This window comes from Shinella sp. GW835-FHT14H05, assembly GCF_058793575.1.
The window spans coordinates 112,020-222,878 of the sequence record NZ_JBXAFY010000001.1 but is presented as its reverse complement, the minus strand read 5'-3'; the positions used below and the strand labels follow the sequence as shown (position 1 = coordinate 222,878).

The window sequence follows — 110,859 nt, the reverse complement described above, 5'->3', positions numbered from 1 at the left end:
ATCGTGCAGGCCGGCGGCACGAGAGGATTATTCGACGATCTTCCAGCCGCCCTTTTCGATCTGCAGCATGCGGAAGGCCGAGAGATCGAGGCCGAGGTGATCTTCGGCCTTCATGGTCACCGTGCCCGTTGTGCCAACGAGGCCGGACGTGCCCTCGATCGCATCGCGGATCGCCGAGGGCTCGGCGCTGCCTGCCCGCTTGATCGCATCGACGAGGATGCGCAGCGCATCATGGGCATAACCGCCGAAGGTCGAGACCGGCTTGCCGGTCGCCTTCTCATAGGCTTCCTTGTAGGCGACGACCACGGCGCGCTGCGGGTCGCTTTCCGGCAGCAGGCCGGCGACGAGCAGCGCCGTGCCCGGCAGGCGCACGCCTTCCGCGGCCTCGGCACCGGCAAGCTCGATGAAGCCATCCGAAGCGACGCCATGCGACTGGTAGAGCGGCAGGCCGACGGCGAGCTGCGCATAGTTGCGGGTGACGATGGCCGGACCCTGGCCGAAGCCCGGGTTCAGCACGGCCTGGATGCCGTCCTTGCCCTTGATGTTGGTGAGCTGCGGCGTCATGTCGGCGTCGGTCGGGCCGTAGGTCTCGTCGGCCAGCACCTCGATGCCGTAGTCGCCGATGATTGCGAGGCACTGCTTGTGCATCGAGGCGCCAAAACCGTCGGAGCCGGAGATCATGCCGATCTTGCTGATGCCGGCCTTCTTCATGTCTTCGAAGATTTTCGCGCAGGCCATGCGGTCCGTGTGCGGCGTCTTGAACGTATAGGGTTTGACCGGATCGATGATCTCGATGGCGCCGGCAAGCGAGATGAAGGGCACTTCGGCATCCTCGAAGACCGGGATGATGGCCATGGAGGTGCCGGTCGTCGTGCCGCCGATCACGGCCACCACTTCGTCGTCCTCGACGAGACGGGTGGCGAAGGTGCGCGCCTTGTTCGGGTCGCCGCCGTCGTCATAGATGACGAGTTCCAGCTTCTCGCCGTTGACGCCACCGGCCGCATTGATCTCCTCGACCAGCATTTTCAGCGTTTTCGCTTCCGGATCGCCGAGGAAGGAGGCGGGACCGGTTTCGGAAATGGTGGCACCGATCTTGATATCGGCAAGCGCAGGCGCGGCGAGGCCGAGCACGAGGGCCAAGGTGCCGGCAAGCGCAGTTGTGGTGAGCGAAAGTTTCATGTCGGTTTCTCCTCCCAACAAAGACAAAGGTTTACGCCGCCGCGGGGCGACGCCACATCACCACGCGGAACCGGTTGGCTACGAAAGCCGCATCCGTCAGGCTGGCATTGCCCGCGGGGTTCGCACCGGTGACGTGGAAATCGCTGAAGGCGGCGCTCTGGTTCACGTAGATGCCGCCGGTCAGGTTGACCGAAAGATTGACGCCCGCCGTCGCGAAACGATCGGCAGCAGCGAGGATATGCGCCTCGTTCGTCTCGTAGAGGGCAGCGGTGATGGCGCCCTTGCGCTCGGCGAGGTCAGCGGCGCGGTTCACACCGTCGGTCACGTCATCGACCGCGACGACGAAGGCGATCGGTCCGAAACGCTCCTCCCCATAGGCCTCCGCATCCGCCGCATCGACGGCGAGGATCAGCGGGGTCGCGGTGCGCGCATCGTCGAGGCCGTCTACGGGCGCGGAGTCACGCACGACACGGCCGAGCGGCCGGCTCGTGGCGATGCGGGCGAGCGTCGCCGGGTTGGCGATGGCGCCGCAGACGCCGGCCGCACGCGCCGGATCGGCGAGCAGGCCATCGACGGCAGCGGCGATTCCGGCTGCGACCTGATCAAAACTCTTGTGGCCCTCATCCGTCTCAATGCCGCCGCGGGGCACGAAAATATCCTGCGGCGCGGTGCACATCTGGCCGCTGTAAAGCGACAGCGAGAAGGCTATGTTGCCGCACATGCCGGCGAAATTGTCGGTAGCGCCGATCACGATGGAATTGACGCCCGCCTCTTCCGTATAGACATCGGCCTTGCCGGCATTTTCGCGCACCCAGCTTCCAAAGCTGTTGGAGCCAGTGTAGTCGACGATGGCGACCGCCGGATGCTGCACGAGGTCCTTGGTGATTTCGGCACCGGGCGCGTCGGCAGCGAGCAGCACGATATCGGCCGCAAAACCCTCCTCCACCAGCACCTGCCGGGCAATCTCGACGGTGATGGCGAGCGGCAGGATCGCCGCGGGATGCGGCTTGACGATGACAGTGTTGCCGGTGGCGAGGCTGGCGAAAAGGCCGGGATAGCTGTTCCAGGTCGGGAAGGTGTTGCAGCCGATGACAAGCGAAACGCCGCGCGGCAGGATGCGCCAGTGCTTTTCCATGACGATCGGCGCGCCCTTGCCCTGCGGCTTGGTCCAGGTCGCCTGCGCCGGTATGCGGCTCATCTCGGCATAGGCATAGGCCACGGCTTCAAGGCCGCGGTCCTGCGCGTGCGGGCCGCCGGCCTGGAAGGCCATGGCGAAGGCCTGGCCGGTCGTGTGCATGACGGCATTCGCCATCTCGAAACTGCGGGCATTCAGGCGGGCAAGGATTTCGAGACAGATGCCGGTGCGCACCTCCGGCGCGGCGGCGGCCCATTGCGGCGCGGCGGCGCGCGAGGCCATGATCAGCATGTCGGCGGAAGCGGCGGGATAGGTGATGCCGAGGGACGATCCGTAAGGCGAGACTTCCGCACCAACCATGCCTTCCGACGGATGGTCGGGCAGGTCGAAGGCCTTGCCGAGCCGCGCCTCATAGGCAGCGAGGCCGTCATCCTTGGCGGTCTCGCCATAGATCTTGCCGCTCGGCACTTCGGGATAGGCGGACCAGAAGTCACGCTTGGCGGCGGCAGCAAGGGCCGCTTGCAGCGTCGGGCGATGGCGCTCGAAAAGTCCGGTCATCTCTGGCTCCTCCCAGTCAGTGCTTTTATAATTGACTGACCGGTCGGTTTATGCAAGAGTTTTTTTACGGTCGCCGCTGGGAAGGGCGACAGGGAGGAAAAATGTCTCAATCCGACACCATTCTGTCGGCGCTCGCCGATGGCGTCCTCAGCCTCACGCTGAACCGCCCGGACAAGCTCAACGCCTTCAACGAAGAGATGCACCTTGCGCTGCGCGCCGGCTTCGAGCGCGCCCATGCCGACGAAACCGTGCGCGCCGTCCTGCTGACCGGCGCCGGCCGCGGTTTTTGCGCAGGGCAAGATCTCGGCGACCGCGATCCCAAGAAGGGCGTGCCGGATCTCGGCCACACGATCGAGACCTATTACAACCCGCTGCTGCGCCTCATCCGCAGCCTCGAAAAGCCGGTGATCTGCGCCGTCAACGGCGTCGCCGCGGGCGCCGGCGCCAACATCGCCTTTGCCTGCGATATCACACTCGCCGCCCGCTCCGCCCGCTTCATCCAGGCCTTCGCCAAGATCGGCCTCGTGCCCGATTCCGGCGGCACCTGGAGCCTGCCGCGCCTCATCGGCGAGGCGCGTGCCAAGGCGATGACGCTGACCGCCGAACCGCTCGGCGCGGAAACCGCCGCCGACTGGGGCCTCATCTGGCGCGCCGTCGACGACGACACGCTGATGGAAGAGGCAACGGCGCTCGCGACCCGCCTCGCCGCCGGCCCGACCAAGGGTCTCGGCATGACGAAGCGCGCCATCCAGGCCGCCGCCACCAATTCGCTGGACGAACAGCTCGACCTCGAACGCGATCTGCAACGCGAGGCCGGCCGCAGCGCCGACTATGCGGAAGGCGTCTCCGCCTTCCTCGAAAAGCGCAAGCCGGAGTTCAAGGGCAAATGAGCGCCGCCAGCCTTTCCCCGCAAGCGCTGGCGGAAGCCTGCGCCAAAGCCATGTGGGACGACGACAACGCCACCCGCCATCTCGGCATGGAACTCGTCTCCGTCGCCCCCGGCGAGGCGACGATCACCATGACGATTGCGGAAACCATGACAAACGGCCACGGCACCTGCCATGGCGGCTACATGTTCACGCTGGCGGATTCCGCCTTCGCCTTTGCCTGCAACACCTATAACCAGCGCACCGTCGCCCAGCACTGTTCGGTGACGTTCCTCGCACCGGCTTTCCGGGGCGACCGGCTGACGGCGACGGCGCGGGAAGTGTCGCGCCGCGGGCGGGGCGGCATCTACGATATCCGCATCACCAATCAGGAGGGCGAGCACGTCGCGGAATTCCGCGGCCACTCGCGAACAGTCAAGGGCACCCATCTGCCGGAGTGAGGCAGACCATCCCGCATTCTCGGAGGAGATTTCCATGGAAGACCTGTCCCCTCGCCCCGGCGAGCTCGAAGCGATCGAGACGGCGTCGCGCGACGAGATTTCCGCGCTGCAGCTTGAGCGCATGAAATGGTCGCTGAGCCACGCCTACGAGAATTCCCCCTTCTATCGCCAGCGTTTCGACGAGGCGGGCGTGCATCCCTCGGACCTGAAAACGCTGTCGGATCTCGCCAAATTCCCCTTCACCACCAAGAAGGACCTGCGCGACACCTATCCCTTCGGCATGTTCGCCGTACCCCGTGAAAAGCTCGCCCGTATCCACGCGTCCTCCGGCACGACAGGCAAGCCGACCGTCGTCGGCTACACGGCCAAGGACATCGACACATGGGCGACCGTCGTCGCCCGTTCGATCCGAGCTTCCGGCGGCCGGGCCGGCGATATCGTGCATGTCGCCTATGGCTACGGCCTCTTCACCGGCGGCCTCGGCGCGCACTATGGCGCGGAAAAGCTCGGCTGCACCGTGGTGCCGATCTCCGGCGGCATGACGGAGCGCCAGGTCACGCTGATGCAGGATTTCAAGCCGCGCATCATCATGGTGACGCCCTCCTACATGCTCTCCATCCTCGACGAATTCCGCAAGCACGGCATCGACCCGCGCGAAAGCTCGCTCGCCGTCGGCATTTTCGGCGCCGAGCCCTGGACGAACGCCATGCGCGAAGAGATCGAGCAGGCTTTCGACATGCATGCCGTCGACATCTACGGCCTTTCGGAAGTCATGGGTCCGGGCGTCGCCAACGAATGCGTCGAGACGAAGGACGGGCTGCATATCTGGGAAGACCATTTCTATCCCGAGATCATCGACCCGGTGACGGGTGACGTGCTGCCGGATGGCGAGATGGGCGAACTGGTCTTCACCACGCTCACCAAGGAAGGCCTGCCGATCATCCGCTATCGCACGCGCGACCTGACGCGGCTCCTGCCCGGCACCGCGCGCGCCATGCGCCGCATGGAAAAGATCACCGGCCGCTCCGACGACATGATGATCCTGCGCGGCGTCAACGTCTTCCCGACGCAGATCGAGGAGCAGATCCTGAAATGTCGCGGGCTGGCGCCGCATTTCCAGATCGAGCTGACGCGCGCCGGCCGTATGGACAGTATGACGGTCCATGTCGAATGTACGCTGGACGCGACCGACGAAGGCGCGCGCGCGGGATCGGCCAAGGAACTCGCCCACCACATCAAGAGCGTGGTCGGCGTTTCCACCAAGATCCTCGTGCACGGGCCGGGCGGCGTGGCGCGCTCCGAGGGCAAGGCAAAGCGGGTGGTCGACAACCGCCCGAAAGAATGAACGAACGCAGCGCCGGTATAGCCCGGCACCGGTTTGACTGTGTATAGGGAGGGCATCCGCCCTTCCTAGGCGACCGTCAGCCGAAATGAGCAGAGCAGGACGACATGGCACGCACGCGCGCAGTGGATTTCGAGGAAAAACAGCGAGGCATTCTGTCGAGTGCCGCGGCGGTGTTCGCCGAGATGGGCATGGAGAAGGCCTCCATGTCGCTGATCGCCTCGCACAGCAACGTCTCCAAGGCCCTGCTCTACCACTATTACCCGAGCAAGGACGCGCTGATCTTCGACATCGTGCGCACGCACCTTTCGGAACTGGAAAGCGCAATCGAAGCCGCCGATCGCCCCGATGTCGCGCCGCAGGAACGGCTGCGCCTGCTGGTGAAGGCCGTGCTGGCGAACTACGAAGGCCGTGACAACGAGCACAAGGTTCAGCTCAACGGCACCAGCGCGCTGTCGGAGACACAGCTCGCCGAATTGCAGGCGATCGAGCGGCAGATCGTCAAGCGCTTTTCCGGCGTCATCCGCGACATCAACCCGGACCTCAACAAGGATCGCCCACTGCTGATGCCCGTCACGATGTCGCTCTTCGGCATGATGAACTGGGTCTATATGTGGTTCCGCCCGAATGGGCCGATCACGCGGGACGAATATGCCGACATCGCGACGACGCTGATCCTTGAAGGCGTCAAGGCCGTTACGTAAGCCTTACCTAACCGTCCTCCGACCGCTCGACATCCTTGCCCGTCGCCGCGACCGATTCCAGCCGCTCCGCGAACTCCCGCCGCAGCGTGCGACGCAACTCCGCCGCCTTGTAACGCCGGATATCGACCGTGCTCTTCGGTTCCAGTTCCGGCACGCGCACCGGCCTTCCGGCCTCATCGACCGCGACCATCGTGAAATAACAGGAATTGGTATGCCGGCGATGGCCGGTGCGGATGTTTTCCGCCTCGACGCGGATGCCCACCTCCATGGAGGTGCGCCCCGTATGGTTGATTGAAGCGCGGAAGGTGACGAGCTCGCCGACGTTGATCGGCTCCTTGAACATCACCTGGTCGACCGAAAGCGTCACTGCATATTGCTGCGAATAGCGCGAGGCGCAGGAGAAGGCGACGCGATCGAGCAGGTTGAGCAGCGCGCCGCCGTGAACCTTTCCGGAAAAATTCGCCATGTCGGGCGTCATCAAAACGGTCATTTCCAGGCGGCGCGGGTCCTGCTCGATCGGCGTCATGCGGTCACTCTCTCGTTTTGGCCACCATCGTCAGAACGTCATATTGTGCGACGGTGGCGCCCGTCTGGTTCGTCACGTTGCAATCCCAGCGCACTTCGCCGTGTTCGGCATTGGCGCGCGGATTGATCTCCTTGCAGGTGAGCTGCACCTTCAGCGTATCACCCGGATTGACCGGTGTCAGGAAGCGCAGGTTGTCGACGCCGTAATTGGCGAGAACCGGACCCGGCGCCGGATCGACGAACAGGCCGGCCGCAAACGACACGATGAGATAGCCATGCGCCACGCGCCCGTCGAAGAACGGGTTCGCCTTGGCGGCTTCCTCGTCCATGTGGGCGTAGAAGGTGTCGCCGGTGAAGTTCGCAAAGTGCTCGATGTCGTCGAGCGTCACCGTGCGCGTCGCGGTGATCAGCTGGTCGCCGATCCTGAGCTCTGCCAGAGACTTGCGGAACGGATGCTCGCCAGCGGCCCGCGCCTCGGCGCCCGGCAGCCAACGGCCGGTGACGGCGGAAAGCAGGGTCGGCGCGCCCTGGATGGCGGTGCGCTGCATGTAGTGCTTGACGCCGCGCATGCCGCCCAGTTCCTCGCCGCCGCCGGCGCGGCCGGGGCCGCCGTGCACGAGGCCCGGCAGTGGCGAACCGTGGCCGGTGGAGGACTTGGCGCTGACGCGGTTGCCGATCATCACGCGGCCGTGGAACGGCGCAAGACCCAGCACGACTTCTTGGGCAAAGGCCGGATCGTTGGTGAAGACCGAGGCGACGAGGCTGCCCTTGCCGCGCCGGGCGAGATCGACCGCTTCTTCCGCGGTGTCATAGGGCATCACGGTGCTGACGGGGCCGAAGGCCTCGACATCGTGGATAGCGCGGGCAGAACCCGGCTTGTCGCAATAGAGCAGCACCGGATTGAGGAAGGCGCCGGCCGTCGCATCGCCGGAGGTGATGCTCGGATTGTCCGGATCGCCGGCGACGATTTCCGCGTCGGCGGAGAGATCGCGAATGCGGGCGCGAACCTCCTCGCGCTGGTCGAGGCTGGCGAGCGGCCCCATGCGGACGGCCTCGTCCGCCGGATTGCCGAGCGCCGTCTTGCCGAGACGGGCGCGCAGGCTCTCGATCAGCGCCTCGCTAAAGGCGCGCGGTGCAATGACGCGGCGGATTGCCGTGCATTTCTGGCCGGCCTTCACCGTCATCTCGCGCGCGACTTCCTTGACGAAGAGGTCGAATTCCTCCGTGCCGGGCGCAGCATCGAGGCCGAGCACGGCGGCATTGAGGCTGTCGGCCTCCATGGTGAAGCGCACGGAGTTTTCGACGATCGCCCTGTGCGTCTTGAGGCGCTGGCCGGTCGAGGCCGAGCCGGTGAAGGTCACCGCATCCTGGCCTTCGACATGGTCGAGCAGATCACCGACCGAACCGCAGACGAGCTGCAATGCGCCCTCCGGCAGGATGCCGGCCTCGATGATGCGGCGGACCATCAGTTCGGTGAGATAAGCTGTCTGGCTCGCCGGCTTGACGATGGCCGGCACACCGGCGAGCAGCGTCGGCGCCAGCTTTTCCAGCATGCCCCAGCAGGGAAAGTTGAAGGCGTTGATATGGACCGCGACGCCCTGCAACGGGCTCAGGATATGCTGCGCGGAAAAGGTGCCATCCTTGGAGAGCAGTTCCACGTCGCCATCCAGCAGCACGCGGGGGTTCGGCAATTCGCGCCGGCCCTTTGAAGCATAGGACAGCAGCGTGCCGATGCCGCCCTCGATATCGACCCAGCTGTCGGCGCGGGTCGCACCCGTGGCGGTCGAGAGCGCGTAAAACTCTTCCTTGCGCTCCATCAGGGCCTGGCCGAGTGCCTTCAGCATGGCGGCGCGTTCGTGGAACGACAGGCGCCGCAGCGCCGGGCCACCCTTTTCGCGACCGTAGGCGAGCGCCGCCTTGAAATCCACGCCGGTGGAATCGATGAAGGCGACCGGGGCACCCGTCGAGGCGTCGAGCAGCGGCACGCCTTCCCGGGCGCCGGCGACCCACTGGCCGCCGACATAGCTTTCGAGCCGGCGCGGCCGGTTTGCCATGACGTTCATCTCATTATCCTCTCACTTCAGTCCGAGCGCAGAAAGCTGCGCATCGACCTCCGCCCGCCATTCGGCAAGCAGGGTCTCGTTGGGTGTGTGCCGCAGGCCGAAGCGCGACTGCGTCTCGAAGCGGGCCGAGCCGGAATGGCCAAAACTCGCGGCGACACGCGGATACCAGTAGGCAACGGAGTCCTTGGCCTTGGCGCGGCCCTCCGCATTATCGACAATACGGACGAGGCCGGCGAGGCCGAGTTCGGCATGGCGCGTCTCGCGCGGCAGGATGGCGCGGAAAACCTCGGCGAGCGGCTGGTAGGAGACGCGCGACAGCTCTTTCAACTGCACGACGCTCGCCCGGCCCATCAGCACGTTCATGACCACGGCATCGACCCAGCCTTCCAGCGGATAGTGGAAGACGGAGAGACGCATGTCGCCGCCCTGACGCGCCGCGCCGATATCCGCCTCGCGGGAAAGCCGCACGGCCCAGGGATGGTGAACGGCGTAGCGCCCGCCGTCCGCGCCAAACGTTTCCATGATCGCCAGCACCTTGCCGGCGTGATCGGCCTTTTCCAGCACGATGCGGGCGGCGGAGATGCGCTCCTGGATGCCCGGCGCATCGTTGATCGTGTCGGCAAAACCGGCGGAACCGGCCAGCTCGCTATCGACGAAACTCGCCATCAGGCGCAGCAACTCGCCACGGTAGCGCGGCGGCACATTGGCCGGCGACGACAGCACGCCGCCTTGCGCCAGATAATCCTCGATCGGCATCGTATCGGACATGCGCGTTCCCCCTACTGGTCGTAGCTGACGACGATGCGGTCGGTGAGCGGGTAGCACTGGCAGGTCAGCACATAGCCCTGCCGCACCTCGTAATCTTCCAGCGCGTGGTTGGTCTCCATCTCGACCTCACCTTCCAGAACCTTGGCGCGGCAGGTGGAACAGACACCGGCCTTGCAGGCGTAAGGTGCGTCCATGGCGTTTTCGAGCGCTGCGTCGAGCAGGCTCTGGCCGTGCTTGGGAAATTTGAAGATGCGGGTCGCGCCATCGAGCGTGACGGTCGCCTCGCAGGCCGCAGCGTGATCGGCACCGTTGACCTGCTCCACCTTGCGCCGCGCACGGCCGGGCTGCGAAGAGGCGAAGAGTTCGAACTTGATCTGGTCGGCGCGAAGCCCATGTTCGCGAAGGGCGGCGGCGATCGCCAGCATCATCGGCTCCGGGCCGCAGATGAAGGCCGTCGTCACCGACTTAGGGTCGATCCAGTTTTTGAACAGCGCCGCGCATTTCGCGCCATCGATGCGACCGGTGAAGAGGTCGATATCCTGCGCCTCGCTCTCCAGCACATGCAGCACCGAGAGGCGACCGAGATAGACGTTCTTCAGGTCCTCCAGCTCCTCGCGGAACATGATCGAGCTGATCTGCCGGTTGGCATAGACCAGCGTGAAGCGGGCGCGCGGCTCGCGCGACAGTACCGTCTTGATGATCGAGAGCACGGGCGTGATGCCGCTGCCGCCGGCAAAGCCGAGATAATGTTTGGCCGTTTCAGGCTCCAGCGCCGTGAAGAAGGCACCCATCGGCGGCATGGCTTCCAGCGTATCGCCGGCCTTCAGGTTCTCGTTGACCCAGGTGGAGAAGCAGCCCCCGTCGACGCGCTTGATGCCGACCTTCAAGACACCCTCGTCCTTGCCGGCGCAGATCGAGTAGGAGCGGCGCAGCTCCTCGTCCTCGAACTTGCGGCGGAAGGTCAGGTACTGGCCCTGCGTGAAATCGAAGACGGCGCGGTCCTCGTCAGACGGCCGAAGCGTGACCACGACCGCATCGCGCGTCTCGCGGCGAACGTCGGTGACGGTCAGGGGATGAAAACGTGCCATGCGCGGGCCCTTTCCATAGAGCAATTCCAGCAAAAGTGCGTAGCGGTTTTGCGTCCGGAATTGCGTAAAAACAAAAAGCTCTGGTGGTCAGATGCACTTGAAATAGTCGAACGGTTCCAGGCAGTCGGTGCAGCGATAGCTCGCCTTGCAGGGCGTCGAGCCGAACTGGCTGATTTTTTCCGTGTTCGCCGATCCGCAGCGCGGACAGGCGATGGTCAGGTTCGAGCGGCCCGAAAGCCGGTCGATGCGTTTCATCAGCACGCCATCGGCCGCCGTGCCGTCGATTGGCGGGGCGATGCCGTAGTCGCGCAGCTTTTCGCGGCCCTCGGCGCTGATCCAGTCCGTCGTCCAGGCGGGCGAGAGCTGGCGTTCCAGCTTCACCTTGGAAAGACCCTTTTCCGCGAGCGCCGTCTCGATATCGAGATTGATGATCGTGGTGGCGGGACAGCCGGAATAGGTCGGCGTCACCGTCACCACCAGCGTATCGTCGCGCCAGGCGACATTGCGGATGATGCCAAGGTCGGTGAGCGAGATCACCGGGATTTCCGGATCCGGCACTTCAGCCAGCCAGTGCCAGACCTCATCGATCGAGGGACGAAGCGCCGGGTCCATGACCGCCCCCTACCAGATGGCGCCCGGATAGGCGCGCTGGAGGAACTGCATTTCGGACAGGATGAAGCCGAGATGCTCCGTATGTACGCCGCGCCGCCCGCCCTTGTGCATGTAGCCATCGGCGGGCTTCTTCAGCGTGCCTTCGGTGAGCGCTTCGGCCACGATCTCGTCCCAGCCGGCCTTCAGGCTCTGCGGTTCGGAGATCACGCCGGCCTCCACGAGGGCCGCATCCACCGCATCGGCAGCGAACATCTCGCCCGTATAGGGCCAGAGATCGTCCAGCGCCTCCTGCATGCGGCGGTGGCTTTCCGCCGTGCCGTCGCCGAGGCGGATGACGAGGTCGCGGCTGCGGTCGAGATGGTAGGAGACCTCCTTGAAGGCCTTTTCCGCGATCTCGGCGATGCGCTTTTCCGCTGAGCCCTTCAGCGCCTTCAAGAGCAGATAGTGCCAAGCATCGAACAGGAACTGCCGCATCAGCGTCTTGCCGAAATCGCCGTTCGGGCGCTCGACCAGCAGGATGTTGCGGAAGTCATAGCCGTCGCGCAGATAGGCGAGGTCGTCCGCCGAGCGGCCCTTGCCCTCCACCTCGCCGGCAAGGCCAAGCCAGAGCTGTGTCTGGCCGATCAGGTCGAGCGCGGTGTTGGCGAGCGCGATATCCTCCTCCAGCGCCGGCGCGTGGCCGCACCATTCGGAAACGCGATGGCCGAGGATCAACGCATTGTCGCCGATGCGCAGCAGGAATTCGAGAAGCGCGGCCTGATCGACCGCCGGTTCAAGCGTTGCGGTCGCCATCACATGTGCCCCACTTCATCCGGAATGTCGAAGAAGGTCGGGTGACGGTAGACTTTGGAGTTCGACGGATCGAACAGCGGCCCTTTTTCCGACGGCGCGCTGGCGGTGATCTCGGACGACCGCACCACCCAGATGCTGACACCCTCGTTTCGGCGCGTATAGACGTCGCGCGCATTGTTGATCGCCATCTCGGCGTCGGGCGCGTGCAGGCTGCCGACATGGCGATGGTTGAGGCCGTGCTGGCCCCGGATGAAGACTTCCCAAAGCGGCCATTCGCTGGACATCGTGCTCTCTCCCTTACTCGGCGGCGATCTTGGCGGCGGCGCGGCGGTCGGCGGCCTTTTCGGCATGCGCCGTCAGGCCGTCGCGGAACCAGGCGCCGTCATTCCAGGCCTTCTTGCGGGCGTCGAGGCGTTCCGCATTGCAGGGGCCGTTGCCGGCGATCACGTTGAAGAACTCTTCCCAGTCCGGCTCGCCGAAATCGTGACCGCCCTTTTCCTCGTTCCACTTGAGGTCCGGGTCCGGCACGGTGAGGCCGAGATATTTGGCCTGCGGCACGGTCTGGTCGACGAATTTCTGGCGCAGCTCGTCGTTGGAATTCTGCTTGATCTTCCAAGCCATCGACTGGGCCGAATGCACGGAGGCATCGTCCGAGGGGCCGAACATCATCAAGGACGGCCACCACCAGCGGTTCAGCGCATCCTGCACCATCGCTTTTTGCGCCGGCGTGCCCTTCACCATGCGCATCAGGGCGTCGTAGCCCTGGCGTTGGTGGAAGCTCTCTTCCTTGCAGATGCGCACCATGGCCCGCGCATAGGGGCCGTAGGAACAGCGCTGCAACGGCACCTGGTTCATGATCGCCGCGCCATCGACGAGCCAGCCGATGGCGCCGATATCGGCCCAGGTCAACGTCGGATAGTTGAAGATCGAGGAATATTTGGCCTTGCCGGAATGCAGCTGCTCATACATCTGGTCGCGGCTGATGCCGAGCGTTTCGGCGGCACAGTAGAGGTAGAGGCCGTGGCCCGCCTCGTCCTGCACCTTGGCGAGCAGGATCGCTTTGCGCTCCAGCGTCGGAGCGCGGGAAATCCAGTTGCCTTCCGGCAGCTGGCCAACGATTTCGGAATGGGCGTGCTGGCTGATCTGGCGCACCAGCGTCTTGCGATAGCCTTCCGGCATCCATTCCTTCGGCTCGATCTTCTGGCCGGCGTCGACGCGCTCCTGGAAGTCGCGCTCCACGGGATCCATCTCGTCGAGGGACCGGACGCGCGCTGCGTCAGTCTTTACCATCTGTGCATACATGGTCGTCTCCTCAGGCTGTGCGCGTCAGACGCGTTCGAGAATGATGGCGATGCCCTGGCCGACGCCGATGCACATGGTACAGAGTGCATAACGCCCGCCCTGGCGGTGGAGCTGATAGGTCGCGGTGGTGACGAGCCGCGCGCCGCTCATGCCGAGCGGATGGCCGATGGCGATGGCGCCGCCGTTCGGGTTCACATGGGCCGCGTCGTCCGGCAGGCCGAGATCGCGCAGCACGGCAAGCGCCTGCGAGGCAAAGGCCTCGTTGAGTTCGATGACGTCCATCTGGCCGAGCGACAGGCCGGCACGCTCCAGCACCCGGCGCACCGCCGGCGCGGGACCGAAGCCCATGATGCGCGGCTCAAGACCAGCCGCCGCCATGGCGACGACACGCGCCTTCGGCGTCAGGCCCTGCGCCCGTGCAGTTGCTTCGCTGGCGATGAGCAATGCGGCTGCGCCGTCATTGACGCCCGAGGCATTGCCGGCGGTGACGGACAGGTCGGGGCCGTTGACGCCCTTGAGCCTGCCGAGCTGTTCGGCCGTCGTGCCGGGACGGGGATGTTCGTCGCGGTCGACGACGAGCGCATCGCCCTTCTTCTGCGGCACATGGACGGGCACGATCTCATCGGCAAAAATACCGGCCTCGTGCGCGGCGGCCCAGCGGGCCTGGCTGCGCGCGGCAAAGGCGTCCTGATCCTCGCGGCTGACGGCAAAATCGGTGGCGACGTTGTCGGCGGTTTCCGGCATGGAATCGACGCCGAACGCCTTCTTCATCTTGGGATTAACGAAGCGCCAGCCGATCGTCGTGTCATAGACGGCATTGGCACGCGAGAACGCGCTGTCGGCCTTCGGCATGACGAAGGGCGCCCGGCTCATGCTCTCGACGCCACCGGCAATGACGAAGTCGCAGTCGCCGGCGCGGATGGCGCGCGCGGCCATGCCGACGGCGTCCATGCCGGAGCCGCAGAGGCGGTTGACGGTGGTGGCGGGAATGGAAACGGGAAGGCCGGAGAGCAGCACGGCCATGCGGCCGACATTGCGGTTGTCCTCGCCGGCCTGATTGGCGCAGCCATAGATAAGGTCATCGACCTTCGACCAATCGACGCCGGGATTGCGTGCCATCAGGCCCGAAAGCGGCAGGGCCGCCAGATCGTCGGCACGGACCGACGACAACAGGCCGCCATAGCGGCCGATGGGCGTACGGACAGCATCGCAGATAAAGGCTTCGGACACGCGGTTTCCTCCCTGTACCGAAGGCCGGCCTGCCTCTCCCGAAACATTCGCCGACCGATCGGTTGGTTATTTACCACCCAATGCGTCACAAATCAATGGCAATTTCTCCAGATTCTGTGATGTTTCATTCCAGCAGCCGACATCATAGCACAAACTGCGTTTTTCCGTGTGAAAACTGCCTCAGATGGCGTCGCGCAACAGCGAAAGACGGCGCAGCGTCGCCTCGCTCGCCTCCGGCAGCGCACCGTCCGCCGTCACGAAATGGCGTGCCACATGCTGGTCCGCCTCGGGCGAGAGGCGAAGATAGAGATCGTTGAACAACCGCCGCGCCTCTTCACCTGGCCAATCAGCCGGCAACGCCGCCTGCGGCAGGCGCGGATCGCGCAGCACGACGAGGCGGAACTGATGCACCAGCACCAGCCGGGCAGCAAGGCTTTCGGCCGCCCCCAGCCGCGCGCCGCCGCCGAGCAGGTCGGCAAGCCGCCTGAACCTTCCGATGAAGCCGCGATAGGCATCGGCGTGCTGCGCAAGGTTCCAGTGGTCCGCCGCAAAGGCGCCGAGGTCGCCTTCACCGCTTACGACTTCCGCCCGGAAGAGCACGGCCGGCTGTTTCAAGGACGGCATGGGTCGTGCGCCCACAGCGAGCCTCGGCCCCAGCCGCGCATGGCCGGCGCGCTCCAGCACCTGCATCGCCTCGTCCGGCGCCGGGCCGGTCAATTGCACGAAATGCCAGTCCGCCACCTCCGGCGGGCCGAAAAGCATGCGGGCGGCGGCGGCAAATTCGGTGCGCGCCGGCGCTGCCAGCCGATAGAAGCTGCGGCGCCCCTCCCGCTCGCCGGACAATTGCCCGGCGGCGACGAGCCGCGAGACGGCGGTGCGCACCAGCGTCTCGCTGATGCCGACATCGGCGCAGGTCTCGATCAGGTTGCCGGTCCACACGACGCCGCCGCGCGGTTCCACCACGTCGCCATAGATGGTGACGATGAAGCCGGCGGCCTTCAGCGGGCTTTCCTCGATGATCGCCCGGATGAGCGCGCCGAATGCGCTCTCCGTCCTGTCGTTCTCCGGCAAACTTGCCCCCTGTGATTTCGATTGCGCCGAGGACTACCCCAGAATGGCCCCGCCGGCAAAGCCCGTTGGACAAGATAGGGCCATCCCGCAACCTGGCCGGAGAGGCCTGCCTCTCGTCAGTAAATATTAAGCTGCATCTGCAATGGTCTCCCGATAGCCAAAAATCCCGCCCGAAAACCCCGAATGGAGACGAACGGACCGCGATGAACGACCGGAATGCGCAACTATCCTTCCGGGGGTTGGGATACTACGTCCCCGCCATCGTCGTTGCGTTCGCCGTGTTGATCGCCGTTCTGCTGGCCGATGCGCAGAAGCGCCGGCTGGAGGAGGAATATCTGCGCTCCTTCACAACGGAACAGCTCGGCCTGCTCCGCTCCCGCCTGCAGGGCAATATCCTCGGCGACGTCAAGCTGGTTCAGGGCCTGGTTGCCACGGTATCGACCGAGCCCGACATGTCGCCGGAACGTTATGCGGACCTCGCGGGACGCCTTTTCCGAGAAGAGACGCAGCTGCGCAGCGTGGCCATCGCTCCGGATTTCGTGGTCTCCCTCGTCTACCCCGTCAAGGGCAACGAGCGCAGCATTGGCCTCGACTATCGCAAGAACGAGCGTCAGCGCGCCGCGGCGTTGCAGGTGCAGGAACTCGACCGCATGATCGTCACCGGCCCCGTCGATCTCGTTCAGGGCGGCCGCGGCGTGATTGCGCGCTATCCGATCCATGCCGGCAAGGACAATGGCTTCATCGGCATCGCGTCAGCCGTCATCGACCTCGACAAGCTGCTTGAGAAAAGCGGTTTCAAGAGCGCGCTCAAGATCGCCGTATCGCTTTCCAGCGGGGCGCATGACGGCAGCGAGAACAAGGTCTTCTTCAATTCCGCGGCCGCCGTCGATGCAGACCCGGTCGTGATGACCATCGACATCGGCCACGAGGCCTGGACCCTGTCGGCCGCACCGCTCAAGGGCTGGCAGCAGCCCTCCGCCGATCTCGGCCTCTTCCGCGGCGGGCTTCTGGCGATCGCCCTCATCATCGTCGTGCCGATCTTCTGGGCCGGCTATCTCATGAAGGACCGCCACCGGCATATCCTGGCGCTCCAGGATCGGGAAGACCGGCTCGAAATCGTCTCGCAGCGGCTGCAACTGGCGCTCGACGCCTCGCGGGTCGGCGTGTGGGAATACGACACGCAGCATGACACGCTCACCTGGGATGCCCGGATGCGCGAGATCTACAATGTGCCGCCGAAGCAGCTGATCTGCGGCTATGCGGATTGGCGCAAGGCCCTGCATCCCGACGATGTCGAAGAAGCCGAACGGGTCTTCGCAAGCGCCATCGAAACCGAAGAGCCTTACATCACCGAGTTTCGCGTCCTGACGCCCAGCGGAGCGGCACGCCACATTCGTGCGCACGGCATGACCTACCACGCCTCCTCCGGCGCAAAACGCATCGTCGGCGCCAACTGGGACGTGACCGAAGACATCCGGTTGCAAGCCGAGCTGCTGCAGGCCAAGCTCAACGCCGAGGCGCAGAACCGCGCGCTCGAAGACGCCCGCCTGGTGCTGGAGCACAATTCGCTGCACGACGCGCTGACGCGGCTTCCCAACCGGCGCTTCCTCGACCAGCAGCTCGCCCTGGCCGGTGCCGTCGGCGATGGGCGCCCGCTGACCCTGCTCCACATCGACCTCGACCGCTTCAAGGACATCAACGACACGCTCGGCCACGCCGCCGGCGACGAGGTGCTGAAACAGGCGGCCGGCGTGCTGCGCGCCCACGTTCCGGCCGCGGATTTCATCGCCCGCATCGGCGGCGACGAGTTCGTTCTGCTGTCACGCCGGGACCCGGCGGAGGCCGATTTCAGCGCGCTTTCCGCCCGCCTCATCGAGGCGATCAGCGAGCCGATGACGATCGAGGGCCATGATTGTCGCATCGGCGCGAGCATCGGCATCGCCACGCGCAACGAGGCGGAAGAATCCGCCGAACAGCTGCTCGTCAATGCCGATATCGCGCTCTACGAGGCCAAGCGCCGCGGCCGCAACCGCGTCGAGGCCTTCAACGACGAGCTGCGCCTGCGCACCGTGGAGGTGAAGCGGCTCAGCGACGATATCCTGCGCGGCCTGGAACGGGGCGAATTCCATCCGTTCTTCCAGCCGCAGTTCGATGCGGAAACGCTGGATATCGTAGGCGTCGAGGCGCTGGCGCGCTGGAACCACCCGACGCGCGGCTTCATCGCGCCGGATACCTTCCTGCCGGTCGCCGAAAACCTCAATGTCGTCGCCCGAATCGATGAGGCAATCCTCGGCCAGGCGCTGTTCCAGGCGATGCGCTGGGAGGGCCAGGGGCTCGGCATTCCGCGCGTCTCGGTCAACGTCTCCTGCCAGCGCCTGCGCGACGAAAACCTCATCGCCAAGCTCAAGGCGATGAACATCAGGCCCGGCACGCTGACCTTCGAACTCCTGGAATCGATCTCCTTCGATACGGCGGATGACGGGCTGAAACAGGCGATCGAAGAGATCAAGGCGCTCGGCATCGACATCGAGATCGACGATTTCGGCACCGGTCATGCCTCCATCATCAGCCTGCTCGAACTGTCGCCGAAGCGGCTGAAGATCGATCGCCGGCTGGTGCAGCCGCTCCTGGAATCGACCGCGCAGCAGAGCCTGGTGCGCTCGATCATCGAGATCGGCAAAGTGCGCGATATCGAGACGGTGGCCGAAGGGGTCGAGACGCTCGCCCATGCCGAATTGCTGCGCCGCCTCGGCTGCCATACACTCCAGGGTTACGCCTTCGCGCGGCCAATGGGGGCGGAGGATTTCCTCGCCTTCGCCAAGGCGCGCGCATGGATGCCGAAAACTAAGCCGACGGCGGTAAAAGCGAGCTGAGCACGTCCGCAACCGTGCGGCCATCGTGCTGGCCGCGTTGCCAGGGATCCTCGAATTCCCCGATCAGCACCTCCGCGCCAAGCCGCGCGCCCACATCCTCCAGCGCACCGTTGCCGAGATAGGCGAAGGGACCGACGGTCTTTTCGAAGGGCAGCAGCTGGCGGTTCGCCAGCACATGGGTGAACGGCCGCACATCCGTCCCGCCCCGCGCGCGCCAAACCTCGGCCGCCGCCTCCAGCATGCGGGCAACGTCCATCCCGCGCGTTTCACGGCATTGCAGGATGTTGCCGATGAAGATCCGGCGGGCATGAACGTTGCGCGCCATGGCGGGAACGATGTCCTCGACGAAGAAATGCGGCAGCACGCTGGTGAAGAAACTGCCCGGGCCGAAGACGATGGCATCGGCACTTTCGAGGCTCTCGATCACCGCCTCGTTGGCCGGCACGCCCGCGCCGTCCTTGCCGGACAGCACGATCTCGCGAATGCCGATGTCGCTTTCCGCATCGTCGAGCGCCGTCACGCGATGCTGACCATCGACGCGGGTGCCGTCGTTCAGCACGGCGGAGAGATCGACGCCATCGGCCGCCGTCGACGGCCAGACATGGCCCTCTATGTCGCAGAGCTTGCGGAAGACGAAGATCGCGGTGTTGATGTCGCTGTTATGGGCGAGATGCGCGCCGGTGAGGATGAAATTGCCGATGCTGCCGTTGCGGAAATCGAAATCCGACCCGATCGCCGCACGGAACGTGCGCAGATAGTTGAGGATCGCCCCGCGCAGGCCCGGCTCCATGCGTTCCAGAAGCGGATGCACGCCCTCGGCGTAGAGCGCGAATTCCGTGCGGGCATCCTCCTCCGCGCCGCTGGTCATGCGGGCATTGCAGACCTTCACCACATCGCCCGCCCGGCCTTCGCCGTGGGCCATGGTCATCAGCGCCTGGCGGATATCGCCGACGGCGAGCACGCCGAGGCTTTCGCGGATGACCTTGGAGCTGCCGCCGCTGTCCCAGGCCGGCACGATGCGCGTCAGCCGCACCGGCTTGGACAGCAGCGCCAGGTTTGTCGAACGGCACGCGGTGCCGCCCGAAAAGAGCACGATATGCGGCAAGCGGCTCTCGGCCATCGATCCCCCTGGACTACGGCCCAATGTTGTAAGCGGCGCCGATCAGGGTCTTTGTATAGTCCGCCTGCGGCGCGCTGAAAATGGCGTCCGTCAGTCCCTCCTCGACGATCTTGCCATCCTTCATCACCACGACATAGTCGGACATGGCGCGCACCACCGACAGGTCATGGCTGATGAAGACGTAGGACAGCCCGTGCTTGGCCTGGAGATCGCGCAGAAGCTCGATCACCTGGCCCTGTACCGAACGGTCGAGCGCGGAGGTCGGCTCGTCGAGGATGACGGCCTGCGGTTTCAGGATCATCGCGCGTGCAATGGCGATACGCTGGCGCTGGCCGCCGGAAAACTCGTGCGGATAGCGGTTGCGCGCTGCCGGATCGAGCCCGACTTCCCTCAGCGCCTCGATTGCCCGCTTGTCGCGGTCGGCCCGCGAAAGCTGCGGTTCGTGCACGTAAAGCCCCTCGGTGATGATCTCGCCCACCGTCTGGCGCGGCGAGAGCGAACCGTAGGGGTCCTGGAAGACGAGTTGCATGCTGTGGCGCAGCGGCCGCATGCCGTTGCGGTCGAGGTTGGAAATATCCGTCCGGCCGAAACGATAGGCGCCCTTGCTGGAAATGAGCCGCAGCAACGCCCGGCCCAGCGTCGACTTGCCGGAACCGGATTCGCCCACAACGCCGATCGTCTGGCCTTCGTGCAGGCTGATGCTGACATTGTCGACAGCGCGGAAGGTCGTCGCCCGCTTCTTGAGCAGGCCGCCGTCGATCTTGTAGTCGACGACGACATTGCGGCCTTCGAGGATGATCGGCGCATTGTCCGCCGGCGCAAGCTTGCGACCGTGCGGCTCCGCCTCGATCAGCATGCGCGTATAATCGGCCTGCGGATTCTCGAAGATATCGGCCGTGGCGCCCTGCTCGACGATCTCGCCGCGCCGCATGACCGCGACGCGCTCGGCGAAATGTCGGACGATGCCGAGATCGTGCGTGATGAGCACGATCGCCATGTCGAAGCGCGTCTGGAGATCGCGCAGCAGCTTCAGGATCTGCGCCTGGATCGTCACGTCGAGCGCCGTCGTCGGCTCGTCGGCGATCAGGATATCCGGCTCGTTGGCAAGCGCCATGGCAATCATCACGCGCTGGCGCTGGCCACCGGACAGCTCATGCGGATAGCTGTCGATGCGGCGTTCCGGCTCCGGAATGCCGACGAGCTTCAGCAGTTCCAAGACGCGCGGGCGGGCCGCCCGGCGCGAGCCGCCGCGGTGATGCACGATCACCTCGGCGATCTGCTTGCCGACCGGATAAAGCGGGTCGAGCGAGGTCATCGGCTCCTGGAAGATCATGGTGATCTTGGCGCCGCGGATCTCGTTCAACCCCTTGGGCGGCAGGCCGACCATCTCGCGGCCGCGATATTTCGCCGAACCCGTGACCCGGCCGTTCGAGGCGAGCAGGCCCATGATGCCCATCATGGTCTGGCTCTTGCCGGAACCGGATTCGCCGACGACCGCGAGCGTCTCGCCGGGGCGCACGTCGAGGTCGATGCCCTTGACCGCATTCACGTCGCCATCGGGCGTCGTGAAGGAGACTTTCAGGCCGCGCACGGCGAGGATCGGTTCCATGGTGTTTTTGGTGTCTGCCATGTCAGCGATCCTTCGGGTCGAATGCATCACGCAGGCCATCACCGACAAAGTTCAGCGAGAAGAGCGTGAGGACGAAGAAAATGGCGGGGAAGATGAGCAGCCACGGCGCCGACTGGATGTTGTTGGCGCCTTCCGCGATCAGCGAGCCCCAGCTCGTGAGCGGCGCCTGAACGCCGAGGCCGAGGAAGGAGAGGAAGCTTTCGAGCAGGATGACCTTCGGCACGATGACGGTGACGAAGATGACGACGGGACCGATCGTGTTGGGGATGACGTGCCGGCGGATGATCTGCCAGTCGGTCATGCCCAGGGCTTCCGCTGCGCCGATGAATTCGCGGCGTTTGAGCGATAGCGTCTGGCCGCGCACGATGCGGGCCATGTCCAGCCATTCCACCGCACCGATGACGATGAAGATCAGCACGAAGCTTCGCCCGAAGAATACGACGAGCACCACGACGAGGAAGACGAAGGGCAGTGAATAGAGGATCTCGACGAAGCGCATCATGACGTTGTCGACGCGCCCGCCCATGTAGCCCGAGATCGCACCGTAGACGACGCCGATGCCGAGCGAGACGAGGCTGGCGAGAAGACCCACGGCAATCGAGATCTGCCCGCCGAGCATGACGCGCGCCATCAGGTCGCGGCCATTAGTGTCCGTGCCGAACAGGAAATATTCCCGGTCGACGACGCCGGTCAGCGTCAGCTTGCGGCCATCGTCCTCGGTCGAGGTGACCGCGGTCTTGTCGAATTCGTTGGCGCGGTCGAAGTAGCGCGTGGTGCGCGGATCGATCGGTTCGGCCGCCGTGATGACGGCCGTGAAGGTCTCGCCCTCGACGGAGAAGGACTGGAGCTCGACGCGGGCGCGCGTCGCGACACCGTTCATCGCCTCCTCCAGCGAATCCTCGCCCGGCCGCGGCTCGAGGCTCGGCGGGATGGTCACGTAGGAAGAGAAGACCTGGTCATAGCTGTGGCTGATGAAAAACGGCCCGAAATAAGAGAAGCAGGCGATCAGCACCAGCATGACGCAGCCGGCCATGGCGGGGCGGTTGCGGCGGAAGCGCATAACGGCGAGCTGGAAGAGGCTGCGCCCCTTCACCTCGCTGTCGGGAACGGGGGAAATGACGGCATCAGTCATGGCGAACCCTCGGATCGAGCAGGCCATAGAGGATGTCGACAGCCAGGTTGAAGACGATGACGAAGATCGCGATCAGCACTACGGTGCCCATGACGAGCGTATAGTCGCGGTTGATCGCGCCGAGGACGAAATAGCGCCCGACGCCGGGAATGGTGAAGATCGTCTCGACGACCGCCGAGCCGGTGAGAAGTGCGGCCGCGCAGGGTGCCAGATAGGACACGACCGGCAGCATGGCGCCGCGCATGGCATGCGTGATCACCACCGATTTCGCCGGCAGGCCATAGGCCCGTGCGGTGCGGATATGGTCGGTGCGCAAGGCCTCGATCATCGAGCCGCGCGTAAGCCGTGCGAAGACGGCGAGCTGCGGCAGCGCCAGCGCGATCATCGGCAGGATGAGGAAGCGCAGCGACCCGTCGCCCCAGCCGCCGGCCGGCAGCCAGGCGAGCACGATGGCAAAGATCAGCGTCAGCACGGGGCCGACGACGAAATTCGGCACCGTGACGCCGACGGTGGCGACCGACATGACCGCGAAATCCAGCACGCTGTTCTGGCGCAGAGCCGCGATCGTGCCGACGGTGACGCCGCCGACGAGCGCCAACAGGAGCGCATAGAAACCGAGTTCGATCGAGTAGGGCAGGCCCTTGCCAATCAGCTCGGCGACGGAGTTGTCCTTGTAGATGTAGCTCGGTCCGAAATCGCCAGTTACGGCATTGCCGATATAGGTGAGATATTGTCGCCAGAGCGGCTGATCGAGCTGGTAGGCCCGCATCAGGTTTTCCATCGTAGCGGGCGGAAGGGGTCGTTCGAGGTTGAACGGTCCGCCGGGCGCAAAGCGCATCAGGAAGAACGAAATTGTGACGACGATGAATAGCGTCGGCACGGCGCTAGCGAGGCGCCGTAGAACGAAAGCAAGCATGGCCAAGACTCCCGAGCAAACGGTGCGCGGCTCGGTGGAACCGCGCACCCGTCAGCGGATCATTCCGAAACGCTGAGGAAGCGGCTCAGGTGCTGGTTGGCGGCATTGTCCTGCCAGCCCTGGACCTTGCTCGAAACGAGCCAGAGGTCGGCCTGCGTGAGGAACGGCGCGATCGGCTGCTCCTTCATGAGGAGGGCTTCGGCCTCATGCAGGACCTTGGCGCGGGCCGCCGGATCACGCTCTTCGTAAGACTTCTTCATGAGCGCGTCGTAGTCGGCATTGGTGAACTTGCCGTAGTTGAAGGTCTTGTTGGTGCTGACGCTCAGCGCCAGGAAGTTTTCCGCATCCGCATAGTCGGCGACCCAGCCGGCACGCGCCACGTTGAACGCGCCGCCTTCCTGCAGGTAGGCGTAGTGCGAGGACACGTCGAGATTGACGAGCGAAACTTCCGCGCCAAAGGTGTTCTTCCACATGTCGGCCACCGCCGTCGCCACGCGCTCGTGGTTCGGGTTGGTGTTGTAGCGAATCTCGATCTTCAGCGGCTTGCCGCCCTCGCCATAGCCCGCGGCCTTCATCAGTTCGAGCGCCTTGTCTTCGCGGTCGAGCTGCGAGAGCGCGCCGAAATCGGCCATTGCCGGCTCGTAGCCTTCCATGCCCGGGGGCACCATGGAATAGGCCGGGAGCTGCGAGCCCGAATAGATTTCCTTGGCCAGGAAGTCGCGGTCGACGGCCATGGAGAGCGCGCGGCGCACGTTGACGTCGCTATAGGGCTCCGTGCGGGTGTCGAAGGCATAATAGTAGGTCGCAAGCGTCGGCGAGACGTGGACCTGTTCGCCATAGCTCGTCTTCAGGCGGTCGATCTGGTCGGCCGAGAAGTTGTAGACGAGGTCCATTTCCTTTGCTTCGAAGCGGCGCACGGAGGCAGCCTGGTCGTCGATCGGGTAGAAGATCACCTTGTCGAGCTTGACGTTGGCGGCGTCCCAATGGTTCGGGTTCTTTTCCATCACCAGATTGTCGTTCGGCACATGGCTGACGAGCTTGAACGCGCCGTTGGACACCATCACGCCGGGCTTGACGAAGTCTGCGCCGTTCTTCTCGACGCTGGCCTTGGAGACCGGCAGCGCCGTCTGGTGCGCGAGCAATTCGAGGAAGAAGGGCGTCGGGCGCTCCAGCGTCACTTCCAGCGTCTTGGCGTCGACGGCCTTGAGGCCGAGCTGGTCGAGGCCGACCTCGCCCTTGTTGGCCTTTTCGGCATTCTTGATCGGGTAAAGGATGTTGGCGTAGCCTGCCGCCGTCTTCGGGTCCTCGACACGGGCGAAGGAGAAGACAAAGTCTTCCGCCGTAACAGGCGAGCCGTCCGACCACTTCGCGTTTTCGCGCAGCTTGAACGTGTAGACCGTGCCGTCGTCGGAAACGGTCCAGCTTTCGGCCGCGCCGGGAACGATCTTGCCGGCAGCGTCATAAATCGTCAGCCCCTCGTAGAGGTCCTTGAGGATGAATTCCTCGATATTGATGGAGGTGTGCGCCTGGTCGAGCGTCTGCGGCTCGCCGGCATTGCCGCGGTGAAGCACCGTTTCTGCGAGGGTCGGACCTGCGCCAAGCAGGATCGCACCGGCCAGAAGCGCTGCACGAAAGCCAATCAGTCTGTTTGCCATTTTTTGTTTTCCTTCCCCGTTGTTTTTTTGGGTGCCCAATCAATTGTCCCTGTTTTCGCGCTTGGCAAGTCCCCAAAAACAGGAAATGCACACCCGCGGCACAACTCCCGCGCGGCCCGCCAAACCGGGAAAAACGAGGGCCTCAAGGCCGATCCGCCGAAAAAATTGAGAAGAATATTTCAAATCGCCGAATTTATTCGCAGTTTTCTGCCCATCGTTTTGCACGGATTTCTGCGATCAATCGCCCAATCGAATTCACGCAGAACCCAATCGAATTCACGCAGAAACGGAGTCCCAAGATGAACTGGTTGAAGACCCTCGCCGCCGCCGCGGCTCTCCAGGTCGCAATCCTCGCCCCCGCGCATGCCGGTGAAAACCTCGCCGCCATTCAGGCGGCCGGCGCGCTGAAGATCGGCACCGAAGGCACCTACGCGCCCTTCACCTTCCACGACACCGACGGCAAGCTCGTCGGCTTCGACGTAGAGATCGGCGAGGCGATCGCCAAGAAGCTCGGCGTCAAGGCCGAGTTCCTGGAAGGCAAGTGGGACGGCCTGATTGCCGGCCTCGATGCCAACCGCTACGACGCCGTGATCAACCAGGTCGGCATCACCGATGCGCGCAAGCAGAAATACGACTTCTCCGAGCCCTACATCGCGTCCAAGGCCGTACTGATCGTGCGCGCCGACGATGACAGCATCAAGGGTTTCGCCGACCTCAAGGGCAAGAAATCCGCCCAGTCGCTGACCAGCAACTTCGGCAAGATCGCGGAAGGCGCCGGCGCCGAACTCGTCGGCACCGACGGCTTCGACCAGTCGATCCAGCTCGTTTTGACCGGCCGCGCCGATGCCACGATCAACGACAGCCTGTCCTTCCTCGACTTCAAGAAGCACAAGCCCGACGCCAACGTGAAGATCGCCGCCGAACAGGCCGATGCCGACTATTCCGGCGTGATCATCCGCAAGGGCGAGCCGGAACTGCTCGAAGCGATCAACAAGGCGCTGACCGAAATCAAGGCCGACGGCACCTACAAGGCGATCGCGGACAAGTATTTCGGACAGGACGTCTCGAAGTAATTCTTGCCGCAAGGGCCGCTTCGCGGCAGCCCGTTCCTCGCATATAGATAACGCATCAACTGGCCGGGGATCGCCCCGGCCAGCCGCATTTCCGGAGGTTTGCCCGTGCCGCCGTGGCTTCAACTGATGCTGGACTCGCTTGTGCCGCTCCTTTGGGCCGCGCTCGTCTTCACCATTCCGCTCACCCTCTTGTCCTTCGCGCTCGGCCTCGCGCTCGGCCTCGTCACCGCCGTCGTTCGGCTGTTCGGGCCGCGGCCGCTCTCCGCCATCGCGCGCTTCTACGTCTGGGTGATCCGCGGCACGCCGCTCCTGGTGCAGCTCTTCGTCATCTTCTACGGCCTGCCGAGCCTCGGCATCCTGCTCGATGCCTTTCCCGCCGCCCTCATCGGCTTCACGCTGAATGTCGGCGCTTATACGTCGGAGATCATCCGCGCCGTCATCGCCTCCGTGCCGCGCGGGCAGTGGGAGGCGGCCTATTCGATCGGCATGAGCTGGTCGCAGGCCATGCGCCGCACCATCCTGCCGCAGGCGTCCCGCGTCGCCGTGCCGCCGCTCTCCAACACCTTCATCTCGCTGGTGAAGGACACCTCGCTTGCCGCCGCCGTCACCGTGCCGGAACTGTTTCAGACCGCACAACGCATCGTCGCCACGACCTATGAACCGCTGATCCTCTATATCGAGGCGGCACTCATCTATCTGGCTCTGAGTTCGGTGCTCTCGGCGCTGCAGGTCCGGCTCGAAAAGCGCTTCGCCCGCTATGGCGGCTTCCTGGAGGCGCGCACATGATCGAGCTCAGCCATATCGAAAAGCGCTTCGGCGACAATCACGTCCTGCGCGATATCAGCCTGACGCTCGCCGAAGGCACCGTGACGGCGCTGGTCGGCCCCTCCGGCGGCGGCAAGAGCACGCTTCTGCGCTGCATCAACCTTCTCGAAACGCCGACATCGGGCTCGATCAAGCTCGGCGACGAAAAGATCGACTTCGCGCCCGGCCGCAAGGTCGGCTGGCCGGCGATCCAGAAGCTGCGCCGCCAGACCGGCATGGTCTTCCAGAATTTCCAGCTCTTCCCGCACCAGACGGCGATCGCCAACGTCATGGAAGGCCTCGTCACCGTGCTGAAATGGCCGGCCGACAAGGCCCGCGCCCGCGCGCTGGAACTGCTCGAAAAGGTCGGCATGGCGCACAAGGCCGATGCCTGGCCGGCGACGCTGTCCGGCGGCCAGCAGCAGCGTGTGGCGATCGCCCGCGCACTCGCCCCCTCGCCCCGCGTGCTGCTCTGCGACGAGCCGACATCGGCTCTCGACCCAGAGCTTGCCGAAGAGGTGGTCGAGGTTCTGAGCCGGCTTGCCCGCGAGGGCACGACCATGGTGATGGCGACGCACGACCTGCGCCTCGCCTCCCGCGTCGCTGACACCGTCGTCTTCCTCGATGGCGGCGTGATCGTCGAACAGGGACCGCCGCGCGCCATCTTCTCGACGCCGGAGCGCGACCGCACGAAAAAATTCATCGCCTCGCTCAGCGCGCCGCACAGCTACGATATCTAGGATACCCGCGGAATACCCCCCGGTTCACGCTACGGTAGCGATGAAATGTGCTTCCCGGCAGTTGCATCGCACCGGCGATTCAAGCAGAGTGAGGAGATACCAGTGCCTCGCCATGCCCCGGCATGTCCTATTGGGGAGAAAGCCTCATGATCAAGAAAACACCGAATCCGATCGACGTCTTCGTCGGTTCCCGCGTTCGCCTGCGCAGGCTGATGGTCGGCATGAGCCAGGAAGCGCTCGCCGATCGGCTGGGCGTCACCTTCCAACAGGTGCAGAAATACGAGAAGGGCACGAACCGCATCAGCGCGAGCCGCCTCCAGGCGATCTCGGAGGTCTTCCGCGTGCCGCCGAGCTTCTTCTTCCAGGATGAAGACAGCGCCATGCCGTCCGCCGGTACCGGCCACGAGACGGGCGACGTCTCGTCCTTCGTTTCCTCCAAGGAAGGTCTCGACCTCAACCGCGCCTTCCTGAAGATCGAGGATTCGAGCGTCCGTAAGTCGATCATCGCGCTCGCCACCGCGCTTTCCAAGGCAAGTGCCGCCGCCGCAGAGGCAAACGAACGCGCAGACAACGCACCGGAACTACGGGTCTGACCCCAAATGTCAGCACGGCTGCAGACGCTTGGACATCTGCGCCTGCTCGACGAGGGCGGTGAGGAGATCGCCTTTCCTGAAAAGGCGCTGCTGATCCTTTGTTATCTCCAGACGCGCGGCGTGCCGGACATGCCGCGTGCCGACGCGGCGAACCTCTTCTGGGACGACGCCAACAGCGCGGCCTCCTTCGCGAGCCTGCGCCAGACCATCTCCCGCGTGCAGAAACGCCAGCGGGAGCTCGACCGGACCTACCTCACCTTCACCGACACGACGATCGCCCGCGGGCCGGAGCCCATCGAAAGCGATGTCGACAAGGTGCGCGATGGCGCGAGCCTCGATGTGCTCGCCGACCTCCTGACCGACGATTTCCTCAAGCACGTCAAGCCGGGCAACCGCGTGCTTTCAAGCTGGATCGCCCTGCAGCGGGCGGGCCACGCGGCCCTGTTGCGCCGTGCTTTGCTGGACAGCCAGGCGCCAGGCACCGGAATGCGGGCCGCCCGCGCCACCGCCGCCCTTCGCCTGCTCGAAGGCAATCCCGATGACGATGAGGTGCGCGCCGTGCTGACCGGCCGCGCAGCCGCAACCACCAGCTTGATGGCCCTCCATCCGCCCGCCCGAGTGCTATTGCCGGAGGAGATGGATATCGCGTCCGCGCAGCAGACCCCACCGCGTGTCGTGCTATTGCCACCGGTCACCACGCTCACCCAACGCAACGCCGCGCTTTTTTCCGAAGCACTGATCGAGGACGTGACGATCGGGCTCTGCGCACTGCGCTCCATCTCGATCATCGCGCCGCACACCGCTGCACAGATATCGCTTCAAGCCGATCGGGCCACGACCTACGAGCGTCACAAGATCAGCTATATCCTCGAGACGCGGCTGCGCGACGAGGGCGCCAGCCATACGCTGTTCGCCCAGCTCATCTTCTTCGGCAGCGACGAGGTGATCTGGGCCGAGCGTTTTCCGCTGTCGGCGGAAGGGCTTGCCCGCTCGCGCCAGATGATCGCCCACCAGATCGCCGGTGCGATTGCCACGCAGATCGAAATGAACGAATTCGTTCGCAACGACTACGAGCTTGAAGCCGGCTCCTATCGAAGCTTTCTGGTCGGACAGGGTCTCCTCAAGAAACTCGACTTGCGTGACATCCGCAGAGCCCGCAAAAGCTTTCGCGACTCCCTGCAGTCAAGAGCCGATTTCGCGCCGGCTATGAGCGGGCTGTCGCGCAGCTATTTCCTCGAATGGTTGGTCACGGCGCGCGGCGATGCAGACCTCCTGAAAAAGGCCGAGCAACAGGCAGAAGAAACCATCCGCACAGACGAGCGCCTTGCCTCCGGCCATCGCGAGCTGGGCGTCGCAAAGCTCTATTCCCGCCAGTTCGACGAAAGCGCCGAGCATTTGGAACGGGCCGAAACGTTGAGCCCGAACCACGCGAACGTTGTTGCGAGTTATGCTGATACGCTGGTTCAGGGATCGCGGCCGGATCTTGGCCTTAGGAAGATTCAGCGGGCGATCGATCTCAATCCGCTGCCACCGGATGATTATTTCTGGATCGCTGCCGGCGCCAGCTACTCCATAGGCCAATACGAACAGGCCCTAGACTATATCGCGCGCATGAAAGACCGCCTCCCGACAGATCGCCTAGCGGCGGCGAGTTGGGGCATGCTGGGCGATACAAAGAAGGCTCGGCAGTTCATACGCCGCACCTACGATGTCCATCCCAACTTCGATCTCGATAGCTGGATGGCGATTGTCCCCTTCAAGGAGGAATGGCAGCGCCAGCATTATTATGAGGGATTGAAGAAGGCCGGTTTCTGATCATCAACTCTCCATCGAAAGGAATGACAACATGGCAAGAATCGTTGTGCTGGGCGTGCAAGGTGAAGAAGGCCTTTGGCTAGCCGATCTCGATGCCGGCACCGTGGCAGCGCTTCCGGTACCATCAACGGGCGCGCTAAAGACGGCGGATGACCTCCGCAAGGCAGGCGCAACCATCACCAAAGGCGTCAACCTTGCCGCACTCGCGACATCGATCGGTGCCGCTTCCGGTGGCTACATGGATGCCAGTGGCGGCTATATGGACGCCGATGGCGGATACATGGACAAATAAACGTACATTCAGATCACGAAGCTTCAACCAGAGGAGAAGTAAAATGTCGAAAGTCGTTGTTCTTGGACTCGAAGGTGAAAACGGGCTTTGGGTCGCAGACCTGAAGGCGGGCACGGTTACGGCCGTTGCAGCGAATGTTGCAGATGATCTGCGCAAAGCCGGCGAGTTTGCGCCGCGCGGTGTCAGTTTTGCAACGGTCGCCCAGACAGCGGACGAGCTCTCCGGCGGCTTTTACGACAAGTGAGCGCCTGGTGGCTTGAAGCGTGACGACCTATTCGGACCGTATCTGCGGCCCTGAACAGACCTGGAGCCGGATCGAGGCGCTTCTGCCCCGGTTCGGCATCACGCGGCTTTCGCGCCTGACGTGGTTGGACCGCATCGGCATCCCTGTCTGGAACGCCGTCAGTCCCAATGCCCGCTCGATCGTCATCAATCAGGGCAAGGGCATCACCGATATCGACGCAAAGGTCTCCGCCGCCATGGAGGCGCTGGAACGGGCCATTGCGGGCGAACCACTCGTGCCGGTGCGCCACGCATCGCGACGCGATTTTGCAGATGCCGGCGAGCAATGTCTGCCCCTCGACATCTTCGTTGCGGCTGGACAGGCGTTCCTCGCCGAGGAGGAAAAGCTCGACTGGTTCGCCGGCCGGGATGTCATGACCGGCGAGCGCGTCTGGGTGCCGCGCGACGCGATCTGCCTTGACAGGACCGATCGTGCACCGCGCTTCTGGCAGTCCTCCGACGGCCTCGCCTCCGGCAATTCCGAGACCGAGGCGACCCTGCACGGTCTTCTGGAACGCATTGAGCGCGATGCCGACCGGCTCTGGCGCCTGCTGCCCCGCGACAAACCTCTTACAACCGCCATCGACCCCGCCGGCTTCAATGATCCGGTCGTCGATACGCTCGTTGGCCGTTTTCGCGAAGCCAAGCTGGAGCTGCGCTTCTTTGATATCACCAGCGATCTCGCCATCCCGACCTATGCTGCCGTGCTAGGCGATACCGGCATCCTCGACAAGAGGGAGCCGCTCTTCCACGATGCGACGGTCGGTTACGGCACGCATCCGGTTGCAGCGCGCGCCATCATCCGCGCACTCACCGAGGTCGCGCAATCGCGCCTCACCTATATCAGCGGCGCGCGGGACGATCTTTTCGCCGAAACCTTCACCCGGCCGCTGGCGCCGGAAACGCTCGCCCTCTTCGAGGCCCGGCCCGGCCCGCTAAGAACCTACCCCGCCCCTTCGGGCGACGCCGCGGCCTTGCTCGCCCATTGCCTGGAGGTGCTCGCCACATCGGGCATAACACCCGTCGTCGCTGTGCCGTTGACCGACGCCTCGCTTCCCATATCCGTGGTCAAGATGGTCGTGCCCACCCTGGAAAACCCGGAGGGCGCGCGCCGCCATGCCGTCGGCTCCCGCGCACTCTCCCGCATGCTGTTCGGAACCTCATGAAAATCCTCTTCGCCGGTCCCAGCCTGCCCGATGCCGCGAAGCTCTGCGGCGACGCCATCCGCGTCCGTCCGCCGGCGGCGCATGGCGATGTGCTGGCCGCGGTGCGCGAAGGCGCCAAGGCAATCGGCATTATCGACGGCAATTTCGAGCATGTGGCGCCCGTCTGGCACAAGGAGATCCTCCATGCACTCGACCAGGGCTTGGCCGTCTTCGGCGCGGCCAGCATGGGGGCGTTGCGCGCCGCTGAATGCGATGCCTTCGGCATGGTCGGCGTCGGTTCCATCTATGAGGACTATGCCAGCGGCCGCCGCGTCGACGACGCCGATGTCGCGCTGCTGCACGGTCCGGCCGAACTCGGCTACCCCGCCCTCTCGCTGCCGCTCGTCAATGTCGACGCGACGCTCGATCGACTGGAGACTGGCGAGGCCCTTGATAAACCGAATATTTCACGCTTTCGAGATGTTGCGCGGCAGCTCTTTTACAAAGACAGAACGTGGTCTGCGATCATCGAAGCGGCCGGCAAGGCCGGGGAGCGGCAACACCTCCTGCAACTTCTCCACGCAACAACCGTGAACCAAAAGCGTAAGGACGCCCTCGCGCTGGTGCGAATCCTGACCGATTTCGCCCCGCAAAGCCCTGCAAAACGGGGAAACTGGGTCTTTCGGGCGACGACGCTATGGCGGACCGTCGCAGATCAACCTGAAACCTCATAAAACGTGCAGTTTCCCATTCCGCGTGTGTCACGCTGGAGTCACGCGCACCATCCCGATGTCACGCCTATACTGCGACGCAGGGGCTGAGAGTGAGCGTTGCTCCGGGGGCATAGAACATGGAAATCGAAACCACAGAAATTGAAGACCGCGGCACGGAAATGATGGCGCTTGCACGGCTCGTCGCTTTCGCGCTGGAATCTGCAAGATCAATGGATGCCGAGGTGGTGGAATTCTGCCTGGAAAAGGCGCTGCGTGCCGTGCTGGACCAGATCGACGAGCCGTCGCGCATGACGCTGACGTCGAGCGACATCATGCTGATGAACCGGTCGGCGCTCTGCTGACCGGAGAGGAATCGACCGGCCTGCCAGTCACCTGGCTGGCCCGCCTGTCGAACCATAGCCGCCGTCCTCCTCCGCGGCGCTGATCGCGCGGCCGGCCCGGACCTGCGGGCCGCCGCCGATCTTCCTGGATTTCTCCAATTGCGAAACGAAAACACACGGTTGCGCTGATCGCGGAACTCTGAAAAGTTCTCCTCCGAAAACGCCCGGCAAACGGGGCGAAAACACGGGAGAGGAGAACAGCATGCGGACGTTCCTGACGAGCGGCGTGACAGCCCTTGCGTTGATGACGGCGGGCGCGGCGCAGGCCGAGCCGGTGAAGATCGGCGTCATCACCACGCTTTCCGGCGGCGGCGCCGGTCTCGGCGTCGACATGCGCGACGCCTTCACGCTGGCGATCAAACAATCCGGCAACAGCGAGATCGAGCTTGTCGTCGAAGACGACGCACAGAAGCCGGAACTCGCGGTGCAGATCGCCGAAAAGATGATCCAGAGCGACAAGGTCGACCTGATGACGGGGATCATCTGGTCGAACCTCGCCATGGCGGTCATTCCGAACACCGTGGCGCAGGATATCATCTACCTGTCGCCGAATGCCGGCCCGTCGGCGCTGGCCGGCGCCAACTGCAACCCGAACTATTTCAACGTCGCCTACCAGAACGACAATTTCCACGAGGCGATGGGCGAATACGACAACAAGGACTACAAGAACACCTTCATCCTCGCGCCGAACTACCCCGCCGGCAAGGACGCGCTGACCGGCTTCAAGCGCTACTACAAGGGCGCGCTCGCCGGCGAGGTCTATACGCAGGTCGGCCAGACGGACTATGCCGCCGAGATTGCGGAAATTCGCGCGTCCGGCGCCGATTCCGTCTATTTCTTCCTGCCTGGCGGCATGGGCATCGCCTTCATGAAACAATATGCCCAGTCCGGCGTGAACATCCCCGTCACCGGCCCCGGTTTCTCCTTCAGCCAGGACGTGCTGCCGGCGATCGGCGATGCTGCACTCGGCGTCAAGAATTCCGGCACCTGGGCGAAGGACCTTGACAACCCGGCCAACAAGGCCTTCGTCGAAGCGTTCCAGAAGGAATATAACCGCCTGCCCTCGATCTACGCCGCGCAGAGCTGGGACACCGCAAACCTCATCCTCTCGGCGATCGGCAAGGCGAGCGTCAAGGACAAGGCGGCCTTCCGCGCTGCGCTGAAGGAGGCGGATTTCGCCTCGGTGCGCGGGAAATTCAAGTTCAACAAGAACAACCATCCGATCCAGGACATCTACGTGACCGAGGTTGTGAAGGAAGGCGACGTCTTGACCAACAAGATCATCGCCACCGCCTTCACCGATCACGGCGACGCCTACGCCGACAAGTGCGCGATGTAATCCGCGAGCAAGCACCCGCCCCCAAGGCGGGTGCCCTCCCTAACCTTCCGGACCGGTTGCCTTGCCCCTAGCCCATATCTAATGAGCACGCTCGCAGCCTATGGCGGCCTTTTCCTGGCCGCGCTTATCGCCGCGACCATCCTTCCCGCACAGTCGGAAGCGGTTCTGGCTGGCCTGCTGGCGACCGAAACCTATTCGCCGGCATTGCTGATCCTCGTCGCCGGCATCGGCAATGTGCTCGGCTCCGTCATCAACTGGCTGCTCGGCCGCGGCGTGGAGCGTTTTCGCGAGGCTCGCTGGTTCCCCGTCAACGCCAAGAACCTCGACCGCGCCGGGCGCTGGTATCGCAAATATGGCTGGTGGAGCCTGCTTTTGAGCTGGATGCCGATCATCGGCGATCCGCTGACCGTCGCTGCCGGCATCATGCGCGAGCCGTTTCCACGGTTCCTGGTCGTGGTCGCAATCGCGAAGTTCGGCCGCTACATCGTGCTGGCCGCCCTTGTGCTGCACTGGCTGTGAACTTTTTTATGCCGGCGATGGAATGAGGATCGGTCGGCTCTCGTATACTGGGTCATGAACGGAAAGACACCCGGCTTCAACGTGATCGGACAGCTTGCAGCGCTCAGGCGCTACGCACTGTCGCTCGTCCGCAATCCGGACGATGCCGAAGACCTCGTGCATGACGCGCTGGTGAAGGCCTACGAGCGCCAGTCGACCTTCCGCACCGGCGCCAATGTGCGCAACTGGCTGATGTCGATCCTGCACAACGCCCATGTCGACCGCCTGCGCCAGCGCCGCTCCCAGCAGCGCCGTCACGATGCGGCTGCGGAACTGGGCGAGACCTCCGTGCCGGCGAACCAGGATCATTCGGTGCGCCTGACGCAGCTGCGCAACGCCTTCTTCGCGCTGTCGGAAGAACAGCGTGCCGCACTCCATCTCGTCGCGATCGAGGAACTTTCCTACCAGGAGGCGGCCGATACGCTCGGCATTCCGGTCGGCACGCTGATGTCGCGTGTCGCCCGCGCCCGCGAGCGCCTGCGCGCCTTTGAACAGAACGGCGCTACCGCGACCGTCCCCCATCTCAGAATCGTCGGAGGCACTGGCGATGACCAGCAATGACCCGATCCTCGAATCCGATCTCAACGCCTATGTCGACGACCAGCTCGCCGTCGGCCGGCGCATCGAGGTCGAGGCTTATCTGTCGGAACGGCCGGAGATCGCCGCCCAGATCATGAAGGACCTGCGCGTGCGCGACGAACTGCGCCTGGCGCTCGCCGATCACCGCGCGGTGACGCGGCAGGCGACGCGCGAAGCCGCACGCCTGCTGGAACGTTCGCTCGCCCGCCGCCGCATCTTCTCCGTCTTCCGTCGCGCCGCTGCCATCGCCCTGTTCGTGGCCGCCGGCTGGACCGCGCATGCCGTGCTCGGCCCCTTCGGCGCGACCGAGGTCATCGCCTCCACCCCGCCGCCCGCCTTCGTGGAAGAAGCCGTGCGGGCGCACAAGACCACGCTCATCCGCGATGCGATGAGCTCGCAGCCGGAAGCTGCCGTCTTCGACCCGGCCGAAATCCGCTCCGCGACGGCGATCGTCCTGCCGGACCTGCCGAAGGGCTGGGCCGTGGTCGACACACAGGTGTTCCCCTCGGCCTATGGCCCGAGCGTCGAGCTGGTGCTGGAGCCGAAGAAGGACGAACGCCTGTCGCTCTTCGCCGTGCGGCCCGGCTCGTTCGGCGTGCAGCACGTCCTGCTCTTCCACGCCGATAATGCCCGTGCCGCCTACTGGCAGATCGGCGACGTCGCCTATGCGCTGGTGTCGGAAAGCCGCAAGGCCGACGACCTGGCAGAGACCGCGCGGGACCTCTCGCGCACGCTTTACTGATCAACCGTTCCACCGAAGGAGACCCATGATGGAACCCGTACAACAGCGATTTGGCTATGGCGCGCAGGCGCAGTCGGCCGCCCTCTTCGACGAGGGCCTGCGCAAGCACATGCTGCGCGTCTACAACTACATGGGCGCAGGCCTGGTCATCACCGGCCTTATCGCCTTCTTCGTCGGCTCGACGCCGGCGCTCTACGTGCCGATCTTCTCCTCGCCGCTCAAGTGGGTGGTGATGCTGGCGCCGCTCGCCTTCGTCTTCTTCTTTTCGTTCAAGATCCAGACGATGTCGGCCAGCACCGCGCAAGCGACCTTCTGGGCCTTCTGCGCCGTCATGGGCCTGTCGCTCGCCTCGGTGTTCCTCGTCTTCACCGGCATGAGCATCGCCCGCACCTTCTTCATCGCCGCCACGATGTTTGGCACGACGAGCCTCTACGGCTACGTCACGAAGCGTGACCTGTCGAAGTTCGGCTCGTTCCTGATCATGGGCCTGATCGGCGTGGTCATCGCCTCGATCGTCAACATCTTCCTCGGCTCCACCGCGCTGCAGTTCGCGATCTCCGTAATCGGCATCGTCGTGTTCGTCGGCCTCACCGCCTGGGACACGCAGAACATCAAGGAGCAGTATGCCGAAAACATCGACCAGGAATCGCAGCAGAAGATGGCCGTGTTCGGCGCGCTTTCGCTCTACCTGAACTTCGTCAACATCTTCCAGCTGCTGCTGAACTTCACCGGCGAACGCGAATAGTTTTCGCGAATGATTTCAAAGGGAACGGCGGGGCAAAACCCCGCCGTTTCTTTTTGTATGCGGCGCAACATATAGTAAGTAAAAACTTACATATTTTACCTTGTTGACAAATCGTCCCCGAGCGTCTTTGCTTAAAGCATTCACCAGGGGGGTCCCGACAAGGGGCTGAGATACTGCTGGCTTTCGCAGCGCAGTGACCCGTTGAACCTGATCCAGTTCATACTGGCGTAGGGACGGTGCAAGCGCTGTTTTGGCATGTGATCCGATGTCCGGATTCCGTGTCGGCGTCTTTCCATCATTCCGGCTCTAGGACTGGGTCTCGAACTTCGAACCTTGGAGCCTCACGATGAATATTGCCGCCCAAAAGCTCACCCCGACCGTCACCACCGGCGCCTTGCCCGCCTCGCGGAAAATCCACATCCCCGGCGAGCAGCACCCGGATATCCGCGTGCCGCTGCGCGAAATCGCCCTGCACCCGACCGCCGGCGAACCGCCGGTCGTGGTCTACGATGCCTCCGGCCCCTACACCGATCCCACCCATGTCGTTTCCATCGAAAGCGGCCTGCCGCGGCTACGCGAAAGCTGGGTCGCCGCCCGCGGCGACGTGCAGGATTACGAGGGCCGCCATATCCGCCCGGAGGACAACGGTTTTGCCACCGGCGAGCGGCTGACGCCGGAATTCCCCATCCGCAACCACCCACGCCGGGCGAAGGACAGCAAGGCGGTGACGCAGCTCGCCTATGCGCGGGCCGGCATCGTCACCCCCGAAATGGAGTTCATCGCCATCCGCGAAAACCTCGGCCGCAAGGCCGTGAAGGAAGCGCTTGTCCGCGACGGCGAGAGCTTTGGCGCGCATATTCCGGATTTCGTCACGCCGGACTTCGTCCGCCAGGAGGTCGCGAGCGGCCGCGCGGTCATCCCCGCCAACATCAACCATCCGGAAGCCGAGCCGATGATCATCGGCCGGAACTTCCTGGTTAAGATCAACGCCAATATCGGCAATTCCGCCGTCACCTCCTCGATGGCCGAGGAAGTGGAGAAGATGGTCTGGGCGATCCGCTGGGGTGCCGATACGGTCATGGACCTGTCGACCGGCCGCAACATCCACAATATCCGCGAATGGATCATCCGCAATGCGCCGGTTCCGATCGGCACTGTGCCGCTCTACCAGGCGCTGGAAAAGGTGAACGGCATTGCCGAGGACCTCACCTGGGAGGTCTACCGCGACACGCTGATCGAGCAGGCCGAACAGGGCGTCGACTATTTCACCATCCATGCAGGCGTGCGGCTCGCCTACATCCCGCTCACCGTCAACCGCGTCACCGGCATCGTCTCGCGCGGTGGCTCGATCATGGCGAAGTGGTGTCTTCATCACCACCGCGAAAGCTTCCTCTATGAGCATTTCGACGAAATCTGCGACATCGCGCGGGCCTATGACGTCACCTTCTCGCTCGGCGACGGCCTGCGGCCCGGCTCGATTGCCGACGCCAACGACGCCGCGCAGTTCGCCGAACTGGAGACGCTTGGCGAGCTGACCAAGATCGCCTGGGCAAAAGACTGCCAGGTCATGATCGAAGGCCCCGGCCATGTGCCGATGCACAAGATCAAGGAGAACATGGACAAGCAGCTGAAAGTCTGTGGCGAGGCGCCGTTCTACACGCTCGGCCCACTGACGACCGACATCGCCCCCGGCTACGACCACATCACGTCGGGCATCGGCGCCGCGATGATCGGCTGGTTCGGCACCGCCATGCTCTGCTACGTCACGCCGAAGGAGCATCTCGGCCTGCCCGACCGCGACGACGTAAAGGTCGGCGTGATTACCTACAAGATCGCTGCGCATGCCGCCGACCTCGCCAAGGGCCACCCGGCCGCGAAGCTGCGCGACGACGCCCTGTCGCGTGCCCGCTTCGAGTTCCGCTGGGAGGACCAGTTCAATCTGTCGCTTGACCCGGAAACCGCTCGCTCCTTCCACGACGAGACGCTGCCCAAGGAGGCGCACAAGGTGGCGCATTTCTGCTCCATGTGCGGCCCGAAATTTTGCTCCATGCGCATCTCGCACGATATCCGCGCCGAGGCGCAGAAGGAGGGGCTGGAGGCGATGGCGGCAAAATTCCGCGAGGGCGGCGATCTCTACATGCCGCTCGAAACAACAGCCGGAGAATGACCATGCGCATCCTTGTCAAGGGGGCCGGCGTTGCCGGCCTCACGGTCGCCTGGCAGCTCTATCGCCACGGTCTCGACGTCACGATCAGGGAGCGCGCCGAAAAGGCCGGCGCCGGCGCCTCCGGTTTTGCCGGCGGCATGCTGGCGCCCTGGTGCGAGCGGGAAAGTGCTGAAGAGCCGGTTCTGACACTCGGCCGGCTCGCCGCCGACTGGTGGGAAGCGGCCGTCCCCGGCCATGTGCACCGCCGGGGAACGCTGGTCGTCGCCGGCGGGCGCGACGCCGGCGAGCTCGACCGTTTCGCCGGCCGCACCAGCGGTTGGGAATGGCTGGACGAAGCGGGGATTGCGGCGCTGGAGCCGGATCTCGCCGGCCGTTTCCGCAAGGCGCTGTTCTTCCGGCAGGAAGCGCATCTCGATCCGCGGAAGGCGCTTTCCGCGTTGACCGCCGGGCTTGAGGACGGCCGCATGCGCTTCCTCTACGGCCAGGCCGGGGAGCCTAACGAAGGCCGCTACGATCGGGTGATCGACTGCACCGGCGCCTCGCGGATCGGCCACATGCCGGAGCTGCGCGGCGTGCGCGGCGAGATGTTCATCCTCGAAACCGGCGAGATAAAACTCTCCCGCCCCGTCCGCCTGCTGCATCCGCGCCACCCGATCTACATCGTCCCGCGGGAAAAGAACCGCTTCATGGTGGGTGCAACGATGATCGAAAGCGAGGATGCCGACCCCATCACCGCCCGCTCGCTGATGGAGCTGCTCAACGCCGCCTACGCCCTGCACCCCGCCTTCGGCGAGGCGCGGCTTGCGGAAACCGGCGCCGGCGTGCGCCCCGCCTTCCCCGACAATCTTCCGCGCGTGACGGAGGACGGCAACACCATCCACGTCAACGGCCTCTACCGCCACGGCTTCCTGCTGGCGCCGGCCATGGCCGGAGAGGTCGCGCGGCGCCTCGTCGCCCAACAGCAGCAACCGGAAAGGAGGGCATCATGACCTTCATCATCAATGGCGAGGAGCAGGATGTCGCCGCCGCAACGCTCGCCGACCTGCTCTCCGCCCTCGACTACGAGGGCGACTGGCTGGCGACCGCGGTGAACGGTGAGCTGGTGCACCGCGAGGACCGCGATGCCTTCACGCTCGGCGCGCGCGACCGGATCGAAATCCTCTCGCCCATGCAGGGAGGTTGAGATGCTGAAGCTCTACGACGTAGAGGTGCAGTCCCGCCTCCTGCTCGGCACCGCGCGCTATCCCTCCCCCGCCATCCTAGCGGAAGCGGTGCGGCGCTCGAAGGCGGAGATCGTCACCGTGTCGCTGCGCCGCGAGACGGCCGGCGGCAAGGGCGGCGGCGCCTTCTTCGAGCTGATCCGCGAGCTCGGCGTGCGCGTGCTGCCCAACACCGCCGGCTGCCACAGCGTGCAGGAGGCCGTGCTGACCGCCAAGATGGCGCGCGAGGTTTTCCGCACCGACTGGATCAAGCTGGAGGTGATCGGCCATCACGATACGCTGCAACCGGATGTCTTCGGCCTCGTCGAGGCGGCACGCATCCTCACCGACGAGGGCTTTCAGGTCTTCCCCTACACGACCGACGACCTCGTCGTCGCCGAAAAGCTTCTCGAAGCCGGCTGCCGCGTGCTGATGCCCTGGTGCGCGCCGATCGGCTCGGCGATGGGGCCGGTTAACCCGATGGCGCTGCGCACCTTCCGGGCGCATTTTCCGGATATCCCACTGATCGTCGACGCCGGCATCGGCCGGCCCTCGCATGCGGCCAGCGTCATGGAACTCGGCTACGACGCCGTGCTGCTCAACACCGCCGTCGCGGGGGCCGGCGATCCCGCCGCCATGGCCGAGGCCTTTGCGCTCGCCATCGATGCCGGCCGTCTTGCGCACGAGGCCGTGCCTCTGGAGCCACGCGACCTGGCCGTTCCCTCCACCCCCGTCATCGGAAAGGCCGTCTTCTCATGAAGCTCGATCCCTTCTACCTCATCGTCGACAGCGCCGACTGGATCGAGCGCCTCGTGCCGATCGGCGTCAAGCTGGTGCAACTGCGCATGAAGGATTTGCCGGACGACCGGCTGCGCGCCGAAATCCGCCGCGCCAAAACCATCTGCGCCGACCACGGCTGCCAGCTCATCGTCAACGACTACTGGCAGATCGTCATCGAGGAAGGCTGCGATTTCGTGCATCTCGGCCAGGAGGATCTGGCGGTGGCCGATGTCGCCGCCATTCGTGCGGCGGGAATGAAGCTCGGCCTCTCCACCCATGACGAGGCCGAACTACACATCGCGCTCAGGGAAAAGCCTGACTATGTGGCGCTCGGCCCGGTCTGGCCGACGATCCTGAAGAAGATGAAATGGGCGCCGCAGGGCGTCGAGCGACTCAGCGACTGGAAAGCGCGCATCGCGCCTGTTCCCCTCGTCGCCATCGGCGGCCTCAACCCGGACCGCCTGGAGGCCGTCTTCGAAAACGGCGCTGACAGCGCCGCCGTGGTAACCGATATCACGCTGAACGCGGATCCGGAGGCGCGCACGCGTGAATGGATCGAGCGCACGGCGCGCTGGCGCTAGTTCAGACCTTCCAGAGCCGTTTGGCGTTTTCTGCAAACACGCGGGCCTTGTCTTCCAGGCTAACGCCGGAGAGCAGGGCCTGCGTCGCGCCGATCCAGGTGGAAAGCCCGCCACCGAGCGTGCAGACCGGCCAGTCGCTGCCCCAGACCATGCGGTCGAAGCCAAAACTTTCCGCCACATGGGCGAAGTAGGGTTTCAGGTCCTCCAGCGTCCAGTTTTCCGCGCCATAGGCCGAAATGCCGGAGAGCTTTACCGTCACATTCGGCCGGCGCGCGATCTCCGCGACCGGCCCCTTCCACACATCGAAGCCGCCGCCCTTGATATCCGGCACGCCGCAATGGTCGAGCACAAAAGAGACATCCGGCGCGAGATCGGCAAGTGCGATCGCCTTGCTAATCTGATGCGGCAGCACGCAGAGATCGAAATTGAGCCCGGTGCTTGCGAGCCGCTTGATGTTTTCCCGAAAGAGCGCACCTTCGGACAGATCGTCCGGCACGACATGCAGCACACGGCGAAAACCGCGCACAAAGGGGTTGGTGCGCACATTTTCGAGATAGGCGGGAAACTCCGGCAATTCCGGCCGGCAGGCGGCGATGGCCCCGGCAAGCACGCTACCCTCCTCACCGGCCAGCGCCTCGATCATCGCCGTCTCGCGGGCAATATCCGCCTCCGCCACGTCGACTTCCATATGCAGCGCCGCGACGATGCCGAGCCGGCGGGCTTCGCGCGCATAGGCATCGTGGGTGAAATCCGCATCGAGCGCCGGCACGCCGGAGAGCCAGGGATAGGAGAGCCGGTCGCGATAGATGAGATGCAGGTGCGTGTCGATAATCATGCGGGCCTCCTCCAGACGTTTGGACACTGCCACAGAAGAATGATCCATTCAAATACGAATTACAGCCGGATCATTGGACGACAGCGCCTTCCAATTCGACATCTTCCCTCTAGGTTCTCTTTCGAACAACAGGAGAAAATGATGAAGATCAGCGCACGCAATCGCCTCAAGGGCAAGATCGTCGAAGTCGTTCTCGGCGCCACGACGGCGCATGTCCGCATCGATATCGGCGGGCAGGTCATCACCGCGTCGATCACCAACGACGCGGTGAACGAACTCGGCCTTGCCGCCGGCCACGAGGCCTATGCAGTGATCAAGGCATCGGATGTGATGGTGGCGATCGACGATTAATCGTCGATCTTCTTGCACATCTGCACCGCGCCGGTTTCGAAATCGCCCTTCTGGGGCGGCGCGATCGGCTTGAAGAGGCTGCGGTCCGGCTTGAGATCGAGCAGCGGCGTGCCGTCCAGGCAATCGAGCCCGCGCACGAAGAGCCGGTTGCCCTCGATCCTTTCCAGCACGACGATCGAGGTGCCGATCGGATTGGGCCGCACCGGCGAGCGTAACGAGAAGGTGCCGTGCACCTCGCCGTTCGAGGCGGGGCTTTGCAGAACGAGATCGCGACGCGACTCGTGCAGCCAATAGAGCACCTCCAGCCGCTCGAAGCGGTCGACGCCGGCGAGCGCCTCCACCCAGGGCTCGAAAATCTCGATCTCGCAGACCGGCCCGTCGGGACGCCCCTGCCGCGGCGTTTCTAGGCGCGAGGTCCAGGGCGTCGAAATCCGGCCGATGAAGACGAGCGTGGCATCCGTCGGTTCCGGCGGCGTGATCGCAACCTCGTTTTCGCGGATTTCGTTCAGCCGCACCATGCAAATCTCCCACGCTGTATCTTTCAGAATACGACGATAGCGGCCGGGCAAATGTTTTTAAAGATATAAATCTCGATATATCTTGATTTTCGATATATCGAGATTTATATCGGCAGCATGAGACACAGAATGGGATGCGGCCCACACCGCCACTTTTCACCGCCGGACGATCGTTCGGGTCCCTTCCATCGCGGCCGCGGTGGCCGCCACGGCGGACGCCTGTTCGACTACGGCGAGCTGCGCCTGCTGCTTCTCGCCATCATCGCGGACGCGCCGAGCCATGGTTATGAGCTGATCAAGACCGTCGAAGATCGCTTCGGCGGCAGCTACAGCCCGAGCCCGGGCGTCATCTACCCGACGCTCGCATGGCTGGACGACATGGGCTACACCGTGATCGAGCCGGCGGAAGGCGGGCGCAAGCGCTACCGCATCACGCCGGAAGGCGAGGCTTTCCTCGCCGCCAACCGCGCCGCCATCGACGAGCTCATGGCTCGCGCCGGCCATAGGGGTCCCGGCGGACGCGAAGGCGTGCCCGCGCCGGTCGTGCGCGCCATGGAAAACCTCAAACTCGCCATGCGGCTGCGCCTCCGGCGCGGTGAAATGAGCGAAGAGGCGTCGGAAGCCATCGCCGCAGCACTCGACCTTGCTGCCAAGACCGTGGAGAAAAGCTGATGAGCACCCTCAAGAGCGAAGCCGCAATCGTCACCGAACAGGCGAGCCGCTACCTGCAACAGCTCTGCAAACATTTCGCCCACAAACGCCCCGTCACCTTCGACGCGCAGGCCGGCGAGATTTCCTTTTCGGTCGGCGACTGCCGGCTGAAGGCGGAGGACAACACGCTGCACCTTTCGCTAACGGCGCCAAATGGCGAAGACATGGAGCAGTTGAAAGACGTGGTGGTCCGCCATCTCGTGCGCTTCGCCTTCCGCGAGGAATTGCAGGTCGACTGGCAGGATGCCTGATCAACCCGCGCCGGCAGCTTCCGAGTTCTGCCGGCGCCACTCCGTCGGCGAAACACCGGTGCGCTTGCGGAAGAACCGCGAAAAATAGGCGGGATCCTCGAAGCCGGTCTCCCGGCCGATATCCTCCACGGGGCGGATGGTGAAGCGCAGCAGGCGCTTGGCCTCCAGCAGGCGGCGCTCCAGCACCATGTCCTTCACCGTCTGGCCGAACACCGTGCGCGCCGCCTTGTCCAGCAGGTGCGGCGTCGTCGCCAGACGCTCGACATAATGACCGACCGGCCAGTCCTCGCGATAGTGCCGGTCGATCGCGCGCCGTAGGTCCAGCCCCAGCGCCACCGCGGGCGATGCGCCCTCGAAGCCGACATTGCCGCCGAGCCGGGCCATCAGCGACAGGACCACGCCGATCAGCCCCGCCAGCACCCGCTCGCTGGCGGCAGCACCGCCGCGATAATCCTCCATCACCATGTCGAGCAGCGTGCCGATCCGCACCCAGCCCGCCGCATCCGCTTCGCCTTCGAGCAGCACCGGCGCATCGAGCACCAGGTCCACCTGCGGCGCCATCGCCCTCAACAGATCATCCGAGATCGACACGACGATCGCGTCCGACTGTTCGCCGACATCGAAACCATGCACGACATTGCTCGGCACGAAGCTGATCGCCGGCGCCGAAAAATTCCAAGTGCGATCCTCGATCCGGTAGCAACCCTCGCCCTTGAACCAATAGGTGATCTGCCCCATCAGCGGGTGCTTGTGCGGCGCGACGCGGCCGAAATGCAGGCTTTTGCGCTCCATAACCGTTTCGACATGCAGGAAGCCGACGTCGAGCGCGCGGCTCGGCTCACCGTAGACGAAGAAGGCGGGGACATCGTTGCGTGCGCTCATGGCCGGAAAAAGTACCAGCGAATTGCCCGGTTTGTCCATGGCGCCCGCCGCCCGGCGGACTTAGCCTTTGTCAGCATTTTTTGGGAGGATCACCATGCGCGCCGAAGACCATCGCAGCGACAAGACACGGCCGTTCACCGGCGCCGAATATCTCGCGAGCCTGCGCGACGGGCGCGAGGTCTATATCAACGGCGAGCGCATCACCGACGTGACGACCCACCCCGCGATGCGCAATTCGGCCCGCTCGCTGGCCCGCATGTACGATGCGCTGCACGACCCGAAGCGTAAGGAACGGCTGACATCGCCGACCGATACGGGCTCAGGCGGCTACACGCACAAATATTTCCGCGTCGCCCATTCCGCCGCCGATCTGGTCGCCCAGCAGGGTGCCATCGCCGACTGGGCGCGCATGTCCTACGGCTGGATGGGCCGCACCGCCGATTACAAGGCGGCGCTGATGAACACGCTCGGCGCCAATGCCGACTGGTACGGCCCCTTCAAGGACAATGCGCTCGCCTGGCACAAACGCGCGCAGGAAAGCGTGCTCTTCATGAACCACGCCATCGTCAACCCGCCGATCGACCGCCACAAGCCGGCCGATGCGGTGAAGGACGTCTTCGTGCACATCACCAAGGAGACGGATGCCGGCATCTACGTCTCGGGCGCCAAGGTCGTCGCCACCTCCTCGGCGCTGACGCATTACAATTTCCTCGCCCAGAGCTCGGCGACCGTCACCGAGGACCCGTCGCTGTCGGTCATGTTCATCGTGCCGATGAATGCGCCGGGGGTAAAAATGTTCTGCCGCACCTCCTATGAGCAGACGGCGGCGACTGCGGCCCATCCCTTCGACTACCCGCTTTCCTCGCGCTTCGACGAGAACGACGCGATCCTCGTGCTCGACAATGTGTTCGTGCCCTGGGAGGACGTGCTGGTGCTGCGCGACGCGGCAAAGATCCTCTCCTTCCACCCCGCCTCCGGCTTCATGCACGGCTATTGTTTCCAGGGCTGCACGCGGCTGGCGGTGAAGATGGATTTTCTGGCCGGCCTGCTGGCGAAAGCCTTGCGCGCCACCGGCGGCGATGCCTTCCGCGGCAATCAGGCGATGCTCGGCGAGGTGATCGCCATCCGCCACCAGTTCTGGTCCTTCTCCAACGCCATGGCCTATAACCCGATCGCCTGGGCGAATGGTGCCGTGCTGCCGAACCTCGAAGCCGCGCTCTGCTACCGCACCTTCATGTCGGAGGCCTATCCGAAGGTCATCGACATCGTGCGCCGCACGGTCGCCTCGGGCCTCATCTACCTGCCTTCCTCCGCCAAGGATTTCGCCAATCCGGAGATCGACCGCTACCTCGCGCAATATGTCCGCGGGTCCGACAATATGGGCCATATCGAGCGCATCAAGATCATGAAGCTGTTGTGGGATGCGACCGGCACGGAGTTCGGCGGCCGCCATGCGCTCTACGAGCTGAACTATGCCGGCGCGCCGGAGGAAGTGCGCCTCCAGGTGCTGAAGGGCGCGGAGCGTGGTGGACGTCTCAAGGAAATGGAAGCCCTCGTCGACCAGTGCATGGCCGACTATGACGAGACCGGTTGGACGGGCAACACCTGGCTGCCGCCAAGGGACGACGATGCCCTGCGCAACGCTGCCGAATGAGGGCCGCGCGATGGACCTCAATGTCTCGAAGACCGAATTCCGCAACGCGATGGCGCGGGTCTGCGCGCCCGTCAACGTCATCACCACAAAGGGAGCCGCCGGCCGCGGCGGTTTTACCGCCACCGCCATGTGCTCGGTAACGGACGAACCCCCGACGCTGCTCGTCTGCATGAACAGCCGCTCGGCGCAGACCGGCCTCTTCATCGAGAACCGCCGCTTCTGCGTCAATGTGCTGACGCAGGAGCACAAGGCGCTCGCCGCCTCCTTCGCTGGCCAGCAAGCCGACATGGAGGCGCGTTATGCCGATGCCGCCTGGACGGACCTGCCCTCCGGCAACCAGGCGCTCGCCGACGCGATCGTCTCCTTCGACTGCCGGTTGACGGAGGCGCGGCTGGTGGGCACGCACAACATCTTCATCGGCGAGGTCGTGGACATCCGCTGCCGGCGCGACGGGCATGCGCTGATCTATTTCGACCGCAACTATGTGCACGTCCCGACCCAGGCCGGCAGCTTCGGCGGCTGATGCCTCTTGACAAGCGGCCTTATATTTAACACGTTAAATAAAAAGCTGCGCGCCGGGAGGAACCATGCCGCACCTGACCGTCGAATATTCGGCCAATCTGGAAGGCCGCACCGATCTCGATGCGCTCTGCGCGGCGCTGCTGGAGACGGTGCTCGCAACCGGCCTCTTCGAAGTCGGCGCCGTCCGCGTCAGGGCGCTGCGGGCCGATCACTACGCGATCGCTGACCGCTTGGCCGAAAACGCCTTCATCGACCTCAATTTCCGCATCGGCAAGGGCCGTAGCGCAGAGGAGAAGCAACACACCGGCGAGGCGCTGTTCGCCGCGGCAAGCCGGCTGCTCGCCCCCCTCTTCGAGACGCCGCACTTCGCCCTTTCGCTGGAAATCCGCGAGATCGACGCGGAGTTGAGCTGGAAGAAGAACGCCATCCATCCGCGCCTGCGCGGCAAATAACAGGAAATCCCATGTCGAAACTTCAGGAAAACAGCGCGAAGGCGGAAGCCTATCTCGCCCGCTTCAAGGAAAACGGCGTTTTGAACCGCATTGACGGTGAGGACGTGCCGGCCGAGGACGGCGCGACCTTCGAGACCATTTCGCCCGTCGACCTGAAGCCGCTCGCGACCGTCGCGAAGGGCGGGGTCGCCGATATCGACCGCGCGGCAAAAGCCGCGAAGGCCGCCTTCGCCGACTGGGCGGCGATGCCCGGCGACACGCGCAAAAAGCTGCTGCACAAGATCGCCGACGCCATCGTGGCACGGGCGGAGGAAATCGCCTTCGTCGAATGCATGGATACCGGACAGTCGCTGCGCTTCATGGCCAAGGCGGCTTTGCGCGGAGCGGAAAACTTCCGCTTCTTCGCCGATCGCGCGCCGGAAGCGCGCGACGGCAAGACGCTGCGCACCGAGGGCCAGGTCAACATGACGACCCGCGTGCCGATCGGCCCGGTCGGCATCATCACGCCGTGGAACACGCCCTTCATGCTCTCCACCTGGAAGATCGCCCCGGCGCTCGCCGCCGGCTGCACCATCGTGCACAAGCCGGCCGAATTCTCGCCGCTGACGGCGCGGCTGCTGGTCGAAATCGCCGAGGATGCAGGCCTGCCAAAGGGTGTCTGGAACCTCGTCAACGGTTTTGGCGAGGATGCCGGAAAGGCGCTGACCGAACATTCGCTGATCAAGGCGATCGGCTTCGTCGGCGAAAGCCGCACCGGCTCGATGATCATGAAACAGGGCGCCGACACGCTGAAGCGCGTGCATTTCGAACTCGGCGGCAAAAACCCGGTCATCGTCTTCGCCGATGCGGACCTGGAGCGCGCCGCCGACGCCGCCGTCTTCATGATCTATTCGCTGAACGGCGAGCGCTGCACCTCCTCCTCGCGCCTGCTGGTGGAAGAGAGCATCTATGACCGCTTCACCACGCTCGTCGCGGAAAAGGCAAAACGCATCAAGGTCGGCCATCCGCTCGATCCGGAAACCGTCGTCGGACCGCTGATCCATCCGGTGCACGAGAAGAAGGTGCTGGACTACATCGCGATCGGCCGGGAGGAAGGCGCGACGGTCGCTTCCGGCGGCGAAAAATTCGAGGGGCCGGGTGGCGGATGTTACGTCTCTCCGACGCTGTTCACCAAGGCGAACAACGGCATGCGCATCGCCCAGGAGGAAATCTTCGGCCCGGTGCTGACCGCCATTCCCTTCAAGGACGAGGCGGAGGCGCTGGCACTCGCCAACGACGTCCAGTACGGCCTCACCGGCTATCTCTGGACCGCGGATATTACCCGCGCCTTCCGCTTCACCGATCATCTGGAGGCCGGCATGATCTGGGTGAATTCGGAGAATGTGCGCCACCTGCCGACGCCCTTCGGCGGAGTCAAGACTTCCGGCATCGGCCGCGATGGCGGCGACTGGTCCTTCGATTTCTACATGGAAACGAAGAACATCGCCTTTGCCACCAGGGCCCACACAATCCCGAAACTCGGCGGCTGATCCGCCCGATAAGACTGCGCTTGAGGAGGACCCCATGCCCGTACCCCAGCCGAACCTCTACCCGCCGTTCAACATCGTGCGGCTCTCCCATGTCGAATTCGGCGTGACGGACCTCGCAAAATCCCGCGCCTTCTATGTCGATACGCTCGGCCTGCAGGTGACGGACGAGACGGCGGACACGATCTATCTACGTGCGATGGAAGAGCGCGGCCACCATTGCATCGTGCTGAAAAAATCGGACAAGCCGGAGGCCCGCGACCTCGGTTTCAAGGTGTTTGACGAGGAGGATCTCGAAAAGGCCGTGCATTTCTTCAAGGGCAAGGGCCTGCCGGTGGAATGGGTGGAGCGCCCCTACCAGGGCCGCACCTTTCGCACGCGCGATCCGCAGGGCATCCCGCTGGAATTCTACACGAAAATGGACCGTCTACCGCCGATCCACCAGAAATACGCGCTCTATCGCGGCGTCAAGCCGCTTCGTATCGATCATTTCAACTGCTTCTCGCCGGATGTCGACGCCAGCGTCGCCTTCTACAACGAGATCGGTTTTCGCGTGACGGAATATACCGAGGACGAAGAGTCCGGCCGGCTCTGGGCAGCCTGGACGCACCGCAAGGGCGGCGTGCACGACATCGCCTTCACCAACGGCCGCGGCCCGCGCCTGCACCACACCGCCTTCTGGGTGCCGACACCGCTCAACATCATCGACCTGCTCGACCTGATGGCAACGACCGGCTGGGTTTCCAACATAGAGCGCGGCCCCGGCCGGCACGGCATATCCAATGCCTTCTTCCTCTATATCCTCGACCCGGACGGCCACCGCATCGAAATCTACTGCTCGGATTACCAGACGGTCGACCCCGACCTCGAGCCCATAAAATGGGACCTGAAAGACCCGCAGCGCCAGACGCTGTGGGGGTCGCCGGCGCCAAAATCCTGGTTCGAGCATGGCAGCCTGTTTGCCGGCACCGAGGTGACGGATTCGCTCCTCAAGGCGCAACCGATCATCGCGCCCTGACGGGCATTGCAAATCGACGGCCGAGCGCCGAGAAGAACCAATGCCGACAAGGGAGTGAGACATGGACAGCGAAGAATTCCGTCAGTGGTCGCGAACGGTTGCCGATTGGGGCGCCGATTACCGCGCAGGCCTGCGGGAGCGGCCGGTGCGGGCGCAGACGAAGCCGGGCGATATTGCCCGCCAGATCGATGCCGCAGCACCCGAAGCGGGCGAGACGATGGAGGCGATTTTTGCGGATTTCGAGCGCATCATTCCCGACGGCCTGACGCACTGGCAGCATCCGCGCTTCTTCGCCTATTTCCCGGCCAATGCCGCGCCGGTCTCGGTAATCGCGGATTACCTCGTCACCTCCGTCGCTGCCCAGTGCATGCTCTGGCAGACCTCGCCCGCTGCAACCGAGCTCGAAACCCGCGTGGTCGACTGGCTGCGCCAGGCGCTCGGCCTGCCGGATGGATTTGCCGGCGTCATCCAGGATTCCGCCTCGACCGCGACGCTTGCCGCCGTGCTTGTCATGCGCGAAAAGGCGCTTGCCTGGAAGGGCAACAGCGAGGGGTTGTCAGTGCACAAGGCGGTGCGCGTCTATGCCTCGAAACAGGTGCACACCTCCATCGACCGCGCGATCTGGATTTCCGGCATCGGCGAGGCGAACCTCGTGCGCATCCCCACCAAGGGGCCGCTGAACGGCATGGACCCGGAGGCGCTCGACGCCGCGATCAAGGCGGACCTTGCGGCGGGCCATATCCCGGCCGGCGTAATCGCCTGCACCGGCGGCACCTCGATCGGCGCCTGCGACCCGATCCGCGCAGTTGCCCAGGTCGTCAAGGCGCATGGGCTCTATCTGCATGTGGACGCGGCATGGGCCGGCTCCGCCATGATCTGCCCCGAATTCCGCACACTCTGGGACGGCGTCGAGGCGGCGGATTCCATCGTCTTCAACCCGCACAAATGGCTCGGCGCCAATTTTGACTGCTCGGTGCAGTTCATCCGCAGCCCGGAAGATCAGGTGCGCACGCTCGCGATCCAGCCGGAATATCTGAAGACGCATGGCCATGACGGCATCATCAACTATTCCGAATGGTCCGTGCCGCTCGGCCGCCGTTTCCGGGCGCTGAAACTGTGGTTCCTGATGCGCTATCACGGGCTCGAAGGCCTGCGCACGATGATCCGCAACCACGTAAAATGGTCGGTGGAACTCGCCGAACGGCTTGTCGCCGAGCCGGATTTCGAGATCGTCAGCGAACCCGTGCTCTCGCTCTTCTCCTTCCGCCACAAGGGCGGCGGCGATGAGCACAATATCGCGCTGGTCAACGCCATCAACGACGATGGCCGCATCTACCTGACGCAGACGCGCGTCGACGGCCACATCGCCATCCGCTTCCAGGCCGGCCAGTTCGAAATGACCCGCGACGACGCCGACACCGCCTTCACGGTGATCACCGAAATCGCCCGCAGATTGACATAGGAGACCATCGTGACCGAACGGCCCCGCCTCGCCGGCTTTTCCCATCAGGGTGCCTTGAAATATGGTCTCGTCAAGGATGACGGCATCGTGGACCTTTCGGCCCGCTATGGCGGACGCTGGCAGAGCCTGCGCGAAGTGATCGAGGGGGGGTCATTCGCCGTACTGGCGGAAGAAGCCTCGGCGCTGCCCGCCGATTACGCCCTCGCTGAGATTACCTACGAAATCCCGATCCCGGCGCCGGAAAAGATCATCTGCGTCGGCGTGAACTTTCCCGATCGCAACGAGGAGTACAAGGACGGCCAGGCCGCCCCCGCCAATCCTTCGCTCTTCATCCGCTTCCCGCGCTCCTTCACCGGCCACGACCGGCCGCTCATCCGCCCGCCGGAAAGCCTGCAGCTCGACTACGAGGGCGAGATCGTCATCGTCATTGGCAAAAGCGGGCGGCGCATTGCGGAGGTTGACGCACTCGGCCATATCGCGGCGTTGTCGCTCTGCAACGAGGGCACGATCCGCGACTGGGTGCGGCACGCCAAGTTCAACGTCACGCAGGGCAAGAACTTTGACAGCACCGGCGCGATCGGCCCGTGGCTGGTGCCCTACACGGACGAAAGCCAGCTTGCCGGTATCAAGCTGGAAACCCGCGTCAACGGTGAGCTGCGCCAGAGCGACCGCACCAGCCGCATGGTCTTTTCCTTCCGCAAGATCATCAACTACATCTCCACCTTCACCACGCTCGTGCCGGGTGACATCATCGTCACCGGCACGCCGACCGGGGCTGGTGCGCGCTTCGATCCACCGATCTGGCTGAAGCCGGGCGACGTGGTCGAGGTCGAGGCCGAGGGTATCGGCACGCTGCGCAACACCATCGCCGACGAGGTTTGACCATGATGACGCCGGACGAAATACGCCTAGCGGCGGAAAGCCTCGACGAAGCTGAGCGCAGCCGCATCCAGACGGGCCTGCTTTCGCTAAAATACCCCGCCATCGACATGGACGACGCCTATGCGATCCAGGGCGCCTGGGTGAAGAAGAAGATCGCCGATGGCCGCAGGGTGATCGGCTGGAAGATCGGCCTCACCTCCAAGGCCATGCAATATGCGCTGAACATCGACATTCCCGATTCCGGCGTGCTCTTCGACGACATGGTGTTCGAGGACGGCGCGACGGTGCCGGCGGGCCGCTTCATCCAGCCGCGCGTCGAGGCGGAAATCGCCTTCGTGATGAAGGCGCCGCTGAAAGGCCCCGGCGTGACCGTCTTCGACGTGCTGAACGCCACGGACTACGTGACGCCCGCCCTCGAAATCCTCGACACGCGCATCCAGCGCGTCGATCCGGAGACGAAGAAGGCGCGCACCATCTTCGACACAATCTCCGACAATGCGGCCAATGCCGGCATCGTCACGGGCGGGCGCGCTGTTCGGCCCGATCAGATCGACATGCGCTGGATGGGCGCCATCGTCAGCCGCAATGCGGAGGTCGAGGAAACCGGCCTTGGCGCCGGCGTGCTCAACCAGCCCGCCCGCGGCGTGGCCTGGCTTGCCAACCGGCTCGCCCAATACGGCGATGGCATCGAGGCGGGGCAGATCGTGCTCGCCGGCTCGTTCATCCGGCCGATCGAGGCGCGCCACGGCGATACGATCGTCGCGGATTTCGGCCCCTACGGCACCGTCAGCCTGTTCTTCGCATAAGGATTTTGCCATGGCCGCTCCGAAAAACCGTTTCAAGCAGGCGCTGAAGGAAGGCCGTGCGCAGATCGGCCTCTGGCAGGCGCTCGCCAATCCCTACACCGTCGAGATTTGCGCCGAGGCGGGTTACGACTGGCTGCTTCTCGACGCCGAGCATGCGCCGAACGACGTGCCCTTGCTCGTCTCGCAGCTCCAGGCGATGAAGGGCTCGGCGAGCCACGCCGTCATCCGCCCGCCGATCGGCGAAACCTGGATCGTCAAGCAGTTGCTCGATATCGGCGCACAGACGCTGCTCATCCCCATGGTCGACAGCGAGGCGATGGCACAGACCATGGTGAAGGCCGTGCGCTATCCGCCGCATGGCGTGCGCGGTGTCGGCGCGTCGCTCGCCCGCGCCTCCGCCTTCAACCGCACGACGGACTATCTGCAGACGGCCAATGACGAGGTCTGCCTGCTGCTGCAGGTCGAAAGCCGCGCGGGGCTCGAAGCGCTCGACGACATTGCCGGCACGGAGGGCGTCGACGGCGTCTTCATCGGCCCGGCGGACCTTGCTGCCGACATGGGTTTTCTGGGCAGGCCGGGCGCGCCGGAAGTGCAGGCCGAAGTGGAGACGGCGCTCAAAAAAATCCAGTCGCATGGCAAGGCGGCGGGCATCCTCACCGGCGATCTCGGGCTTGCGAAACGCTACCTCGAGCTCGGCGCGACCTTCGTCGCGATCGGCAATGACGTGACGCTGCTCGCCAATGCCACGACGAAGCTGCTCGCCGATTTCAAGGCCGCGGATCCCGCGAAAGCCCCGCAGAACGCCAAGGTCTATTGACCCTCTATTCCTCGCCGCCCGCCTTGCCGTCGAGCTTGAGGGCGGCGAGTTCTTCCAGCATGTCGAGAAGCTGTTCGGTGCGGCCGGCGCCGAAGCGGGCGTCGATATCCGCATAGACGCGGCGGCTGTCCGGCATCACCTCGTCGATGATCGCCTGGCCGGCCGGCGCAAGCTTGAGCAGGACGCGGCGGCCGTCGCCCTTGTCCTTGTGCCGGGTGATGAAACCACGCTCCTCCAGCGAACGCAGCATGCGGGTAAGGCTCGGCGCGAGAATGAAGGCCTTTTCCGCCACTTCCGTCGCATCGAGCAGGCCCGCTTCCGAAAGCGCGCGCAAAACCCGCCATTGCTGCTCGGTCACGTCGTGATCGGCAAGGATCGGCCGGAAATGGCTCATCACCGCCTCGCGCGCCCGGAGCAGGCCGATCGCCAGCGACCGCCGGCGGTCGCGGGGCGGCAGATCCTTCGTGTCGTCGAGAGAAGCAACTTTCGTCATCCTGCCTCTATCTTCGATTTTTCCGGTCCGTGCAATGCGCGCGAACCGATCGGCCTCACCGCGAGCGCGCGAGCCAGGCATCGAGGGACAGCAGGCCGGGGCCGCGGGCCGCGATGAACAGCAGGCAGGCGGCCCAGGTGCCATGCGTCGGCCAGGCGCCGGGATAGACAAAGATCTGAATGACCAGCGTCATCGCCAGCAGCGCCAGCGCGGAGAGGCGGCTGGCAAGGCCGATGACAAGCAGGACCGGGAAGAGATGTTCGGCAAAGGCGGCAAGGTGCGCCGCCAGCCAGGGATCGACGAGCGGCAGCTTGTATTCATTTTCGAACAGATAGAGCGCACTGTCGGACACCATGAAACCCTGCATCTTCGTCTGGCCGGACTGCCAGAAGACGGCAGCGATCGACAGGCGCGCAACAAGGGCGATGAGATCGTTCGGAATGCGGGTCAGCGCCTGCAAAGCCTGGTCATAAAGTCTGCGCGGCACCGGCAGGGCGGCATCAGGCATGGTGTCGGTGTTCATCGGGGTTTTCCTCTCTGATGGCGGTGAAGGCTCCGGAGCGGAGCAGCACCGCGAGGTTTGTCGAAAGGTCGAAGCGTTCTTCCGCCGCCATCGCGGCCTCGGCCGCCAGCCCAAGCGTTTCGCCGACGGCGAGCAGCCGGTAAAACATCGCGCCGCCCGGCGGCAGCGGGGTCACCTCGACGATCATCTGCGGGCGCACCACCAAAGCGTCCTCGCCTTTCCAGTGGTCGAGAGACGTCAGCGGACGCTCGCCGGCATTCATCGCCCAGATCGTCACGGCCGGGTGCGGCGAGGAGAAGATCGACAGCGCCGGATGCGGCGTGAAGACGAGATCGCCGAGCCGGGCCGGATCGACCGCCGCCAGCGCCTGCGGATCGAGCGGCTCCGCATCTGCGGCGTGGTAGGCGCATCCGCGGGCGACTTCCAGGCGCATCACATCGGGCAAATAGGCGATGTCACGCGCCGGCTCGAAGGCCGCGACGAAATCCGGAAAATCATCGCCATAGACGAGAAGCAGCGGTGAACGCGGTGGGTGGAGAAGGACGAATGCCTGCGCCATCGCCCGGAAGAATTCTGTCCCGACGATGCGCTCGGCCACCGGGAAGCGCGAGGACAGCGCGCTGGTGAGGCTCGCCGAGACATTGTTGCGATAGACACCGTAGCGGCGTTCGGGCGCGGGCGAATTCCACGCGGTCAACCCGGCGGGCGGCGGCGTGGCCGCGAACAAGCCGGCGGCGAAGGCGGTCTGGGTGGCGGCGGACATGGTTCACGCCGCCCTTTGGCGGGCGGCCGTATCGAGGATGCGTTGGGCGGCCATCGCCTCGTCGCGCAGCACGGGCCAGGCGGGCACGTCATTGTCCCATTCGACGAGGCTGGCGACCGGCCCGATGCGGCCGATGACCGTCTCGTAGAGCGCCCAGACCGGATCCTTGACGGGCGTATCATGGCTGTCGATCAGCAGGGCCGCACCAAGATCGTCCACCGTCTCGGAATGGCCGCTCAGGTGAATTTCGCGCACGGCCTCAAGCGGGAAACGGGCGATGTAATCGCCGGCGTCGAGATTGTGGTTCGTCGCGGCGACGAAGACATTGTTGACGTCGAGCAGCAGGCCGCAGCCGGTCCGCCTCGCGATTTCGGCGAGGAAGGCTGTCTCCTCGATCGTGCTTTCCTCGAAGAGCAGATAGGTGGCGGGGTTTTCGAGCAGCATCTGACGCTTCAAGGCGTCCTGCACCTGATCGACATGCTCGACCACGCGGACAAGCGTCTCCTCGGTATAGGGCATCGGCAAAAGATCGTTGAGGAAGACGCTGTCATGCGTCGACCAGGCAAGATGCTCGGAAAAGCTTTCCGGCTGGTAGCGGTCGCATAGCACTTTCAGCCGGGCGAGATGTTCGCGGTCGAGCGGCTGCATGGAGCCGATCGACAGGCCGACGCCGTGGATCGACAGCGCATGATCCTCACGCAGCTTGCCAAGCTGCGCATGCGGCGGCCCGCCCGCACCCATATAGTTTTCCGCATGGACCTCGAAGAAGCCGATGGGCTGCGGTGCGGAAAGAATATCGGCGAAATGCTCGGGCTTGAAGCCGACGCCGGCACGGCGCGGAAGGCGGGAGGGGATCATGACGGGCCTCTTCGAAGGGAAGCGGCGGCGCCGGAAAGGCGCCGCCTGATAGGGAAGAACGAAGGCCTCAGGCCGGTGCCATGCCCTGTTCCAGCATGCCGTGGCCGTTCGGCGTCTTCATCGAGACGCAGGTGCCGGTCGGAACCAGCTTCCAGGCGTTCTGTTGGTAATCGATCTTCGAGGTGCCGGCGCAGGTCGTGCCCGGGCCTGCCGCGCAGTCGTTCTGGCCCTTCATTGCGATGCCGTAGCATTTTTCCTTGCCATCCTCGGCGGCGGCCGGCATGGCGATGGTTGCGAGCGCCGAAGCAAGCGAGCCGGCAAGGGCGAGGGTAACGATCGTGGTCTTCATGTCTGTCTCCATTTGTGGCCAGCCGCGATTGGCTGTTGCATTGGGGGCTACGGAGACAGGTCCGGCTTCGTTACAGCCTGGGGCGTCGTTTTTTCCGCGCGCCCCTTGCCGAATGACCAGCGGCGTAAGAAAAAGGCTCGGCGCATCAGGCTCTTGGCGCATTACGGATTTCTTTCGGGACCACGCGGTAACAAAATCGTGTGCCCTGGCGTAGGGGAAGGAAACGGTGAAACATTCGGCGCGCGAAGAGGAATGGGCGGATTGGCTGCGTCTCGCCATCAAGGGCGATGTGCAGGCCTATAACCGTTTCCTCGTGGCGGTGACGCCGCATTTGCGCCGCATGGCGCGCCGGCGCTGTGACCAGTACGGTGCGCCGGCGAGCGAGGCGGAGGATGTCGTGCAGGAAGTGCTGCTCGCCATCCACCTGAAACGCGGTACCTGGGATCCGGCCCGGCCGCTCGGCCCTTGGCTGACGACGATCGTGCGCAACAAGCTGGTCGACAGCCTGCGCCGCCGCGGCCGGCAGGTCAGCGTGCCGATCGACGACGTCTCCGATTTCCTGGAGGCGGGCGACGAGACGCACGAGGCCGCCGACCGGCTGGATACGGAGACGATGCTGGCGCAGCTCAGGGATCCGCAACGCGATATCGTCCGCTCGATCTCGATCGAGGGGGCGGGCATCCGGGAAACCGCGGCACGGCTGAAGATGACGGAGGGCGCGGTGCGCGTCGCCCTCCACCGGGCGCTGAAATCGCTCGCCGCCCTCTATCGGAGCGACTGACATGAAGACCGACGACCTGATTGCCCTGATGACGCAAGACGCGCCCGTCGGCCTGCGCTACGGCCGCGCGCTCGCCATCGCGCTCGTCGCGGGCGTTGCCGTCTCCGGCGTGCTGCTCGTCATCACCGTCGGCCTGCGGCACAACATGGCGAGCGTCTTCGAGACAGCGCGCGTGCTGTTCAAGATCGTCGTGACGATCGCGCTTGCCGTGCTCGCCGCCCGGCTCGCCATGCGCATCGGCCGGCCGGGAGAGGCACTGCGCCTGCCGGCCTTGCTGCTCGGCCTGCCGGCGCTGCTGGTCGGTGCGGCGGTCGCGGCCGAACTCGCGGTGCTGCCGCAGGCGACGTGGAAGGCCAACATGGTCGGCGGCAATGCGCTGTTCTGCCTATTCTTCATCCCGGTCCTGTCGCTGGCGCCGCTTGCCGGCCTGTTCTGGGCACTGAAGCAGGGCGCCCCGGAAAACCCGACGGCGGCCGGTGCGGCCGCCGGGCTTGCGGCCGGCGCGATCGCCGCCGCCATCTATGCCTGGCACTGCCCGGACGACAGCCCCCTTTTCCTCGCCGCCTGGTACACGATCGCCATCGGCGTCGTGACCGGCGCCGGCGCATTGCTTGGTCGCCGCTGGCTGCGCTGGTAAGCCGAAGCGCGGAGGCCTGCGACAGCACGCCACGCGCCATCGCGGTCTTGTTTGATCAACGTCAAAGAAGGCGCGACGCGGCGGGGCTACCTCCTTGGCCATGAACGAGAGACGTTCGGCAGCAAGGAGACTTCCAGTGCGTATCATGGCAACCAGCATCGTCGGTGCTGCAGCAATCCTCATGGCGCTCGCCCTTCCGGCGGCGGCGGCAGATTTCGAAGTGCATATGCTGAACAAGGGGGCCGAAGGGGCCATGGTGTTCGAGCCAGCCTTCGTGAAGGTCGCGCCGGGTGACACCGTCACCTTCATCCCGACGGACAAGGGGCACAATGTCGAGACGATCAAGGACATGATCCCCGAGGGCGCGGCGGCCTTCAAGAGCAAGATGAACGAGACCTACAAGGTGACCTTCGACAAGCCGGGCGCCTATGGCGTCAAGTGCACGCCGCATGCCGGCATGGGCATGGTCGGCGTGGTTGTGGTCGGCGACGCGCCGGCCAATCTCGACGCGGTCAAGACCGGCAAGCTGCCCAAGAAGGCGCGCGAGCGCATGGACGCCGCCCTCACGGCGCTGGGGCTGTAACCGCCTCCACCAGACCGCCGGCCGCCGTCACGATCACGGCCGGAAGCGGCAGGGATTTTCGACCTGCGAGATCGAAATAGACGGAGACGGCGAGCAGTTCCGCGCACAGCACGCCGTCCGCCTTGTTCGTCAGCCAGTGCCTGGTGGTGAGCGAGGTGCGTCCCACCTTCACCACGGCGCTGTGGATTTCGAACAGGCTGCCGACCGGCAATTCCTGGCGAAAATCGATCTCGTAGCGGCGATCGGCCCACCCCTCCCTGCGCTCCGCAATCCACGCCGCCGAATAACCGCTAGCGGCCATCAGGTGCCAGAGCGACTGGTCGAAGGCCGCGATGTAGAACTGCACGTTCATATGGCCCATCGCGTCGCATTGCGCGGGATAGACGACGCCCTGATAGGTGAAAAGCGGCACGGCAAACCTCCTTCGTGCGGGTGAGAGACCTTTGACGGACGATTGCATCATGCAATAGTCGCTGCCAGAAGCATAAATTCAGGGAATGATGCACATGGCCCGGCAGAGACGGCGTTTCGTCTGGGAAATCGACTGGAACCTGCTGCGCACCTTCATGGTGATCGTGCAGGAGCGCGGCCTGACGGCGGCGGGTGAGAAACTGTCGCTCAAGCAGCCGACCGTCAGCAATGCGCTGAAGCGGCTGGAGACGCATATGGGTTGCCGGCTCGTCGAGCGGAACGCCTCGCATTTCGCCGTGACCCCCGCCGGCCAGCGGCTGTTCAGCGAATGCATGGCCCTCTTCGATATCGTCTCCGGCCTGCCGCAGCACATGGAGGAACAGCCCGGCGACCTGACCGGTCATATCGAGATGACGCTGGCGAGCCACGTCGTCTGCCCGTTCCTCGACGAAGTCCTGGCGAGCTTCCACCGCGCGTTTCCGCAAGTCACGATCTCGCTCTCCGTCGCCTCCAGCCAGGACGTGGTGGCGGCCGTGCTCAATCGCGACGCCTGCTTCGGCTTCTGCCTGATGCAGGAGCGGCATCCGAAGCTGGAATACGAGGTGCTCTACCGCGAGAGTTTTGGCTATTTCTGCGGCGCGCGGCATGCGCTGTTCGGCATACCCGAGCTGCCGCTCTCGGCGCTGCGCAACGAGCCCTACGTCTCTTTCAAGACGGACCAGATGTCCGGCGCGCTCTGGCCGGTGGCGCTGCTGCGCCAGCAGGAAGGTTTCGAAGGCCAGACCGTCGGCACCTCCTCGCATCTGGAAGAGGTGAAGCGGCTGATCATCGCCGGCTTCGGCTTCGGGCCGCTGCCGATCCATGTCGTGGAGGAAGACCTGCGTGCCGGCCGCCTCTGGCGCCTGCCGCCCTACGAGAATGCGCCGGTCATCGACGTGCATCTCGTCTATGACGGCGCGGCCCGCCGCAGCCGCGCGGAAAACATCCTGCTGGCCGAACTGCGCCAGGCAATCGCCACCATCCCCTTCGACCAACGGACCTATCCCGACAGCGCCCCGAAGCCGGTGAGGAAGGATGTCAGGTTGTCGCCGAGTTCGTCGCACAGGTAACCGCCTTCCTGCACGATGACCGTCGGCAGGCGCAGCGCGCCGATGGCCTCGGCGATGCGGGCGAAACCGGGTGTCGAAACCGAAAGGCCGCCGAACGGGTCGTTCTCGAAGGCATCGAGGCCGAGCGCCACGACCAGCGCATCCGGCGAAAAGGCCTCGATCCGGCGGATGGCGACGGCAAGGGCATAGAGGAAGATGTCGTCGCCGGATTTGCGCGCCAGCGGCAGGTTGAGATTGTAGCCGAGGCCGAACCCCTCGCCGCGCTCGTCCGCATGGCCCCAGAAGAACGGGTAGAAGCGCACGGGATCGGCATGGATCGAGACGGTCAGCACGTCGCGGCGCTCGTAGAACATGCCCTGCGTGCCGTTGCCGTGGTGCAGGTCCACGTCGAGGATGGCGACGCGTTTCGCATCCTTTAGGAGATGCTCGGCGGCGATGCCGGAATTGTTGAAGAAGCAGAAGCCGCCGGCGACATCGCGGAAAGCATGATGGCCCGGCGGACGGCAAAGCGCATAGGACCAGGCGTCGCCGGCCATCACAGCTTCGGCCGCGGAAACGGCCGTCGAGGCGCTCCAGCAGGCGCTCTCGAACGTGTGTTCGGAGATCGGGCAGGACGTATCCGCCATGTGATAACCCGCCTGGCCGACGGCGGACGCCGGGTAGCTGCCGGTGCGCGCGATCGGATGGATGTTCGGGATCACCTCCTTCGATGCCCCCTCGATGCGCTGCCAGCGCTCGTGGATGCGGCCGAGGAAATCGATATATTCCGGCGTGTGCACGGCGGAGACCGGGCCAAGCCCGTGATCCTTCGGCCGCACGATTTCCATGCCCGCCGCGCGTACGCCGGCAAGCAGGCGCTCGACGCGCTCCGGCTGTTCCGGGTTCGGCTGCGGCGCGCCGCTCGACAGGAAGAAGCTCGGGTCGTGGCGCTTCTGTTCGTCCGCAAAAAACGTCTTCATGGCTCTTCCTGCTCTGCAAATGCATCGAAATCCGCGCCCTTGATCATGTGGATCTGCTCGTCGCGGGCGTGGTGGATACCGAGCCGCTCATAGAAGGCCTGCGCGCGAAAATTTTCCACGTCGACGGAGAGCCGGAGATAGCGCGCACCCTGCGCCCGGCCGCGCTTTGCCGCCGTATGCAGCAGCCGTTCCCCGATGCGCCGGCCGCGAAAGGCGGCCTCGACGATGAGGTCCTGCACATAGATGCCCGGCGTGCCCATCCAGGTGGAGAAGATCGGGAAGGTCAGGCAGAGGCCGGCGAAGGTGCCATCCGCCTCGGCGATCAGCACCTCGAAGGCCGGTGCTTCGCCAAAACCGTAGCGGCGGACATCCTCCACCGTCGCGACGAATTTCTCTTCCGCATCCATGCTCGTCGCCAGCGCCTTCAGCCCGGCATGGATCGTCTCGGCGTCGTCCGCCACCGCCAGCCTTATCCGGATATCGTCCTGCATGATCCCTCTCAGAATGCGACGCGATCGCCGCCCTTGAGGCCGAGCATAGTGCGCGCCTCGTCCGGCGTCGCCACCTCCAGCGAAAGACCTTCGAGGATTGCGCGGATGCGGCGCACCTGGTCGGCGTTCGAGGTGGCAAGCTCGCGACCATCGAACAGACTATCCTCCAGCCCGACGCGCACGCTCCCGCCCATCGTGGCCGCCATGGTGATCATCGGCATCTGCTTGCGGCCGGCGGCGAGCACGGAGAAGCGGTAGTCGTCGCCAAAAAGCTTGTCGGCGATGCGCTTCATATGCATCAGGTTTTCCGGATCGGCGCCGATGCCGCCGAGCACGCCGAAGACGAACTGCATGAAGGGCGTGCCGGGAATGAGCCCGCGGTCGCGGAAATGCGCGAGCGTGTAGAGATGCCCGACATCGTAGCATTCGAACTCGAAGCGCGTGCCGCAGCCCTCGCCCAGCCGGCGCAGGATCGCCTCGATATCGGCAAAGGTGTTGCGGAAGATCGTGCCGCGCGTCGCCTCCAGCAGTTCCGGCTCCCAGGCATGCTGCCACTCGCGCGGCCGGTCGAGCATTGGGAACAGGCCGAAATTCATCGAGCCCATGTTGAGCGAGCACATTTCCGGTTCCGCCGCGACCGCCGCCGCCAGCCGGTCCTCCAGCGTCATGACGGAGGAGCCACCGGTGGTGATGTTGATCACCGCATTGCTCGCCTGCTTGATGATCGGCAGGAAGCGCATGAAGATTTTCGGATCGGCTGTCGGGCGACCGTCTTCCGGATTGCGTGCATGCAGGTGCAGGATCGAGGCACCCGCCTCCGCCGCCTCGATCGACTGGGCGGCGATGTCCTCCGGCTTGTAGGGCAGGTGCGGCGACATGGAGGGCGTGTGCACGGAACCGGTGACCGCGCAGGTGATGATGACCTTGTTAGACTTCATGGCGGCACCTTATTTGCGGATCGGCAGCGAAAGTTCGCCGGCAAGCTGGGCGAGCGTCGCGTCAAGGATCGTCACGATCTCGCCGACCTGCTCTTCCGTGGTGATCATCGGCGGGCAGACGAGGAAATGATCGCCCTCCACGCCACCGCGCGTGCGGCGCGAATAGATGATCAGACCGCGCTCATAGGCGATGTCGACGACACGCTGGTGCGCCTCCAGCGCCTTCGGCAGCGGCACCATGGTCTCCCGGTCCGAGACGAATTCTGCGGCGAGCAGCAGGCCCTTGCCGCGCACGTCGCCGATGAAGGGATAGCGTTCCGCAAGGCCCTCCAGTTCGGACCGCAGAAGAGCGCCGATGCGCGTGGCATTGCCGAGCAGGTCCTGCCGCTCGATCTCGTCGAGCACGGCAAGCCCCGCCGCGCAGGCGAGCGGATTGCCGGCATAGGTGTAGCCATGGGCGAAGCCGCCACGGTCGAGCACGGGCTTGACCAGCCGCGAATGGGCGATCATCGCGCCAAGCGGGCAATAGCCGGCACCGAGCCCCTTGGAAAGCGCGATGATATCCGGCCGGCAGTTCCAATGGTCGCCGCCGAGATAACGCCCGGTGCGGCCCGCCCCGCTCATCACCTCGTCATGGATCAGCAGGATGCCGTATTTGTCGCAGATCTCGCGGATGCGCGGATAGTAGCTGTCGGGAGCGACCAGCGCGCCGGTGGAGGCGCCACCGATCGGCTCCATGATGAAGGCGAGCACGCTCCCCGGCCCCTCCTCCAGGATCTTCTCCTCAAGAAGGTCCGCATAGCGCAACCCGCGCTCTTCCAGCGAAAAGTTGTCGCGGTCGAGATAGGCGGTCGGCGCCTTGATGTGCGGCATGTCGCGCAGCATCGGCAGGAACGGTTTTTTCAGCGCGTCATAGCCGGTGACGGCGAGCGCGCCCAGCGTCGAGCCGTGATAGGAGGGGAAGCGCGAGATGACCTTCCAGCGTTCGGGCTGGTCGGTGGCGAGTGCCCATTGCCGGGCGAGCTTCAGGCAGGATTCCACCGCCTCCGAGCCGCCGGAGACGAAGAACACCCGGTCGAGCCCTTCCGGCATGTAGCCGGATAGCCGCCGCGCAAGGTCTTCCGCGGGCTGGTTTTCGAAATGCAGGCGATAGGCGAAGGTCGCCTTGTCCATCTGCCGCTTCATGGCATCGAGCACGTTGCGGTTGGAATGGCCGATATTGACGACCATCGCCCCGCTCGACCCGTCGATGACCTTCCTTCCGTGTTCGTCCCAGATGTAGATGCCCTCCGCGCGGTCGGCGAGCGGCCGGCGCATGCGCGACTGGTAGAAGAGGTGTGATGCCGGGCGTTCGCCCGTCGATGTCGGTTGCTGGCTCATGATCGGTCCAATGGATTGCAATGCGGCGTCTAGCCGTTGAGGAATTTCTTGAGGAAGCCGCGGGTGCGCTCCTGCGTCGGGTTGCGGAAGAGGTCTTCGGGCTTGCCCTCCTCCACCACGGCGCCATCCGCCATGAAGATGACGCGGTCGGCGACTTCGGCGGCAAAGCGCATCTCGTGGGTGACGATCACCATAGTCATGTGTTCGGCCGCAAGCTGCTTCATGACGAGGTTCACCTCGTCCACCAGCTCCGGATCGAGCGCCGAGGTCGCCTCGTCGAACAGCATGACCTTCGGCTGCATGGCGAGTGCCCGGGCGATCGCCACGCGCTGCTTCTGGCCGCCGGAAAGCCGGGCCGGGAAGGCATCGATCTTGTCGGCGAGGCCCACCTTGTCGAGCATCTTGAGGGCGAGCGTGCGCGCCTCCACCTTCGCCATGCCCTTCAGCTTGATGGGGGCGATGGTGATGTTTTCCAGCACGCTCAGGTGCGGGAACAGGTTAAAATGCTGGAACACCATGCCCATCTGCTGGCGCACGCGGTTGATATGGCGTTCGAAGGCGCGGCGGTCGAGCTTCTGGTTGACCTGCACACCATCGAGCCAGACTTCGCCGCCATCCAGCGTTTCGAGATGATTGATCGAGCGCAGCAGCGTGCTCTTGCCGGAGCCGCTAGGCCCGATGACGGCAACGATCTGGCCGCGCGCCACGCTGAAATCGATGCCCTTCAGCACTTCCAGCGGCCCGAAAAACTTTCTGGCCCCGCGCACCTCGATCATCGGACGGACGTCGTTCATCGCGAAAGCTCCACTTTGCGTTCGATCCCGCGCAGGACGGCTTCGAGGACGAGATTGAGAATGTAGTAAAGGGCGGCGGCCGTCAGGTAGAATTCGAAGGGCCGGTAGGTCTCGCTGATGACGAGCTGCGCACTGTGCACCAGTTCGGCAATGCCGATCATCGAGACGATCGAGGACTCCTTCAGGAGCGCGATCATCATGTTGCCGATGGCCGGCACCGTGTTGCGCACCGCCTGCGGCACGACGATGTAGAACCGCGTGCGCCAGGCGCCGAAACCAAGCGAGCGCGCCGCCTCCGTCTGCCCCTTGTCGAGCGAGGCAATGCCGGCACGAAAGATATCGGCATTGTAGACGGCGAAATGCAGGCTGAGGCCGATGATACCCGACCAGATGGCCGGAATGTCGATTCCGATCTGCACCAGGCCGAAATAGATGAGGAAGAGCTGCAACAGCAGCGGCGTGCCCATGAAGAGCCACATGAAGAGGCGCAGCGGATAGCGCACCACGGGCGAGGCATAGAGCACGAGCAAGGCAAAGCCGATGCCGGCCAGCACGCTGAGCACGGCAGACGCCGTAGAGATAACGACGGTCCACCACAGGCCCTTGCCGATCAGCGGCCAGTATTCCGGAACGATGCTGAAATCCAGTCCCTGCATGGCTCAGGCCTCCCCGGCATAGGCGCGGTCGAGACGGTCGATGATAACAGTCAGGCCGTAGACCATGATCATGTAGAGCACCGCCGTCACAGCAAAAATCTCGAAGGGTTTGTAGGTGGAGCCGATGAAGCGCTGCGCCGTATAGGTCAGTTCGACGACGGAGATGGTGGCAACAAGCGCCGTGCCCTTGACCAGCGCCACGGCATTGACGCCGAGCGGGCGGATCATCAGCTTGGCGGCCTGCGGCAGCACGATCCAGCGCATGGATTGCCCCTCGGCAAAACCGAGCGAGCGCGCCGCCTCCATCTGCCCGCGATCGACCGAGAGCACGCCGCCGCGGATCGATTCCGCCATATAGGCGGCGATGTTCAGCCCCAGCGCGATGGCGCCCGCGGCAAAAGGCTCAAGCTGGATGCCGATCTGCGGCCCGCCGAAATAAAGCAGGAAGATCTGGATGAGCGCCGGCGTGCCGCGAAAGACGCTGACATAGGCCGTGCCGAGAAACCGCAGGATCGCCACATGCGACAGGCGAAGCCCGGCGATCAGCGCCGCGACGGCAAGCCCGATGGCAAGCGAGATCAGGGAGAGTTCGACGGTCGTCCAGGCCGCCTGGACGAAGACAGGAATGATGCGGCCGACAAGAGCGATATCCATACGGACCCTCGGCAATCGGTGAGGCTGCCGGCGGGCGCGATCACGCCTGCCGGAGCCACCATTCAAGGACGATCAGCGGATATCCGAGCCGACCCACTTCATGGCGATGGCCTCATAGGTGCCGTCGGCCATCATGTCGTCCAGCGCCTTCTGCATGGCGGCCTTCAGCTCCGGATTGCCCTTGCGGATGGCAATACCGATCTTGTCCTCGGTGCCGGCGAATTCCGCGACGTCGAGCTTCACGACCTTCTCGCCGGTTTCCTTGACGGCGATCGATACCGGCACGGCATCGACGATCATAGCCTGGATACGGCCGGCCTTCAGCTCAAGGAACAGTTCCGGCAGGCCCTTGTAGGTGCGGATTTCCCAGCCGCCGCGCTCGCGCGCCCATTTTTCATGGGTCTCGCCGAGCGTCACGCCGATGGTCTTGTCCTTGAGGTCGTCGATAGACTTGATGTCGGAGCCTTCGGTCACGAAGACGCCGCGACCCGACTTGTAATAGGGACCAACGAAATCGACGGCCTTTTCACGCTCCGGCGTGATGGTCATGCTGCCGATGACGGAATCATATTTGCCGGCAAGCAGGCCGGCAATGATGCCGTCCCAGGCGGTGCTGACGCCGGCACCCTTGACGCCAAGACGCTTGGCGATCTCGTTGCCGATATCGACGTCGAAGCCGACCACTTCGTTCTTGTCGTCGACGAAGCTGAAGGGCGGATAGGCGCCGCTGTTAGCGAACCTGAATTCGCCGGCGGACTTGATGGTTTCCAGCTCATCCGCGCTTGCGGACAGCGGCATGGCGACGGCGGAGAAGGCGAGGCCGGCGGCCACGGCATAGGACAGAATGGTCTTCAACATGATCGTTCCCCTTTTTGGCTCCAGGGAAGATCGGGCAGGATCATGCATTACACAAATAGATAGTCAAAATGCCAAGCATTCTGAAGAAGAATGCTCAATCCGCCCATTCGGGATCGGTGGTGAAGGCGATGGTCAGCCTCGCTGGCATCTTCAAGGCTTTAGCATCGAGCGAAGCCGCTTAGGGGAATTCCATCTTCTGCATGATGTGGATTTATACATTTAATTTTCTAATAGCCCCGCCCCCTGCTAATTTCGGGCCCACAAACCAATGGGATAGCGCATGCTGAAACTTGCCCTGCTGTCGGCCTGGCTTTTCCTGGCAGCCTCCCCCTTTCTTGCCGCAGGCCACGCCATGGATCTTTCTTTGCACAAGGCGGCCGCCGCCGATGACGCCGCGGAAATCACGGCGCTTCTTGCCAAGGGCGCCGAGATCGATGCGCGGGACGGGAGCGGGGCGACCGCGCTGCTCGTCGCAACGCACGGCAACAAGGTGGACGCCGCCCGCTCGCTGATCGAGGCCGGTGCCGATGTGAACGCCAAGGACGACATCAGCGACAGCCCCTATCTCTATGCCGGCGCGCGCGGCCATCTCGACATCCTCAAGCTGACGCTCGCCCACGGCGCCGATCTCAAGAGCATCAACCGCTACGGCGGCACGGCCCTCATTCCCGCCGCCGAGCGCGGCCATGTCGAGACGGTCGACACGCTGATCAAGGCGGGCGTCGACGTGGACCATGTCAACCGGCTCGGCTGGACGGCGCTGCTGGAGGCGATCATCCTTGGCGATGGTGGACCGCGCCATGTGAAGATCGTCGGCCTGCTGCTGGATGCCGGCGCCAAGGTCGATCTCGCGGACAATGACGGCGTCACGCCGCTCCAGCATGCCCGCGGGCGCGGTTATGGGGAAATCGTCGCGCTGCTGGAAAAGGCGGGCGCGAAGTAACCAAAAACAAGGCGGCGGCGCAGACCGACGTCAGACAATACCGGAAACACTCAAGACAAAGGGCCTGAGACGATGCAACGCAGCTACTATTCCTCCCTCGGCGGCCATCCGCCGCAGAGCGACCTCCTGACCGGACGCGCCGTGTTCACGGAGGCCTATGCGGTGATCCCCAAGGGGGTGATGCAGGACATCGTCACCAGCTTCCTGCCCTTCTGGAACGGCACGCGGCTCTGGGTGATCGCCCGCCCGCTCTCCGGCTTCGCCGAGACCTTTTCGCAATATGTCGTGGAAGTGGCGCCGGGCGGCGGCAGCGACCGGCCGGAGCAGGATGCGGGCGCCGAGGGCGTGCTCTTCGTCGTCGATGGCGAGGTGGAACTGACGCTGCCTTCCGGCAAGCACACGCTCCAGCCGGGCGGCTACGCCTTCCTGCCGCCGGGCCTGAAATGGTCGCTGCACAACCGCTCGGGTGCCCATGCTCGCTTCCACTGGATCCGCAAGGCCTATGAGGCCGTCGATGGTCTCGATCATCCGGAGCCGCTGATCCTCAACGAGAAGGACATCAAGCCGTCGGAAATGCCCGGCACGAATGGCGGCTGGGCGACGACGCGCTTCGTCGATCCGAACGACCTGCGCCACGACATGCATGTGACGATCGTCACGCTGCAGCCCGGCGCCGTCATTCCCTTCGCGGAAACCCATGTCATGGAGCACGGCCTCTATGTGCTTGAGGGCAAAGCCGTTTACCGGCTCAACCAAGATTGGGTGGAAGTGGAGGCCGGAGATTTCATGTGGCTGCGCGCCTTCTGCCCGCAGGCCTGCTATGCCGGCGGCCCCGGCCCGTTCCGCTACCTGCTCTACAAGGACGTCAACCGTCACATGACGCTGCGCCCCTTCGGCGCGCGCCGCTAAGCCCCGATAGAACCCGCGCCCGAAAACGGCGCGGGTTTTCTCGTTCAGCCGGAAGCGGGCATCGCGGCCGAATAGTGCCGAGGATCGAAGCGCAGGTAGAGCAGCGCCGTGACGAGCACGCAACCGAGATGCAGCGCCCAGCCAGCGGCAAAGCCGCCGGTCCAGTCGTGCAGCAGGGCCATGGCATAGGGGCCGATCGCAGCGATCAGGAAACCGCCGCCCTGCATCAAAGCGGCAAGCGCGCCGGCCTGTTCGGGCCGCGGCAGATGGTCCAGCGCGGTGACGATGGCGAGCGCGAAACTGCCGCCGAGGCCCGCGCCGCAAAGCCCGGCCCACACGGCTGGCGCCGCCGCAGGAAAGCTTGCAAGACCGAAGAAACCGATCGCCTGGAAGGCGATCGTCAGCCACAGCCAGCGGCGCCGATCGACATTGCCGCGGGCGAGAACGGGCAGTCCCAGCGCGGCGGCGGCCTGACAGGCGGCCATGATGGCGACGAGGCCGCTGCTGTCGGTGCTGGTCCAGCCCTGCGCCTGATAATAGGGCGCAAGCCAGGCGATCATCGAGGTATAACCGGCATTGATCAGCCCGAAGGCCGCCATCAGCACCCAGGTGCGCGGCCGCCGCAGCAACTGGCGGGTGAGCGTGCCATCGGGCCTGTCCGACCGAACGTCCGAGAGGATGCGCCACGAAGCGGCCAGCGCGATCGCCACCGGCAGCGCCAGCCAGGCAAGCGCAGCGCGCCAGCCATAGCCGGCATGCACCAGCACCGGCATCAGCCGCGCACCAAAAGCGCCACCGGCCATGATCATCGCGGAATAGAGGCCGGTGACGACGGGTACATGCGCCGGAAAACGCGCCTTGATGATGCCCGGAAAGGCCGCCTGGATGAAGGCGACACCGATGCCGGAGAGTGCCGCCGTGAGGATCAGCGACGCGCCGTCCCAGACGACGAGCCGTAAGGCCGAGCCGGCAAGCAGGATAACGAGCGCGATGAGCAGGCCGCGGCGCGCGCCGAGCTTCACCTGAAGGCCGGGCGCCACGAAGGCGCCGAGCCCCATCAGGAGCATCGGCAGCAGCGTCAGCATGGCGATGCCGCCATAGCCCAGTCCGGTATCCGCGACGATTTCCGCCAGGATCGGCGCCGGCGCGGCAAGGAAAGGCCGCAGGTTGAGGCCGATCAGGACGACCAGTGCGAGCATGGCCCAATCGCGTCCGGCATGCGTATCCGTCATGGTTCGACTTTCGTGCTGAAAATGCTTGTTCGGGCGACGAGGGCGCCGCCGATCATGGCGTATCGCTAGCACCGGCTTGAATCATGCGCAAATTAGATGTTTAGATGGCGACTATTCCGTTTTCCAATGGAGATGCCGTGCTCGATCCGCGTTTGCTCCGGGCCTTCGTGGCGATCGCCGATGCCGGCAGTTTCACGGCGGCCGCCGACCGCCTGCACATGACCCAATCGACGATGAGCCAGCAGATCGCCCGGCTGGAGGAAGCGATCGGCCGCGATCTCGTCGACCGCGCCGCGCGCCCCGTGCGCCTGACAGTGACGGGCGAGCGCCTGCTCGGCCACGCCCGGCGCATCCTGGCACTTCAGACCGAAGCGCTGACGCTGGTCGCCGAAACCTCCGGCACCACCTCGGTCAGGATCGGCATGCCGGACGATATCGCCACACCTGAAATGGCCCATGCCTTCGCGGCCTTCGCCAAGCGCCACAAGGAAGCGCGCCTCGACGTCACCACGGGGCTGCGCTCTGACCTGACGCGGCGCTACCGCTCCGGCGAACTCGACATCGTCGTGCTGAAGGAGGACGTGCCGAGTTCCGACGCCTGGTCGAGTTTTGAAGAGCCGATCGCCTGGTTCACGGCGCTGGATGCGGCAAGCGACCTGCCCGATCCCACCCCGCTCGTCACCTTCCCGCCCGGCGGGCTCTATCGCGACGCCATGTTCGAGCGCATGGAGCGTGAGCGGCGGCGCTGGTATGTCGCCTTCACCTCCGCGAGCCTGCGCAACGTGCTGATGGCGATCGAGGCGGGCCTCGGCCTGTCGCTGCTGCCGGTCGATTCGGCGAAGGGATGGCGAGTGAAGCCGATCGCCGATTTCGCGCCGGAACCGCCGGTCGTGGCCTCGCTCTATTCCTGGGAGCGCGGCGGCATCGTCGGGGAACTGGCAAGCGAGGTGCTCGACATCCTCAAGCGGCATTTCGCGCCGGAGCGGCGTCAGGCCTTGTAGAGGTCCGCATAGGTGTCGCGCAAAACGTTCTTCTGCACCTTGCCCATCGTGTTGCGCGGCAGGTCATCGACGAAGAGCACGCGCTTCGGCTGCTTGTAGCGCGCCAGCCGGTCCTTCAGCCCGTCGAGCACCGCCTTTTCGTCCAGCCCCGCGCCCTTTTTCAACACCACGACGGCCGTCACGCCCTCGCCGAAATCCGGATGCGGCACGCCGATGACCGCACTTTCGATAACGCCGGGCATGCCGTCGATCTCGGTCTCCACTTCCTTCGGATAGATGTTGTAGCCGCCGGAGATCACGAGATCCTTGCCGCGCCCGACGATGTGCACATAGCCGCGCTCGTCGACCTTGCCGAGGTCGCCGGTGATGAAGAAGCCGTCCGTGCGGAATTCCGCGGCGGTCTTTTCCGGCATGCGCCAGTAGCCCTTGAAGACGTTCGGGCCTTTCACCTCGATCATGCCCGTCTCGCCGTCCGGCAAGGGCTTTCCGGTTTCCGCCTCGGTAACGCGCAGCGAAACACCGGGCAGCGGGAAGCCTACCGTGCCGGCAACCCGGTCGCCGTCATAGGGGTTCGAGGTGTTCATGTTGGTCTCGGTCATGCCATAGCGTTCGAGGATCGCGTGACCGGTCTTGTCCGAAAAGCTGCGATGGGTTTCCGCAAGCAGCGGCGCGGAGCCGGAGACGAAGAGCCGCATGCCGGCGGTCGCCTCCCGCGTCAGGCCGGGATGCTGCACGAGCCGCACGTAGAAGGTCGGCACGCCCATCATCACCGTGGCGTTTTCCATCAGCCCGAGCACCTCGTCGGCGTCGAATTTCGGCAGCAGGACCATCGAGGCGCCGGAGAGCAGCGTGACGTTCGAGGCGACGAAAAGGCCGTGCGTATGGAAGATCGGCAGCGCGTGGATCAGCCGGTCGGCGCTGGTGAAGCGCCAGTGCTCGCTGAGCGTCAGGGCGTTCGAGAGCAGGTTGTCATGCGTCAGCATCGCGCCCTTCGAGCGGCCGGTCGTGCCGGATGTGTAGAGGATCGCCGCGAGATCGTCGGTCCCGCGCTCCGCATCGGCAAAATCCGCTTCCTGGCCCCCTGCCCGCTGGATGAGGCTGCCGCCGCCGATCGCATCGAGCGTCTCGACTATGCTGCCATAGGCCTCGGCGACCGCCGTGACGCCGCTCACGGACCTCGGGTCGACGACCACGAGCCGCGGCGCGGCATCACCGATGAAATAGTCGAGTTCCGTCAGCGTATAGGCCGTGTTGAGCGGCAGGTAGACCGCGCCAGCACGCACGCAGGCAAGGTAGAGCATCAGCGCCTCCGGGCTCTTTTCCACCTGCACCGCGACCCGGTCGCCCGGCTGCACGCCGAGGCCGACGAGCGCTGCGGCCAGCCGGCCGGAAAACGCGATCATCTCGCCATAGGTCCAGCGGCGCCCCTCGGCGGTCTCGATGAAGACGGCCTCCGGTGTTGCGGCGGCGCGGATCGCGTCGAATAGATGATTGCCCATGGTGACCTCCTGCACTGTTTTCCCGCACCTTGCACAAGGTCGGCGGGGAACGCCAGAGGATCAGCGCAACAGGCCCTGCCCGCCGTCGATCCAGAGTGGAATGCCGGTAATGTGGCGGGCCTTCGAGGAGGCGAGGAAGAGGATGGCGTCGGCCACCTCGTCGGCCGTTCCGGGCTTGCCGTCGGAGACGGGGATGTCGCCCTCCGGCCAGACGACGGGAATGCCGGATTCGCCCGCCCCGCGCTGCTTGGTGTTCTCGTCGATGCTCGTTTCGATCGCGCCGGGGCAGACAGCGGTGACGCGGATGCGCGCCTTGCCGAGCTCCAGCGCGAGCTGCTGCACCATGGCAAGCTGCGCCGCCTTGGTCGCGGCATAGGCGGTGGCCCCGGGCGTGGAAAAGGTGCGCGTGCCGTTGATTGAGGAAACGACGACGATGGCGCCCTCGCCCGCCTTTTTCAGGAAGGGTACGGTCAGGTGCAGCGTCAGATAGGTGCCGCGCAGGTTGACGGCGATCGTTTCATCCCATTCGGCGGGCTTCAGGTCGTCGATCGGCGCCCACACGCCATTGATGCCGGCATTGGCGACGACGACGTCGAGGCTGCCGAAGGTGGCGACGAGCTGCTCCACGGCGCCGCGCATCGAGGCTTCGTCCGTTACGTCAGCCGCAAGTGCCAGACCCGCGCCGCCGAGTGCCAGGATTTCCTTCGCGACGGCCTCGACCTCTTCCGCGGTACGGCTCAGCACGCCGACGCTTGCGCCATGGCGGGCGAAGGCCAGCGCCGTGGCCTTGCCGATCCCGGATCCGGCACCGGTGACGAGGGCGACCTTTCCTGCAAACAGCATGGGCAACTTCCTCTTCGTTATGCCGGTTCGGCTCGACAACAATGCCCGGGAGACACGTCGGTTCCCCGGTTTTTTGGGAACCAAGCCGCAGCACCCGCGTTTGTTCAGCAGTCGAAGCCCGTTCGCAGGAGTGTACCCGTGCGCCAGAAGAAGAAGCCGCTAGCCCGCAAACCCGCCGAAACCCCGGACGCCGACCTTCACAACACCCGCAAACGCCGAAATTCCTGGGAGCCGCAGGTCATCGTGCCGCAGCAGGTCGATCTGCCGCTTCGCCAGCCGGATCGCGACGAGGTGGTCGTGCCCGCCGCGCCGAACGGCCGCAGCCTCATCAACGGACGGCTTTGAGGGGGGACTGACCAAGATGCTTGTCAAGGACGTGATGTCCGCCCAGATCGTCACCGTCTCCCCCAATGACACCGCACAATCGGCAGCCCGGCTGATGGCCGAAACCGAAGTGGGCGCGCTGCCGGTCGAAGTGCCGGGCGTGGGCGCCATCGTCGGCATCATCACCGATCGCGATATCGTCGTGTCGGTTCTGGCGCGGGGACATTCAACCTCCACCGCCATTGCGGAATTCATGACCGTGTCGCCTGAGCTGTGTAACGAGAAGGACGACACGGAAACGGTGGCGGCCCGCATGCGCGAACTCGGCGTGCGCCGCCTCGTGGTGGTTAACGACGACCGGCGTGTCGTCGGCATCGTCAGCCTTGTCGATATTCCGGCCGAAACCCAGAGAGCGGAGGGCCTGCAATGACGATTTTTGCAACCGACCGGCTGTGGGACGAGGCGGTCGTGCTCGAGGGCGACCAGCAGGTTTTGCGGGTGCAAAGCACGCGCGACGCCCTGCTCTGCATAAAGAACCATTGGCCGATCAAAGACGGACCTGCGGCACTGACGGCGAAAAGCGTCTGCGAGCAGGGGCTGGTAAGCGACGACGACCCGGCCTTCGCGCGCCGGGCCTTTATCGAGGCCGCCAAGGAGGCAGGCTTCCGCGTGAACTCATGGACGGCGGCATAGACCGCTGCCACTTGTCGAAGGGACATATCATCGTGAACGACGAACGCCAGGAATGGATCAGCAAGCGTGCCTATGGCCTGTGGGAGGCGGAAGGCCGCCCGCAGGGCAAGGATGGCGACCATTGGGAACAGGCGGCGCGCGAACGCGCCGACCTCGAAAAGGTCGCGCTGCCCGAACATGCCGCAAGACACAATTCGCATGAGGCTGACGACGCGACCCGCGCCGCCGTCGACCTCACCCGCCAATCGCTGCCCGAAGACAGCGACGAGGAATCTTCGCTCCGCCACTGAGGCGGCGGCGAAGGCATTCCGGAAAGCCCCGATGGGGCACCACACATGAGAAAGGATAAGCCATGCCCTCCATCAAGGAAGCACGCGTACTCATTCTCGCCACCGACGGTTACGAGCGCTCCGAACTGCGCGTGCCGCTGGATGAACTGAAAAAACGCGGCGCGGCGGTGAAGATCGCCTCGCTGGAAAAGCGCCCGATCAAGAGTTGGGACGAGAAGGACTGGGGCGATACGGTCGACGTCGACCTGACGACGGAGGAAGCCTCCTCGAAGGATTTCGACGCGCTCGTGCTGCCCGGCGGCCAGATCAACCCGGACCTCCTGCGCGCCGACGAGAAGGCGATGCGCGTCGTCAAGGACTTCCTCGCCTCAGGCAAGGTGGTGGCGGCGATCTGCCATGCGCCATGGCTGCTCGTCGAGGCCGATGCGTTGCGCGGCCGCAAGGCGACCTCCTATGCCTCGATCCGCACCGACCTCATCAATGCCGGGGCGGACTGGCGCGACGAGAAGGTGGTGACCGATAAGGGCATCATCACCTCGCGCTCGCCGGAGGACCTCGATGCTTTCGTTGCGAAGATCGTCGAGGAAATCGAGGAAGGCCGGCACGAACGCCGCGCGGCCTGATCATCGCTTGAACCCTGAAGCGCTGGCTATGCGTCCTGCATGGCCGGTGTTTTCTTGCGCGCCCGGCGGCGCGCATTGCGGCGGCTTTCGAGGAAGCGCAGCAGACGTTCCTCCTCCGCCCGCAAGCCGGTGATGGCAAGCGATGGACGGCGCAATGCCAGGCGCAAGACCTCGGGCGCTTCGGCGAGCGCGATGATATCGGGGTGGATGTAACTGGACCGGGCGATGGCCGGCGTGTTGTGCAGCGTGTCCGCCGCCGCTTGCGCCATACCCTTGATGGTCGGGCGGCCCCCCTCCTCGACCGCATGGCGCGCCATGGCGAAGGCGGCAAGGCTGCCGGCCCAGGTGCGGAAGGTCTTGGCGGAAACGGCGATACCGGAAATATCGGCGAGATACAGGTTGAGCCGGCCGGAATCGATCGGCCGCACGAGATCCGTGTCGTCCTTCCAGACGAAGAGCTGGCGGCCCGGCAGGTCGGCGCAATCTTCCAGCAGGCGCTGGAGGCGAGGATGCTTCAGCGTTCGCTGCACGCGCTTGCCGCCCTTGGCGTTGAAGCGCAGTTCGATCTGCCCCTCGGCAAGCCGGACATGGCGTTTGAGCAATGTCGTCGCGCCATAGGTCTTGTTTTCCACCGCATAGGCCCTGTTGCCGACGCGAAGCTGCGCCTCGTCGAGCAGCACGGTAATGGCCGCCAGCATCGTGTCGACCGTGCCGGGCGCGCCGTCGAGATCGCGCCGCACCGCGCGCCTGAGTTTCGGCAGCGCGCGGCCGAAGGCGATCAACTGGTCGAACTTGTCGCCGCTTTTCAGCGCCTGCCAGTCGGGATGGTAGCGGTATTGTTTTCGTCCGCGCGCGTCGAAACCGGTGGCCTGCAGGTGGCCGTGCTCGTCGATGCAGATCCAGACATTCTGATAGGCCGGCGGCAGGCCGAGCGCGGCGATGCGCGCCTTCAGCGCCGCATCGCGCACCAGCGAACCGTCCGGCAGGCGATAGCAGAAGCTGCGGCCGGCGCGCTGGCGCCGGATTCCGGGCTCGCTGTCGGAGACATAGACGAGACCGGTCTCTTTGAGGTTGTCCGGCGCCATGTTTTGCGGCTCATCCCACCGGTTCGAAGACGGCGACGCTGCCGCCGTAGACCATGGCCGGGCTTTGCGCCGGGTGCTCGGCATAAGCGTCATCTTCCGCGCCGGTATCGAGTACGCGCTTCCACGCCTTGATGCCGTTCACCTCCGGCAGCTTTACCTGGCAATCCCCGCCGGCATTCAGGACGAGGAAGAGCTGGTCCGGCCCCTCGCCGTTCGCCGGCTTCGAGAGGAACAGGCCGAGCGCCCTCAGGTTGCCGTCCTTCCAGGCGGCATCGGTCATGAAGGCGCCATCGGGCCGATACCAGGCGATCTCGATCGTGCCGTCCTCGGCGGCGTCGCCCGTCAGGAACCGCTCCTGCCGCAGCGCCGGATGGGCCTTGCGGAAGGCGATCGCGCCCTTGCAGAAATTCAGGAACGGATCGTCGAGGCCGTCCCAATCGGTCCAGCCAACCGCATTGTCTTGGCAATAGGCGTTGTTGTTGCCCTGCTGGCTGTTGCCGAGCTCGTCGCCGCCGAGCAGCATCGGCACGCCCTGGCTGAGCATGAGCGTCGCGATCATGTTGCGCCGGCGGCGATCGCGGGCGGAAAGGATGCCAGCGTCGTCGGTCGGACCTTCGGCGCCCATATTGTGCGAATGGTTGTCGGAATGGCCGTCGCGATTGTCCTCGCCATTCGCCTCATTGTGCTTGCCGTCATAGGAGACGGTGTCCATCAGCGTGAAACCGTCATGGGCGCTGAGCAGGTTGATCGACGAGGTGGACCCGCGATCGGAATGGTTGAATTGCGGCGCGGAGCCAGTGAGCCGCGATGCGAGCCCGGAAACGAGGCCGCCGTCACCCTTCCAGAAACGGCGCACGTCGTCACGGTACTTGTCGTTCCACTCGCGGAACGGATGCGGGAAACCGCCGACCTGGTAGCCGCCGTCGCCGACATCCCAGGGCTCGGCGATCAGCTTGACGCCGGAGAGGATCGGGTCCTGCCGGATCGCATCGAAGAAGGTGCCGTCGCGGTCGAATTCGATGTGGCGCGTGCGGCCGAGGGTGCTTGCAAGGTCGAAGCGGAAACCATCGACATGCATGACGCCGACCCAGTAGCGCAAGCTATCGAGCACCATGCGCAGCACCATCGGGTGGGCAATGTTGACCGTGTTGCCGGTGCCGGTCGTGTCATAGCTGTGGCGCAGGTCGTCCGGCGAGAGGCGGTAATAGCTGAGATTGTCGAGGCCGCGGAAGCTGAGCGTCGGGCCGCGCTCCGAGCCTTCGGCCGTGTGGTTATAGACGACGTCCATGATGACCTCGATGCCGGCGGCATGGAAACGTTTCACCATGGTCTTGAATTCGGTGACGGCGCGGCCGGAAAGGAAGCGCGGCTGCGGCGCAAAGAAGCCGAGCGTCTGGTAGCCCCAATAGTTGCGCAGGCCCTTTTCCAGCAGGTAGCGGTCGTCCGGGAAGTATTGAATCGGCAAGAGTTCGATGGCCGAAATGCCGAGATCGACGAGATGCTCGACGATCGGGTCGCTCGCCATGCCCATGAAGGTGCCGCGCAGCTCCTCCGGCACACCCGGATGGCTCATCGTCATGCCGCGCACATGCGCCTCGTATATAATCGTCTCCGTCCATGGCCGGCGGATGGCCGCGTCGCCCGCCCAGTCGAAATCCGGGTCCTGCACCTTGCCCTTCACCATGAAGGGGGCACTGTCGCGCTCGTCGAAGGAAAGGTCTTCCGCCGCATCCCCGATACGGTAGCCGTAGAGCGCATCGTCCCAGGCGATTTCGCCGACGATTTGCTTGGCGTAGGGGTCGAGCAGCAGCTTGTTCGGGTTGAAGCGGTGGCCGTTCTGCGGATCGTACGGCCCGTGCGCGCGGTAGCCATAGACTGTGCCGGGTTTCAGCCCGGCAATATACCCGGACCAGATGTCGCCTTCGCGCTTGGGCAGCGCCAGGCGGGCGGTTTCCTCTTTGCCGTCCTCGGAAAACAGACAAAGCTCCATCTGCTCCGCATGGGCGGAAAACACCGCGAAATGCGTGCCTTCGCCGGTGAATTCGGCGCCGAGCTCCGGCTTCATGAAATCGAGTTCGGAAAATGAGTAACTCATGCGATAGGTCCCCTTCGGTCGAGCATTGGCCTCCCCTGGATGAACCTGCGGATGGCGCCGAGAGTGGACGCGCCGTCGCAGATGTCTGATCGCACCCGCACAGCGGAATCCTCCGCCGGGGCTTTGAAAAGCGATGGTGCAACGCGAAAAGAAGCGGATTGTTCCGGAACTTTTTCGCCGCCTTCCGGTTCAATCTTGCTGCAAAGCAACAAAGAGGACGCGGATGAGCGAGCCAGCACCGATGCAAGGAACCTGGGGACCGCGCATATTGGAGGACGGGAGGGTACGGTTCCGCCTCTGGGCGCCCGCCGAAAACGCCGTGACGCTGGTTGTCGGCGGGCACGAGATCGGCATGCGGTCGGAGGACGATGGCTGGCATGCGGTGGAAACCGACCGCGCCCGGCCCGGCGACGCCTACACGTTCCGGCTCGCCGACGGTACCGAGATCGCCGACCCCGGCTCCCATGCCCAGAAAAATGGCGTCGAAGGCCCCTCCGTCATCGTCGATCATGGCCGCTACGCCTGGCAGAACCCCGGCTGGAAGGGGCGCCCGTGGGAAGAGGCGGTGGTTTACGAGCTGCACATCGGCACCTTCACGCCGGAAGGCACGTTTCGCGCGGCGATCGAGCGGCTCGCCCACCTGCGCGATATCGGCATCACCGCCATCGAGATCATGCCCGTCGCCCATTTCGCCGGACGCCGTGGCTGGGGTTACGATGGCGTGCTGCACTATGCGCCGCACAGCGAATACGGCACGCCGGACGACCTGAAGGCGCTGGTCGATGCGGCGCATGGCCACGGCCTGATGGTGCTGCTCGACGTGGTCTACAATCATTTCGGCCCGGCCGGAAACATCCTGCCGCGCATCGCCCCGCCCTTCTTCCACCCCGAGCGCCACACGCCCTGGGGCGCGGCCCTCGCCTTCGAGCGGCAGGCCGTGCGGCGCTATTTCATCGAGAATGCGCTACACTGGATCGTCGACCACCGGTTCGACGGCCTGCGCTTCGACGCGACCGAAGAAATCGAGGACGAGAGCGAAAGCCATATGCTGCTCGAAATGGCGCAGACCATCCGCCAGGCCGTGCCGGACCGCCAGATCCATCTCGTCGTCGAGGACCAATTGAGCCGCAAAGGCCTGCTCAACCGCGACGGCGGCATCGTGCATCACTATACGGCCGGCTGGAACGACGAGTTCCACCACGCGCTGCATGTCATCGCGACGGGTGAACAGCAGGGCCACTATGCGGCCTTCGTGGAAAAACCGTTTGAGGCTCTGAGCGCAGCGACCGCCCGCGGTTTCATCCACGCGGATCGCAACCGGGATCGCGTCGGCCCGGCGCCGCAAGATCCTTTACCGCCGCAGGTCAACGTCAACTTCCTGCAGAACCACGACCAGATCGGCAACCGCGCCTTCGGCGACCGGCTCGTCACGGTTGCCGATCCGACGCTCCTCAATGTGATGACCGCGCTCCTGCTTCTCGCCCCGCCGGTTCCCATGATTTTCATGGGCGAGGAATATGGCGAGGACCGGCCGTTCCTGTATTTCGCCGATTTCGAGGGAGATCTGGCGCGGGCCGTGCAGGAAGGCCGCAAGAAGGAGGCGGAAAAATTCGGCGGTCTGAAGCCGGGCCAGATCATCGCCGACCTCCCCGATCCCATGTCCGAGGAGACGCTTCAACGCTCGAAACTCGACTGGTCCCGGGCAGCCTCAATCGATGGCCGACGGCAGATCGCTTTCGTTCGCGAACTGATCCGGCTACGACAGATGCATGTCGCGCCGTTGCTCGCGGGAGGGGCACCCCAGCCGCATGTGTTTTCCACCGAGGAGGGCGTTCTCGCCATCGACTGGCGTTTTGCGACGGCGACGCTTGGTATTCGCGCGAATTTCACGCGAGAAGGCAAACAGTGGCCATCGATCGGCGGCGAGGCCATCTTCGAGCAGACCGCCGGCACCGCGCCCGGCCCCTCGATCATCATCGCCGTCGACCGTCGCCGGAACTAGGGCTGTTGGAACCAACGTCCCCGTCGTCTGTTCTTAGAGAAAGTGCAAAAAGAGGTCCCCCATGTCCATCGGCGATATCATGACCCGCAATGTCCACCTCGTCCGGCCGGAGGAGACCCTGCAATATGCTGCAAGCCTGATGGCCGAGTGGGATATCGCCTTCCTGCCGGTGGCGGATGCGAGCGGTCTGGTCGGCACGCTGACGGATCGCGACATCATTTTACGCGTCGTCGCGCCGGGGCTGAACGCGGAAACCACGAAGGTCGGCGACGTCATGACAACCAACATCACCTATTGTTACGACGACGAGGCACCGGAAGACGTGATCGCCAACATGCAATCGCTACACCTTCGCCGCCTCGCCGTGCTCGACCGGCAGAACCGGCTGGTGGGCGTCGTTTCGCAGACAGATTTCAAGCGCCACCGGGCAGCCTGACGGAAGCGGATGGAACAAATCGGGAGGATATGCGTTACTGAGCCGCTGAAACCGCACGCCCAGGACCTCATGACACTTCCCCACTCGACCTATCGCCTCCAGTTCCGCAACGGCATGGACTTCGCAGGCGCATGCCGGCTTGTGCCCTATCTGGAGCGACTGGGCATCAGCCACCTCTACGCGTCGCCGGTCATGACGGCGGTCCGCGGATCGACGCACGGTTACGACGTCACCGACGCCAACGAGATCGACCCGGCGCTGGGCGGCCTTGAGGGGCTGCGCGCATTGGCCGACACCTTGCACGCCCGCGGCCTCGGACTCATCCTCGATATCGTGCCCAATCATATGGCGGCGCACCTCGAAAATCCCTGGTGGCACAGCGTCGTGGCCTTGGGAGCGGACAGCCCATTCGCCCGCCACTTCGATATCGACTGGACGGAACGGCTGACGTTGCCCTTCCTCGGCAAGGCTTTCGAGGAGGAGGTTGCGGACGGCACGATTCGCCTCGCTTTCGACCCCGCGCACGACACGTTGGCGCTGCGCTATCACGACAGCTTCTATCCCCTGCATCCCGGGACCCACGATCAGGCTCTGGAGGGATCTGAGGACCTGGAGCAGATTTCCGGCAATCCGGCACGCATCGCGGCGATTCACGCGGCGCAGCCATGGCGATTGACGGACTGGAAGACGGCGGGGCGGCATCTGAGCTACCGGCGCTTCTTCGAGATTGCCGGCCTCGTCGGGCTGCGCGTCGAAGACCCGCAGGTCTTCGACGACAGCCACCGCTTGACGCTTGCGCTCGTGCGCGACGGCACCGTGGATGGCCTGCGCATCGACCATATCGACGGGCTTGCCGATCCGGCGGCCTATCTGGAGCGGTTGCGCAGCGCCGTCGGCCCCGACCTCCCCATCTTCGTGGAAAAAATCCTGGAGAAGGAGGAGCCCTTCGCCACGTCATGGCCCGTCGAGGGCACGACGGGTTACGAATTCATCGCCTCGCTGGCGGATGCGCTGGTCGACGAGCAGGAAGGCGGCAGGCTTTCAAAAACCTTCGCGCCGCTGCGGCGCGAGGGCCATGCCGGCAGCTACGGCGAGGAGATGCAGGCCAGCAAACGGCAGATGCTTTCGGAAAATTTCGAGGGCGAGGTCAAGCGCGTCGCCATGCTGGCAAAGGCGCTCGCCGACAGGGCGCAGGCGGACCTTTCGCGCACGACGCTCGTCGACGCGATCCGCGGTCTGGTCATCGCGCTCCCCGTCTATCGAACCTACACCACGGCCGCCGGCGGCGACGAGCGCGACCGGCTCGTGCTCTCGGCCGCCCGCCAGCAGGCACTGGATGCGGCGCGCCCGGAGGTTCGCGAGGCGATCGATTTCATCTTCGAGCTGCTTGTCGACGACGAGACCTGCAAGGCGCTGCCCGACTGCGTCGAATTCCGCACCCGCCTCCAGCAGCTAAGCGGCCCGATCATGGCGAAGGCACTGGAAGACACGCTGTTCTACCGGGAAAACGCCTTCATCGCGCTGAATGAGGTCGGCGGCGATCCCGGCCGGCCGACCGGCGGCCCCGAAGCCTTCCACGCCGCCATTTCGGCCCGCGCGCAAACCATGCCGAAGGGCCTGTCTGCGACCTCGACGCACGACACGAAGCGCGGCGAGGACGCAAGGGCGCGGCTCTACACGCTGAGCGAGGCCCCGGACCGCTGGATTGCCGCGACGGAGCGTTGGGCCACCCTCAACGCCCGTTTTCGCCGCGCGCATGTGCCGGAGCCGGATGTGGAATGGTTGATCTACCAAGCACTTGCCGGCATCTGGCCAATCGGCGGCCTGGAGGATCACGCGGCCATGCAGACGCTCGGCGCGCGCATGACCCCCTATATCGAAAAAGCACTGCGCGAGGCAAAACTCGCCTCCGACTGGAGCCAGCCGGACATCGCCTATGAGGAAAAGGTCATGGGCTTTGTCACCGACCTGCTCGGATACGAGCCATTCCTCAAGGATTTCAACGAGACGCTCTCCCCCTTCATCGATGCCGGGCTGATGAACTCACTGGCGCAGACGCTGGTCAAGCTGACGGCGCCCGGTATTCCGGACATTTATCAGGGCAGCGAGCGCGCCGACTTCTCGCTTGTCGATCCCGACAACCGGCCCTTGCTCGACGTCGCCTCCCTGGCCGTGCCGGAGAGGCCGCAGCCGGCGCGCGCCCATTTCATGGATTACAAACAATGGCTGGTCGCAACCGTGCTCGCAGAGCGGGCGCAGCGACCCGATCTGTTCGCGGGGCCTTACGTTCCGATCGATCTGTCCGATGGCAATCGGCAGGCCCTCGCCTTCCTGCGCGGCACGCCGCAGGCCTTTGCGCTGACCATCGTTCCGCGCCTGACCTTCGGCAAGACGCGGCCCGACGCCCTGCTCCTCACCGACGACGCCACGCACGGCCTCGCACTGACGGTTCCCGCCGGCTTCGAAGGCCGCGCCGTTCGGTCGGCACTCGACGGCCGCACATTCACGCTCGGCCGCACGATGGCAATTGCCGAACTTTTCCAAACCGAGCCTGTCGCCCTGCTCGTCAGCGCCTAGGCGGGCGTCACTCCTGGTCGACGACCAGCCGGTATCCGACGCCGGGTTCGGTGCGCACGATGGCGGGATGTGTCGGGTCGCGCTCGATCTTCTGGCGGAGCTGGCCGATGAAGACGCGCAGATAATGCAGGTCCTCGCCATGCGCCGGCCCCCAGACGGAGGTGAGCAGCGTCTTGTGCGTGACCACCCGGCCGGCATGGCGGGCGAGCAGCGTCAGCAGGTCGTATTCCTTTGGCGTCAGGCGCACCGCTTCGTCATCGCGCGACACCAGCCGCCGCACGGTATCGATCACCAGACCATCGGTGGAAAGCGTTGCGGGTGCTGCCTCCGCGCGCTCGCGGTGGCGTAGCGCGTTGCGGATGCGGGCGGTCAGCTCGCCGATGCCGAAGGGTTTTTCGATATAGTCGTCGGCGCCGAGATCGAGGGCCGCGATCTTCTCGCTTTCGCGCTCGCGGGCCGAGAGGATGATGATCGGGATGGTCGTCCAGCCGCGCAGGCTGGCGATGACCTCCTTGCCGTCCATATCCGGCAGGCCGAGATCGAGGATGACGAGATCGGGCGCGGCGGTCGCCACCGCCTTCAGAGCCTCGCCGCCCGTCGCCGCCTCGACGACGTCGTAGCCGGCGGCCTTGAGCGCCGGCCGCAGGAACCGCTGGATCTGCGGCTCGTCATCCACCACGAGGATACGCTCGTTCGTCATGGCGTCTTACAAGCCTTCGTCTTGTCGCCGGCCGGGAAGCGGATTACGATGCGCGTGCCCTTCTTCTTCAGCGCCGGGCTTTCCGCATGGATCTTCCCGCCCATCGCCTCGACGAAACCGCGGGCGATGGAGAGGCCGAGCCCCGTGCCGGGCGAGCGCCCGTCCGGCTTGCCGCGCCGGTAGAACTTTTCGAAGACGCGATCGATTTCGGCGGGCGGAATACCCTTGCCGAGATCGGTGACGGAGATCAGCACATCCGCCCCGTCGCGCCGGGCATAGACGTTGACCGGCTCGTCGCCACCATACTTCACCGCATTGTCGAGCAGGTTGAACAGCACCTGGCCAAGCAGCACGCTGTCGCCCTCGACGAGCGGCAGGTCCGGCGCGATGCCCGTCTCGATCAGCCGGCCCGGGAAATATTTTCGCGCCCGCTCGACGGCAGACTGCACGACATCGGGAACATCGACCCAGTCGCTCTTTGGCTTCAGCGTGCCGGCCTCGATGCGGGTCATATCGAGCAGATTGCCGACGAAGCGGCTCATGCGGCTGCCCTCCTCCTCGATCGACTGGAGAAGGTCGACGCGGCTTTCGGGCGTCATCTTGTCGCCGAGTTGGCGAAGGCTGGTGACGGCGCCCATGATCGTGGCGAGCGGGGTCCGGAGATCGTGCGAAATCGAGGAGAGCAGCGCCTCCCGGTAGCGTTCTCCCTCCAGCCGCGCCGCCTGTTCCACGCTCGCCTCCGAAAGCCGCGCCCGGTCGAGCGCGATCGCCGTCTGGTCGAGAATGGCAGAGAGCGCCCGTTCCGCGTTGATGTCGAGGCGCACATCCGTCTGCTGGATGCCGCAGACGCCGACGAGCCCGTGCGGCCCCATCAGTGGACGGAACTCGAAACGGCTGTTCGGCAGGGTGCCGGTGCCGAAACCGGCCTGTTCCTGCTTGTCGCGCGTCCAGCGCGCCGCCGTGAAATCGGTGACGTCGAGTTCCGTATCCGGCGGCCAGACGGCGGCGACCTTGAGATCGCTCTTGTCGGGAAGCAGCAGCACGATGTTGCGCTTAAGGCTTGCCTGGAGATGCGAGACCGCAACCCAGATCGCATCGTCCGCCTTGGCCGTCGTCGAGAGCTTGCGCGAGAAATCGTAGAGCGATTGCAGCGCGGTGGCACGCACGCGGGCGACCTCCGCCTGCTCCTTGATGCGCGAGGCGAAACCGCCGGCGATGATGGCCACCGTCAGGAAGACGACGAGCGCGAAGACTTCGTGCGGCGCGGTGATCGTGAAGGTGTGCAGCGGATCGATGAAGAAGAAGTTGTAAGCGAGCGCCGAGAGGACCGCGGCGATGAAGGCCGAGACATAGCCGCCCATCACGGCCGCGCCAAGCACGGCGAGCAGGAAGAGCAGCGAGATATTCGGAAGTTCCGCGACCATGTCGATCATCTTGCCGACGGCCGCCATGGCGCCGGTGAAGGCGACCGCAATGAGCGCCGATTGCCGGAAGGAGGCAACCCTGGGCGGCGAGAGGCGCGTGGGGACGGGCAGCTTTTCCTTCTTGTCCGGTGTCACGAAATAAACGCCGAGGCCGGCCGCGCGGCGAGAAAGCGCATCCGGCAGCGAGGGCGAGAAAAACCGCGTCCAGCCATGGTGGCGCCTGGCGCCGATCACGATCTGCGTCGCGTGCTCGCGCCGCGCCAGCTTCAGAATTTCCTCTACGAAATCATTGCCGACCACGCGGCGCGTTTCGGCCCCGAGCTGTTCGGCCAGCCGAAAGAGCCCTTCCATACGCTGCAGGCGCACCGTCGTCTCCACCTCCCGGTCCGCCCGCTCGATCGAAACGACGAGCCAGGGGGCGTTGAGGCCGGAGGCAAGGCGGCTTGCGACGCGTACGACCTTTTCCGACAGATCGTCCGGCCCGACGCAGACAAGCAGCCGCTCGCCGGCCGCCCACGGGCCTTCGATGGCGTTCTGCTTGAGGTAATCGACCATCTGGTCGTCGACGCGGTCGGCAGTGCGGCGCAGCGCGAGTTCGCGCAACGCCGTCAGGTTGCCGAGGCGGAAGAAGCGGTCGACAGCGCGGCTGGCGCTTTCCGGCAGGTAGACCTTTCCCTCCTTCAGCCGCTCGATCAGTTCCGTCGGCGGCAGGTCGACCAGCACGACCTCGTCGGCCTTCTTCAGCACGACATCCGGCACGCGCTCGCGCACCGTGACACCCGTGATCTGCGCCACCAGGTCGGCGAGGCTTTCAAGATGCTGGATGTTGAGCGCCGTCCAGACATCGATGCCGGCGGCGATCAGCTCCTCGATATCTTGGTGACGCTTCGGATGCCGGCTACCCTCGGGGTTGGAATGGGCAAGCTCGTCGACCACCACGATGCGCGGGCGGCGGGCGAGCACGCCGTCGAGGTCGAATTCTTCAAGCACGCGGCCGCGATGGGCGACGCGCGTGCGCGGCAGCACTTCCAGGCCATCGAGCAGGGCGGCGGTCTCACTGCGCCCATGGGTTTCGGCGAGGCCCACGACGATGTCGGCGCCTTCAGCCTTCAGCCGCCCGGCGCGCGCGAGCATGGCGTAGGTCTTGCCCACGCCGGGTGCAGCCCCCAGGAAAACGGTCAATTTGCCCCGGCGGTCTTTCTCCGCCAGGGCAAGCAATGCATCGGGATCGGGTCTGCGATTGTCGTCGCGGTCGTCGTCCGCCATTCGTCCTCTCATGATCCCCGCGCGTCGAGCGCCAGATTGAGCTTTAGCACGTTCACCTGCGGCTCGCCGATGAAACCGAAAAGACGGTCTTCTATCTGCTGCGTGACGAGGTCCGCAATGGCCGTTTCCGGCAATCCCCGCGCCTTCGCGACCCGGGCGACCTGCGCGCGGGCGAATTCAGGGGAAATATGCGGGTCGAGGCCAGAGCCGGAGGTCGTCACCGCATCGGCGGGGATGGGCGTGGTGATGCCCGTCGCCTTCAGCCGGTCGATATCCGCCTGCACGCGATCCCGGAGCTTGACCGAGGTGGTGCCGAGGTTCGAGCCCGACGAGGCGGCGGCATTGTAGGCCTCCGGCCCGGTCGCGGAGGGCCGCGGCCAGAAATACTTGTCCGTGGCGAAGGCCTGGCCGATGAGGGCGGAGCCGATGACGGCGCCGTTCCTTTCGATCAGCGAGCCATTGGCGGCGGCCGGCATGACGGCCTGCGCGATGCCGGTAACGGCAAGCGGATAGGCAAGCCCCGTCAAGAGCGTCAGGGCGAGGAGAAGCGTGAAGGCCGGGCGAAGATGGTTCAGCATGATTACACCAGATGTAGGGCGCTGACGGCAAGGTCGATAGCCTTGATGCCTGCAAAAGGCAGAAGGAGACCGCCGACGCCATAGACGAGAAGGTTGCGACGAAGCAGGGCGGCGGCACCGGCCGGGCGATAGGCAACCCCGCGAAGTGCGAGCGGGATCAGCGCCACAATGATCAGCGCATTGAAGATGACCGCCGAGAGGATGGCCGACTGCGGCGAGGCGAGGTCCATGACGTTGAGCGCGTTCAGCGCCGGATAGGTCGCGACGAACAGCGCCGGGATGATCGCGAAGTATTTTGCCACGTCGTTGGCGATGGAGAAGGTGGTCAGCGAGCCGCGCGTCATCAGGAGCTGTTTGCCGATCTCGACGATCTCGATGAGTTTCGTCGGGCTCGAATCGAGGTCCACCATGTTCGCCGCCTCGCGCGCCGCCTGCGTGCCGGTCTGCATGGCGACGCCGACATCGGCCTGCGCAAGTGCCGGCGCGTCGTTGGTGCCGTCGCCGCACATGGCGATGAGGCGGCCGCCCTGCTGCTCGCGGCGGATATAGGCGAGCTTGTCCTCCGGGGTCGCCTGGGCGAGGAAATCGTCGACGCCGGCTTCGGACGCGATGGCCGCGGCGGTGACCGGATTGTCGCCCGTCACCATGACGGTGCGGATCCCCATGGCGCGAAGGGCCGCAAAACGCTCCTTGATGCCGGGCTTGACGATATCCTTGAGGTGGATGACGCCGAGCAGGCGCTGGCCATCGGCAACGGCCAGCGGCGTGCCGCCACTGCGCGCAATCGTCTCGACGGCACGGCGGAATTCGGCCGGCGCATCGCCTTCGTTGAGGCCAGCAAAACGCAGCACGGCATCGACCGCCCCCTTGCGCAGCCGCCGGCCGCCGATATCCACGCCGGACAGGCGGGTCTCGGCGGTGAACTCGATCACCGCATCGAAGCGCGCCTGCGGCATGGCGACGCCGAACTCGCCCGTGGCAAGCGCGACCACGGAACGGCCTTCCGGTGTTTCGTCGGAGAGGCTCGCGACCAGCGCGGCTTCCGCGAGTTCCGACTGCGTCACGCCCGGCGTCGGCGCAAAATCACTCGCCATGCGGTTGCCGAAGGTGATGGTGCCGGTCTTGTCGAGCAGCAGCGTATCGACGTCGCCGGCCGCCTCCACCGCGCGGCCCGAGGTGGCGATGACGTTGAAGCGCACGAGGCGGTCCATGCCGGCAATGCCGATGGCGGACAGCAGGCCGCCGATCGTCGTCGGGATGAGCGTGACGAGCAGGGCTGCGAGAACCGTGACCGTCAGCACCGTGCCGGAATAGCCGGCAAGGCCCCAGATGGCGACGCAGACGAAGAGGAAGATCAGCGTCAGGCCGGAGAGCAGGATCGACAGCGCGATCTCGTTCGGCGTCTTCTGCCGCTGCGCACCCTCGATCAGCGCGATCATGCGATCGACGAAGGAGGAGCCGGGTGCCACCGTGATTTTCACCTTGATCTCGTCGGACAGCACCTGCGTGCCGCCGGTGACGGCCGAGCGGTCGCCGCCGGATTCGCGGATGACAGGGGCGGATTCGCCGGTGATGGCGCTTTCGTTGACCGAGGCGACGCCTTCGATCACCTCGCCATCGCCGGGGATCAGCTCCCCGGCCGCGACGAGCACGACATCGCCGACGGTGAGGCTGGTGGCGGGCACCGTCTCGGTCGCGCCGGATGCCGTGAGGCGCCGGGCAACGAGTTCCGATTTGGTGCGCTTCAGGCTGTCCGCCTGCGCGCGGCCGCGGCCTTCGGCGACGGCCTCCGCGAAGGTCGCGAAAAGCACGGTGAACCAGAGCCAGGCGGCGATCTGGCCGGAAAAGCCGGCCTGACCGTTGCCGGCGACGAGGTCACGCAGGAAGAGGATCGTGACGACGGCGGCGACGACTTCGGTGACGAAGATCACCGGATTGCGCAAGAGCTGGCGCGGATCGAGTTTCACGAAGGCGTCGCGGGCGGCCGGCAGCACGATGGCGGGGTCGAAAAGGCCCGGAGCCTGGTGGTCCTTTGACATGGATTGTTCCTTTAGAAGGTCTGGCCGGCGAGCATCGCGAAATGTTCGACGATGGGGCCAAGGGCGAGTGCTGGGAAGAACTGCAGGCCGCCGAGGATGAGGATGATGCCGACAAGAAGGCCGACGAAGAGCGGTCCATCCGTGGGCATGGTGCCCGGCGACGGCGGAACCTTGACCTTCGCGGCCAGCGAACCGGCAATCGCCATGACCGGCACGACATAGGCGAAGCGGCCAAGCAGCATGGAGATGCCGAGCGTCGTGTTGTACCAGGCGGTGTTGCCCGTCAGCCCGCCGAAGGCCGAGCCATTGTTGGCGGCCGCCGACGTATAGGCATAGAGGATTTCCGAAAGTCCATGCGGACCAGCGGTGCCGACGCTGGCCACAGCGAAGGGCAGCACGGCGGAGACCGCGGTGAAGCCGAGAATGGCGAGCGGCAGCACGAGCACGGCGAGCATGGCATATTTCATCTCGCGGCCCTCGATCTTCTTGCCGAGGAATTCCGGCGTGCGCCCAACCATCAGGCCGGAGACGAAGACGGCGAGCAGCGCGAAGACCAGCATGCCATAGAGCCCGGAACCGACACCGCCCGGCAAGACTTCGCCAAGCTGCATCAGGAACATCGGCACGAGGCCGCCGAGCCCGGTGAAGGACCCGTGCATGCCATTGACGCCGCCATCCGAAAGGCCGGTGGTGACGGCCGCATAAAGAGCCGTCATCGCCTGTCCGAAACGGACTTCCTTGCCCTCCATGTTGCCGGCAGACGCATCGACGCCGAGCGCGGTGAGGATCGGGTTGCCCTGCGCTTCCGCCCAGTAGACGACGGCGACACCGGCGATGAGCAGGATGGCCATGGCGCTGATCAGCGCCCAGCCCTGCCGGCGATTGCCGACGAGCTGGCCGAAGCTGTAGACCAAGGCCGCCGAGATCGACAGCATGGCGAAGATATTGAGATAGTTGGCGAAAGCCGTCGGGTTCTCGAAGGGGTGCGCAGCATTGACGTTGAAGAAGCCGCCGCCATTGGTGCCGAGCTGCTTGATCGCTTCCTGGCTCGCGACGGGGCCGAGCGAAATCGTCTGGCTAGCGCCTTCAAGCGTGGTGGCCGTGACGGAACCATCCAGCGTCTGCGGCAGGCCCAGGGCGACGAAGGCGAGTGCGATGACGAGCGCCATCGGCAGGAGCACGTAGAGCGTCGCCCGCGTCATATCGACCCAGAAGTTGCCGAGCGTCGAGACCTTGGAGCGGGCAAGCGCCCGGGTCAGCGCGACAGCGAGCGCCATGCCGGTTGCGGCGGAGAGGAAGTTCTGCACCGTGAGGCCGGCCATCTGGCTGAAATGGCTGAGCGTCGTTTCACCGCCGTAGTTCTGCCAGTTGGTGTTGGTGACGAAGGAGACCGCGGTGTTGAAGGCGAGGTCCGGCGCCATGCCGGCAAAACCCTGCGGGTTGAGCGGCAAATAGGCCTGGAGCCGCAGCATCGCGTAGAGCAGGACGAAGCCGGCGACGGAAAAGGCCAGCATGGACACCGTATAGGCGAGCCATCCCTGCTCTTTCTGGGGCGAAATGCCCGAGACACGATAGAGATCGGCCTCGAGACGCCCCAGAACCGGCGAAAGCGCGGTGCGCTCGCCGGCAAAGACGCGGGCCATGTAAAGTCCGAGCGGCTTGATGGTGACAAGCACCGCAAGGAAGAAGAGGGCGATCTGTAGCCACCCGATAGCAGTCATCAAGATTCTCCTGGAGGCTCAGAAGCGTTCGGGCCGCAGAAGCGTGACCACGAGATAGGCGCCAAGCGCGAGGGCGACGAAAAGGCCGAAAAGAGGTTCGAGCACGGGTCTTTCCTCACAATCGGTCGAGCGCGCGGGCATAGGCGGCAAAGACGATGAAGGTGCCGCAGCCAAGCGCGAGGAATATGAAATCGGACATGTCCGTTCTCCTGTTTATGCGAAGGGCAAAATAGGCGCGGAGCGGGTCAGGTTTCGATTGGGAAGGCGCAAGCGCGACGTAAGGAAAAAATAAAGGCGCCAGAATTTTTTGGGCCTGGATGGAATAATCCGGCAGGGGCCGGTGTCTTGGCATAGGCGGCTCATGAAAGTCGCTTAACGATGGGAGACGACCATGAAGCTCTTAATCCTCGTGCCATTCGCCGTTGCCGTCCTGGCGGGCAGCGCCTTCGCCGCCGAACCCTTCAAGACCGTGAAGACCGACAAGGGCGACGTCCTTGCCGGCGACAAGGGCATGACGCTCTACACCTTCAAGAAGGACACGGCCGGCGAATCCAACTGCTACGACAAATGCGCCACCAACTGGCCGCCGGCGATCGCCGCTTCCGATGCGGTGGCGGAGGGTGCATATTCGCTCGTCACCCGCAAGGACGGGGCCAAACAATGGGCCAAGGACGGCATGCCGCTCTACTACTGGATCAAGGACACCAAGGAAGGCGACACCACCGGCGACGGCGTGAACGAAGTCTGGGATGTCGCAAAGCCCTGACCCGAACGACGCTCCGGGCGATAGTGGGCGGGAGGGCATAGCCTCCCCGCCCCCGTCCTTCGACGCCCAGATTCTCGCCCTCCTGCCGCAGCTTCGGCGCTATTCGCGCAGCCTGACGCGCTCGGATGCGGAGAGCGAGGACCTGCTGCAGGATTGCGTCGAGAAGGCGCTGACGCATCGCTCGCAATGGCAGGGTGCCAACATCCGCGCCTGGGCCTACAAGATCATGACCAACCTGCACCTCAACGCGCGCCGGGCCATCGCGCGGCGCCCCTCCGTCGGCATCGAGGAGGCTGAAACCGTAGCCGCGAGCGCCCTGCCCTCGGACCCGCTGGCGCGCAACCGGCTCGTCCAGGCGCTGGAAATCCTGCCGAAGGAGGCGCGCGCCGTGCTGATGCTGGTCGCCGTGGAGGGTCATTCCTACCAGGAGGTCGCCGACATGCTGGCGATTCCGGTCGGCACCGTCATGTCGCGGCTGTCGCGCGCGCGGCAGATGTTGCGACAGAAATTGCAGGAGGAAAACGTCATTCACTTGCGGAGCCCCAGATGAGCGAGAGCCGCCCCGTCTCCGAAACGGACCTGCACGCCTATGCCGACGGCTTCCTCGGCGAGGCCGAGCGCCAGCGCGTGGAAAGCCACCTTGCCGAAAACCCGGAAGCCGCCCAGATGGTGGCCGACTGGCAGGCCCAGAACGATGAACTCCGGGGCGCCTTCGCGCCCTATGCGACGTCGCGGCCGTCCGATCTGGCGCTGCTCTCGGCAGCCTCGGCCGCGTCCAGGGCGGCGGCACCATCGCGTCTTGCCATGGCCGCAGCGGCAGCCCTCGTCTTCCTGTTTGGCGGCGTCGCCGGTCATTTCGGGCCGATGCTCTTCGAAAAGACCCCGGTGATGACGGCTATGGATGCGCTACCGAACGAGGCGCGCAACGCCTATCTGATCTATGCGAGCGAGGTGCGACACCCCGTCGAAGTCTTCGCCGACCAGGAGGCGCATCTTGCGACCTGGCTTGGCAAACGCCTCGCCATCACCAACCTGAAAGTGCCGAACCTGCAAACGATCGGCTTCAAGCTGGTCGGCGGCCGGCTGCTGCCCGTGGCGGACAAGCCGGGTGCGATGTTCATGTACGAGGACGATGCCGGCCGGCGCGTCACCGTCCTCGTCGGCCGCAACGGCGAGAACAAGACGACGAGCTTCCGCTTCGCGTCCGCCAGCGGCATCGAGACCTTCTACTGGATCGACGGCGACCTCGGCTACGCCGTGACCGGCGACATTTCCCGCGACCTGCTCCAGAAGATCGCCGAGGAATGTTACCGCCAGTTTCCGAGCTAGATCACGCGCGGCCGGCGCGGATCATGGAAAAATAGTCGTCGCCGCCGACCTGGCCGCCCTTCAGCGCGATCTGCAAGCCATCTGCCGCCCCGCCATGGGCGATGCAGAGCGGCGAACCCGGCGTCTGCGGCAACGGCATCTTCAGCGTCAGCGCCAAAATGCCCATTTCGCCAAGCGCATGGCTCGACGTATCGCCGCCAGCAACCACCGCGCGGGAAAGCCCGGCGCGCGCAACAAGCGCCGACTGGATGCGGCCGAGCGCGCGGCCAAGACGCTGGCGCGCACCGCCGTCGAGGTCGCCACCCCGGTCCGCCGCCGGCCCCAGCGCCGTGTAGAGCACCACGCTGCTCCCACTCTCCAGCACATTGAGCCCGGCCTCGATCGCCGCGGCAATTGCCGGTCCGCCATCCTCCCCTGCAAGGGCGAGCGGATCGAGCGTGACGCCCGCAAAGCCATTTGCCAGCGCATGGCGGATCTGCCGCTCGGTGGTGGGCGAAACGCTGCCGGAGACGACGGCGATGCGATCCACCGGACCGGCATCGGCAAAGATCGGTTTCTCCCCGATCAGGCCCTCGTTCCGCCAGGCGGGGATCAGGGCATATTCGACGCCGGAGGAGCCACAGGCGAAGCGGCTTTTGTGGCGCAGGCTCCAGAGCAAGGCTCCCGCGGCCGTCTGCGTCGCCGCATCGAGCACGTCGATAAGCAGGATATCGGCCGCTTCCGGCTCGGACACTGCAAGAAGCTCAACATTGTCGATGAGCGCCGACGACAGCGTCGTCTGGCGCGCGAGGTGCATCAGCAGGTTCGCCTCGTCCATCGGCGTGACGGGATGGCGCGACATGACCGGGTGGCGGTCGATGCGGTAATTGCGACCCTGATAGGCGGCGAAGAGTTCACCGAACGCGGTATAACGCCGGATCTGCGGTGCGCCGACGATGAGCGGCACCGTTGCTTCGCCAAAAACCGCACGGCCGATCTCGATTGCCCGGCCGATGCTGCCGACCTGCGGCGCGGAATCGAAGGTCGAGCAGACCTTGTAATGGCAGAGTTCGGCGTCGAGCGTCTTCAGCCAGCCGAAGGCTTTGCGCAGATGCACGTCCATCCAGTCCGGCGTCTCGCTGCGGCTGGTGCCGGCAAGCCCGAAGGCACGCGCAGTGGCAAAGCGCGACAGCAGGTCCGCATCGGGCACTTTCAGGAACAGCACGGTCTCGACGCCGTTCGAGGCGAGCGCTTCCATGACATCGGTGGAGCCCGTGAAATCATCGCCATAATAGCTGATCAGCGGTCGCATCATGGTTCAGGCCGCCTTGCCATCGGCAAATTTCGCGATGGATTGCGCGAGTTCCGGATGGTCCTTCGCATAGGTTTCGAGCGGCACGCCCGCGACCGCCGCCTCCCAGGCCTGCCGGACCGCCTTCACGCCCGCTCCCGGCCCGCCCGGATGGCTGACAATGCCGCCGCCGCAGAGATAAAGCAGGTCCGTCGAGCCGCCCGTCGCCGCGATCGTATCCGGCGCCTGCCCGCCCCATTGGCCGGAACCGATGACCGGCAGCGCCACATCGCCTTCGAAAAACAGCGGCGTCGTGACCGCCTTGTAGGAGCGCACGAAGCTCTCGTCCGGCTCCCAGTATTTGACGCGGATGCCATTGATCTGGAACTGGTCGACGCCGAGGAGGCGCCAGAACTGCTGCCAGACGGAAAACTCGAAACCGAGGCCCGCATGGCGCGTGAAAATATCCCAGCCGTTGCGGTGGGCATGCAGCACGAGGCCGGAGCGCTTGCGCAGGAAGCTCATGCCGCCGAAGCCGATCGAGTTGATGTTGACGACGGCGCAATTGCCGCCGGCCGCAAGCACCAGATCGTGGTTGCGCATCATCTCGTCGGGATCGGCATGGCTGATGCCGAAGGCATACATCACCTTCTTGCCGGTCTTCTGCTCGTGATCGAGGATTTTTGGCATGATCGCCGCGACGCGGTCCTTCAGCGGCGAATAGGCCGGGCTCATCAGCTTCTCGTCGTCCTTGATGAAATCGACACCGGCCGCGATCAACTCGCCGACCATCTCGGCCGTCTCGTGTGGACGCAGGCCCAGCGCCGGCTTGACGATGGTGCCGATGATCGGCCGGTCCTTCACGCCCGTCAGCGCAAAACTGCCGGCCACACCGAACTTCGGCCCCGGATGCGCAACGGCAAATTCCTGCGGTAGCTGCATGCCGACGATACGAATGCCCGTCATGCCCTTGATGGAGAATACGCCGCCGATCGCGATGGTCATCAGCGCGGAAAGGTCGGTGCCGACGGCATCCATCGGAAAATCGATATCGACATCCGCCCGGTTAAAGATCGTCGCGCCGCCGGCTTCATCCGGGAAGGACGCACGGTCGCTGGGCAGCAGCGGACGGATGGCAACGACGCGGGCGGCCACGCGCGCCTTTAACTCCTCCGTCTCCCCCGGCAGCGCCACAAAGGTGCCGGTCGACTGGTCGCTGGCGATCTTCACCGCCATTGCCTCCACCGAACCGGGCGTCTCTATCCGATAGGTCAGACGGATCACGCTTTCTCCTCCCATGGCCTGCTTGTTAAAACCCATCAGCTGGTATAATGAGTATTTATGTTATTGCAAGCTGGCCGTCGCAAAACCTGTTGCAGCGATGGAACTTGGTGCATATTCAAACCTGTCGAAATCAGGTGACCCATGAACGTCGTTTCCGAACCGATCCACCGCAAAAAGCTCTCCGACGAGGTTTTCGCGCGCCTGAAGCTGATGATCGAGACCGGCGAGTTGAAGGCCGGCGACGACATGCCCTCCGAGCGCGAACTGATGGAACGCTACGGCGTCGGCCGCCCGGCCATCCGCGAGGCGATGCAGGCGCTGGCCGGCAAGGGCCTCGTCGAGATTTCTCAGGGCGAGCGCGCCAAGGTGCTGCGCATCACCGCCGAATCCATCATCCGCCAGGTCGACCTGCCGGCCAAGCTGATGCTCTCCGGCTCGTCCGATTCGCTGGAGCACCTGAAGAGCGCCCGCATCTTCTTCGAGCGCGGCATGATCCGCGAGGCCGCCGCCAAGGCAAGCCCGGCGCAGATCGCCGAATTGCGTGCGCTGCTCGACAAGCAGAAGCAGAGCCTGGGTGATGCCAACGCCTTCATCGATGCCGACATGGAGTTCCACCAGGCCATCGCGCAGATTTCCGGCAATCCGATCTTCGTCGCCGTCAGCGGCGCCATGCTGGGATGGCTGAAATCCTATCATACCGAAATGCTCATCTGGACGGGCCGCGAGAATTTCACGCTCGCCGAACATGAGGAAATCATCCGCGCAATCGAGAAGGGCGACGCCGATTTTGCGGAAAAGGCGATGATAAAGCACCTGGAACGGTCCCGCGCGCTTTATGCCCTCAAGGCTCGACCGTAAGCCTTAGCACGATCTCGACGCAGCCATAGGGCGGTAGCATGATCTGCGCCTCCGCCGGCAGTTCCGTCCCTTCGGCGCCAATCTCCAGAACCTTGCGCGGCTTGGCGGCAAGCTCGATCACCTGCGTTTCCGGCGTGATATTGGCCAGCAGCAGCCGGTTCTTCGAGGCCAGCCCCAGCACGGCGTCCGGCCGCGACGTTTCGACAGCGACCAGTTCATCGCCGGCCAGGGTCCCGAGCCGCGCCAGCACATGCGCGAGCGGCCGCGATGCGTCCTTCGTCGTCGGCTCGCCCGCGCCGGCCACCAGTCCGAAGGGGCCTGCCAGCGTCGAAAGTGTCAGGACCTCCAGCCCCGCCGACGCCACCGTCGCGGCATAGGCCAGCGTCCATGCCGCGCCGAACTGGCCATTGTGCCGCGGATCGACATTAGCCATGGCGATACGGGCGCCTGTCGGGTTCTCCTTCGTCGCGCTGCCATAGGGATTCTGCCGCATGGCGATCGTCGAGGGGCCGATGCGGTAGGGTTTGTCGCCGTAGAGGGCGCGGGTGGAGCTCACCACATAGCGCAGCGCCTCGAAGGTCTGCATGACGGAAAGATCGTCGGCCGCATGCACGATCGGGTTGGTGCAATGGCTAACATAATCGATATGGTCGCCCGGCACGCGCTTGCGGTTCAGCTCCGTAAAATAGCTCATCATGCCGCCGCCAAGCCGGATATCGGGAAAGGCCGCACGCGCGGCGGCATAAAGGTCTTCCAGCGGCGGGCAGTCCGGCCAGGCGCTGCCCGGCGGCGTCGATTGGCGATCGACCGAAGGGCAGACGAACAGCATGTCGAGCGTAAGATTGCAATGATCGACAAGGGCGGCGAATTCCGCCATCTCCTCGTCGAGCGGGCGCTGACAGGGCACGGCGAGTTCCAGCGTCACCTTAAGGCCGGAGCGCGCTGCAATTTCCGCGTAGCCCTTCAGCGCCGCCTCGCCATGGCCCGCGCCGGGGTCGAAATGTGCAATCAGGTGCCCCGCGCCGAGCATCCCGAGAAGGTCGAGCGCGGCCACTTCCTCCGCAAAACATTCCGGCCGAAGACCGATGCCGAGTTCGGGAAACCGCAGCGGCGTCGATTTCAACTCGACCGAAATCACCTCGTCGGTGCCGGCGGCGGTGGCCGCGACCTCCTCTGCCTGGATTGCGACGGAAATCCGCTGGCTGAACGGCTGGTTCGCCGGCACGAGATAGGGCCAGGGCAGCGCCAGCGGCCGCACATAGGTCTTGTAGGACCCGTCGGTCCAGTTGCGCTGGTCCTCCATCTCGAAGATATCGCCGCCGAATTCCGTCGTCGCCTCGATGCCGGGCGCGACGCCGTGCATGATCGCGGCGATATCCTTGAACGGCTGCCAGGGCTCGATCTCGTCTGGCCAGCGCGCCAGTTCGAGGCTGCCATCGCCGTGGCGAACCTGCACCGGCTGCCCCGCCAGGCCGACAATCGGATGCAGCACCACGAAGCCGGCTCGCGCCGTCTCGAAATCGGCGTCGCTCACGCAATCGGCCGAAAAGCTCACGCCCTCGGCCGTGCCCGAAATACCGATATTGCAATCAAGATGCGCGCCGGAGGGCGCGGTAAAGCGGGCGCGATAGCTGACCGAAAAGCCGCGTTCGGTCTCCTCGATGGCGAGGTCTGCGATCGCCGCGCTGCATGTGCCCCAATCCTTGTCGCGCACCAGGAATGCAATGGCGCGCAGGACCTCATGGCCGCGAAAACGCAGCGTGCGAAGATTGCCGTCCTGAAGCACGACGCCGAGCGCACCCACGGCAAGAGACCAGCTCTCCGGCTCGCGCTCGTCGGTGCCATAGAGCTGGAACGGGTCCGCACTCATCCGAGCAGGTCTCCCAGCCTTACGGTCTCGCCGCGCTCGGCGCTGAGATAGGCAGCCTCAACCAGTGCGAAGGTTTTGAGATTGTCCCGGCCGGATGTATCCGGCTCCCTCCCCTCAGCCAGCCGCTCGATCCAGTGCTTCTGGATGAGCGCCACGCTCTCCTGGATATTGTGCCACGGCCGCGAGGCCCAGGGCAGCAGGTTCGGCGCAACGGTGCTCTGCGTCGTTCCATTCGGGCCATGGACGGTGAGCCTGTAGTCCTTGCCGAGCCGCAACGTGCCCTCGCTCGCATCGATTTCGACGAAGGTTTCCGGGAAGGGTTCTTCCGGCAGCTTGGTGGCATAGCTGACATCGACGATGGAGGTGATGCCGTTCTCGTGGTCGAGCAGCATCGTCGCCACGTCCTCGCCGGCAATGGCCGGATTGATGCGCCGCGTGCGGGCGGTCATGCGGCCGGCATCGCCGAACAGGAAGCGGGCGACATCCAGCGAATGGATGCCGAGGTCCTCGATGATGAAACGCTTGCCCTTCGCGAGATAGGGCTGGCCGGAGAAGACATCGAAGCCGGAGCGGAAGGACACGCGACCCCAGAAGGGCGAGCCGATCGCACCGCTCTCCAGCACCGCCTTGACGGCGAGGATCGGCGTTTGCCAACGGAAATTCTCGTGGATCATCAGCGGGATGCCGGCCTTTTCGGCGGCCGCCACAATGGCCTTGGCATCCTCCAGCGTCGGCGCAAAGGGTTTCTGGCAGATCGCCGGCACCTTGTGGCTGGCGGCAAGTTCCACCAGCGCCCGGTGGCTGCCAACCGTCGTGGCGATGTCGACGAAATCGAAGCCGCCGGCAGCGAACATCTCGTCCGCCGACTGGTAGCGCCGCGTCACACCGAACTGGTCGCCGACAATTCTCAGCCGCTCCGGATCCCGGTCGCAGATCGCCGCGATCTCCACGTCGGCCAGGTCCTGCCAGCCATGCATCTGGTTAACGGCGAAGAAGCCGCAGCCGATCAATGCACCCTTGTATGCCGCCATGCTCAGCCTGCCTTTGCCATCTGCATCAAGGTCACGCGCTGCTGCAACCGGCGCTGCGCCTGGTCGACCACCACGGCAACGATGATCACCAGCCCCTTGATCACCATCTGCCAGAACGAACTCACACCCATCATCACCAACCCGTCGGACAGAATGCCGATCACGAAGGCGCCGATGATCGTGCCGCCGATCGTGCCGCGCCCGCCAGACATGGATGTACCGCCCAAAACCGCCGCGGCAATGGCATTGAGTTCCAGATTGGTGCCGGTCGCCGGGTGCGAGGCCATCAGTTCGGACGAAATGATGAGGCCGACGATCGCCGCGCAGAAGCCGGAGAACATGTAGACGAACATCTTGACGCGATTGACGCGGATGCCGGACATGCGCGAGGCGCGCTCATTGCCACCGACCGCAAAGATATGCCGGCCGAGCGGCACGAAGCGGGCGAAATAGGCCGCACCCAGCGCCACGACGATGAGAATCCACACGGAGACCGGAAGCCCGAGGATCGAGCCGGAGCCGAGATAGCTGAAACCCTGGTTGCCGAGGTCTTCGCGGCCCGTGAGATTGGGCAATGTCTGGCCATCGGAATAGAGCAGCGCCATGCCGCGCGCGACATAGAGCGTGCCGAGCGTCGCGATGAAGGGCGCAACATTCAGGCGGGTGATCAGCAGGCCGTTGATCGCGCCGATCAGGATGCCGACCACCATGACGATGATCGCGACCTCGACGATATTGAAATAGACCGTGTAGTCGAGCGGCAGCGCTACGCCATACATGATGAGCCCGCCGGCGATCATGCCGCAAAGCCCGACGATCGAGCCGACGGACAGGTCGATGCCGCCGGTGATGATGACGAAGGTCATGCCGATCGCCAGGAACGCGTTCTGCGTCGCGTGCTTCGACATCAGGATCATGTTCGCGGTCGACAAAAAGTTCGGCGCGAAGATGGAGAAGAAGATGATCACCGCGAAGAGCGCGATGAAGGTCCGGAGCTTCATCAGCGTGAGCAGTGCTGCGCCGGTCGAGAGGTGGTTGCCGGTGGCGGCAGTTTGTGTTGCTGTCGTCATCACGCATGCATCCTTTTGGTTTTATGTCCCTCTGCGGAAGCCGAGACGATCATCTCCTCGGTGGCATCCTTGCGATCCACCACGGTCACGAGGCGGCCGTTGCTCATGACGGCGATGCGGTCGGACAGCGCCATGACCTCTTCGAGATCGGAGGTGGAGAACAGGATGGCGAGCCCCTCGCCCGCCAGCCGCCGCATGGTGCGGAAAACATCCGCCTTGGCGCCGACATCGATGCCGCGGCTCGGCTCGTCCATCAGCAGAACCTTCGGCCCCGTCATCAGCGCCTTGCCGATGACCACCTTCTGCTGGTTGCCGCCGGACATGGAGGTGACGTCGAAATCCGGGTTCTTCGCCTTGATCGAAAGATTGCGGATCGCCTCCATGATGGCGCTCTTCTCAAGCTTCAGATCGATATGAAACCCTGCCTTCAGGAACTGGCCGAGGCTCGCCATGGACAGGTTGTCGGCAATCGACATGGACTGCACCAGCCCTTCGCGCTGCCGATCCTCCGGGATCAGCGCCAGCCCCTCGCGAATGCGCCGGGTCGTGTCACGCCCCTTCAGTTCCTCGCCCTCGACGAAGATCTTGCCGGTATAATGCTCGTGGCGGCCCATGATGCATTCGAAAAGCTCGGAGCGCCCCGCGCCCATCAGGCCGTAGATGCCGAGGATCTCACCCTTGCGCACACCGATCGAGACGTGATCGACCGCATAACCGCCCTGCGCGCGCGGCAGGCATATGTTCTCCGTGCGGAAGACTTCTGCACCCGGTTCATGCTCGACCTGCTTGGCAAAATCCTTGGCATCCGAGCCGATCATCGAACGCACGATCCAGCGCGTGTCGATGTCCTTGACCATGGCATGGCCGGTGATCTGGCCGTCCTTCAAGACGGTAATATAGTCGCCGATGCGCATCAGCTCTTCCAGCCGGTGCGAAATGTAGACGATGGCCACGCCGCGCGCCTTGAGGTCTGCAATCACCCGGAAGAGCACGTCGACTTCCGCTGCACTGAGCGCAGATGTCGGCTCGTCCATGATGAGGATGCGGGTGTCGAGCGAGACGGCGCGAGCGATCTCGACGAGCTGCTGCTGGCCGATCGGAAGGTCTTCGGCAAGCGTATCGGCGGAAATGCCGGCTTCGAGCCGGTTCAAAAACTCGTTGGCCTTTTCCACCTGCGCCTTGTGGTCGATGCCGCGGAGGCCACGGGTGATCTCGCGGGTGGCAAAGATGTTTTCGGCAACGGAGAGGTTGCCGAAGAGGTTCAGCTCCTGGAAGACGATGCCGATGCCGTGGCGCACCGCGTCCGCCGGGCTGTTGAGGTGGATGCGCTCGCCATCCATCCAGATTTCGCCGAGCGTCGGCCGCTCTACGCCGGCGATGATGCGCATCATCGTCGACTTGCCGGCGCCGTTTTCGCCGACCAGCACATTCACCGCGCCACGCCGCAGCTTGAGGTCCGCCTTCTTCAGCGCCACGATGCCGGAATAGGCCTTGGTGATGTCCTTCAGCTCAAGAATGACGTCATCGGTTTCGGCCATGTTCAGCCTCCGACCGTGATGGTGGCGGGCACGAATTGCGGTAGCTGGCCCTTGGCCGGCAGAGGATAGGCGCCGGTCGCCTTGATCGTCTTGCCGGTCAGGCCCTCACGCGAAAGCTTTTCCAGCAGCGTGCCGTTCACATGGGTGTTGAACGACTTGCCGTACTGTGCCCATTCGATCTGGTTCTTGAACTCGTTAAAATTCACGAATTTCAGGCTGTCGCGCAGCGCCGTGCCGCGGATCGCCGGGCCGATCGAGACGCGCACATCCGCCTTGCTGTCGCCATCGACATCCACATCGACGTAAGCCGCACGCGACTTCGTCTCCTCGCCGACGATCACGCCGTCGATCTTCGCGGCAAATGTCCAGGGCGCGTTGCCCTGCTTTTCCTTGTGGCCGTATTTTTCGGCGGCCGCATTCAGGTCGCTCGCCGCAAGTGCGGAAACCTCCCGGAAGGGACCGGCGCGTTCTTCGAGATAGGGAACGACCTTGGTGTCCCAGATATCGGCGACCAGCTTGTCCGGATTGAAGGCGCCGGCTGCCGCCTGCTTCTGCTCGTCCTCCGTCTTGACGAACTTGCAGCCGCCGAGCGCCAGCGCGCCGGCAAGCAGAACCGTACAGGCAGCCTGAAATTTCGGCATTCCCATTCTCCGTCGTGAACAGCAAACGCGAGGCAGGACCGCACCCTGCCTCGCGCCATCGCGGGAGGATTATTCGGTGAGCGCGAAGGTTTCGAGCTTGCCGGCATTGTCCGCGGTGATGAGCACGCAGTCCATGAGCTGCTTTTCCTCGGCCGGCGCCTTGCCGGTCGTGATGTATTCATGCGCCTGGGTGACGGCGAGCTGGGCCTGGGCATAGGCCGGCTGCATGACGGTCGCCTTGATGCCGCCCGCCTTGATGGAGTCGCGCACGTCGTTAGAGCCGTCGAAGCCGACGACGATGACATCCTTGCGGCCGGCAGCCTGGAGGGCGGCGATCGCGCCCATGGCCATCGTGTCGTTGCCGGCGATCACGCCCTGGATATCCGGGTTTGCCTGAAGAATAGTCTCCATCTTGGAGTAGCCTTCGGTCTGGCTCCAGTTGGCCGACTGCTGGGCCACCATCTTCATGTCCGGATATTCGTCAATGACGTCGTGGTAGCCCTTCGAGCGGATGCCGGCATTGAGATCGGCTTCGCGGCCGAGCAGCTCGACGTAATTGCCCTTCTCGCCCATCAGCTTGACGAACTCTTCGGCACCGAGCTGTGCGCCCTGGTAGTTGTTCGAGACGATCTGCGAGACAGCGACGCCCGTGGCGTTGATTTCGCGGTCGATCAGGAAGGAGGGGATGCCCGCGTCCTTCGCCTTCTGGACGGCGGCGATCGAGGCTTCCGAGCCGGCATTGTCGAGGATGATCGCCTTGGCGCCGCGGCCGATCGCGGTATCGATAAGCTGCGACTGCTTGTTGGCGTCGTCGTCATGCACCAGCACCAGCGTCTCGTAGCCGAGTTCCTTAGCTTTGGCTTCGGCACCGACCGCTTCCGCCTTGAAGAACGGATTGTCGTGGCTCGGCGTGATGATGGCGATGAGATCGGCGGCGAAGGACGGCATGGCGACGCTTGCGGCCATGACGGCAGCAAAGCCGACGGTGATCAGTCTGCGGGTAATGTTCATCTTTTCCTCCCGGTTAGGCACCGGTCTCCAGCGGCCATCCCTCCATTGAAAATGGCCGCCCCGGTGCAAGTCTTCGTCGGCGGGCAAGACCCGCCGGAAATCAGGTGATGCGCTGGATGCTGGCGGCGATTTCCGCGGGCTCGAAAACCCGCTTCCAGTCGTCCTTCATCAGCACCGGCTTGCCGAACTCGATCGCCTTGTTGCAGGCATCGGAGAAGACGCCGGGCGTCTCCTCGAAGATCACGGCGCCGAGCACGTTCATATGGCCGAGCAAGAAGTCGCGCGCGGCCTCCTTGGCAACGCCGCGGCGCACGCATTCGTCCATGGCTTCGCGCATGACGACGAGCAGCGAGGCGCAGACGGTTTCGGAAAGACCGGGCTCCAGGAGCGCCATCTGCTCGACGGTGACCCGGTGCGAGCGCATGACCGGCGCCCAGATGACCTTGGCGATCTCCTCGCCGAGCGCATAAGCCTCTTCCGGCCCCTGCATCAGCGCGGAAACGATGTGCTGCTTCGCGGCGATACCGCCGAAGAAGTCGCGCTTGGCGGACGGGTCCGTCTCGTCGTTGAAGATCGGCGGATGGCAGGGATGCGTGACGAAATAGGTGAGGTCCGCGCGCTCCGGCAGGTGGCCGGCAAAGGGTGCGGCGGCATCGAGCGCCACGACCATCGTGCCCGGCTTCAGCTTGTCGGCAATGCCGGCCGCGACCTTGCCGATCGCCGTATCCGGAACCGCGAGGATGACGACGTCGGCGCCGGCGAGGCCTTCCTCGGCGGAGACGCAGGAGAGGCCGAGATCGTCGGAAAGCCTTGCCTTGCCGGCGTCGCTCACCTCGATGTGGCGAACATCGAAGCGCGAACCCTTCAGATTCTTGGCGAGCCGATAGCCCATTTTGCCACCGGCACCGAACAGCGCGATCGATGTCATCGAAGACCTCCCTGAATGCATTTCCTTCGCCGGTCGCCCGGTGTGAGCCTATATTTCCCAACTGGTATAACATGTCAATAAGCGTATCTAAAAATATGTGATGTCACAGCGAGCATAACAGGCGCGCGCATGCGACCGCAAAGGCGCAATGCGGCAATGCCGAACGTCACAGGACGTTCGGCGCACCTTCACAATCAATTCGATGGAAGCAGCTTAAAGGCGCGCGGCAATCGCCTTCGCGATGAGGGCCAGCGAGACGGCGCCGGCATCGGGATGGCCGATGCTGCGTTCGGCGAGCGGGCGCGCACGGCCGAGCCGCGGCGTCAGCGGCGCGGTTGCCTGGGCCGCCTCGTCACAGGTGATGCTCGCCTTGTGCCACGCCTCCTTCAGGGAGAGGCCATCCTTGTGGGCGGTTTCCAGCGCCGCGACGAAGGGCAGGAAGGCATCGACCAGCGTCTTGTCACCCGGCCGCGCGCCGCCGAGCCGCATGACATCGTCCAGCGCAAGGCGCGCGCCGCGCACGACATCCGCATCCCCGACGGCCTTGTCATCGGCGAAGGCCGAACTCCAGGAGCGCAGTAGCAGGCCCCAGATCGCGCCCGACGTCCCGCCGGCACGGTCCGCCCAGGCATCACCCGCCGCGGCGAGTGCGCTTTTCGCGCCGGCCCCGCTCGCAACGGCCTGGTTTATGGCATCGCGCGCAGCATTGGCCCCGCGCCGCATGCCCTGCCCATGGTCGCCATCCCCGGCAAAGGCGTCGATCCGCCCCAGTTCGGCCTCCGCCTCGGAGAGAACGGACACCATCGTATCGAGAATGCCGGCAAGGCACCGAGCGCTTTCGCGCGCGGCACCGGAGGCCGGGCCGAAGGTCGGCGCCTCGTCCTCCGCACGCGCCTTGAACACAGCCGGCTCGGTCGCAAATGTCTCGCCGCGGCGGAAGACGGGCGTATCGCAGGGCGCCAGCCAGTAGCGCTCCAGCTCCTCGTCGAGCCACATCACGGTGAGCGAGCAGCCCTGCATGTCGAGGCTCGTCACATATTCGCCGACCTCCGGCGCGACGAGGTCCACCCCGGCCGCCTGTAACTGGCTTTCGACCGCGCCCCAGAGAACGAAGAGTTCCTCGTATTTGGTGGCGCCGAGACCGTTGAGAAGCACGGCAGCGCGGCGCGCACGGGCCGGGCGCTCGGCAAGCACGGTCTCCACCAGCAGCTTCGCCAGATCCCCCGCGGGCACGATGTGGGCATCCCGAATGCCGGGCTCGCCATGGATGCCGAGGCCGAGTGCCATCATGCCCTTCGGCACGGTGAACAGCGGCTCGGTGGCGCCCGGCAGCGTGCAACCGCCGAAGGCGACGCCAAAGGAGAAGGTCCGGTCATTGGCAAGCCGCGTCACGCGTTCCACGTCGTTGATGGCGAGACCCGCCTCGGCCGCCGCCCCCGCCACCTTGAAGACGACGAAATCGCCGGCAATGCCACGGCGCTGCAAATGGCTGTCCGCCGGCGCGCTCGCTACGTCGTCCGTCACCGTGACGATGCGCACGTCGATGCCTTCCGCCCGTAGCCGTTCCGCCGCGACGCCGAAATTCAGCACGTCGCCGGCATAGTTGCCGAAGCCGAGGATGATGCCGCCGCCATGATCCGCATTGCGGCAGACGCGGGCGACCGCCGCCGTGGAGGGCGAGGCGAAGATTTCGCCGGCCACCGCCGCATCAGCCATGCCCGGCCCGACATAACCGGCAAAGGCCGGATAGTGCCCGGAGCCGCCGCCGACGATGACCGACACCTTGCCGCGCGGCACCGCGGTGGCGCGCACCACGCCGCCCTTCACCAGCCGGACATAGCGCCCATAGACGCGCGAAAACCCTGCCAAGGCCGCGGACGCAAAAGTCTCGGGATCATCGACGATCTTGGTCATGGGTCTGCTCCTTGCCTGCCATTGAGCCGCGAAGATGCAACATCGGCCGCATGGAGAAAAGGGCAAACCCGCAAACGGTCAGCCAGCGCGCTCGCCGTCCGCCACGATGACGTTGATGCCCTTGGCGCGCATGCGCGAGAGGTGGGAGATCGGGATATCCTCGTCGACGATCACCGCGTCGAACTCTTCGAGCGTCGAGAAGTGGTGGAGCGCGCGCCGCTCGAACTTGGTGTGATCGGCTAGAAGCACGCGCCGGGCAGAGCTTTCAAACATCGCCCGCTTGGTCGCCACCGTCTCCGGCGACTGGTGATAGACCACGTCGTCGACAATGGCCGAGAGCGACATGAAGACCGTATCCGCCCGTAGCCGGCGGATTTCGTTGGTGGTGATATGCCCCATGAAGGCGTTGCACCAATTGTAGAACTGCCCGCCGAGACAGATCAGGTTGACGTCATTGACGTCCTTCAATTCGTTGATGAGCACGAGCGAATTGGTGATGACGGTCAGCGGCACTTTTGCGGGCAGGAACGCCGTCATCTCGTGCACGGTGGTCGCATCGTCAAGGAAGATCGCCTGGCCGGGTTCGACGAAGCTCATGGCGGCCCGGGCGATCGCCTTCTTTTCCTTCGCCTGCCTGGTGGCGCGGTAGACGTCGGAGGATTCGATGAGGCTGGTGGGGGCTGCGGAAACGATGCCGCGCGTCTTGCGGAACAGGCCGCGGCTGACGAGTTCGTCGACATCGCGATGCGCCGTCATCAGGCTGATGCCGAAACGCTCGGTCAGGTCCTCAATGCGGATGGAGCCTTCGGCGATGACCGTCTCGGCGATCATCTGGCGGCGCACGAGCTGGCGCGCATGGCGGCTGTCGCTCGGCAGCTCCTCCGAAAGCAAATCCTTGACGTCGACTTTCTTGTTCACGGGAAGACCCTGCCATGCTTCGAGGATAGCGTTTCGTATCTCGTATCGGGCGGCAAGGAAAATGCCAAGCTGGCCCCGGACAACCCGGGTGCGAAATGGGAGCGCCCCCGAAAGGCGCTCCCGGTCTTGGTTATTCGCTCAGGACGAAGGGAGCGGTGTACTTGTCGACATTGTCCTTGGTGATCAGCAGGCAATCGAACAGCTGCTTTTCGGTGTCGACACCGGTCGAGCCGTTCTTGATCACGTTGTCAGCCTGCTTGACGGCAGCTTCCGAGAAGACGGCAACCGGCTGGAGCACGGTGTACTGCAGTTCGCCAGCCTTGATGGCGGCGACGGCATCCGGCGAACCGTCGAAACCGCCGACCTTCACCTGTTCCAGCTTTCCGGCTTCCTTGAGGGCCGCGATGGCGCCCAGCGCCATTTCGTCATTGCCGCTGATCACGCCGATGATGTCCGGGTTTGCCTGAAGCAGCGACTGCATCTTGGCATGGCCCTTGGTGCGGTCCCAGTCAGCCACTTCCTTGCCGGACTTTTCGAGATCCGGATACTGCGTCAGGACGGTTTCGTAACCGTTCGAGCGCGTTGCGGCGTTGTTATCGGAAGGAGCGCCGAAGAGCTCGACATACTTGCCCTTGTCGCCGACCGCTTCGACCCATTGCTGGGCACCAAGCGCTGCGCCCTGGGCATTGTTCGAAACGAGCTGCGCCTTGGCGAGGCCTTCCTGGTTGATCTCGGCATTGACGAGGATGACCGGGATACCGGCCGCAACGGCCTTCTTGACCGCGCCGACCGAACCATCGGCATTGGCCGGGTCGAGGATGATCGCGACCGACTTGTTGGTGATCGCGGTGTCGATCAGGTTGCTTTCGGTGTTGGTGTCGCCCTTGTGGGCGCCGACATTGGCGGTGTAGCCAAGGCTTTCGGCCGTCTTCTTGGCGACTTCGCCTTCCGTGAACCAGTAGGGGTTCGACGGATCGTTGACGATGACGGTGATCAGGCCTTCGGCCCAGGCGGTGCTGAACAGCAGCGGCAGAGCGGCAGTTGCTGCGAAGAGTACACGCATACCTTTTTTGAACATGGTCTCACTCCCTTTGTTGAGGCCGGCCCTTTGTCGAGCCCGGTTGCGCCGATTATCGGCAATACTTTCCGCTGCCAGGCCGATCATCGATCCACCTCTCCCGGTCGCGGTCGGTTCCAGTCAGCCGTCGCTTGCTTAGCGGCGGCCGTATTTCAGGCTGTTGAGCAGGACGGCGGTGACGATCACGGCGCCGGTGAAAACCGTCTGCCAGTAGGCCGAGACGCCGATGATCACGAGGCCGTCCGACAGGAAGCCGATGACGAAGGCGCCGAGCATGGTGCCGATCACCGTGCCGCGGCCGCCGGTCAGCGCCGCACCGCCGATGACGACGGCGGCAATCGCCGTCAGCTCGTAGGTGGTGCCGGCCGTGGGGCCTGCAGAGGTGAGCTGCGAGGAGAGCACGAGACCAGCGACGGCGGCGCAGATGCCCGAGAGCACATAGACGGCGATCTTCACACGCTTCACCGGCACGCCGGAAAGTTCCGCCGCGCGCTCGTTACCGCCGGAGGAATAGAGCCAGCGGCCGAAGGCCGTGCGGGCAAGCAGGATGTGGCAGGCGACGGCGAAGACGAGGAGCACGAGCACGCCGATCGGCACGCCGGCCAAGCGGTTGAAGCCGAGCCAGTCGAAGCCGGTATTGCCGAGCTCCGGGCGCCCGCCAAGATTGTTGTAGGTGAGGCCGTTGGTCATGAGCAGCGCGATGCCGCGGGCGACATAGAGCACGCCGAGGGTCGCCACGAAGGCCGGCACGCGCAGATAGGCGATGAGCACGCCGTTGACCGCGCCGACGACGGCGCCGAGCAGGCAGGTGAGCACGACCACGACCCAGACCGACGGATAGAGGATGACGCCGATCTGCGGGATCGTGACCCCCTGCATGAGGAAGCCCGCCACGACACCGGCCAAGCCAAGCGTCGAGCCGACGGAAAGATCGATGCCGCCATTCAGGATGACGAGCAGCATGCCGATCGCCAAGAGGCCGAAGATCGCCACATGCGATGCCATGATCAGGAAGTTGCTGACCGTCAGGTAATTCGGCGACATGGCCGAGAAGACCACGATGATGGCGATGAGCGCGAAGAAGGCGCGGCCTTCGAACAGAAGCTCGACAAAGCCCTTCTTGCGCTTGCCGCCGCGAACCGCTGCTTTTGTGTCGATTGCAGGTGTGACTGACATTGCTTCAGCGCTCCTAATGGGCATGCACGGCTTCGCCAGAGGCGGCCATGATCTGTTCCTTGGTCACATCAGGACCGAATTCTGCGGAGATGCGGCCGCGCCGCATGACGAGGATGCGGTGCGCGATGCTCAGGCACTCGCCGACCTCGGAGGTGGTGTAGACGACGGCAAGCCCTTGCCTTGCGCGCTCGGCGAGAAGCTTGAAGACCTCAGCCTTGGCGCCGATATCGATGCCGCGGCTCGGCTCGTCGAGCAGGATCACCTCGGGATCGGTCGCCAGCATCTTGCCGATGACAACTTTCTGCTGGTTGCCGCCGGAGAGCGAGCCGATCGGCGCGCCGCCGCCATCCGTCTTGATATGCACCTTGCGGATCGCCTCGCCGACCAGTCCCGCCTCGCGCGA

General features: G+C 64.8%; 115 protein-coding genes and 1 riboswitch (1 of these 116 cut by a window edge). Of the genes, 56 read left to right on the top strand and 59 right to left on the bottom strand.

The genetic code is table 11. The annotated features are described in order from the left end of the window. Positions 1-27 precede the first annotated feature (27 nt). Positions 28-1,179, bottom strand: a complete 1,152-nt coding sequence (locus AC1Q6Z_RS01090; RefSeq protein WP_492646457.1) for an ABC transporter substrate-binding protein — start codon at positions 1,177-1,179, stop codon at positions 28-30. A gap of 31 nt (positions 1,180-1,210) precedes the next feature. After that, on the bottom strand, positions 1,211-2,872 hold the full coding sequence (gene paaN / locus AC1Q6Z_RS01085; RefSeq protein ID WP_492646456.1) for a phenylacetic acid degradation protein PaaN: 1,662 nt from the start codon (positions 2,870-2,872) through the stop codon (positions 1,211-1,213). Positions 2,873-2,973: 101 nt separating this feature from the next. Here paaN and paaG point away from each other — a divergent pair, with 101 nt between their 5' ends. The 4 genes from paaG (at position 2,974) to AC1Q6Z_RS01065 (ending at position 6,245) form a co-directional block, all read left to right on the top strand. Beyond that, positions 2,974-3,762, top strand: a complete 789-nt coding sequence (gene paaG, locus AC1Q6Z_RS01080) for a 2-(1,2-epoxy-1,2-dihydrophenyl)acetyl-CoA isomerase PaaG (protein WP_492646455.1) — start codon at positions 2,974-2,976, stop codon at positions 3,760-3,762. Next, positions 3,759-4,199 (top strand): hydroxyphenylacetyl-CoA thioesterase PaaI, encoded by a 441-nt coding sequence (gene paaI, locus AC1Q6Z_RS01075; protein WP_492646454.1) that lies wholly within the window; start codon positions 3,759-3,761, stop codon positions 4,197-4,199. Before paaG ends, paaI begins: the two co-directional genes overlap by 4 nt. 34 nt (positions 4,200-4,233) lie before the next feature. Beyond that, positions 4,234-5,544 (top strand): phenylacetate--CoA ligase PaaK, encoded by a 1,311-nt coding sequence (paaK, locus tag AC1Q6Z_RS01070; protein ID WP_492646453.1) that lies wholly within the window; start codon positions 4,234-4,236, stop codon positions 5,542-5,544. 104 nt (positions 5,545-5,648) lie between these two features. After that, entirely contained in the window at positions 5,649-6,245 is a 597-nt protein-coding gene (locus AC1Q6Z_RS01065; protein WP_492646452.1) for a TetR/AcrR family transcriptional regulator, read from the top strand. A 7-nt stretch (positions 6,246-6,252) separates the two neighbouring features. Here the strand turns inward: AC1Q6Z_RS01065 and AC1Q6Z_RS01060 are convergent, their stop codons facing one another. The 10 genes from AC1Q6Z_RS01060 to paaX all read right to left on the bottom strand — a co-directional run bounded on the left by AC1Q6Z_RS01060 (position 6,253) and on the right by paaX (position 15,696). Beyond that, positions 6,253-6,771 (bottom strand): acyl-CoA thioesterase, encoded by a 519-nt coding sequence (locus tag AC1Q6Z_RS01060; protein WP_492646451.1) that lies wholly within the window; start codon positions 6,769-6,771, stop codon positions 6,253-6,255. Between the two features lie 4 nt (positions 6,772-6,775). Beyond that, positions 6,776-8,833: a phenylacetic acid degradation bifunctional protein PaaZ gene (gene paaZ, locus AC1Q6Z_RS01055; protein ID WP_492646450.1), complete on the bottom strand. Its 2,058-nt coding sequence runs from the start codon at positions 8,831-8,833 to the stop codon at positions 6,776-6,778. 12 nt (positions 8,834-8,845) lie between these two features. Further along, the gene (locus AC1Q6Z_RS01050; RefSeq protein WP_492646449.1) at positions 8,846-9,601 is read right to left on the bottom strand and encodes a Phenylacetic acid catabolic protein; all 756 of its coding nucleotides are present in this window, start codon (positions 9,599-9,601) and stop codon (positions 8,846-8,848) included. An 11-nt stretch (positions 9,602-9,612) separates the two neighbouring features. Beyond that, entirely contained in the window at positions 9,613-10,689 is a 1,077-nt protein-coding gene (paaE, locus tag AC1Q6Z_RS01045) for a 1,2-phenylacetyl-CoA epoxidase subunit PaaE (RefSeq protein ID WP_492646448.1), read from the bottom strand. A gap of 87 nt (positions 10,690-10,776) precedes the next feature. Continuing rightward, positions 10,777-11,301 carry a 1,2-phenylacetyl-CoA epoxidase subunit PaaD gene (gene paaD, locus AC1Q6Z_RS01040; RefSeq protein ID WP_492646447.1) on the bottom strand — a complete coding sequence of 175 codons (525 nt, stop codon included), beginning with the start codon at positions 11,299-11,301 and terminating at the stop codon, positions 10,777-10,779. 9 nt (positions 11,302-11,310) lie between these two features. Next, complete coding sequence (gene paaC / locus AC1Q6Z_RS01035) at positions 11,311-12,093, bottom strand: 1,2-phenylacetyl-CoA epoxidase subunit PaaC (RefSeq protein WP_492646446.1); 783 nt, start codon at positions 12,091-12,093, stop codon at positions 11,311-11,313. After that, positions 12,093-12,377 carry a 1,2-phenylacetyl-CoA epoxidase subunit PaaB gene (paaB, locus tag AC1Q6Z_RS01030; protein ID WP_069061017.1) on the bottom strand — a complete coding sequence of 95 codons (285 nt, stop codon included), beginning with the start codon at positions 12,375-12,377 and terminating at the stop codon, positions 12,093-12,095. The genes paaC and paaB overlap by 1 nt, the downstream gene beginning before the upstream one ends. Positions 12,378-12,390: 13 nt before the next feature. After that, entirely contained in the window at positions 12,391-13,395 is a 1,005-nt protein-coding gene (gene paaA, locus AC1Q6Z_RS01025; protein WP_492646445.1) for a 1,2-phenylacetyl-CoA epoxidase subunit PaaA, read from the bottom strand. Between the two features lie 24 nt (positions 13,396-13,419). Continuing rightward, positions 13,420-14,625 carry a 3-oxoadipyl-CoA thiolase gene (pcaF, locus tag AC1Q6Z_RS01020; protein WP_492646444.1) on the bottom strand — a complete coding sequence of 402 codons (1,206 nt, stop codon included), beginning with the start codon at positions 14,623-14,625 and terminating at the stop codon, positions 13,420-13,422. Positions 14,626-14,805: 180 nt separating this feature from the next. After that, on the bottom strand, positions 14,806-15,696 hold the full coding sequence (gene paaX, locus AC1Q6Z_RS01015; RefSeq protein ID WP_492646443.1) for a phenylacetic acid degradation operon negative regulatory protein PaaX: 891 nt from the start codon (positions 15,694-15,696) through the stop codon (positions 14,806-14,808). Between the two features lie 203 nt (positions 15,697-15,899). Between paaX and AC1Q6Z_RS01010 the strand changes: the two genes are divergently transcribed. Further along, a complete protein-coding gene (locus AC1Q6Z_RS01010) occupies positions 15,900-18,569 on the top strand; it encodes a bifunctional diguanylate cyclase/phosphodiesterase (RefSeq protein ID WP_492646442.1) in 2,670 nt (889 codons plus the stop codon). On the opposite strand, the gene AC1Q6Z_RS01005 is transcribed toward AC1Q6Z_RS01010, so the two are convergent. From AC1Q6Z_RS01005 to AC1Q6Z_RS00985, 5 genes are read right to left on the bottom strand one after another with little or no spacing between them, the layout of a single operon-like run. Then, complete coding sequence (locus AC1Q6Z_RS01005; protein ID WP_492646441.1) at positions 18,541-19,689, bottom strand: gluconeogenesis factor YvcK family protein; 1,149 nt, start codon at positions 19,687-19,689, stop codon at positions 18,541-18,543. The genes AC1Q6Z_RS01010 and AC1Q6Z_RS01005 overlap by 29 nt on opposite strands. Positions 19,690-19,702: 13 nt before the next feature. Continuing rightward, the gene (locus tag AC1Q6Z_RS01000; protein WP_492646440.1) at positions 19,703-21,346 is read right to left on the bottom strand and encodes an ABC transporter ATP-binding protein; all 1,644 of its coding nucleotides are present in this window, start codon (positions 21,344-21,346) and stop codon (positions 19,703-19,705) included. Next, positions 21,321-22,451: an ABC transporter permease gene (locus AC1Q6Z_RS00995; protein ID WP_492646439.1), complete on the bottom strand. Its 1,131-nt coding sequence runs from the start codon at positions 22,449-22,451 to the stop codon at positions 21,321-21,323. Before AC1Q6Z_RS00995 ends, AC1Q6Z_RS01000 begins: the two co-directional genes overlap by 26 nt. After that, complete coding sequence (gene oppB, locus AC1Q6Z_RS00990; protein WP_492646438.1) at positions 22,444-23,367, bottom strand: oligopeptide ABC transporter permease OppB; 924 nt, start codon at positions 23,365-23,367, stop codon at positions 22,444-22,446. The genes AC1Q6Z_RS00995 and oppB overlap by 8 nt, the downstream gene beginning before the upstream one ends. A 59-nt stretch (positions 23,368-23,426) precedes the next feature. Continuing rightward, on the bottom strand, positions 23,427-25,022 hold the full coding sequence (locus AC1Q6Z_RS00985; protein WP_492646437.1) for a peptide ABC transporter substrate-binding protein: 1,596 nt from the start codon (positions 25,020-25,022) through the stop codon (positions 23,427-23,429). A gap of 299 nt (positions 25,023-25,321) precedes the next feature. On the opposite strand from AC1Q6Z_RS00985, the gene AC1Q6Z_RS00980 reads away from it, so the two are divergent. The 20 genes from AC1Q6Z_RS00980 (at position 25,322) to AC1Q6Z_RS00885 (ending at position 41,570) form a co-directional block, all read left to right on the top strand. Further along, positions 25,322-26,095: an amino acid ABC transporter substrate-binding protein gene (locus tag AC1Q6Z_RS00980; protein ID WP_439617628.1), complete on the top strand. Its 774-nt coding sequence runs from the start codon at positions 25,322-25,324 to the stop codon at positions 26,093-26,095. A gap of 105 nt (positions 26,096-26,200) precedes the next feature. Then, complete coding sequence (locus AC1Q6Z_RS00975; RefSeq protein ID WP_256119908.1) at positions 26,201-26,881, top strand: amino acid ABC transporter permease; 681 nt, start codon at positions 26,201-26,203, stop codon at positions 26,879-26,881. Beyond that, positions 26,878-27,639 (top strand): amino acid ABC transporter ATP-binding protein, encoded by a 762-nt coding sequence (locus AC1Q6Z_RS00970; protein ID WP_439629073.1) that lies wholly within the window; start codon positions 26,878-26,880, stop codon positions 27,637-27,639. Before AC1Q6Z_RS00975 ends, AC1Q6Z_RS00970 begins: the two co-directional genes overlap by 4 nt. 146 nt (positions 27,640-27,785) lie before the next feature. Beyond that, positions 27,786-28,232: a helix-turn-helix domain-containing protein gene (locus AC1Q6Z_RS00965; RefSeq protein WP_492646436.1), complete on the top strand. Its 447-nt coding sequence runs from the start codon at positions 27,786-27,788 to the stop codon at positions 28,230-28,232. 6 nt (positions 28,233-28,238) lie between these two features. Beyond that, positions 28,239-30,047, top strand: a complete 1,809-nt coding sequence (locus tag AC1Q6Z_RS00960) for a hypothetical protein (protein ID WP_492646435.1) — start codon at positions 28,239-28,241, stop codon at positions 30,045-30,047. 31 nt (positions 30,048-30,078) lie between these two features. Further along, entirely contained in the window at positions 30,079-30,339 is a 261-nt protein-coding gene (locus AC1Q6Z_RS00955; protein ID WP_492646434.1) for a hypothetical protein, read from the top strand. Positions 30,340-30,382: 43 nt separating this feature from the next. Then, a complete protein-coding gene (locus AC1Q6Z_RS00950) occupies positions 30,383-30,583 on the top strand; it encodes a hypothetical protein (protein WP_256119913.1) in 201 nt (66 codons plus the stop codon). A 19-nt stretch (positions 30,584-30,602) separates the two neighbouring features. Next, positions 30,603-31,787 carry a YcaO-like family protein gene (locus AC1Q6Z_RS00945; RefSeq protein ID WP_492646433.1) on the top strand — a complete coding sequence of 395 codons (1,185 nt, stop codon included), beginning with the start codon at positions 30,603-30,605 and terminating at the stop codon, positions 31,785-31,787. Beyond that, complete coding sequence (locus AC1Q6Z_RS00940; RefSeq protein WP_256119915.1) at positions 31,784-32,500, top strand: TfuA-like protein; 717 nt, start codon at positions 31,784-31,786, stop codon at positions 32,498-32,500. Before AC1Q6Z_RS00945 ends, AC1Q6Z_RS00940 begins: the two co-directional genes overlap by 4 nt. Before the next feature lie 116 nt (positions 32,501-32,616). Beyond that, a complete protein-coding gene (locus AC1Q6Z_RS00935; RefSeq protein ID WP_256119916.1) occupies positions 32,617-32,841 on the top strand; it encodes a hypothetical protein in 225 nt (74 codons plus the stop codon). A 241-nt stretch (positions 32,842-33,082) separates the two neighbouring features. After that, a complete protein-coding gene (locus AC1Q6Z_RS00930) occupies positions 33,083-34,219 on the top strand; it encodes an ABC transporter substrate-binding protein (RefSeq protein WP_492646432.1) in 1,137 nt (378 codons plus the stop codon). An 81-nt stretch (positions 34,220-34,300) separates the two neighbouring features. Continuing rightward, complete coding sequence (locus tag AC1Q6Z_RS00925) at positions 34,301-34,738, top strand: YqaA family protein (RefSeq protein ID WP_492646431.1); 438 nt, start codon at positions 34,301-34,303, stop codon at positions 34,736-34,738. Between the two features lie 54 nt (positions 34,739-34,792). Then, positions 34,793-35,338 (top strand): sigma-70 family RNA polymerase sigma factor, encoded by a 546-nt coding sequence (locus tag AC1Q6Z_RS00920; RefSeq protein ID WP_256119919.1) that lies wholly within the window; start codon positions 34,793-34,795, stop codon positions 35,336-35,338. Continuing rightward, the gene (locus tag AC1Q6Z_RS00915) at positions 35,325-36,098 is read left to right on the top strand and encodes an anti-sigma factor family protein (RefSeq protein WP_439617636.1); all 774 of its coding nucleotides are present in this window, start codon (positions 35,325-35,327) and stop codon (positions 36,096-36,098) included. The genes AC1Q6Z_RS00920 and AC1Q6Z_RS00915 overlap by 14 nt, the downstream gene beginning before the upstream one ends. Positions 36,099-36,126: 28 nt before the next feature. Further along, positions 36,127-36,843, top strand: a complete 717-nt coding sequence (locus AC1Q6Z_RS00910) for a Bax inhibitor-1/YccA family protein (protein ID WP_256119921.1) — start codon at positions 36,127-36,129, stop codon at positions 36,841-36,843. A gap of 135 nt (positions 36,844-36,978) precedes the next feature. Beyond that, a riboswitch (TPP riboswitch) is annotated at positions 36,979-37,095 on the top strand. Between the two features lie 94 nt (positions 37,096-37,189). Next, positions 37,190-39,010: a phosphomethylpyrimidine synthase ThiC gene (gene thiC, locus AC1Q6Z_RS00905; protein ID WP_256119751.1), complete on the top strand. Its 1,821-nt coding sequence runs from the start codon at positions 37,190-37,192 to the stop codon at positions 39,008-39,010. 2 nt (positions 39,011-39,012) lie between these two features. Next, positions 39,013-39,999 carry a glycine oxidase ThiO gene (gene thiO / locus AC1Q6Z_RS00900; RefSeq protein ID WP_492646430.1) on the top strand — a complete coding sequence of 329 codons (987 nt, stop codon included), beginning with the start codon at positions 39,013-39,015 and terminating at the stop codon, positions 39,997-39,999. Beyond that, positions 39,996-40,193 carry a sulfur carrier protein ThiS gene (gene thiS / locus AC1Q6Z_RS00895; protein WP_492646429.1) on the top strand — a complete coding sequence of 66 codons (198 nt, stop codon included), beginning with the start codon at positions 39,996-39,998 and terminating at the stop codon, positions 40,191-40,193. Before thiO ends, thiS begins: the two co-directional genes overlap by 4 nt. Position 40,194: 1 nt before the next feature. Beyond that, on the top strand, positions 40,195-40,968 hold the full coding sequence (locus AC1Q6Z_RS00890; protein WP_492646428.1) for a thiazole synthase: 774 nt from the start codon (positions 40,195-40,197) through the stop codon (positions 40,966-40,968). Further along, on the top strand, positions 40,965-41,570 hold the full coding sequence (locus AC1Q6Z_RS00885) for a thiamine phosphate synthase (protein ID WP_492646427.1): 606 nt from the start codon (positions 40,965-40,967) through the stop codon (positions 41,568-41,570). Before AC1Q6Z_RS00890 ends, AC1Q6Z_RS00885 begins: the two co-directional genes overlap by 4 nt. 1 nt (position 41,571) lies before the next feature. On the opposite strand, the gene AC1Q6Z_RS00880 is transcribed toward AC1Q6Z_RS00885, so the two are convergent. Next, entirely contained in the window at positions 41,572-42,405 is an 834-nt protein-coding gene (locus AC1Q6Z_RS00880; protein ID WP_492646426.1) for an amidohydrolase family protein, read from the bottom strand. 141 nt (positions 42,406-42,546) lie between these two features. On the opposite strand from AC1Q6Z_RS00880, the gene AC1Q6Z_RS00875 reads away from it, so the two are divergent. After that, complete coding sequence (locus AC1Q6Z_RS00875; protein ID WP_256119745.1) at positions 42,547-42,756, top strand: TOBE domain-containing protein; 210 nt, start codon at positions 42,547-42,549, stop codon at positions 42,754-42,756. Here AC1Q6Z_RS00875 and tsaA read toward each other — a convergent pair. Continuing rightward, positions 42,753-43,274 (bottom strand): tRNA (N6-threonylcarbamoyladenosine(37)-N6)-methyltransferase TrmO, encoded by a 522-nt coding sequence (gene tsaA / locus AC1Q6Z_RS00870; RefSeq protein WP_492646425.1) that lies wholly within the window; start codon positions 43,272-43,274, stop codon positions 42,753-42,755. The genes AC1Q6Z_RS00875 and tsaA overlap by 4 nt on opposite strands. Positions 43,275-43,403: 129 nt before the next feature. Here tsaA and AC1Q6Z_RS00865 point away from each other — a divergent pair, with 129 nt between their 5' ends. Then, complete coding sequence (locus tag AC1Q6Z_RS00865) at positions 43,404-43,946, top strand: PadR family transcriptional regulator (RefSeq protein WP_439617644.1); 543 nt, start codon at positions 43,404-43,406, stop codon at positions 43,944-43,946. After that, the gene (locus tag AC1Q6Z_RS00860) at positions 43,946-44,236 is read left to right on the top strand and encodes a DUF2218 domain-containing protein (RefSeq protein WP_492646424.1); all 291 of its coding nucleotides are present in this window, start codon (positions 43,946-43,948) and stop codon (positions 44,234-44,236) included. The genes AC1Q6Z_RS00865 and AC1Q6Z_RS00860 overlap by 1 nt, the downstream gene beginning before the upstream one ends. Here AC1Q6Z_RS00860 and AC1Q6Z_RS00855 read toward each other — a convergent pair whose 3' ends face one another. Further along, positions 44,237-45,118, bottom strand: a complete 882-nt coding sequence (locus tag AC1Q6Z_RS00855) for a helix-turn-helix domain-containing protein (RefSeq protein ID WP_492647224.1) — start codon at positions 45,116-45,118, stop codon at positions 44,237-44,239. A 94-nt stretch (positions 45,119-45,212) separates the two neighbouring features. Between AC1Q6Z_RS00855 and AC1Q6Z_RS00850 the strand changes: the two genes are divergently transcribed. From AC1Q6Z_RS00850 to hpaI, 9 genes are all read left to right on the top strand, one after another. Then, positions 45,213-46,772: a 4-hydroxyphenylacetate 3-hydroxylase N-terminal domain-containing protein gene (locus tag AC1Q6Z_RS00850; RefSeq protein WP_492646423.1), complete on the top strand. Its 1,560-nt coding sequence runs from the start codon at positions 45,213-45,215 to the stop codon at positions 46,770-46,772. A 10-nt stretch (positions 46,773-46,782) separates the two neighbouring features. Further along, a complete protein-coding gene (locus AC1Q6Z_RS00845) occupies positions 46,783-47,295 on the top strand; it encodes a flavin reductase (protein WP_492647223.1) in 513 nt (170 codons plus the stop codon). 64 nt (positions 47,296-47,359) lie between these two features. Then, a complete protein-coding gene (locus AC1Q6Z_RS00840) occupies positions 47,360-47,746 on the top strand; it encodes a 5-carboxymethyl-2-hydroxymuconate Delta-isomerase (RefSeq protein ID WP_492646422.1) in 387 nt (128 codons plus the stop codon). Positions 47,747-47,757: 11 nt separating this feature from the next. Next, complete coding sequence (gene hpaE, locus AC1Q6Z_RS00835; RefSeq protein WP_492646421.1) at positions 47,758-49,275, top strand: 5-carboxymethyl-2-hydroxymuconate semialdehyde dehydrogenase; 1,518 nt, start codon at positions 47,758-47,760, stop codon at positions 49,273-49,275. A gap of 34 nt (positions 49,276-49,309) precedes the next feature. Then, positions 49,310-50,290 (top strand): 3,4-dihydroxyphenylacetate 2,3-dioxygenase, encoded by a 981-nt coding sequence (gene hpaD, locus AC1Q6Z_RS00830; RefSeq protein ID WP_492646420.1) that lies wholly within the window; start codon positions 49,310-49,312, stop codon positions 50,288-50,290. A gap of 61 nt (positions 50,291-50,351) precedes the next feature. Then, on the top strand, positions 50,352-51,752 hold the full coding sequence (locus AC1Q6Z_RS00825) for a pyridoxal phosphate-dependent decarboxylase family protein (protein WP_492646419.1): 1,401 nt from the start codon (positions 50,352-50,354) through the stop codon (positions 51,750-51,752). Positions 51,753-51,761: 9 nt separating this feature from the next. Further along, entirely contained in the window at positions 51,762-52,634 is an 873-nt protein-coding gene (locus AC1Q6Z_RS00820) for a fumarylacetoacetate hydrolase family protein (RefSeq protein ID WP_492646418.1), read from the top strand. A 2-nt stretch (positions 52,635-52,636) separates the two neighbouring features. After that, positions 52,637-53,440 (top strand): 2-oxo-hept-4-ene-1,7-dioate hydratase, encoded by an 804-nt coding sequence (gene hpaH, locus AC1Q6Z_RS00815; RefSeq protein WP_492646417.1) that lies wholly within the window; start codon positions 52,637-52,639, stop codon positions 53,438-53,440. A 10-nt stretch (positions 53,441-53,450) separates the two neighbouring features. Next, positions 53,451-54,257, top strand: coding sequence for a 4-hydroxy-2-oxoheptanedioate aldolase (gene hpaI / locus AC1Q6Z_RS00810; RefSeq protein WP_492646416.1), 807 nt, complete (start codon positions 53,451-53,453; stop codon positions 54,255-54,257). 4 nt (positions 54,258-54,261) lie between these two features. On the opposite strand, the gene hpaR is transcribed toward hpaI, so the two are convergent. From hpaR to AC1Q6Z_RS00785, 5 genes are all read right to left on the bottom strand, one after another. Then, positions 54,262-54,750, bottom strand: a complete 489-nt coding sequence (gene hpaR / locus AC1Q6Z_RS00805; protein ID WP_492646415.1) for a homoprotocatechuate degradation operon regulator HpaR — start codon at positions 54,748-54,750, stop codon at positions 54,262-54,264. 55 nt (positions 54,751-54,805) lie between these two features. Continuing rightward, complete coding sequence (locus AC1Q6Z_RS00800; protein WP_492646414.1) at positions 54,806-55,273, bottom strand: DoxX family protein; 468 nt, start codon at positions 55,271-55,273, stop codon at positions 54,806-54,808. Beyond that, on the bottom strand, positions 55,251-56,036 hold the full coding sequence (locus tag AC1Q6Z_RS00795) for an HvfC/BufC family peptide modification chaperone (RefSeq protein WP_492646413.1): 786 nt from the start codon (positions 56,034-56,036) through the stop codon (positions 55,251-55,253). The genes AC1Q6Z_RS00800 and AC1Q6Z_RS00795 overlap by 23 nt, the downstream gene beginning before the upstream one ends. 3 nt (positions 56,037-56,039) lie before the next feature. After that, positions 56,040-56,894 carry an MNIO family bufferin maturase gene (bufB, locus tag AC1Q6Z_RS00790; protein WP_492646412.1) on the bottom strand — a complete coding sequence of 285 codons (855 nt, stop codon included), beginning with the start codon at positions 56,892-56,894 and terminating at the stop codon, positions 56,040-56,042. A gap of 67 nt (positions 56,895-56,961) precedes the next feature. Continuing rightward, positions 56,962-57,243, bottom strand: a complete 282-nt coding sequence (locus AC1Q6Z_RS00785; protein WP_256119729.1) for a BufA1 family periplasmic bufferin-type metallophore — start codon at positions 57,241-57,243, stop codon at positions 56,962-56,964. 226 nt (positions 57,244-57,469) lie between these two features. Between AC1Q6Z_RS00785 and AC1Q6Z_RS00780 the strand changes: the two genes are divergently transcribed. From AC1Q6Z_RS00780 to AC1Q6Z_RS00770, 3 genes are all read left to right on the top strand, one after another. Further along, positions 57,470-58,024 (top strand): sigma-70 family RNA polymerase sigma factor, encoded by a 555-nt coding sequence (locus AC1Q6Z_RS00780; RefSeq protein ID WP_492646411.1) that lies wholly within the window; start codon positions 57,470-57,472, stop codon positions 58,022-58,024. Position 58,025: 1 nt separating this feature from the next. Further along, the gene (locus tag AC1Q6Z_RS00775) at positions 58,026-58,661 is read left to right on the top strand and encodes an NrsF family protein (protein WP_492646410.1); all 636 of its coding nucleotides are present in this window, start codon (positions 58,026-58,028) and stop codon (positions 58,659-58,661) included. Positions 58,662-58,806: 145 nt separating this feature from the next. Next, entirely contained in the window at positions 58,807-59,244 is a 438-nt protein-coding gene (locus tag AC1Q6Z_RS00770) for a pseudoazurin (protein ID WP_435266572.1), read from the top strand. Here the strand turns inward: AC1Q6Z_RS00770 and AC1Q6Z_RS00765 are convergent. Beyond that, positions 59,225-59,656, bottom strand: a complete 432-nt coding sequence (locus tag AC1Q6Z_RS00765) for an acyl-CoA thioesterase (protein ID WP_492646409.1) — start codon at positions 59,654-59,656, stop codon at positions 59,225-59,227. The two genes, AC1Q6Z_RS00770 and AC1Q6Z_RS00765, sit on opposite strands and share 20 nt — an antisense overlap. 94 nt (positions 59,657-59,750) lie before the next feature. Between AC1Q6Z_RS00765 and AC1Q6Z_RS00760 the strand changes: the two genes are divergently transcribed. Beyond that, a complete protein-coding gene (locus AC1Q6Z_RS00760; RefSeq protein ID WP_492646408.1) occupies positions 59,751-60,764 on the top strand; it encodes a LysR family transcriptional regulator in 1,014 nt (337 codons plus the stop codon). Here AC1Q6Z_RS00760 and AC1Q6Z_RS00755 read toward each other — a convergent pair. The 8 genes from AC1Q6Z_RS00755 to AC1Q6Z_RS00720 all read right to left on the bottom strand — a co-directional run bounded on the left by AC1Q6Z_RS00755 (position 60,695) and on the right by AC1Q6Z_RS00720 (position 67,494). Next, positions 60,695-61,723 carry a histone deacetylase family protein gene (locus AC1Q6Z_RS00755; protein WP_492646407.1) on the bottom strand — a complete coding sequence of 343 codons (1,029 nt, stop codon included), beginning with the start codon at positions 61,721-61,723 and terminating at the stop codon, positions 60,695-60,697. The two genes, AC1Q6Z_RS00760 and AC1Q6Z_RS00755, sit on opposite strands and share 70 nt — an antisense overlap. After that, positions 61,720-62,214: a GNAT family N-acetyltransferase gene (locus AC1Q6Z_RS00750; RefSeq protein WP_492646406.1), complete on the bottom strand. Its 495-nt coding sequence runs from the start codon at positions 62,212-62,214 to the stop codon at positions 61,720-61,722. Before AC1Q6Z_RS00750 ends, AC1Q6Z_RS00755 begins: the two co-directional genes overlap by 4 nt. Positions 62,215-62,222: 8 nt before the next feature. Continuing rightward, positions 62,223-63,152, bottom strand: coding sequence for a 3,5-dioxohexanoate:acetyl-CoA acetone transferase (gene kce / locus AC1Q6Z_RS00745; RefSeq protein WP_492646405.1), 930 nt, complete (start codon positions 63,150-63,152; stop codon positions 62,223-62,225). A gap of 9 nt (positions 63,153-63,161) precedes the next feature. Then, positions 63,162-64,532 carry an aminotransferase family protein gene (locus AC1Q6Z_RS00740; RefSeq protein WP_492646404.1) on the bottom strand — a complete coding sequence of 457 codons (1,371 nt, stop codon included), beginning with the start codon at positions 64,530-64,532 and terminating at the stop codon, positions 63,162-63,164. Positions 64,533-64,561: 29 nt separating this feature from the next. Further along, the gene (locus AC1Q6Z_RS00735; protein WP_492646403.1) at positions 64,562-65,326 is read right to left on the bottom strand and encodes an amino acid ABC transporter ATP-binding protein; all 765 of its coding nucleotides are present in this window, start codon (positions 65,324-65,326) and stop codon (positions 64,562-64,564) included. Then, a complete protein-coding gene (locus AC1Q6Z_RS00730) occupies positions 65,323-65,982 on the bottom strand; it encodes an amino acid ABC transporter permease (protein ID WP_439628991.1) in 660 nt (219 codons plus the stop codon). The genes AC1Q6Z_RS00735 and AC1Q6Z_RS00730 overlap by 4 nt, the downstream gene beginning before the upstream one ends. A gap of 3 nt (positions 65,983-65,985) precedes the next feature. Next, positions 65,986-66,636: an amino acid ABC transporter permease gene (locus tag AC1Q6Z_RS00725; protein WP_492646402.1), complete on the bottom strand. Its 651-nt coding sequence runs from the start codon at positions 66,634-66,636 to the stop codon at positions 65,986-65,988. A 72-nt stretch (positions 66,637-66,708) separates the two neighbouring features. After that, positions 66,709-67,494: an ABC transporter substrate-binding protein gene (locus AC1Q6Z_RS00720; protein ID WP_435266451.1), complete on the bottom strand. Its 786-nt coding sequence runs from the start codon at positions 67,492-67,494 to the stop codon at positions 66,709-66,711. Positions 67,495-67,846: 352 nt separating this feature from the next. Between AC1Q6Z_RS00720 and AC1Q6Z_RS00715 the strand changes: the two genes are divergently transcribed. Both AC1Q6Z_RS00715 and AC1Q6Z_RS00710 read left to right on the top strand, forming a co-directional pair. After that, the gene (locus AC1Q6Z_RS00715) at positions 67,847-68,437 is read left to right on the top strand and encodes an ankyrin repeat domain-containing protein (protein WP_439617777.1); all 591 of its coding nucleotides are present in this window, start codon (positions 67,847-67,849) and stop codon (positions 68,435-68,437) included. A gap of 72 nt (positions 68,438-68,509) precedes the next feature. After that, positions 68,510-69,346, top strand: a complete 837-nt coding sequence (locus AC1Q6Z_RS00710) for a bifunctional allantoicase/(S)-ureidoglycine aminohydrolase (RefSeq protein ID WP_439617670.1) — start codon at positions 68,510-68,512, stop codon at positions 69,344-69,346. Between the two features lie 44 nt (positions 69,347-69,390). On the opposite strand, the gene AC1Q6Z_RS00705 is transcribed toward AC1Q6Z_RS00710, so the two are convergent. After that, entirely contained in the window at positions 69,391-70,578 is a 1,188-nt protein-coding gene (locus AC1Q6Z_RS00705) for a cyanate transporter (protein WP_492646401.1), read from the bottom strand. A gap of 104 nt (positions 70,579-70,682) precedes the next feature. On the opposite strand from AC1Q6Z_RS00705, the gene AC1Q6Z_RS00700 reads away from it, so the two are divergent. Further along, positions 70,683-71,579: a LysR family transcriptional regulator gene (locus tag AC1Q6Z_RS00700; RefSeq protein ID WP_492646400.1), complete on the top strand. Its 897-nt coding sequence runs from the start codon at positions 70,683-70,685 to the stop codon at positions 71,577-71,579. Here the strand turns inward: AC1Q6Z_RS00700 and AC1Q6Z_RS00695 are convergent. Together AC1Q6Z_RS00695 and AC1Q6Z_RS00690 are read right to left on the bottom strand one after the other, a co-directional pair. Continuing rightward, complete coding sequence (locus AC1Q6Z_RS00695) at positions 71,567-73,078, bottom strand: malonate--CoA ligase (RefSeq protein WP_492646399.1); 1,512 nt, start codon at positions 73,076-73,078, stop codon at positions 71,567-71,569. The two genes, AC1Q6Z_RS00700 and AC1Q6Z_RS00695, sit on opposite strands and share 13 nt — an antisense overlap. A 60-nt stretch (positions 73,079-73,138) precedes the next feature. Then, positions 73,139-73,921 (bottom strand): SDR family oxidoreductase, encoded by a 783-nt coding sequence (locus AC1Q6Z_RS00690; protein WP_439628979.1) that lies wholly within the window; start codon positions 73,919-73,921, stop codon positions 73,139-73,141. A 138-nt stretch (positions 73,922-74,059) separates the two neighbouring features. Here AC1Q6Z_RS00690 and AC1Q6Z_RS00685 point away from each other — a divergent pair, with 138 nt between their 5' ends. The 5 genes from AC1Q6Z_RS00685 (at position 74,060) to AC1Q6Z_RS00665 (ending at position 75,851) form a co-directional block, all read left to right on the top strand. Then, complete coding sequence (locus tag AC1Q6Z_RS00685) at positions 74,060-74,266, top strand: hypothetical protein (RefSeq protein ID WP_492646398.1); 207 nt, start codon at positions 74,060-74,062, stop codon at positions 74,264-74,266. A 16-nt stretch (positions 74,267-74,282) separates the two neighbouring features. Beyond that, positions 74,283-74,675 carry a CBS domain-containing protein gene (locus AC1Q6Z_RS00680; RefSeq protein ID WP_435266456.1) on the top strand — a complete coding sequence of 131 codons (393 nt, stop codon included), beginning with the start codon at positions 74,283-74,285 and terminating at the stop codon, positions 74,673-74,675. After that, complete coding sequence (locus AC1Q6Z_RS00675; RefSeq protein ID WP_492646397.1) at positions 74,672-74,938, top strand: DUF982 domain-containing protein; 267 nt, start codon at positions 74,672-74,674, stop codon at positions 74,936-74,938. Before AC1Q6Z_RS00680 ends, AC1Q6Z_RS00675 begins: the two co-directional genes overlap by 4 nt. Before the next feature lie 32 nt (positions 74,939-74,970). Next, positions 74,971-75,228: a DUF2934 domain-containing protein gene (locus AC1Q6Z_RS00670; protein ID WP_492646396.1), complete on the top strand. Its 258-nt coding sequence runs from the start codon at positions 74,971-74,973 to the stop codon at positions 75,226-75,228. A 62-nt stretch (positions 75,229-75,290) separates the two neighbouring features. Further along, the gene (locus tag AC1Q6Z_RS00665; RefSeq protein ID WP_492646395.1) at positions 75,291-75,851 is read left to right on the top strand and encodes a type 1 glutamine amidotransferase domain-containing protein; all 561 of its coding nucleotides are present in this window, start codon (positions 75,291-75,293) and stop codon (positions 75,849-75,851) included. A gap of 26 nt (positions 75,852-75,877) precedes the next feature. On the opposite strand, the gene AC1Q6Z_RS00660 is transcribed toward AC1Q6Z_RS00665, so the two are convergent. Continuing rightward, complete coding sequence (locus AC1Q6Z_RS00660) at positions 75,878-76,936, bottom strand: DNA topoisomerase IB (protein WP_492646394.1); 1,059 nt, start codon at positions 76,934-76,936, stop codon at positions 75,878-75,880. A gap of 10 nt (positions 76,937-76,946) precedes the next feature. After that, positions 76,947-79,031 carry a glycogen debranching protein GlgX gene (gene glgX, locus AC1Q6Z_RS00655; RefSeq protein WP_256119708.1) on the bottom strand — a complete coding sequence of 695 codons (2,085 nt, stop codon included), beginning with the start codon at positions 79,029-79,031 and terminating at the stop codon, positions 76,947-76,949. 223 nt (positions 79,032-79,254) lie between these two features. Between glgX and treZ the strand changes: the two genes are divergently transcribed. From treZ to treY, 3 genes are all read left to right on the top strand, one after another. Then, positions 79,255-81,033: a malto-oligosyltrehalose trehalohydrolase gene (gene treZ, locus AC1Q6Z_RS00650; protein ID WP_492646393.1), complete on the top strand. Its 1,779-nt coding sequence runs from the start codon at positions 79,255-79,257 to the stop codon at positions 81,031-81,033. Between the two features lie 61 nt (positions 81,034-81,094). Further along, positions 81,095-81,469, top strand: a complete 375-nt coding sequence (locus tag AC1Q6Z_RS00645; RefSeq protein WP_439617679.1) for a CBS domain-containing protein — start codon at positions 81,095-81,097, stop codon at positions 81,467-81,469. Between the two features lie 69 nt (positions 81,470-81,538). Continuing rightward, positions 81,539-84,046 (top strand): malto-oligosyltrehalose synthase, encoded by a 2,508-nt coding sequence (treY, locus tag AC1Q6Z_RS00640; RefSeq protein WP_492646392.1) that lies wholly within the window; start codon positions 81,539-81,541, stop codon positions 84,044-84,046. Positions 84,047-84,053: 7 nt separating this feature from the next. Here the strand turns inward: treY and AC1Q6Z_RS00635 are convergent, their stop codons facing one another. Genes AC1Q6Z_RS00635 through kdpF form a run of 6 tightly spaced genes read right to left on the bottom strand, consistent with a single transcriptional unit; the run spans position 84,054 to position 91,915 of the window. After that, positions 84,054-84,746, bottom strand: a complete 693-nt coding sequence (locus AC1Q6Z_RS00635; RefSeq protein WP_492646391.1) for a response regulator — start codon at positions 84,744-84,746, stop codon at positions 84,054-84,056. After that, positions 84,743-87,436 carry an ATP-binding protein gene (locus AC1Q6Z_RS00630; protein WP_492646390.1) on the bottom strand — a complete coding sequence of 898 codons (2,694 nt, stop codon included), beginning with the start codon at positions 87,434-87,436 and terminating at the stop codon, positions 84,743-84,745. The genes AC1Q6Z_RS00635 and AC1Q6Z_RS00630 overlap by 4 nt, the downstream gene beginning before the upstream one ends. Positions 87,437-87,444: 8 nt before the next feature. After that, a complete protein-coding gene (kdpC, locus tag AC1Q6Z_RS00625) occupies positions 87,445-88,014 on the bottom strand; it encodes a potassium-transporting ATPase subunit KdpC (RefSeq protein ID WP_492646389.1) in 570 nt (189 codons plus the stop codon). 2 nt (positions 88,015-88,016) lie between these two features. After that, complete coding sequence (gene kdpB, locus AC1Q6Z_RS00620; RefSeq protein WP_492646388.1) at positions 88,017-90,053, bottom strand: potassium-transporting ATPase subunit KdpB; 2,037 nt, start codon at positions 90,051-90,053, stop codon at positions 88,017-88,019. Between the two features lie 11 nt (positions 90,054-90,064). Continuing rightward, positions 90,065-91,774 (bottom strand): potassium-transporting ATPase subunit KdpA, encoded by a 1,710-nt coding sequence (kdpA, locus tag AC1Q6Z_RS00615; RefSeq protein WP_492646387.1) that lies wholly within the window; start codon positions 91,772-91,774, stop codon positions 90,065-90,067. A gap of 18 nt (positions 91,775-91,792) precedes the next feature. Continuing rightward, entirely contained in the window at positions 91,793-91,915 is a 123-nt protein-coding gene (gene kdpF / locus AC1Q6Z_RS00610) for a K(+)-transporting ATPase subunit F (RefSeq protein ID WP_369431707.1), read from the bottom strand. 250 nt (positions 91,916-92,165) lie between these two features. Here kdpF and AC1Q6Z_RS00605 point away from each other — a divergent pair, with 250 nt between their 5' ends. From AC1Q6Z_RS00605 to AC1Q6Z_RS00595, 3 genes are read left to right on the top strand one after another with little or no spacing between them, the layout of a single operon-like run. Next, on the top strand, positions 92,166-92,540 hold the full coding sequence (locus AC1Q6Z_RS00605) for a COG4315 family predicted lipoprotein (protein WP_435266469.1): 375 nt from the start codon (positions 92,166-92,168) through the stop codon (positions 92,538-92,540). Continuing rightward, the gene (locus AC1Q6Z_RS00600; protein ID WP_439628949.1) at positions 92,524-93,090 is read left to right on the top strand and encodes an RNA polymerase sigma factor; all 567 of its coding nucleotides are present in this window, start codon (positions 92,524-92,526) and stop codon (positions 93,088-93,090) included. The genes AC1Q6Z_RS00605 and AC1Q6Z_RS00600 overlap by 17 nt, the downstream gene beginning before the upstream one ends. Beyond that, the gene (locus AC1Q6Z_RS00595; protein WP_492646386.1) at positions 93,087-93,869 is read left to right on the top strand and encodes an anti-sigma factor family protein; all 783 of its coding nucleotides are present in this window, start codon (positions 93,087-93,089) and stop codon (positions 93,867-93,869) included. Before AC1Q6Z_RS00600 ends, AC1Q6Z_RS00595 begins: the two co-directional genes overlap by 4 nt. A 1-nt stretch (position 93,870) precedes the next feature. On the opposite strand, the gene AC1Q6Z_RS00590 is transcribed toward AC1Q6Z_RS00595, so the two are convergent. Together AC1Q6Z_RS00590 and oiaX are read right to left on the bottom strand one after the other, a co-directional pair. Further along, complete coding sequence (locus AC1Q6Z_RS00590) at positions 93,871-95,163, bottom strand: four-carbon acid sugar kinase family protein (protein ID WP_492646385.1); 1,293 nt, start codon at positions 95,161-95,163, stop codon at positions 93,871-93,873. A 3-nt stretch (positions 95,164-95,166) separates the two neighbouring features. After that, positions 95,167-96,423, bottom strand: coding sequence for a 3-oxo-isoapionate-4-phosphate decarboxylase OiaX (oiaX, locus tag AC1Q6Z_RS00585; protein ID WP_492646384.1), 1,257 nt, complete (start codon positions 96,421-96,423; stop codon positions 95,167-95,169). A gap of 141 nt (positions 96,424-96,564) precedes the next feature. On the opposite strand from oiaX, the gene AC1Q6Z_RS00580 reads away from it, so the two are divergent. Continuing rightward, positions 96,565-97,281 carry a transcriptional regulator NanR gene (locus tag AC1Q6Z_RS00580; protein ID WP_439617689.1) on the top strand — a complete coding sequence of 239 codons (717 nt, stop codon included), beginning with the start codon at positions 96,565-96,567 and terminating at the stop codon, positions 97,279-97,281. Here AC1Q6Z_RS00580 and apnL read toward each other — a convergent pair. The 12 genes from apnL to AC1Q6Z_RS00520 all read right to left on the bottom strand — a co-directional run. Continuing rightward, positions 97,265-99,151: a D-apionate lactonase gene (gene apnL / locus AC1Q6Z_RS00575; RefSeq protein WP_492646383.1), complete on the bottom strand. Its 1,887-nt coding sequence runs from the start codon at positions 99,149-99,151 to the stop codon at positions 97,265-97,267. The two genes, AC1Q6Z_RS00580 and apnL, sit on opposite strands and share 17 nt — an antisense overlap. Continuing rightward, a complete protein-coding gene (locus tag AC1Q6Z_RS00570; RefSeq protein WP_492646382.1) occupies positions 99,148-100,182 on the bottom strand; it encodes a Gfo/Idh/MocA family protein in 1,035 nt (344 codons plus the stop codon). The genes apnL and AC1Q6Z_RS00570 overlap by 4 nt, the downstream gene beginning before the upstream one ends. A gap of 2 nt (positions 100,183-100,184) precedes the next feature. Then, complete coding sequence (locus tag AC1Q6Z_RS00565; RefSeq protein WP_492646381.1) at positions 100,185-101,252, bottom strand: ABC transporter permease; 1,068 nt, start codon at positions 101,250-101,252, stop codon at positions 100,185-100,187. Then, the gene (locus AC1Q6Z_RS00560) at positions 101,252-102,790 is read right to left on the bottom strand and encodes a sugar ABC transporter ATP-binding protein (protein WP_492646380.1); all 1,539 of its coding nucleotides are present in this window, start codon (positions 102,788-102,790) and stop codon (positions 101,252-101,254) included. Before AC1Q6Z_RS00560 ends, AC1Q6Z_RS00565 begins: the two co-directional genes overlap by 1 nt. A gap of 2 nt (positions 102,791-102,792) precedes the next feature. Then, a complete protein-coding gene (locus AC1Q6Z_RS00555) occupies positions 102,793-103,431 on the bottom strand; it encodes a DUF2291 family protein (RefSeq protein WP_492646379.1) in 639 nt (212 codons plus the stop codon). A gap of 69 nt (positions 103,432-103,500) precedes the next feature. Beyond that, entirely contained in the window at positions 103,501-104,442 is a 942-nt protein-coding gene (locus AC1Q6Z_RS00550; protein WP_256119687.1) for a D-ribose ABC transporter substrate-binding protein, read from the bottom strand. Between the two features lie 100 nt (positions 104,443-104,542). After that, positions 104,543-105,370, bottom strand: coding sequence for a phosphogluconate dehydrogenase C-terminal domain-containing protein (locus AC1Q6Z_RS00545; RefSeq protein WP_256119686.1), 828 nt, complete (start codon positions 105,368-105,370; stop codon positions 104,543-104,545). A 213-nt stretch (positions 105,371-105,583) separates the two neighbouring features. Then, positions 105,584-107,284 carry a dihydroxyacetone kinase family protein gene (locus tag AC1Q6Z_RS00540; RefSeq protein ID WP_492646378.1) on the bottom strand — a complete coding sequence of 567 codons (1,701 nt, stop codon included), beginning with the start codon at positions 107,282-107,284 and terminating at the stop codon, positions 105,584-105,586. Between the two features lie 78 nt (positions 107,285-107,362). Then, complete coding sequence (locus AC1Q6Z_RS00535; protein WP_439617779.1) at positions 107,363-108,115, bottom strand: DeoR/GlpR family DNA-binding transcription regulator; 753 nt, start codon at positions 108,113-108,115, stop codon at positions 107,363-107,365. A gap of 217 nt (positions 108,116-108,332) precedes the next feature. Further along, a complete protein-coding gene (locus tag AC1Q6Z_RS00530) occupies positions 108,333-109,280 on the bottom strand; it encodes a D-ribose ABC transporter substrate-binding protein (protein ID WP_256119684.1) in 948 nt (315 codons plus the stop codon). A gap of 135 nt (positions 109,281-109,415) precedes the next feature. Further along, the gene (locus tag AC1Q6Z_RS00525) at positions 109,416-110,456 is read right to left on the bottom strand and encodes an ABC transporter permease (protein WP_256119683.1); all 1,041 of its coding nucleotides are present in this window, start codon (positions 110,454-110,456) and stop codon (positions 109,416-109,418) included. A gap of 13 nt (positions 110,457-110,469) precedes the next feature. Further along, positions 110,470-110,859, bottom strand: partial view of a sugar ABC transporter ATP-binding protein gene (locus tag AC1Q6Z_RS00520; protein WP_256119682.1) — the 3' portion only. It continues 1,152 nt past the right edge of the window; only the last 390 of its 1,542 coding nucleotides appear in the window; its start codon lies beyond the right edge, outside the window; the stop codon is at positions 110,470-110,472.

Coding starts and splice junctions, on each gene's coding strand:
- AC1Q6Z_RS01090 (WP_492646457.1), bottom strand. CDS start 1,179: ATGAAACTTTCGCTCACCACAACTGCGCTTGCCGGCACCTTGGCCCTC.
- paaN (WP_492646456.1), bottom strand. CDS start 2,872: ATGACCGGACTTTTCGAGCGCCATCGCCCGACGCTGCAAGCGGCCCTT.
- paaG (WP_492646455.1), top strand. CDS start 2,974: ATGTCTCAATCCGACACCATTCTGTCGGCGCTCGCCGATGGCGTCCTC.
- paaI (WP_492646454.1), top strand. CDS start 3,759: ATGAGCGCCGCCAGCCTTTCCCCGCAAGCGCTGGCGGAAGCCTGCGCC.
- paaK (WP_492646453.1), top strand. CDS start 4,234: ATGGAAGACCTGTCCCCTCGCCCCGGCGAGCTCGAAGCGATCGAGACG.
- AC1Q6Z_RS01065 (WP_492646452.1), top strand. CDS start 5,649: ATGGCACGCACGCGCGCAGTGGATTTCGAGGAAAAACAGCGAGGCATT.
- AC1Q6Z_RS01060 (WP_492646451.1), bottom strand. CDS start 6,771: ATGACGCCGATCGAGCAGGACCCGCGCCGCCTGGAAATGACCGTTTTG.
- paaZ (WP_492646450.1), bottom strand. CDS start 8,833: ATGAACGTCATGGCAAACCGGCCGCGCCGGCTCGAAAGCTATGTCGGC.
- AC1Q6Z_RS01050 (WP_492646449.1), bottom strand. CDS start 9,601: ATGTCCGATACGATGCCGATCGAGGATTATCTGGCGCAAGGCGGCGTG.
- paaE (WP_492646448.1), bottom strand. CDS start 10,689: ATGGCACGTTTTCATCCCCTGACCGTCACCGACGTTCGCCGCGAGACG.
- paaD (WP_492646447.1), bottom strand. CDS start 11,301: ATGGACCCGGCGCTTCGTCCCTCGATCGATGAGGTCTGGCACTGGCTG.
- paaC (WP_492646446.1), bottom strand. CDS start 12,093: ATGGCGACCGCAACGCTTGAACCGGCGGTCGATCAGGCCGCGCTTCTC.
- paaB (WP_069061017.1), bottom strand. CDS start 12,377: ATGTCCAGCGAATGGCCGCTTTGGGAAGTCTTCATCCGGGGCCAGCAC.
- paaA (WP_492646445.1), bottom strand. CDS start 13,395: ATGTATGCACAGATGGTAAAGACTGACGCAGCGCGCGTCCGGTCCCTC.
- AC1Q6Z_RS01010 (WP_492646442.1), top strand. CDS start 15,900: ATGAACGACCGGAATGCGCAACTATCCTTCCGGGGGTTGGGATACTAC.
- AC1Q6Z_RS01005 (WP_492646441.1), bottom strand. CDS start 19,689: ATGGCCGAGAGCCGCTTGCCGCATATCGTGCTCTTTTCGGGCGGCACC.
- AC1Q6Z_RS01000 (WP_492646440.1), bottom strand. CDS start 21,346: ATGCATTCGACCCGAAGGATCGCTGACATGGCAGACACCAAAAACACC.
- AC1Q6Z_RS00995 (WP_492646439.1), bottom strand. CDS start 22,451: ATGACTGATGCCGTCATTTCCCCCGTTCCCGACAGCGAGGTGAAGGGG.
- oppB (WP_492646438.1), bottom strand. CDS start 23,367: ATGCTTGCTTTCGTTCTACGGCGCCTCGCTAGCGCCGTGCCGACGCTA.
- AC1Q6Z_RS00985 (WP_492646437.1), bottom strand. CDS start 25,022: ATGGCAAACAGACTGATTGGCTTTCGTGCAGCGCTTCTGGCCGGTGCG.
- AC1Q6Z_RS00980 (WP_439617628.1), top strand. CDS start 25,322: ATGAACTGGTTGAAGACCCTCGCCGCCGCCGCGGCTCTCCAGGTCGCA.
- AC1Q6Z_RS00970 (WP_439629073.1), top strand. CDS start 26,878: ATGATCGAGCTCAGCCATATCGAAAAGCGCTTCGGCGACAATCACGTC.
- AC1Q6Z_RS00965 (WP_492646436.1), top strand. CDS start 27,786: ATGATCAAGAAAACACCGAATCCGATCGACGTCTTCGTCGGTTCCCGC.
- AC1Q6Z_RS00960 (WP_492646435.1), top strand. CDS start 28,239: ATGTCAGCACGGCTGCAGACGCTTGGACATCTGCGCCTGCTCGACGAG.
- AC1Q6Z_RS00955 (WP_492646434.1), top strand. CDS start 30,079: ATGGCAAGAATCGTTGTGCTGGGCGTGCAAGGTGAAGAAGGCCTTTGG.
- AC1Q6Z_RS00950 (WP_256119913.1), top strand. CDS start 30,383: ATGTCGAAAGTCGTTGTTCTTGGACTCGAAGGTGAAAACGGGCTTTGG.
- AC1Q6Z_RS00940 (WP_256119915.1), top strand. CDS start 31,784: ATGAAAATCCTCTTCGCCGGTCCCAGCCTGCCCGATGCCGCGAAGCTC.
- AC1Q6Z_RS00935 (WP_256119916.1), top strand. CDS start 32,617: ATGGAAATCGAAACCACAGAAATTGAAGACCGCGGCACGGAAATGATG.
- AC1Q6Z_RS00930 (WP_492646432.1), top strand. CDS start 33,083: ATGCGGACGTTCCTGACGAGCGGCGTGACAGCCCTTGCGTTGATGACG.
- AC1Q6Z_RS00925 (WP_492646431.1), top strand. CDS start 34,301: ATGAGCACGCTCGCAGCCTATGGCGGCCTTTTCCTGGCCGCGCTTATC.
- AC1Q6Z_RS00920 (WP_256119919.1), top strand. CDS start 34,793: ATGAACGGAAAGACACCCGGCTTCAACGTGATCGGACAGCTTGCAGCG.
- AC1Q6Z_RS00915 (WP_439617636.1), top strand. CDS start 35,325: ATGACCAGCAATGACCCGATCCTCGAATCCGATCTCAACGCCTATGTC.
- AC1Q6Z_RS00910 (WP_256119921.1), top strand. CDS start 36,127: ATGGAACCCGTACAACAGCGATTTGGCTATGGCGCGCAGGCGCAGTCG.
- thiC (WP_256119751.1), top strand. CDS start 37,190: ATGAATATTGCCGCCCAAAAGCTCACCCCGACCGTCACCACCGGCGCC.
- thiO (WP_492646430.1), top strand. CDS start 39,013: ATGCGCATCCTTGTCAAGGGGGCCGGCGTTGCCGGCCTCACGGTCGCC.
- thiS (WP_492646429.1), top strand. CDS start 39,996: ATGACCTTCATCATCAATGGCGAGGAGCAGGATGTCGCCGCCGCAACG.
- AC1Q6Z_RS00890 (WP_492646428.1), top strand. CDS start 40,195: ATGCTGAAGCTCTACGACGTAGAGGTGCAGTCCCGCCTCCTGCTCGGC.
- AC1Q6Z_RS00885 (WP_492646427.1), top strand. CDS start 40,965: ATGAAGCTCGATCCCTTCTACCTCATCGTCGACAGCGCCGACTGGATC.
- AC1Q6Z_RS00880 (WP_492646426.1), bottom strand. CDS start 42,405: ATGATTATCGACACGCACCTGCATCTCATCTATCGCGACCGGCTCTCC.
- AC1Q6Z_RS00875 (WP_256119745.1), top strand. CDS start 42,547: ATGAAGATCAGCGCACGCAATCGCCTCAAGGGCAAGATCGTCGAAGTC.
- tsaA (WP_492646425.1), bottom strand. CDS start 43,274: ATGGTGCGGCTGAACGAAATCCGCGAAAACGAGGTTGCGATCACGCCG.
- AC1Q6Z_RS00865 (WP_439617644.1), top strand. CDS start 43,404: ATGGGATGCGGCCCACACCGCCACTTTTCACCGCCGGACGATCGTTCG.
- AC1Q6Z_RS00860 (WP_492646424.1), top strand. CDS start 43,946: ATGAGCACCCTCAAGAGCGAAGCCGCAATCGTCACCGAACAGGCGAGC.
- AC1Q6Z_RS00855 (WP_492647224.1), bottom strand. CDS start 45,118: ATGAGCGCACGCAACGATGTCCCCGCCTTCTTCGTCTACGGTGAGCCG.
- AC1Q6Z_RS00850 (WP_492646423.1), top strand. CDS start 45,213: ATGCGCGCCGAAGACCATCGCAGCGACAAGACACGGCCGTTCACCGGC.
- AC1Q6Z_RS00845 (WP_492647223.1), top strand. CDS start 46,783: ATGGACCTCAATGTCTCGAAGACCGAATTCCGCAACGCGATGGCGCGG.
- AC1Q6Z_RS00840 (WP_492646422.1), top strand. CDS start 47,360: ATGCCGCACCTGACCGTCGAATATTCGGCCAATCTGGAAGGCCGCACC.
- hpaE (WP_492646421.1), top strand. CDS start 47,758: ATGTCGAAACTTCAGGAAAACAGCGCGAAGGCGGAAGCCTATCTCGCC.
- hpaD (WP_492646420.1), top strand. CDS start 49,310: ATGCCCGTACCCCAGCCGAACCTCTACCCGCCGTTCAACATCGTGCGG.
- AC1Q6Z_RS00825 (WP_492646419.1), top strand. CDS start 50,352: ATGGACAGCGAAGAATTCCGTCAGTGGTCGCGAACGGTTGCCGATTGG.
- hpaH (WP_492646417.1), top strand. CDS start 52,637: ATGATGACGCCGGACGAAATACGCCTAGCGGCGGAAAGCCTCGACGAA.
- hpaI (WP_492646416.1), top strand. CDS start 53,451: ATGGCCGCTCCGAAAAACCGTTTCAAGCAGGCGCTGAAGGAAGGCCGT.
- hpaR (WP_492646415.1), bottom strand. CDS start 54,750: ATGACGAAAGTTGCTTCTCTCGACGACACGAAGGATCTGCCGCCCCGC.
- AC1Q6Z_RS00800 (WP_492646414.1), bottom strand. CDS start 55,273: ATGAACACCGACACCATGCCTGATGCCGCCCTGCCGGTGCCGCGCAGA.
- AC1Q6Z_RS00795 (WP_492646413.1), bottom strand. CDS start 56,036: ATGTCCGCCGCCACCCAGACCGCCTTCGCCGCCGGCTTGTTCGCGGCC.
- bufB (WP_492646412.1), bottom strand. CDS start 56,894: ATGATCCCCTCCCGCCTTCCGCGCCGTGCCGGCGTCGGCTTCAAGCCC.
- AC1Q6Z_RS00785 (WP_256119729.1), bottom strand. CDS start 57,243: ATGAAGACCACGATCGTTACCCTCGCCCTTGCCGGCTCGCTTGCTTCG.
- AC1Q6Z_RS00775 (WP_492646410.1), top strand. CDS start 58,026: ATGAAGACCGACGACCTGATTGCCCTGATGACGCAAGACGCGCCCGTC.
- AC1Q6Z_RS00770 (WP_435266572.1), top strand. CDS start 58,807: ATGGCAACCAGCATCGTCGGTGCTGCAGCAATCCTCATGGCGCTCGCC.
- AC1Q6Z_RS00760 (WP_492646408.1), top strand. CDS start 59,751: ATGGCCCGGCAGAGACGGCGTTTCGTCTGGGAAATCGACTGGAACCTG.
- AC1Q6Z_RS00755 (WP_492646407.1), bottom strand. CDS start 61,723: ATGAAGACGTTTTTTGCGGACGAACAGAAGCGCCACGACCCGAGCTTC.
- AC1Q6Z_RS00750 (WP_492646406.1), bottom strand. CDS start 62,214: ATGCAGGACGATATCCGGATAAGGCTGGCGGTGGCGGACGACGCCGAG.
- kce (WP_492646405.1), bottom strand. CDS start 63,152: ATGAAGTCTAACAAGGTCATCATCACCTGCGCGGTCACCGGTTCCGTG.
- AC1Q6Z_RS00740 (WP_492646404.1), bottom strand. CDS start 64,532: ATGAGCCAGCAACCGACATCGACGGGCGAACGCCCGGCATCACACCTC.
- AC1Q6Z_RS00735 (WP_492646403.1), bottom strand. CDS start 65,326: ATGAACGACGTCCGTCCGATGATCGAGGTGCGCGGGGCCAGAAAGTTT.
- AC1Q6Z_RS00730 (WP_439628991.1), bottom strand. CDS start 65,982: ATGCAGGGACTGGATTTCAGCATCGTTCCGGAATACTGGCCGCTGATC.
- AC1Q6Z_RS00725 (WP_492646402.1), bottom strand. CDS start 66,636: ATGGATATCGCTCTTGTCGGCCGCATCATTCCTGTCTTCGTCCAGGCG.
- AC1Q6Z_RS00720 (WP_435266451.1), bottom strand. CDS start 67,494: ATGTTGAAGACCATTCTGTCCTATGCCGTGGCCGCCGGCCTCGCCTTC.
- AC1Q6Z_RS00715 (WP_439617777.1), top strand. CDS start 67,847: ATGGATCTTTCTTTGCACAAGGCGGCCGCCGCCGATGACGCCGCGGAA.
- AC1Q6Z_RS00710 (WP_439617670.1), top strand. CDS start 68,510: ATGCAACGCAGCTACTATTCCTCCCTCGGCGGCCATCCGCCGCAGAGC.
- AC1Q6Z_RS00705 (WP_492646401.1), bottom strand. CDS start 70,578: ATGACGGATACGCATGCCGGACGCGATTGGGCCATGCTCGCACTGGTC.
- AC1Q6Z_RS00700 (WP_492646400.1), top strand. CDS start 70,683: ATGGCGACTATTCCGTTTTCCAATGGAGATGCCGTGCTCGATCCGCGT.
- AC1Q6Z_RS00695 (WP_492646399.1), bottom strand. CDS start 73,078: ATGGGCAATCATCTATTCGACGCGATCCGCGCCGCCGCAACACCGGAG.
- AC1Q6Z_RS00690 (WP_439628979.1), bottom strand. CDS start 73,921: ATGCTGTTTGCAGGAAAGGTCGCCCTCGTCACCGGTGCCGGATCCGGG.
- AC1Q6Z_RS00680 (WP_435266456.1), top strand. CDS start 74,283: ATGCTTGTCAAGGACGTGATGTCCGCCCAGATCGTCACCGTCTCCCCC.
- AC1Q6Z_RS00675 (WP_492646397.1), top strand. CDS start 74,672: ATGACGATTTTTGCAACCGACCGGCTGTGGGACGAGGCGGTCGTGCTC.
- AC1Q6Z_RS00665 (WP_492646395.1), top strand. CDS start 75,291: ATGCCCTCCATCAAGGAAGCACGCGTACTCATTCTCGCCACCGACGGT.
- AC1Q6Z_RS00660 (WP_492646394.1), bottom strand. CDS start 76,936: ATGGCGCCGGACAACCTCAAAGAGACCGGTCTCGTCTATGTCTCCGAC.
- glgX (WP_256119708.1), bottom strand. CDS start 79,031: ATGAGTTACTCATTTTCCGAACTCGATTTCATGAAGCCGGAGCTCGGC.
- treZ (WP_492646393.1), top strand. CDS start 79,255: ATGAGCGAGCCAGCACCGATGCAAGGAACCTGGGGACCGCGCATATTG.
- AC1Q6Z_RS00645 (WP_439617679.1), top strand. CDS start 81,095: ATGTCCATCGGCGATATCATGACCCGCAATGTCCACCTCGTCCGGCCG.
- treY (WP_492646392.1), top strand. CDS start 81,539: ATGACACTTCCCCACTCGACCTATCGCCTCCAGTTCCGCAACGGCATG.
- AC1Q6Z_RS00635 (WP_492646391.1), bottom strand. CDS start 84,746: ATGACGAACGAGCGTATCCTCGTGGTGGATGACGAGCCGCAGATCCAG.
- AC1Q6Z_RS00630 (WP_492646390.1), bottom strand. CDS start 87,436: ATGGCGGACGACGACCGCGACGACAATCGCAGACCCGATCCCGATGCA.
- kdpC (WP_492646389.1), bottom strand. CDS start 88,014: ATGCTGAACCATCTTCGCCCGGCCTTCACGCTTCTCCTCGCCCTGACG.
- kdpB (WP_492646388.1), bottom strand. CDS start 90,053: ATGTCAAAGGACCACCAGGCTCCGGGCCTTTTCGACCCCGCCATCGTG.
- kdpA (WP_492646387.1), bottom strand. CDS start 91,774: ATGACTGCTATCGGGTGGCTACAGATCGCCCTCTTCTTCCTTGCGGTG.
- kdpF (WP_369431707.1), bottom strand. CDS start 91,915: ATGCCCGCGCGCTCGACCGATTGTGAGGAAAGACCCGTGCTCGAACCT.
- AC1Q6Z_RS00605 (WP_435266469.1), top strand. CDS start 92,166: ATGAAGCTCTTAATCCTCGTGCCATTCGCCGTTGCCGTCCTGGCGGGC.
- AC1Q6Z_RS00600 (WP_439628949.1), top strand. CDS start 92,524: ATGTCGCAAAGCCCTGACCCGAACGACGCTCCGGGCGATAGTGGGCGG.
- AC1Q6Z_RS00595 (WP_492646386.1), top strand. CDS start 93,087: ATGAGCGAGAGCCGCCCCGTCTCCGAAACGGACCTGCACGCCTATGCC.
- AC1Q6Z_RS00590 (WP_492646385.1), bottom strand. CDS start 95,163: ATGATGCGACCGCTGATCAGCTATTATGGCGATGATTTCACGGGCTCC.
- AC1Q6Z_RS00580 (WP_439617689.1), top strand. CDS start 96,565: ATGAACGTCGTTTCCGAACCGATCCACCGCAAAAAGCTCTCCGACGAG.
- apnL (WP_492646383.1), bottom strand. CDS start 99,151: ATGAGTGCGGACCCGTTCCAGCTCTATGGCACCGACGAGCGCGAGCCG.
- AC1Q6Z_RS00570 (WP_492646382.1), bottom strand. CDS start 100,182: ATGGCGGCATACAAGGGTGCATTGATCGGCTGCGGCTTCTTCGCCGTT.
- AC1Q6Z_RS00565 (WP_492646381.1), bottom strand. CDS start 101,252: ATGACGACAGCAACACAAACTGCCGCCACCGGCAACCACCTCTCGACC.
- AC1Q6Z_RS00560 (WP_492646380.1), bottom strand. CDS start 102,790: ATGGCCGAAACCGATGACGTCATTCTTGAGCTGAAGGACATCACCAAG.
- AC1Q6Z_RS00555 (WP_492646379.1), bottom strand. CDS start 103,431: ATGCCGAAATTTCAGGCTGCCTGTACGGTTCTGCTTGCCGGCGCGCTG.
- AC1Q6Z_RS00550 (WP_256119687.1), bottom strand. CDS start 104,442: ATGAACATTACCCGCAGACTGATCACCGTCGGCTTTGCTGCCGTCATG.
- AC1Q6Z_RS00545 (WP_256119686.1), bottom strand. CDS start 105,370: ATGACATCGATCGCGCTGTTCGGTGCCGGTGGCAAAATGGGCTATCGG.
- AC1Q6Z_RS00540 (WP_492646378.1), bottom strand. CDS start 107,284: ATGACCAAGATCGTCGATGATCCCGAGACTTTTGCGTCCGCGGCCTTG.
- AC1Q6Z_RS00535 (WP_439617779.1), bottom strand. CDS start 108,115: ATGATCGCCGAGACGGTCATCGCCGAAGGCTCCATCCGCATTGAGGAC.
- AC1Q6Z_RS00530 (WP_256119684.1), bottom strand. CDS start 109,280: ATGTTCAAAAAAGGTATGCGTGTACTCTTCGCAGCAACTGCCGCTCTG.
- AC1Q6Z_RS00525 (WP_256119683.1), bottom strand. CDS start 110,456: ATGTCAGTCACACCTGCAATCGACACAAAAGCAGCGGTTCGCGGCGGC.